Annotated in this window: 110 protein-coding genes, 1 tRNA gene and 1 riboswitch (1 of these 112 cut by a window edge); of the genes, 49 read left to right on the forward strand and 62 right to left on the reverse strand. The window is 59.6% G+C overall.

The annotated features are described in order from the left end of the window. Window positions 1–67: 67 nt before the first annotated feature. On the forward strand, window positions 68–2,095 hold the full coding sequence (locus ACR0I8_RS18565) for an NADPH-dependent 2,4-dienoyl-CoA reductase (RefSeq protein WP_170692132.1): 2,028 nt from the start codon (window positions 68–70) through the stop codon (window positions 2,093–2,095). A gap of 12 nt (window positions 2,096–2,107) precedes the next feature. On the opposite strand, the gene ACR0I8_RS18570 is transcribed toward ACR0I8_RS18565, so the two are convergent. Both ACR0I8_RS18570 and ACR0I8_RS18575 read right to left on the reverse strand, forming a co-directional pair. Further along, window positions 2,108–3,040, reverse strand: a complete 933-nt coding sequence (locus tag ACR0I8_RS18570; protein ID WP_170692135.1) for a glycosyltransferase — start codon at window positions 3,038–3,040, stop codon at window positions 2,108–2,110. Between the two features lie 114 nt (window positions 3,041–3,154). After that, window positions 3,155–3,595, reverse strand: a complete 441-nt coding sequence (locus tag ACR0I8_RS18575) for a DUF4399 domain-containing protein (protein ID WP_170692138.1) — start codon at window positions 3,593–3,595, stop codon at window positions 3,155–3,157. Window positions 3,596–3,822: 227 nt separating this feature from the next. Here ACR0I8_RS18575 and ACR0I8_RS18580 point away from each other — a divergent pair, with 227 nt between their 5' ends. Continuing rightward, a complete protein-coding gene (locus tag ACR0I8_RS18580; protein ID WP_170473069.1) occupies window positions 3,823–4,728 on the forward strand; it encodes a LysR family transcriptional regulator in 906 nt (301 codons plus the stop codon). A 62-nt stretch (window positions 4,729–4,790) separates the two neighbouring features. Here the strand turns inward: ACR0I8_RS18580 and ACR0I8_RS18585 are convergent, their stop codons facing one another. From ACR0I8_RS18585 to ACR0I8_RS18600, 4 genes are read right to left on the reverse strand one after another with little or no spacing between them, the layout of a single operon-like run. Further along, the gene (locus ACR0I8_RS18585) at window positions 4,791–5,693 is read right to left on the reverse strand and encodes an OmpA family protein (protein WP_170692140.1); all 903 of its coding nucleotides are present in this window, start codon (window positions 5,691–5,693) and stop codon (window positions 4,791–4,793) included. Next, the gene (locus ACR0I8_RS18590; RefSeq protein ID WP_480703496.1) at window positions 5,690–6,262 is read right to left on the reverse strand and encodes a peroxidase-related enzyme; all 573 of its coding nucleotides are present in this window, start codon (window positions 6,260–6,262) and stop codon (window positions 5,690–5,692) included. Before ACR0I8_RS18590 ends, ACR0I8_RS18585 begins: the two co-directional genes overlap by 4 nt. Before the next feature lie 16 nt (window positions 6,263–6,278). Further along, window positions 6,279–6,989, reverse strand: coding sequence for a GNAT family N-acetyltransferase (locus tag ACR0I8_RS18595; protein ID WP_170692142.1), 711 nt, complete (start codon window positions 6,987–6,989; stop codon window positions 6,279–6,281). Next, window positions 6,986–7,708, reverse strand: a complete 723-nt coding sequence (locus ACR0I8_RS18600) for a molybdopterin-binding protein (RefSeq protein ID WP_170692145.1) — start codon at window positions 7,706–7,708, stop codon at window positions 6,986–6,988. Before ACR0I8_RS18600 ends, ACR0I8_RS18595 begins: the two co-directional genes overlap by 4 nt. A gap of 51 nt (window positions 7,709–7,759) precedes the next feature. Between ACR0I8_RS18600 and sfsA the strand changes: the two genes are divergently transcribed. Further along, window positions 7,760–8,467 carry a DNA/RNA nuclease SfsA gene (sfsA, locus tag ACR0I8_RS18605; RefSeq protein WP_170692147.1) on the forward strand — a complete coding sequence of 236 codons (708 nt, stop codon included), beginning with the start codon at window positions 7,760–7,762 and terminating at the stop codon, window positions 8,465–8,467. On the opposite strand, the gene ACR0I8_RS18610 is transcribed toward sfsA, so the two are convergent. Together ACR0I8_RS18610 and ACR0I8_RS18615 are read right to left on the reverse strand one after the other, a co-directional pair. After that, window positions 8,464–8,829: a hypothetical protein gene (locus ACR0I8_RS18610; protein ID WP_170379399.1), complete on the reverse strand. Its 366-nt coding sequence runs from the start codon at window positions 8,827–8,829 to the stop codon at window positions 8,464–8,466. The two genes, sfsA and ACR0I8_RS18610, sit on opposite strands and share 4 nt — an antisense overlap. Window positions 8,830–8,928: 99 nt before the next feature. Further along, the gene (locus ACR0I8_RS18615) at window positions 8,929–10,584 is read right to left on the reverse strand and encodes a tetratricopeptide repeat-containing sulfotransferase family protein (protein WP_170692149.1); all 1,656 of its coding nucleotides are present in this window, start codon (window positions 10,582–10,584) and stop codon (window positions 8,929–8,931) included. 191 nt (window positions 10,585–10,775) lie between these two features. Between ACR0I8_RS18615 and map the strand changes: the two genes are divergently transcribed. Further along, a complete protein-coding gene (map, locus tag ACR0I8_RS18620) occupies window positions 10,776–11,588 on the forward strand; it encodes a type I methionyl aminopeptidase (protein ID WP_170379403.1) in 813 nt (270 codons plus the stop codon). Here the strand turns inward: map and ACR0I8_RS18625 are convergent. From ACR0I8_RS18625 to ACR0I8_RS18640, 4 genes are all read right to left on the reverse strand, one after another. After that, a complete protein-coding gene (locus ACR0I8_RS18625; protein ID WP_170692152.1) occupies window positions 11,576–11,755 on the reverse strand; it encodes a hypothetical protein in 180 nt (59 codons plus the stop codon). The genes map and ACR0I8_RS18625 overlap by 13 nt on opposite strands. 42 nt (window positions 11,756–11,797) lie before the next feature. Continuing rightward, the gene (locus tag ACR0I8_RS18630) at window positions 11,798–12,145 is read right to left on the reverse strand and encodes a hypothetical protein (RefSeq protein WP_170692155.1); all 348 of its coding nucleotides are present in this window, start codon (window positions 12,143–12,145) and stop codon (window positions 11,798–11,800) included. Between the two features lie 130 nt (window positions 12,146–12,275). Next, on the reverse strand, window positions 12,276–12,842 hold the full coding sequence (gene rsmD, locus ACR0I8_RS18635) for a 16S rRNA (guanine(966)-N(2))-methyltransferase RsmD (protein WP_170692157.1): 567 nt from the start codon (window positions 12,840–12,842) through the stop codon (window positions 12,276–12,278). Then, window positions 12,839–14,050, reverse strand: coding sequence for an FAD-dependent oxidoreductase (locus tag ACR0I8_RS18640; protein ID WP_170692437.1), 1,212 nt, complete (start codon window positions 14,048–14,050; stop codon window positions 12,839–12,841). The genes rsmD and ACR0I8_RS18640 overlap by 4 nt, the downstream gene beginning before the upstream one ends. 99 nt (window positions 14,051–14,149) lie before the next feature. Here ACR0I8_RS18640 and ACR0I8_RS18645 point away from each other — a divergent pair, with 99 nt between their 5' ends. From ACR0I8_RS18645 to ACR0I8_RS18660, 4 genes are all read left to right on the forward strand, one after another. Then, a complete protein-coding gene (locus ACR0I8_RS18645) occupies window positions 14,150–14,635 on the forward strand; it encodes a peroxiredoxin (RefSeq protein WP_170379412.1) in 486 nt (161 codons plus the stop codon). A gap of 103 nt (window positions 14,636–14,738) precedes the next feature. Next, window positions 14,739–14,984, forward strand: coding sequence for a hypothetical protein (locus ACR0I8_RS18650; RefSeq protein ID WP_170379414.1), 246 nt, complete (start codon window positions 14,739–14,741; stop codon window positions 14,982–14,984). An 11-nt stretch (window positions 14,985–14,995) separates the two neighbouring features. Then, window positions 14,996–15,340: an EF-hand domain-containing protein gene (locus tag ACR0I8_RS18655; protein WP_480526769.1), complete on the forward strand. Its 345-nt coding sequence runs from the start codon at window positions 14,996–14,998 to the stop codon at window positions 15,338–15,340. Between the two features lie 14 nt (window positions 15,341–15,354). Next, the gene (locus ACR0I8_RS18660; RefSeq protein WP_170379420.1) at window positions 15,355–15,666 is read left to right on the forward strand and encodes a hypothetical protein; all 312 of its coding nucleotides are present in this window, start codon (window positions 15,355–15,357) and stop codon (window positions 15,664–15,666) included. Here ACR0I8_RS18660 and ACR0I8_RS18665 read toward each other — a convergent pair. The 4 genes from ACR0I8_RS18665 to ACR0I8_RS18680 are packed head-to-tail and all read right to left on the reverse strand — an operon-like array spanning window position 15,663 to window position 18,405. After that, entirely contained in the window at window positions 15,663–15,956 is a 294-nt protein-coding gene (locus ACR0I8_RS18665; protein ID WP_170379422.1) for a 4a-hydroxytetrahydrobiopterin dehydratase, read from the reverse strand. The genes ACR0I8_RS18660 and ACR0I8_RS18665 overlap by 4 nt on opposite strands. Continuing rightward, window positions 15,953–17,140: a GNAT family N-acetyltransferase gene (locus ACR0I8_RS18670; protein WP_170692162.1), complete on the reverse strand. Its 1,188-nt coding sequence runs from the start codon at window positions 17,138–17,140 to the stop codon at window positions 15,953–15,955. The genes ACR0I8_RS18665 and ACR0I8_RS18670 overlap by 4 nt, the downstream gene beginning before the upstream one ends. 45 nt (window positions 17,141–17,185) lie before the next feature. Continuing rightward, window positions 17,186–17,953, reverse strand: coding sequence for a glycerophosphodiester phosphodiesterase family protein (locus ACR0I8_RS18675; protein ID WP_170692163.1), 768 nt, complete (start codon window positions 17,951–17,953; stop codon window positions 17,186–17,188). Beyond that, window positions 17,950–18,405 (reverse strand): RidA family protein, encoded by a 456-nt coding sequence (locus tag ACR0I8_RS18680; RefSeq protein ID WP_170459597.1) that lies wholly within the window; start codon window positions 18,403–18,405, stop codon window positions 17,950–17,952. The genes ACR0I8_RS18675 and ACR0I8_RS18680 overlap by 4 nt, the downstream gene beginning before the upstream one ends. Before the next feature lie 333 nt (window positions 18,406–18,738). Between ACR0I8_RS18680 and ACR0I8_RS18685 the strand changes: the two genes are divergently transcribed. Together ACR0I8_RS18685 and ACR0I8_RS18690 are read left to right on the forward strand one after the other, a co-directional pair. Next, window positions 18,739–19,509, forward strand: coding sequence for an MlaA family lipoprotein (locus tag ACR0I8_RS18685; protein WP_170379838.1), 771 nt, complete (start codon window positions 18,739–18,741; stop codon window positions 19,507–19,509). Next, complete coding sequence (locus ACR0I8_RS18690; protein ID WP_170379430.1) at window positions 19,499–20,107, forward strand: ABC transporter substrate-binding protein; 609 nt, start codon at window positions 19,499–19,501, stop codon at window positions 20,105–20,107. Before ACR0I8_RS18685 ends, ACR0I8_RS18690 begins: the two co-directional genes overlap by 11 nt. Before the next feature lie 183 nt (window positions 20,108–20,290). Here ACR0I8_RS18690 and fliP read toward each other — a convergent pair whose 3' ends face one another. From fliP to fliF, 4 genes are read right to left on the reverse strand one after another with little or no spacing between them, the layout of a single operon-like run. Next, entirely contained in the window at window positions 20,291–21,022 is a 732-nt protein-coding gene (gene fliP / locus ACR0I8_RS18695; protein ID WP_170692166.1) for a flagellar type III secretion system pore protein FliP, read from the reverse strand. Beyond that, entirely contained in the window at window positions 21,022–21,300 is a 279-nt protein-coding gene (locus ACR0I8_RS18700; RefSeq protein ID WP_170692169.1) for a FliM/FliN family flagellar motor C-terminal domain-containing protein, read from the reverse strand. Before ACR0I8_RS18700 ends, fliP begins: the two co-directional genes overlap by 1 nt. Next, complete coding sequence (locus ACR0I8_RS18705; protein ID WP_170692171.1) at window positions 21,293–21,889, reverse strand: ABC transporter ATP-binding protein; 597 nt, start codon at window positions 21,887–21,889, stop codon at window positions 21,293–21,295. The genes ACR0I8_RS18700 and ACR0I8_RS18705 overlap by 8 nt, the downstream gene beginning before the upstream one ends. Then, window positions 21,889–23,481 (reverse strand): flagellar basal-body MS-ring/collar protein FliF, encoded by a 1,593-nt coding sequence (gene fliF, locus ACR0I8_RS18710; protein ID WP_170692174.1) that lies wholly within the window; start codon window positions 23,479–23,481, stop codon window positions 21,889–21,891. The genes ACR0I8_RS18705 and fliF overlap by 1 nt, the downstream gene beginning before the upstream one ends. 119 nt (window positions 23,482–23,600) lie before the next feature. On the opposite strand from fliF, the gene ACR0I8_RS18715 reads away from it, so the two are divergent. From ACR0I8_RS18715 to ACR0I8_RS18735, 5 genes are read left to right on the forward strand one after another with little or no spacing between them, the layout of a single operon-like run. Further along, entirely contained in the window at window positions 23,601–24,098 is a 498-nt protein-coding gene (locus ACR0I8_RS18715; RefSeq protein ID WP_170492883.1) for a flagellar basal body-associated FliL family protein, read from the forward strand. A 9-nt stretch (window positions 24,099–24,107) separates the two neighbouring features. Then, window positions 24,108–24,611 (forward strand): DUF6468 domain-containing protein, encoded by a 504-nt coding sequence (locus ACR0I8_RS18720; RefSeq protein WP_170692176.1) that lies wholly within the window; start codon window positions 24,108–24,110, stop codon window positions 24,609–24,611. After that, window positions 24,608–25,192 carry a MotE family protein gene (locus tag ACR0I8_RS18725; protein WP_170692179.1) on the forward strand — a complete coding sequence of 195 codons (585 nt, stop codon included), beginning with the start codon at window positions 24,608–24,610 and terminating at the stop codon, window positions 25,190–25,192. Before ACR0I8_RS18720 ends, ACR0I8_RS18725 begins: the two co-directional genes overlap by 4 nt. 45 nt (window positions 25,193–25,237) lie before the next feature. Next, window positions 25,238–26,107, forward strand: coding sequence for a flagellar motor stator protein MotA (motA, locus tag ACR0I8_RS18730; RefSeq protein ID WP_170692181.1), 870 nt, complete (start codon window positions 25,238–25,240; stop codon window positions 26,105–26,107). Next, a complete protein-coding gene (locus ACR0I8_RS18735; RefSeq protein ID WP_170692184.1) occupies window positions 26,104–28,254 on the forward strand; it encodes a hypothetical protein in 2,151 nt (716 codons plus the stop codon). The genes motA and ACR0I8_RS18735 overlap by 4 nt, the downstream gene beginning before the upstream one ends. 563 nt (window positions 28,255–28,817) lie before the next feature. Here ACR0I8_RS18735 and betB read toward each other — a convergent pair. Then, on the reverse strand, window positions 28,818–30,272 hold the full coding sequence (betB, locus tag ACR0I8_RS18740) for a betaine-aldehyde dehydrogenase (RefSeq protein WP_170692186.1): 1,455 nt from the start codon (window positions 30,270–30,272) through the stop codon (window positions 28,818–28,820). A 164-nt stretch (window positions 30,273–30,436) separates the two neighbouring features. Here betB and ACR0I8_RS18745 point away from each other — a divergent pair, with 164 nt between their 5' ends. After that, complete coding sequence (locus tag ACR0I8_RS18745) at window positions 30,437–30,766, forward strand: hypothetical protein (protein WP_170379451.1); 330 nt, start codon at window positions 30,437–30,439, stop codon at window positions 30,764–30,766. A gap of 3 nt (window positions 30,767–30,769) precedes the next feature. On the opposite strand, the gene ACR0I8_RS18750 is transcribed toward ACR0I8_RS18745, so the two are convergent. Both ACR0I8_RS18750 and trhO read right to left on the reverse strand, forming a co-directional pair. Next, window positions 30,770–31,270, reverse strand: a complete 501-nt coding sequence (locus ACR0I8_RS18750; RefSeq protein ID WP_170379453.1) for a potassium channel family protein — start codon at window positions 31,268–31,270, stop codon at window positions 30,770–30,772. Between the two features lie 64 nt (window positions 31,271–31,334). Further along, entirely contained in the window at window positions 31,335–32,240 is a 906-nt protein-coding gene (gene trhO / locus ACR0I8_RS18755; protein WP_170692189.1) for an oxygen-dependent tRNA uridine(34) hydroxylase TrhO, read from the reverse strand. Window positions 32,241–32,334: 94 nt separating this feature from the next. Here trhO and pncA point away from each other — a divergent pair, with 94 nt between their 5' ends. Continuing rightward, window positions 32,335–32,931, forward strand: a complete 597-nt coding sequence (gene pncA / locus ACR0I8_RS18760; RefSeq protein WP_170692191.1) for a bifunctional nicotinamidase/pyrazinamidase — start codon at window positions 32,335–32,337, stop codon at window positions 32,929–32,931. Here the strand turns inward: pncA and ACR0I8_RS18765 are convergent. After that, window positions 32,928–33,425: a hypothetical protein gene (locus ACR0I8_RS18765; protein WP_170692193.1), complete on the reverse strand. Its 498-nt coding sequence runs from the start codon at window positions 33,423–33,425 to the stop codon at window positions 32,928–32,930. The two genes, pncA and ACR0I8_RS18765, sit on opposite strands and share 4 nt — an antisense overlap. Before the next feature lie 165 nt (window positions 33,426–33,590). On the opposite strand from ACR0I8_RS18765, the gene pncB reads away from it, so the two are divergent. Further along, complete coding sequence (gene pncB, locus ACR0I8_RS18770; protein WP_170692197.1) at window positions 33,591–34,883, forward strand: nicotinate phosphoribosyltransferase; 1,293 nt, start codon at window positions 33,591–33,593, stop codon at window positions 34,881–34,883. Here the strand turns inward: pncB and ACR0I8_RS18775 are convergent. From ACR0I8_RS18775 to ACR0I8_RS18790, 4 genes are read right to left on the reverse strand one after another with little or no spacing between them, the layout of a single operon-like run. Then, window positions 34,880–36,331, reverse strand: a complete 1,452-nt coding sequence (locus ACR0I8_RS18775) for an aldehyde dehydrogenase family protein (RefSeq protein WP_170692200.1) — start codon at window positions 36,329–36,331, stop codon at window positions 34,880–34,882. The genes pncB and ACR0I8_RS18775 overlap by 4 nt on opposite strands. Before the next feature lie 37 nt (window positions 36,332–36,368). Continuing rightward, complete coding sequence (locus ACR0I8_RS18780) at window positions 36,369–37,967, reverse strand: dipeptide ABC transporter ATP-binding protein (RefSeq protein WP_170692203.1); 1,599 nt, start codon at window positions 37,965–37,967, stop codon at window positions 36,369–36,371. Continuing rightward, window positions 37,964–38,779 (reverse strand): ABC transporter permease, encoded by an 816-nt coding sequence (locus ACR0I8_RS18785; RefSeq protein WP_170640558.1) that lies wholly within the window; start codon window positions 38,777–38,779, stop codon window positions 37,964–37,966. The genes ACR0I8_RS18780 and ACR0I8_RS18785 overlap by 4 nt, the downstream gene beginning before the upstream one ends. Continuing rightward, window positions 38,776–39,723, reverse strand: a complete 948-nt coding sequence (locus ACR0I8_RS18790; protein ID WP_170692205.1) for an ABC transporter permease — start codon at window positions 39,721–39,723, stop codon at window positions 38,776–38,778. Before ACR0I8_RS18790 ends, ACR0I8_RS18785 begins: the two co-directional genes overlap by 4 nt. A gap of 105 nt (window positions 39,724–39,828) precedes the next feature. Between ACR0I8_RS18790 and ACR0I8_RS18795 the strand changes: the two genes are divergently transcribed. Beyond that, complete coding sequence (locus ACR0I8_RS18795) at window positions 39,829–40,155, forward strand: SH3 domain-containing protein (protein ID WP_170692208.1); 327 nt, start codon at window positions 39,829–39,831, stop codon at window positions 40,153–40,155. A gap of 9 nt (window positions 40,156–40,164) precedes the next feature. On the opposite strand, the gene ACR0I8_RS18800 is transcribed toward ACR0I8_RS18795, so the two are convergent. Further along, window positions 40,165–41,652, reverse strand: a complete 1,488-nt coding sequence (locus ACR0I8_RS18800; protein WP_170692211.1) for an ABC transporter substrate-binding protein — start codon at window positions 41,650–41,652, stop codon at window positions 40,165–40,167. A 171-nt stretch (window positions 41,653–41,823) separates the two neighbouring features. On the opposite strand from ACR0I8_RS18800, the gene panB reads away from it, so the two are divergent. From panB to glpK, 3 genes are all read left to right on the forward strand, one after another. Next, on the forward strand, window positions 41,824–42,660 hold the full coding sequence (gene panB, locus ACR0I8_RS18805; RefSeq protein WP_170692214.1) for a 3-methyl-2-oxobutanoate hydroxymethyltransferase: 837 nt from the start codon (window positions 41,824–41,826) through the stop codon (window positions 42,658–42,660). Further along, a complete protein-coding gene (panC, locus tag ACR0I8_RS18810; protein WP_170692217.1) occupies window positions 42,657–43,508 on the forward strand; it encodes a pantoate--beta-alanine ligase in 852 nt (283 codons plus the stop codon). The genes panB and panC overlap by 4 nt, the downstream gene beginning before the upstream one ends. Before the next feature lie 72 nt (window positions 43,509–43,580). Continuing rightward, on the forward strand, window positions 43,581–45,059 hold the full coding sequence (gene glpK, locus ACR0I8_RS18815; protein WP_170692219.1) for a glycerol kinase GlpK: 1,479 nt from the start codon (window positions 43,581–43,583) through the stop codon (window positions 45,057–45,059). A gap of 67 nt (window positions 45,060–45,126) precedes the next feature. On the opposite strand, the gene smpB is transcribed toward glpK, so the two are convergent. The 10 genes from smpB to ACR0I8_RS18865 all read right to left on the reverse strand — a co-directional run bounded on the left by smpB (window position 45,127) and on the right by ACR0I8_RS18865 (window position 53,329). Beyond that, window positions 45,127–45,603, reverse strand: a complete 477-nt coding sequence (smpB, locus tag ACR0I8_RS18820; RefSeq protein WP_170692222.1) for an SsrA-binding protein SmpB — start codon at window positions 45,601–45,603, stop codon at window positions 45,127–45,129. Window positions 45,604–45,650: 47 nt separating this feature from the next. Continuing rightward, on the reverse strand, window positions 45,651–46,193 hold the full coding sequence (idi, locus tag ACR0I8_RS18825; RefSeq protein ID WP_170692225.1) for an isopentenyl-diphosphate Delta-isomerase: 543 nt from the start codon (window positions 46,191–46,193) through the stop codon (window positions 45,651–45,653). A gap of 204 nt (window positions 46,194–46,397) precedes the next feature. Further along, window positions 46,398–46,811 carry a cytochrome c family protein gene (locus ACR0I8_RS18830; RefSeq protein ID WP_170379484.1) on the reverse strand — a complete coding sequence of 138 codons (414 nt, stop codon included), beginning with the start codon at window positions 46,809–46,811 and terminating at the stop codon, window positions 46,398–46,400. Window positions 46,812–46,920: 109 nt separating this feature from the next. Beyond that, window positions 46,921–47,934, reverse strand: coding sequence for a P1 family peptidase (locus ACR0I8_RS18835; RefSeq protein ID WP_170692228.1), 1,014 nt, complete (start codon window positions 47,932–47,934; stop codon window positions 46,921–46,923). A gap of 81 nt (window positions 47,935–48,015) precedes the next feature. After that, the gene (locus tag ACR0I8_RS18840) at window positions 48,016–48,762 is read right to left on the reverse strand and encodes an SDR family oxidoreductase (RefSeq protein ID WP_170692230.1); all 747 of its coding nucleotides are present in this window, start codon (window positions 48,760–48,762) and stop codon (window positions 48,016–48,018) included. 60 nt (window positions 48,763–48,822) lie between these two features. Further along, window positions 48,823–49,242, reverse strand: coding sequence for an alternative ribosome rescue aminoacyl-tRNA hydrolase ArfB (arfB, locus tag ACR0I8_RS18845; protein ID WP_170692233.1), 420 nt, complete (start codon window positions 49,240–49,242; stop codon window positions 48,823–48,825). A 263-nt stretch (window positions 49,243–49,505) separates the two neighbouring features. After that, window positions 49,506–50,153 carry a queuosine precursor transporter gene (locus ACR0I8_RS18850; protein WP_170692236.1) on the reverse strand — a complete coding sequence of 216 codons (648 nt, stop codon included), beginning with the start codon at window positions 50,151–50,153 and terminating at the stop codon, window positions 49,506–49,508. Window positions 50,154–50,244: 91 nt separating this feature from the next. Next, window positions 50,245–51,129 carry an esterase-like activity of phytase family protein gene (locus tag ACR0I8_RS18855; RefSeq protein ID WP_170692239.1) on the reverse strand — a complete coding sequence of 295 codons (885 nt, stop codon included), beginning with the start codon at window positions 51,127–51,129 and terminating at the stop codon, window positions 50,245–50,247. Beyond that, complete coding sequence (gene mepA, locus ACR0I8_RS18860) at window positions 51,102–51,965, reverse strand: penicillin-insensitive murein endopeptidase (RefSeq protein WP_170692241.1); 864 nt, start codon at window positions 51,963–51,965, stop codon at window positions 51,102–51,104. Before mepA ends, ACR0I8_RS18855 begins: the two co-directional genes overlap by 28 nt. Then, on the reverse strand, window positions 51,962–53,329 hold the full coding sequence (locus ACR0I8_RS18865) for an MFS transporter (protein WP_170692245.1): 1,368 nt from the start codon (window positions 53,327–53,329) through the stop codon (window positions 51,962–51,964). Before ACR0I8_RS18865 ends, mepA begins: the two co-directional genes overlap by 4 nt. A gap of 129 nt (window positions 53,330–53,458) precedes the next feature. Here ACR0I8_RS18865 and ACR0I8_RS18870 point away from each other — a divergent pair, with 129 nt between their 5' ends. From ACR0I8_RS18870 to yaaA, 3 genes are all read left to right on the forward strand, one after another. After that, entirely contained in the window at window positions 53,459–53,746 is a 288-nt protein-coding gene (locus tag ACR0I8_RS18870) for a YggT family protein (RefSeq protein ID WP_170472916.1), read from the forward strand. Between the two features lie 78 nt (window positions 53,747–53,824). Further along, window positions 53,825–55,864 carry a DNA helicase RecQ gene (gene recQ / locus ACR0I8_RS18875; RefSeq protein WP_170692248.1) on the forward strand — a complete coding sequence of 680 codons (2,040 nt, stop codon included), beginning with the start codon at window positions 53,825–53,827 and terminating at the stop codon, window positions 55,862–55,864. Between the two features lie 33 nt (window positions 55,865–55,897). After that, entirely contained in the window at window positions 55,898–56,668 is a 771-nt protein-coding gene (yaaA, locus tag ACR0I8_RS18880) for a peroxide stress protein YaaA (protein WP_170692252.1), read from the forward strand. Between the two features lie 92 nt (window positions 56,669–56,760). Here yaaA and ACR0I8_RS18885 read toward each other — a convergent pair whose 3' ends face one another. Beyond that, complete coding sequence (locus tag ACR0I8_RS18885; protein ID WP_170692255.1) at window positions 56,761–58,950, reverse strand: response regulator; 2,190 nt, start codon at window positions 58,948–58,950, stop codon at window positions 56,761–56,763. Between the two features lie 116 nt (window positions 58,951–59,066). Between ACR0I8_RS18885 and ACR0I8_RS18890 the strand changes: the two genes are divergently transcribed. Then, on the forward strand, window positions 59,067–64,490 hold the full coding sequence (locus ACR0I8_RS18890; RefSeq protein ID WP_170692258.1) for an alpha-2-macroglobulin family protein: 5,424 nt from the start codon (window positions 59,067–59,069) through the stop codon (window positions 64,488–64,490). Continuing rightward, entirely contained in the window at window positions 64,487–66,547 is a 2,061-nt protein-coding gene (pbpC, locus tag ACR0I8_RS18895) for a penicillin-binding protein 1C (protein ID WP_480703506.1), read from the forward strand. Before ACR0I8_RS18890 ends, pbpC begins: the two co-directional genes overlap by 4 nt. 27 nt (window positions 66,548–66,574) lie before the next feature. Here the strand turns inward: pbpC and ACR0I8_RS18900 are convergent, their stop codons facing one another. Genes ACR0I8_RS18900 through ACR0I8_RS18915 form a run of 4 tightly spaced genes read right to left on the reverse strand, consistent with a single transcriptional unit; the run spans window position 66,575 to window position 73,252 of the window. Then, entirely contained in the window at window positions 66,575–68,617 is a 2,043-nt protein-coding gene (locus tag ACR0I8_RS18900) for a hypothetical protein (protein WP_170692260.1), read from the reverse strand. Next, window positions 68,614–71,376: a DUF4159 domain-containing protein gene (locus tag ACR0I8_RS18905; protein WP_170692263.1), complete on the reverse strand. Its 2,763-nt coding sequence runs from the start codon at window positions 71,374–71,376 to the stop codon at window positions 68,614–68,616. Before ACR0I8_RS18905 ends, ACR0I8_RS18900 begins: the two co-directional genes overlap by 4 nt. Continuing rightward, window positions 71,373–72,248: a DUF58 domain-containing protein gene (locus ACR0I8_RS18910; protein ID WP_170692266.1), complete on the reverse strand. Its 876-nt coding sequence runs from the start codon at window positions 72,246–72,248 to the stop codon at window positions 71,373–71,375. The genes ACR0I8_RS18905 and ACR0I8_RS18910 overlap by 4 nt, the downstream gene beginning before the upstream one ends. After that, a complete protein-coding gene (locus tag ACR0I8_RS18915; protein WP_170692269.1) occupies window positions 72,245–73,252 on the reverse strand; it encodes an AAA family ATPase in 1,008 nt (335 codons plus the stop codon). The genes ACR0I8_RS18910 and ACR0I8_RS18915 overlap by 4 nt, the downstream gene beginning before the upstream one ends. Window positions 73,253–73,316: 64 nt before the next feature. Here ACR0I8_RS18915 and ACR0I8_RS18920 point away from each other — a divergent pair, with 64 nt between their 5' ends. Then, complete coding sequence (locus ACR0I8_RS18920) at window positions 73,317–73,895, forward strand: DUF1285 domain-containing protein (RefSeq protein ID WP_170692272.1); 579 nt, start codon at window positions 73,317–73,319, stop codon at window positions 73,893–73,895. Here ACR0I8_RS18920 and ACR0I8_RS18925 read toward each other — a convergent pair. Continuing rightward, window positions 73,892–74,833 (reverse strand): DMT family transporter, encoded by a 942-nt coding sequence (locus tag ACR0I8_RS18925; RefSeq protein WP_170692275.1) that lies wholly within the window; start codon window positions 74,831–74,833, stop codon window positions 73,892–73,894. The genes ACR0I8_RS18920 and ACR0I8_RS18925 overlap by 4 nt on opposite strands. A gap of 175 nt (window positions 74,834–75,008) precedes the next feature. On the opposite strand from ACR0I8_RS18925, the gene ACR0I8_RS18930 reads away from it, so the two are divergent. Continuing rightward, the gene (locus ACR0I8_RS18930; RefSeq protein ID WP_170692278.1) at window positions 75,009–75,788 is read left to right on the forward strand and encodes a TIM barrel protein; all 780 of its coding nucleotides are present in this window, start codon (window positions 75,009–75,011) and stop codon (window positions 75,786–75,788) included. A 49-nt stretch (window positions 75,789–75,837) separates the two neighbouring features. Then, window positions 75,838–76,068 (forward strand): DUF2798 domain-containing protein, encoded by a 231-nt coding sequence (locus tag ACR0I8_RS18935; RefSeq protein WP_170472889.1) that lies wholly within the window; start codon window positions 75,838–75,840, stop codon window positions 76,066–76,068. 43 nt (window positions 76,069–76,111) lie between these two features. Here the strand turns inward: ACR0I8_RS18935 and polA are convergent, their stop codons facing one another. The 4 genes from polA to ACR0I8_RS18955 form a co-directional block, all read right to left on the reverse strand. Beyond that, window positions 76,112–78,910, reverse strand: a complete 2,799-nt coding sequence (gene polA / locus ACR0I8_RS18940; protein ID WP_170692281.1) for a DNA polymerase I — start codon at window positions 78,908–78,910, stop codon at window positions 76,112–76,114. 70 nt (window positions 78,911–78,980) lie between these two features. Further along, complete coding sequence (locus ACR0I8_RS18945) at window positions 78,981–79,451, reverse strand: hypothetical protein (RefSeq protein WP_170379533.1); 471 nt, start codon at window positions 79,449–79,451, stop codon at window positions 78,981–78,983. Between the two features lie 154 nt (window positions 79,452–79,605). Further along, window positions 79,606–80,268, reverse strand: a complete 663-nt coding sequence (locus tag ACR0I8_RS18950; protein ID WP_170692284.1) for a YrbL family protein — start codon at window positions 80,266–80,268, stop codon at window positions 79,606–79,608. Window positions 80,269–80,358: 90 nt separating this feature from the next. Further along, window positions 80,359–80,538 (reverse strand): zinc-finger domain-containing protein, encoded by a 180-nt coding sequence (locus ACR0I8_RS18955; RefSeq protein WP_170379537.1) that lies wholly within the window; start codon window positions 80,536–80,538, stop codon window positions 80,359–80,361. 87 nt (window positions 80,539–80,625) lie between these two features. On the opposite strand from ACR0I8_RS18955, the gene ACR0I8_RS18960 reads away from it, so the two are divergent. After that, window positions 80,626–81,618 carry an ABC transporter ATP-binding protein gene (locus ACR0I8_RS18960; protein WP_170692444.1) on the forward strand — a complete coding sequence of 331 codons (993 nt, stop codon included), beginning with the start codon at window positions 80,626–80,628 and terminating at the stop codon, window positions 81,616–81,618. Here ACR0I8_RS18960 and ACR0I8_RS18965 read toward each other — a convergent pair. Further along, entirely contained in the window at window positions 81,615–82,079 is a 465-nt protein-coding gene (locus ACR0I8_RS18965) for a DUF1203 domain-containing protein (RefSeq protein WP_170379539.1), read from the reverse strand. The two genes, ACR0I8_RS18960 and ACR0I8_RS18965, sit on opposite strands and share 4 nt — an antisense overlap. 111 nt (window positions 82,080–82,190) lie before the next feature. Here ACR0I8_RS18965 and ACR0I8_RS18970 point away from each other — a divergent pair, with 111 nt between their 5' ends. From ACR0I8_RS18970 to ACR0I8_RS18980, 3 genes are all read left to right on the forward strand, one after another. Next, a complete protein-coding gene (locus tag ACR0I8_RS18970) occupies window positions 82,191–85,109 on the forward strand; it encodes an error-prone DNA polymerase (protein WP_170692287.1) in 2,919 nt (972 codons plus the stop codon). 48 nt (window positions 85,110–85,157) lie between these two features. After that, window positions 85,158–85,571, forward strand: coding sequence for a group III truncated hemoglobin (locus ACR0I8_RS18975; RefSeq protein ID WP_170679550.1), 414 nt, complete (start codon window positions 85,158–85,160; stop codon window positions 85,569–85,571). A 142-nt stretch (window positions 85,572–85,713) separates the two neighbouring features. Beyond that, window positions 85,714–86,652: a DMT family transporter gene (locus ACR0I8_RS18980; protein WP_170692289.1), complete on the forward strand. Its 939-nt coding sequence runs from the start codon at window positions 85,714–85,716 to the stop codon at window positions 86,650–86,652. A 54-nt stretch (window positions 86,653–86,706) separates the two neighbouring features. On the opposite strand, the gene ACR0I8_RS18985 is transcribed toward ACR0I8_RS18980, so the two are convergent. Then, window positions 86,707–87,819 carry an S-(hydroxymethyl)glutathione dehydrogenase/class III alcohol dehydrogenase gene (locus tag ACR0I8_RS18985; RefSeq protein ID WP_170528655.1) on the reverse strand — a complete coding sequence of 371 codons (1,113 nt, stop codon included), beginning with the start codon at window positions 87,817–87,819 and terminating at the stop codon, window positions 86,707–86,709. Between the two features lie 130 nt (window positions 87,820–87,949). Here ACR0I8_RS18985 and ACR0I8_RS18990 point away from each other — a divergent pair, with 130 nt between their 5' ends. Both ACR0I8_RS18990 and ACR0I8_RS18995 read left to right on the forward strand, forming a co-directional pair. Continuing rightward, window positions 87,950–88,237, forward strand: coding sequence for an I78 family peptidase inhibitor (locus ACR0I8_RS18990; RefSeq protein WP_170692292.1), 288 nt, complete (start codon window positions 87,950–87,952; stop codon window positions 88,235–88,237). Window positions 88,238–88,298: 61 nt separating this feature from the next. Next, a complete protein-coding gene (locus ACR0I8_RS18995; protein WP_170692295.1) occupies window positions 88,299–89,951 on the forward strand; it encodes a Y-family DNA polymerase in 1,653 nt (550 codons plus the stop codon). Between the two features lie 16 nt (window positions 89,952–89,967). On the opposite strand, the gene ACR0I8_RS19000 is transcribed toward ACR0I8_RS18995, so the two are convergent. Next, entirely contained in the window at window positions 89,968–90,693 is a 726-nt protein-coding gene (locus tag ACR0I8_RS19000; protein WP_170692298.1) for an SDR family NAD(P)-dependent oxidoreductase, read from the reverse strand. Window positions 90,694–90,921: 228 nt separating this feature from the next. Here ACR0I8_RS19000 and ACR0I8_RS19005 point away from each other — a divergent pair, with 228 nt between their 5' ends. From ACR0I8_RS19005 to ACR0I8_RS19025, 5 genes are read left to right on the forward strand one after another with little or no spacing between them, the layout of a single operon-like run. Then, window positions 90,922–92,253: an FAD-dependent oxidoreductase gene (locus ACR0I8_RS19005; RefSeq protein ID WP_170692301.1), complete on the forward strand. Its 1,332-nt coding sequence runs from the start codon at window positions 90,922–90,924 to the stop codon at window positions 92,251–92,253. Then, window positions 92,207–92,752: a hypothetical protein gene (locus ACR0I8_RS19010; protein WP_170692304.1), complete on the forward strand. Its 546-nt coding sequence runs from the start codon at window positions 92,207–92,209 to the stop codon at window positions 92,750–92,752. The genes ACR0I8_RS19005 and ACR0I8_RS19010 overlap by 47 nt, the downstream gene beginning before the upstream one ends. Then, window positions 92,752–93,975: an MFS transporter gene (locus tag ACR0I8_RS19015; protein ID WP_170692307.1), complete on the forward strand. Its 1,224-nt coding sequence runs from the start codon at window positions 92,752–92,754 to the stop codon at window positions 93,973–93,975. Before ACR0I8_RS19010 ends, ACR0I8_RS19015 begins: the two co-directional genes overlap by 1 nt. Continuing rightward, window positions 93,972–94,589 (forward strand): DUF3833 domain-containing protein, encoded by a 618-nt coding sequence (locus ACR0I8_RS19020; protein WP_170661782.1) that lies wholly within the window; start codon window positions 93,972–93,974, stop codon window positions 94,587–94,589. Before ACR0I8_RS19015 ends, ACR0I8_RS19020 begins: the two co-directional genes overlap by 4 nt. After that, window positions 94,586–95,128, forward strand: a complete 543-nt coding sequence (locus tag ACR0I8_RS19025) for a DUF3833 domain-containing protein (RefSeq protein WP_170472846.1) — start codon at window positions 94,586–94,588, stop codon at window positions 95,126–95,128. Before ACR0I8_RS19020 ends, ACR0I8_RS19025 begins: the two co-directional genes overlap by 4 nt. 1,058 nt (window positions 95,129–96,186) lie before the next feature. On the opposite strand, the gene ACR0I8_RS19030 is transcribed toward ACR0I8_RS19025, so the two are convergent. After that, the gene (locus tag ACR0I8_RS19030) at window positions 96,187–97,773 is read right to left on the reverse strand and encodes a glycosyltransferase family protein (RefSeq protein ID WP_170692310.1); all 1,587 of its coding nucleotides are present in this window, start codon (window positions 97,771–97,773) and stop codon (window positions 96,187–96,189) included. A 550-nt stretch (window positions 97,774–98,323) separates the two neighbouring features. Then, window positions 98,324–98,399: transfer RNA gene (locus ACR0I8_RS19035), tRNA-Lys, on the reverse strand. A gap of 212 nt (window positions 98,400–98,611) precedes the next feature. Between ACR0I8_RS19035 and dapF the strand changes: the two genes are divergently transcribed. Beyond that, on the forward strand, window positions 98,612–99,454 hold the full coding sequence (dapF, locus tag ACR0I8_RS19040; RefSeq protein ID WP_170379700.1) for a diaminopimelate epimerase: 843 nt from the start codon (window positions 98,612–98,614) through the stop codon (window positions 99,452–99,454). Then, window positions 99,451–100,707: a tRNA (N(6)-L-threonylcarbamoyladenosine(37)-C(2))-methylthiotransferase MtaB gene (gene mtaB, locus ACR0I8_RS19045; protein WP_170692313.1), complete on the forward strand. Its 1,257-nt coding sequence runs from the start codon at window positions 99,451–99,453 to the stop codon at window positions 100,705–100,707. Before dapF ends, mtaB begins: the two co-directional genes overlap by 4 nt. 140 nt (window positions 100,708–100,847) lie before the next feature. Here mtaB and ACR0I8_RS19050 read toward each other — a convergent pair whose 3' ends face one another. The 3 genes from ACR0I8_RS19050 to petA are packed head-to-tail and all read right to left on the reverse strand — an operon-like array spanning window position 100,848 to window position 103,584. After that, window positions 100,848–101,636: a cytochrome c1 gene (locus ACR0I8_RS19050; RefSeq protein WP_170644066.1), complete on the reverse strand. Its 789-nt coding sequence runs from the start codon at window positions 101,634–101,636 to the stop codon at window positions 100,848–100,850. Between the two features lie 17 nt (window positions 101,637–101,653). Next, the gene (gene petB / locus ACR0I8_RS19055) at window positions 101,654–102,985 is read right to left on the reverse strand and encodes a cytochrome b (RefSeq protein WP_170379706.1); all 1,332 of its coding nucleotides are present in this window, start codon (window positions 102,983–102,985) and stop codon (window positions 101,654–101,656) included. A gap of 14 nt (window positions 102,986–102,999) precedes the next feature. After that, window positions 103,000–103,584 carry a ubiquinol-cytochrome c reductase iron-sulfur subunit gene (gene petA / locus ACR0I8_RS19060; protein ID WP_170692317.1) on the reverse strand — a complete coding sequence of 195 codons (585 nt, stop codon included), beginning with the start codon at window positions 103,582–103,584 and terminating at the stop codon, window positions 103,000–103,002. 462 nt (window positions 103,585–104,046) lie between these two features. On the opposite strand from petA, the gene ACR0I8_RS19065 reads away from it, so the two are divergent. Beyond that, complete coding sequence (locus ACR0I8_RS19065) at window positions 104,047–104,490, forward strand: c-type cytochrome (RefSeq protein WP_170692320.1); 444 nt, start codon at window positions 104,047–104,049, stop codon at window positions 104,488–104,490. Between the two features lie 3 nt (window positions 104,491–104,493). On the opposite strand, the gene ACR0I8_RS19070 is transcribed toward ACR0I8_RS19065, so the two are convergent. Beyond that, window positions 104,494–105,102: a glutathione S-transferase gene (locus tag ACR0I8_RS19070; RefSeq protein ID WP_170692323.1), complete on the reverse strand. Its 609-nt coding sequence runs from the start codon at window positions 105,100–105,102 to the stop codon at window positions 104,494–104,496. Between the two features lie 56 nt (window positions 105,103–105,158). Beyond that, window positions 105,159–105,788, reverse strand: coding sequence for an FMN-binding negative transcriptional regulator (locus ACR0I8_RS19075; protein WP_170692326.1), 630 nt, complete (start codon window positions 105,786–105,788; stop codon window positions 105,159–105,161). Window positions 105,789–105,842: 54 nt separating this feature from the next. Then, a riboswitch (FMN riboswitch) is annotated at window positions 105,843–105,997 on the forward strand. A 75-nt stretch (window positions 105,998–106,072) separates the two neighbouring features. On the opposite strand from ACR0I8_RS19075, the gene ACR0I8_RS19080 reads away from it, so the two are divergent. From ACR0I8_RS19080 to cobO, 5 genes are all read left to right on the forward strand, one after another. Continuing rightward, window positions 106,073–106,510: a 6,7-dimethyl-8-ribityllumazine synthase gene (locus ACR0I8_RS19080; RefSeq protein WP_170692329.1), complete on the forward strand. Its 438-nt coding sequence runs from the start codon at window positions 106,073–106,075 to the stop codon at window positions 106,508–106,510. A 140-nt stretch (window positions 106,511–106,650) separates the two neighbouring features. After that, window positions 106,651–107,751: a chorismate synthase gene (aroC, locus tag ACR0I8_RS19085; protein WP_170692332.1), complete on the forward strand. Its 1,101-nt coding sequence runs from the start codon at window positions 106,651–106,653 to the stop codon at window positions 107,749–107,751. Next, window positions 107,735–108,397 (forward strand): HD domain-containing protein, encoded by a 663-nt coding sequence (locus ACR0I8_RS19090; protein ID WP_170692335.1) that lies wholly within the window; start codon window positions 107,735–107,737, stop codon window positions 108,395–108,397. Before aroC ends, ACR0I8_RS19090 begins: the two co-directional genes overlap by 17 nt. Window positions 108,398–108,451: 54 nt before the next feature. Continuing rightward, window positions 108,452–109,387, forward strand: a complete 936-nt coding sequence (locus ACR0I8_RS19095; protein WP_170692338.1) for a DMT family transporter — start codon at window positions 108,452–108,454, stop codon at window positions 109,385–109,387. Between the two features lie 56 nt (window positions 109,388–109,443). Next, complete coding sequence (cobO, locus tag ACR0I8_RS19100; protein ID WP_170692341.1) at window positions 109,444–110,043, forward strand: cob(I)yrinic acid a,c-diamide adenosyltransferase; 600 nt, start codon at window positions 109,444–109,446, stop codon at window positions 110,041–110,043. On the opposite strand, the gene ACR0I8_RS19105 is transcribed toward cobO, so the two are convergent. From ACR0I8_RS19105 to ACR0I8_RS19115, 3 genes are all read right to left on the reverse strand, one after another. Then, window positions 110,037–110,225, reverse strand: coding sequence for a hypothetical protein (locus tag ACR0I8_RS19105; RefSeq protein ID WP_170692344.1), 189 nt, complete (start codon window positions 110,223–110,225; stop codon window positions 110,037–110,039). The two genes, cobO and ACR0I8_RS19105, sit on opposite strands and share 7 nt — an antisense overlap. Before the next feature lie 251 nt (window positions 110,226–110,476). After that, window positions 110,477–110,842 (reverse strand): SPW repeat domain-containing protein, encoded by a 366-nt coding sequence (locus ACR0I8_RS19110; RefSeq protein WP_170692347.1) that lies wholly within the window; start codon window positions 110,840–110,842, stop codon window positions 110,477–110,479. A 111-nt stretch (window positions 110,843–110,953) separates the two neighbouring features. After that, on the reverse strand, window positions 110,954–110,985 hold the end of the coding sequence (locus ACR0I8_RS19115) for an AraC family transcriptional regulator (protein ID WP_170692447.1). The gene runs 919 nt beyond the window's last position; only the last 32 of its 951 coding nucleotides appear in the window; its start codon lies beyond the right edge, outside the window; the stop codon is at window positions 110,954–110,956.

Below are 110,985 nucleotides of genomic sequence, written 5' to 3' on the forward strand. Positions count from 1 at the left end.
AGGTTTCGCGTGACAATGTTTACGCGAACGTCAATCTATTCCTCAACTTCGTAAGGGAGAGTTCGCCATGACTGCGTACCCAAACATGCTGGCCCCGCTGGACCTGGGCTTTACCACGTTGAAGAACCGCGTGCTGATGGGCTCGATGCATACCGGGTTGGAAGAGACCGGCGACTGGAACCGCGTGGCCGAGTTCTATGCGGATCGTGCCCGCGGGGGCGTGGCGCTGATGGTGACGGGCGGGATCGGCCCGAACCTCGAAGGGTCTGTCCTGCCGGGCGCGGCGATGATGACCACCGACAAGGACGTGGCGAACCACTCGGTCGTGACTGACCGCGTGCATGAGGCGGGCGGCAAGATCGCGATGCAGATTCTGCACGCCGGACGTTATGCCTATGGTCCCAAATGCGTGGCGCCCAGCCCTGTGAAATCCCCGATTTCTCCGTTCCCGCCCAGTGAGCTGGACGAAGACGGGATCGAGAAGCAGATCAGCGACATCGTGAACGCGGCTGTTCTTGCCCAGAAGGCGGGCTATGACGGGGTCGAAATCATGGGCTCTGAGGGGTATTTCCTGAACCAATTCCTCGTGACCCACACCAATAAACGTGAGGATCGCTGGGGCGGCTCCTATGAAAACCGGATGCGCCTGCCGATCGAAGTTGTGCGGCGCACGCGTGAGGCTGTGGGCACGGATTTCATCATCATCTACCGCCTGTCGATGATCGATCTGGTCCCGAATGGCTCGACCCATGAAGAGGTGGTCGAACTTGCACAGCGGATCGAACAAGCCGGTGCCACGATCATCAACACCGGCATCGGCTGGCACGAGGCGCGGATTCCCACCATCGCCACCAGCGTACCGCGTGCGGCCTTTGCCTGGGTGACCAAAAAGCTGATGGGCAAGGTTGGTATCCCGGTGATCACGTCGAACCGGATCAACACGCCCGAGGTCGCAGAAGAGGTTCTGTCGACCGGCTGTGCCGACATGGTCTCGCTGGCGCGTCCGATGCTGGCGGACGCGGATTTCGTCAACAAGGCGATTGCGGGTCAGTCCGCGCAGATCGCGCCGTGTATCGCCTGTAACCAGGCCTGCCTGGACCACACGTTCGGCGGCAAACTGACCTCTTGCCTGGTCAACCCACGTGCCTGTCATGAGACCGAACTGGTCATTGGCAAGGCCGAGACGCGCAAGACCGTTGCCATTGTGGGCGCTGGCCCGGCCGGCCTGTCTACCGCTATGACCGCCGCCCAGCGCGGCCATGACGTCACGCTGTTCGACCGCGCCTCGGAGATCGGCGGACAGTTGAACATGGCGAAACAGGTGCCGGGGAAAGAGGAGTTTTGGGGGCTGGTCGGTTGGTACCGCACCATGATGGACGATCTGGGCGTGAAGGTGGAACTGAACCGCGAGGTAAGCGCCGACGACCTGACCGGCTTTGACGAAGTCGTCATTGCCACCGGCGTTATCCCGCGTGATCCGGAAATCCCCGGTCAGGACCGTGACAACGTCATCAGCTATATCGACGTGCTGCGCGAGAAAGCAGAGGTCGGCAAATCCGTCGCCGTGATCGGCGCTGGCGGTATCGGCTTTGACGTATCCGAGTTCCTGCTGGAGGACGGTCACAGCATCACCACCGACCTGCCAGCCTGGATGAAGGAATGGGGCGTTACCGACCCGGAACAGCACCGCTCGGGTCTGGCACCGGAAGGCCCTCAGCCTGCAGCCCCGGCGCGTCAGGTGACTCTGTTGCAACGCAAGAAACAGGCGCATGGCAAAGGCTTGGGCAAGACCACCGGCTGGATTCACCGCGCGACACTCAAGATGAAAAACGTCAACTTCGTGGGCGGCGTGAATTACGAGCATATCGACGATGACGGCCTGCATATCAGCTTTGGTGAAGAGCGCGCCGACCCGACGGTGATTGCTGCGGACACCATCGTTCTGTGTTCCGGTCAACTGTCCGAGCGCAGCCTTGCGGACGCCCTGATCGAACGCGGGATCACGCCGCATGTGATCGGTGGCGCAGATGTTGCGGCGGAATTGGATGCGAAACGGGCGATCAATCAGGGCACCCGTCTGGCCGCCGCAATGTAGGGGCGCTGAGGTCTACATGGTATAAGTCAGGCCTGTCTCTTTCTCGAATCGGGCCATGTAGGTTTCGTAGTCACGGTAGGCGCGATGGAACAGCAGGCGCGCCATTCGCGTCGCGCGCCAAGGTTTTTTGCCACCGACATAGTGCCAGATTTTTGGAGTTCTGTTTGCATCACTCAGATGCTGGCGGAACGTCTTGGACATTTTGCGGTATTTCGGACTGTGCGCGTCAAACCAGATCTGAGGGCGCGTGTTCCACTGAATAGGCAAGCGAAACCAGCGACCGTGAAACAATTGGTTCATTCTGTCCTGCTCGGGCAAGTAGGGAATGTGCGGAACCAGCTTCTCGAAATCGCTGATCTCGCGCAATTCGCGATCACCGTGAATGGCTGAACAATCCATGACCATGATGCCGGCATTGAAATACCCTTCGCCAGGTATGAACCCCAGCCGAATGCTCTTGCTCACACGACTGAGCGACTTTTTATGCTCGCGTCCCGGTCTGAAAATCTGCTGCAGGGAAGGGCGCAGGAAATCCCCTCCGCCAAGCGTCACCAACCCCATATCCACACAAGCAGCAAAGGGTTGGCCTTCAAGGTCCATGTCCAGCAATTCCCAAACATCCGAAACAACCAGAGTGTCCGCATCCACAAAAACGCAGCGCTTTTCGCAAAGCTGGGGCAGAAACAAAGGCAGCATCGTGATCGCAGGGAACTTCGATTTGTACTCAGAAAAGCCTGGCAGATTTTCCAGATCGAATTTCCGGTAAGAAATCGTCCCTCCCGTGAGGGATTGATTGACCTGCTCAACAATCGCAATGTCTTCGTCTGTGAAATCTTGCCCGAAGATTGTCACATCCAAAGGCTTGCTGGCGTTTTTGACAGCGGAATATGCGGAAAGCAGAGCGGGGAACAGAAAAGACCTGTTCACGCCATAGACCACCTGCATCGCGCCCCCCTCGATCACGTCAATGTGATGAGAAGGAATAGCAGCGAAGAGCAGGCACTTCAAACCCTTAGCGGCCCTCAAAACTCCTGGTTTGCGGCGTTACCCGGCGCCCCCTTATTCGACCGAAATCGTAATCACTTCGGATAAAATGGGCGGGTTGTGCGGCACGTGTCCAGCATCGCCCAGAACCAGTTGTAGCGAGTGCTGACCTGCGGGCAGATCCAGAGTGACCTCGGTCTGGCCACCGCCGAAATGCATATGGTTGTCGTCTGCGGGCAAACCGTAAAGCAACTCATCCGCGCCGTCTTCGCCTTGACCCAGTGGTGGGCGGTTGATCAGCAGGTGGTGGTGGCCGGTATTGTCCGCTTCGGTCCCTGCGGGTGCGACACCCATGCCGCTGAGGCCAAAGACCACCGTGACCGGCGATTGCACCTTGTCGCCATCCGCAAGGTTCGCGAAATAGACCTGCGCACCCGGCGCGGATGGCGTTTGTTCCTGCGCACCGACAGCTGTGGCAAACAGAGCAACTAAAATGGCAGTGAAGATGGCTTTCATGATCTCCTCCCTCGTCACAAAAATGCCATTCTAGATCTAGCACATCTTGAGTATTTTTCAGAAAACGCCCGTTTGCAGGGCGATCACCATCGCGGGAAACAACTGTTTCCACGTTTCTGATACGCAAACGATCCGATTCAAAACCCTGATATTATCCCATGTCCGCCCCGATTCCGCCCAGATTGAGGGGCAAAGTCGTTGCAAGTAGCAAGACCTGGGGAACGAGAATGGATCGACTGACGGAAATGGAAGCCTTTGCCAATGTGGTGGACCAAGGTGGCTTCACCGATGCGGCCAAGAAGATGGGTATCTCCAAATCAGCCGTTTCTAAGCACGTGTCCAGCCTGGAGTCGCGGCTGGGGGCACGACTGCTCAACCGGACCACACGCCGCGTTTCTCCGACCGAGATTGGGTTGGCCTATTACGACCGCGCCCGCCGGGTGTTGAACGACGCGGGTGAGGCGGATTCGCTGGTCACCGCGATGCAATCGGCCCCTTCTGGCCTGCTGCGGATCAGCGTGGCGACGGATTTCGGGGTCAATCACCTGTCGCCTGTGCTGTCGGATTTTCTGGCCACCTATCCCGACATTACCGTGAACATGGTGCTCAATAACCGCTACGTGGAACTGATTTCCGAAGGCTTTGACGTCGCCGTTCGCATCGGAGAGCTGGAAGACAGCACTTTGCGCGCCCGAAAGCTGACCGAGACCGTCAAACGCATGGTCGCGGCCCCCAGCTATATCGAGAAATACGGACGTCCGCAGAAGATCGACGATCTGAACGAACACAAGCTGCTGCACTATTCCAGCCAATCCTCGGGCAATGTCTGGCGCCTAACTGCCCCGTCGGGCGAGAAACGTCAGGTGCGCACGGCCGGTTGGCTCAGCGTGAATGATGGCCAATCGCTGTTAAACGCGGCGGTCTCGGGCCTCGGGATCGCCTATCTGCCCAGCTATCTTTACGCTGATGCGCTGAAATCCGGTGAGGTTGTGGATGCAATGCCATCCCTGCCGGATGAGGTGCAAGGCATCTACGCGGTCTATCCTCCAGGCCGCTTCACTCAGCCCAAGGTACGGGCCTTCATAGACTTCCTCGTTGATGCGTATTCCGAAAAAGGCGCGATGGACTGGTAATTCTCCCGGTGAACTGGATCGGCCCGTGCGTTCTGCGTGCGGGTCTTTTTTTTGAAGACGCGTCAGTTGACCAGCAAGACAGCCTCAACCCTGCGATTCAGGTCGCGCCCTTCCGGCGTCGCGTTCGAGGTCAGCGGCGCAAGATATCCCACGCCCTGTGCTTCGATCCGGTCCGCTGCAACGTCATGCGTGTCGATCAAACGGGCGCGCACGGCCTGCGCCCGTTCGGTGCTGACCTTTGTATTGGCCTGCAACGTGCCGGTATCATCAGTATGCCCGACCAACGCCAACCGAGTCGACGGGTTGTCGGCCAGGAACTGCGCGAGCAACGACAAGGAGGCGAACGGGCCGTCGCCCAGCGCCACCTCGCCGGTGCGGAAATGTAAATCGTCGAGAATCACATGGCCCGACTGCTGCAATGCGGCCAAAAGGCCCTCCGTTCCGCTGGCGGATTGCTCAACGACCACAGGCGTTGGAGCCGGAGCATCAACGGGTGCAACGCGGATCAGTTGCACATAGCCATCCGGCGGGTTACGGCTGACCAGCAGGCTGAGCGCCTCGTCGCCCTTGGTGGCAGACAGAAAACGATAGTCGCGAATGGCGACATACATATCCGGTGTTGGAACCACTTCGGTTCCGAAGCGGAAATCGAACCCGCCGCAGGTCCGAGCCTCACATTCAAACAGGATATCAAAGCCCTGCGCCACGAGCTGATCCCGCAGCGGAGCCAGCAATTGCAGCGTCGTGCTAGAGCCCGCCTGCAAGCGCCATGTCAGCCGCTCGACCCGCCCCTCGACGGTGCGGGACGGGACTATGCCATCCGCAACGGGCCCTGTGGGCAGCTCATAGCTGTCCAGCGGCGAGGTCCTCTCGCTGATCTGACGGGCGCTGGCGGGCAGGGTCAGATCTTGCGCCAGACCCGGCCCGGCCATCAGACAAAAGGCAAAGGCGAGGCGTCGGATCATCGGGCTTGCGCGTGATATTCGGGGTTGGGCGCCATCGCCGTGGCACTGGCCACCCGGTTGGACATGTTGAAGAACCCTGTGACGTTGGCGATGTCCCAGATATCCCGGTCACTGAAGCCCTGATCGCGCAAGTGCTGGCGGTCAGCCTCTTCAATCGCGGCGCTTGCGGTGGTCATCTTGGCCGCGAAATCCAACATCGCACGCTGGCGCGCATCCAAAGGGGCGGTGCGGTAGTTCATCACCAGCATCTCGCCCAGTTGCGGATCACCGGACATCTGCCGCACTGCTGCACCATGAGCAACAAGGCAGTAGAAGCACTTGTTGATCGAGGACACGACCACCGCGATCATCTCACGTTCGAGCTTGGACAGTCCGCTATCTGCCAGCATCAGGTCGTTATACATAGCCGTGAAGGCGTTCAGCTTGTCAGTATCGAACGCGTAGGCTTTCAGCACATTCGGCACCATGCCCAGCTTTTCGAGGCAGACATCAAAGTATTTCTGCGTCTCAGGCGGCAAAGGGTCGGCCATGGGCAGGTTCAGCGCGGTGGGCAGATCAGTCTGGGTCACGGGCTTTCTTAACTCCTTAGACACGTTGACGATAATGGTATTCCCCGACAATCTCCATCCCGAGCGCACGGTAGAGGCCATTCGCCCCAGCATTAGCCTTTGTGCAGATCACGCTGAGCGTTTTCGCCCCGTTGTCCCGCGCCCAGAAGGCTGCTGCCCGCATGGCCCATTGACCTAGGCCCTGACGGCGGTGATCTGGCAGGATCTCAAGCGCATGTACCATGGCCACATCGCCTTGCATGGCCATGAACACAGTTCCCGCGGGGCGATCAGAATGCCGTAACAGGAACGCGGTCTTGGGGGTCGCAGCACGCGCCATCACGGCCAGACGTTCAGGGCCGATACCGCCCTTGGCCCAGATCTCCTCCATGACTGCAAGCGGTGGCCAGATGCCGAACGCGGTCACGCGGGGCAGAGGCTGATCGGTCAGCTGTTCCGGCGGGCAGGCGTAGATGTTGACCGGGTCCAGAACTTCATAGTCACGTGCATCCAGTTGAGCGTCGAGCTTGTGGTCATCGGGCCACAGACAAAAGATGCGTTTCTGGCCCATGACCCGCATGGCAACCTCGGCCGCGAGAATATCGGCCTCGGTCGCGTCACCCAGCGCATTGGCGGCAGACACGCGCGAACCACCCCCCTGCCCTTCGCGCAGGCGGAAGGGGCCAAGGGCCTCATAGCGCGCAGCGGGCCATGTTCCGTCAACGATGTCGGGCCAGTTGATGCTCACAACTCGAGCTCTTTTGCCAATTGGGTCATGGCCGCGTCGATGCGCGCACCCTCGGTGCCCCGGACCACCACGTTGGCTCCGAAGACCCCGTTGATCTGAAACGGATAGCAGCCGATGGACAGGTCCGAGAACGCCTCAGCCAGTGCAGACAACGTGGCAGCAATGTCGCCTTCGCCCCGATCCACCCGCAATGTCTGAGACAACAGCGGGCTACCGCCCGTCAGGCCCGGCAAAACACTGGCAACCATGGCTTGAAAGACCGAGGGCACCCCGGCCATCACATGCACGTTTTCGATGGTAAATCCGGGCGCGGTTGAGACCGGATTGTCGATCAGCGCGGCCCCATCAGGAATGCGGGCCATACGCAGGCGGGCCTCGTTCAACTCCAGCCCCGACTTGTCGTAATGCGCCTGCAACAGCGCCCGCGCATCGTCGCGCACGTCAATCGGGGTGTCAAAAGCACGGGCGATGCAATCGGCGGTGATATCGTCATGTGTCGGCCCGATGCCACCACTGGTGAAGACATTGTCGTAGGACCCCGACAGCGCCTTGACCGCCGCTTCGATCGCCGGGGCGTCATCGCTGACAATACGCACTTCTTTCAGGTCGATGCCATGCTTGGTCAGTTCACCCGCGAGGTAGTGCATATTCGCATCGCGCGTCCGGCCCGAGAGGATCTCATCCCCGATGACAAGCATTGCAGCGGTTGGATTGGCCATGGCGCGCGCCCCCTCTTGATCGGCTGTTGGGGCAGGTATAGGCCGTGGGGCATGAGATTTGAAACCCCCCTTGTCCCCGCCCGCCTGATCCGCCGCTACAAACGCTTTCTGGCCGATTGCACGCTAGAGGATGGGCGCGAGGTGGCAGCCCATTGCGCCAATCCGGGCTCGATGATGGGGCTGGCAGAACCGGGTGAGAAAATCTGGTTGGAACCCAATGACGATCCGAAGAAAAAGCTGAAATACGGCTGGCGGCTGGTCGATCACGAGAATGGCCATTTCACCGGCGTCGATACTTCGGTGCCGAACCGGGCACTGCGCGCGGCACTAGAGGGCGGCGAGATCCCCGAACTGGCCGCATACGAAACCCTCCGGGCCGAGGTGAAATACGGCGAGAACAGCCGCATTGATTTCCTGCTGACCCAACCCGGCCTGCCGGATGCCTATGTCGAGGTCAAAAGCGTCACGCTTTCCCGCCAGCCCGGTCTGGCCGAGTTTCCCGACAGCGTCACCGCTCGCGGCACCAAACATCTGCATGAACTGGCCGCCATGGCCGAACAGGGCCACCGCGCGATCATGCTGTTTCTGGTGCAACGCACCGATTGCGACCGCTTCGCGCTGGCGGCCGATATCGACCCCGCCTATGCGGCGGCCTTTGACGCGGCGCAAGCGCATGGGGTTGAGCGGTTGGTTTACGGGACGCGGATGTCGCCAGAGGGAATCGAGGTCGATGCGGCGAAGGCCTGGGCTATCGGCTAAGGCAGGAGAGTGAACTCTCCCAGATAAGAGCCTCGCCCCGGTGTGTAACCGCGATATGTGCCATCCGCGACCTGCCCCACCACAGCGCAGAGGTCCTGATCTTTGCGGAACGTCTCCCAGCGGCTGCAGATCCTGTCGCCCTCGAACCACCAGACGCCAGTGTCACGGCCAAGCCGAGGAATCTCAACGACAAAGCTTTGGTCGGCGTTCACGCGTGCCGTGCCGGTGACGCCCGCGCGGTTCAGTGCAATCTTGCGATCCAGTACCAAAAGCGCCGCAAGCTGATCCTGCGTCAGCATCGTCACCTCTTCGCGGCAACCGCAAGTCAGAACGACCAGAAGAGCAGCAATCGCTCTGACCATCTCAGCCCCTGTTCCCGCTGATGCATCCTCCGTGGCACCGTGGCGCAAAGCGGCGCGGATGGCCACGCGCAGACGGGATGATCAACGAAACTTGAACCTCTATTTGTGAATTTCAGGCCAAAGATCGGCGTCCAACCCCTTCACAAACGGTGCGAAGTAATCGGCCACAGCCTGCCACCCCCCGACCGAGGCGGTGTTGACCGGTCTCCGCGCCTGCAGATTGCTGGCCGTTTTGATCGCATCCGAGGATTTGTCGGGCGACAGCATCGCCTGTTCAAAAGGCAGGTCGCAGAGCTGGGCCAGCTCCTTGGCACCGTCCTCCAGATTATTCACCAGATGCTCGTAGCTTATGTCATGGACCCGCCCCGGAAGGACGGCATGCCAGTGCTGAATATAGCGGCGATAGCGGTTGGCTTCGGCTGCCATCCAGCTCAGATCATGCGTATAATACAGGCCACCCGCTCCGAAATGCGTCCGCCACATCGACAGCGCCACATCGCGTGGATCGCGCGTGACATTAAGAATCACGGCATTTGGAAAGGCCTGCGCAATCGCCCCCAGAAAAGCGTAGTTTCCCGGCGCTTTGTCGACAAAGGCGCGCGTTCCTTCCGCCGTCTGGGGCAAGTTATCCGCGTAGTAGTCGGCCAGCTCCTGCACGTCACTTCCAGCGCTCGATTGGCTTTCGGCCTTGCGGGCCCAGTGGTGCACGCCTGCCAACTCTCCCAGCCCTTGCACGGCGGAATGTGAGGCCAGAATCCGCTCGATCAGAGTGGTGCCAGAGCGCGGCAAGCCAACCACGAACACCGGCCGCGGGATATCGGTGCGCGGCGCTGAGGCAGGGTCGGGCAGAGGCGTGCTCAGACGCTGGCGGCAGGCTTTCTCGGCCCGGGTTTCCCAGCTTTTGAACCCATGCTGCAACTGATCATGCGCCTTGCGCAGCTGAAGCATCTCGGTCGCGGTATCGCCCTCCTGTTTCGCAAGGCTCGCGGCGGCGAAATGCACGGTGGCTGCGGCTTCCCGATTGGCATTGCCCGCCTCAAGCAGTTTAGAGGTCAGAGCCTGCAATTCCGCCCTATCCTCAGCCGACAGGTTCGGCAGAGTTGCAGCGAACTCCAGCGTTTCGGGATCCTCGGGCGCCAGCGCAAAGGCGGCGCGGCCATGGGTCAGCGCCTCAGACATACGCCCCAAACCGACCAGGCCCTTGGCCAGTCGCAGCTGACCATAGTGGAATTTCGGGTGCTTCTCGGCCACGGCCAATAGGACGTCGATGGCCTGATTCCACTGATGCATCTCATCCAGAATATCGGCTTTAAGGCAATGAGCCTGCAGATTGCCGTTTTGGTGACGCAGTACCTCATCAACGTCCTCTAACGCCTCGCTCAGTTGACGCTCCTGCAACAGGGCCATGGCGCGCACATAGCGTTGCGGTGGGGTCAGAGGGGCCTTGGCAGCGACTTTATTCATCAGGGTCAGAGCCTTGCCAGCATCGCCGCCCTGAACAAGGCTCAGCCCGAAATTCTGGATCAGGTCGGGGTTCTCCGGCTCCATCTTCCAGGCGCGCTCCAGATGGGTCTGTGCCTGTTTGAAATCTCCCTGGTGAATGCATGCAAGACCTGCCATCTGCGGAAACGCGGGCATTTTGGGCCATTTCTTCCCGGCCTTGACCGCACGCTTCAGCGCCCGGTCCGCGCGCCCGGTCTTGAGCATTTCACTAATGGTGGCAATCTCGGTCCTCAGCTGGTCGGCTTTCTGCATCTGACTGCCCTTCTTCTAATTTAACGCCCGAGAACTATCTTAACCGTGCTAGTTTATATCGCTGTACGCGTCCACCTGTGATCGGATCATCATCCATCCGAGATACAGGCCTGCGACGCTGCACCCTCTGGAACTTTCTGCACAAGCAGCGTAAATAGAACACTGCGCGAAACATTTGGAGCCTCGCATCCATGAAAGAACACCGTGGCCGTCTGACCAAAGACGGTATCCGCATCTATGAACAGGGTGACTTTGCCGGCATGCATGCGGCAGGGGCTTTGGCTGCGCGGATACTGGATGACATCGCGCAACATGTCTTCCCCGGCCAAACCACCGGCGCGATCGACGGGATCATCACCCAGATGGTCGAGGACGCGGGCGCGACTTCGGCGACGATTGGCTACAAGGGCTACCAGCACGCCAGCTGTATCAGTGTGAACCACGTGGTGTGCCACGGCATTCCCGGTGAGAAAAAGCTCAAGGACGGGGATATCCTGAACATTGACGTCACTGTCATCGTGGACGGCTGGTTCGGTGACACCTCGCGGATGTATGTCGCAGGCAAACTGCCGCGAAAAGCCGAGCGTCTGATTCAAGTCACCCATGACGCGCTTTTCAAGGGCATCGAGATGGTCAAGCCGGGCAACACGTTCGGCGATATCGGCCATGCGATCCAGTCCTATGTCGAAGCGCACCGTATGAGCGTCGTCCGCGATTTCTGTGGCCACGGGCTTGGTCGAGTGTTCCACGCGCCGCCAAACGTGCTGCACTATGGCCGCCCCGGCACCGGTTCCGTTCTGGAAGAGGGAATGTTCTTCACCATCGAACCGATGGTTAATCTGGGCCGCCCTGAGACCAAGACTCTGGCCGACGACTGGACTGCTGTGACCCGCGACAAGTCGCTCTCGGCACAGTTCGAACATTCGGTCGGTGTAACCGCAAATGGGGTCGAGATCTTTACCCTGTCACCCGGCGGCAAGTTCCATCCGACCTATTCTTCGTGATCGGCAGCCTGATCCCGTAGAACTTTCAGCAGCATCGTCTCAGCCCCCCACGGCGTGATCGCGTCGTGGATGAACACCGGCGCGCATGCAGGTTTGCGCGGCGGGCCGGTTTCTGTGTCAGTGTCCTGAGCCAAACCCCAGAACAAGGGCGGTAGGGCGCGGTACATGCCAGAAGCCTAGCACAAACCGGCTCGCGCCTCAAAACCGGATCACGATGGCGTACAGCTGCCTCTGTCAAAACGCTGCGAAGTGCCTTTGATCATCATGTCATATTCGAGACTTACAAGATCAACGGCAAAGTTGACGACCTGACCATCCTGAATCAGCAAAAACGTCAGGTTGTCCAAACCCGGCAGGATGTCCGCCTCGCCCTGCAGATCTCCGACAGTGATGTGCCCTTTGTTGGACCCGCCCGAACGGGCCAACGTCACGTTGGATTGATCCACAGACGAGGTGCAATTGGCCATAAATTCATTCGCATCTAGTTTTGTTTGCCCTGCAACAACAGGGGAGGAGCCCAGCACGATGGCTGAGGTCAGGGCAGCTCTGAGAAGCATAGAGAGTCCTTTGAGGGTTGTTCCGCGTTTCTACGGCGCCTAGAGGCGAATTTGGCCGCAATTTTGGCGGAGATGCGTCAAATTGCTGGCCACCCTAATTCAATTTTAAAACGAATTAAGACTGTCAGGATCAACCCACATGATCAAGTGGTTTAAGCATCAGCGAGATATACGTGTCGCCGTATTTTCGACTGTCCACCAGCTGGAAACCATCCGGTGCCTGCATTGGGGCGTTTTCTTCCCACACGATAAACGCTCCCTCAGCGATCCATCCAGCCTCGGTCGCCTTAGCCAGCGCTTTTTGGCCCAGAGACTTGCCGTAAGGCGGGTCCAGAAAGATCAGGTCATAGTGCGCGTTCGGGTTTTCACTCAAACGCGTCGCGTCCCTGCGGATCAGATCGGCCCGATCTGTGCTGCGGGTCAGGTCGATATTCTTGCGGATCAGGCCCTGCGCGACACGCCCGTCATCCACAAAGGTGACGTAGTCAGCCCCGCGCGACAGCGCCTCAAGCCCCAGCGCGCCAGTGCCTGCGAACAGGTCCAATACACGCAGACCGTCAAAATCGATCTGATGGCTCAGGACGTTGAACAGGCTTTCACGCACTCGGTCGGTGGTGGGACGCAAATGGGCACCCGTATCCCCTTTGCCGACCGAGGCCAAGGCACGACCCCGGAACTCTCCGGCGATGATCCTCACGCTTTGAGCAGCGGTTTCAGATCCGCAGCCGGATCGGCCACCACGGCAGGATCAGCGGTTTTGCCCGCGTCGATCAGGCGCTTGCCAACCATATAGGCGCGCGGGTCGTTCATCGCGTCGACTGCAATCAGCTGGTCACCCTTGTAGTACCAGAACGACACGGTCTGACCTTCGCCCTGACGGGTGACAACCCGATCATAACCCGTATTCAGACCTGCGATCTGCAGTTTCACGTCATACTGATCCGACCAGAACCACGGCGTTGCTGTATAGTCCTTGGCAGCCCCCAGCATGTTCTGAGCCACGATCTCAGCCTGATCGATTGCATTAGGCACGCTTTCCAAACGAATACGCCCCGCGCCATGCGGGAAGGAGGCGCAATCCCCTGCCGCCCAAATCGACGGATCAGATGTGCGGCCATGCGCGTCGGTTTTGATGCCGTTGTCCAGTTCAAGCCCAGCCAACTCGGCCAGTTGGGTGGACGGCGCGATGCCCACGCCGACGACCACAAAATCAACCTCGATTTCGGTTCCATCTGTCAGAACCGCGCCGACCACCTTGCCGTTTTCACCGATCAGACGATCAAGGCCCACGCCCTCGCGGATGTCCGCTCCATGACCCGAATGCAGCGCGCGGAAATAGTCGCTGGTTTCCTTGGCGGCGACGCGTTGCAGGATACGCTCGGCCATTTCTACCAGCGTCACCTTGACCCCGCGCTTGGCGCATACGGCTGCGGCCTCAAGCCCGATATAGCCGCCCCCGACGATCAGAGCGCGCGCGCCTTCAGTGACCCGAGGCTCCATCTCGTCGATATGAGCCAGATCGCGCACCACATGAACGCCCTGAAGATCACCGCAGATAGAGGCAGGCAGATAGCGCGGATCCGACCCGGTGGTCAGCGCCAGTTCATCGTATGAGATGACTTCATCTCCCAGGGTCACGGTCTTGGCCTTGGGGTCAATTACGCTAACGCGTTGGCCAAGACGCAGGGTGATGTTGTTGTCGGCATAGAAGCTTTCGGGGCGCAGGAACAGACGCTCCAGCTCCATCTCGCCCAGCAAATAGGCCTTGGACAAGGGCGGGCGCTGGTACGGCAGATGCGGCTCGGCCCCGATCAGGGTGATATCCCCTTCAAACCCATCCTTGCGCAGTTTCGCAACAAGCGACGATCCGGCCTGCCCGGCGCCGATCACGACAATATGGCTCATGTTCATCACACCCTGTCGAATTCTCATGGTTACTTTTGTCCGACCACCTATATTGCGGCATAGCCCGACTCTGCAAATCCAAACGACAGGAGCTGAAAAATGATTACAACAGGTGAGATGCTGCCCGACGCCACGCTGACCCAAATGGGTGCGGAAGGCCCAGAAGAGGTTCGGATTTCAGACAAAACCGCGGGCCGCAAAGTGGTGATCTTTGCAGTGCCCGGCGCGTTTACACCGACCTGTCATTCGGCACATGTGCCCAGCTTCATGCGCACCAAGGATCAGTTCGAAGCCAAGGGCGTGGATGAGATCATCTGCATCTCCGTCAACGACCCGTTCGTGATGAAAGCCTGGGGCGAAGCGACCGGCGCGACCGAGGCCGGCCTGACCCTGTTGGGCGATGCCGCGTCCGAGTTCACAAAGGCGATCGGCATGGATTTCGACGCCCCTCCAGCCGGGCTGCTGGCGCGTTCGCAGCGCTATGCGATGCTGGTCGAAGACGGCAAGGTCACTGCGCTGAACCTGGAAGAAAGCCCCGGCGCTTGCGAGATTTCAGCCGGTGAAGGCTTGCTCGAAGTAATCTGACGCTGTTCGGCCCCGGCTAAACCGGGGCCGTCCTAACCCTATTTAACTTGATACAAAGCCCCAGTGTGCGATTATCAAAGGCACATAGCTGGGGAGTATGTTTATGTATCTCAAAGCCATTTCACTCATTCTGGGCGGCGCAGGCCTTCTTGCAGCTTGCGGCCCGGCCCCAACACCACAGCAACAAGCGGCACGGCAACATGAAATCGCCTGCCTGAGCGGCACCTTGGGTGGCGCGCTGATCGGAGGCGCAATCGGCAATCAGTTCGGAGGCGGTTCAGGCAAGTCCATTCTGACGGGTGCAGGTGCCGCTACCGGCAGCATCAGTGGTGCAAGATTCGCATGTTGAGGGGGACAGTGATGAAACGAATAATCTGTATCGCCGCGCTTGTGATGGCCAGTGCCGCAGCTGCGGACGACGTGGCTGAGCTGAATGAAAAAGAGCTGACAGCCATCGACTCGAACAATGATGGCTTTCTGTCCAAGGACGAGTTCAATGCCTTTTCAGACTACGCCTTTCAGGCGATGGACGAAGACAAGAACGGCACACTCGGCCTGTCCGAGGCCAAACCCTTCCTGGACATAAAGCAATTTCAGGACGTTGACCAGAACGGCGACAGCCTTATCTCACGGACGGAATACGACGCGCAGATGAGCAACGATTTCGACTCTGCGGACAAGGATGGAAACGGCCGGTTGGACTAACCCCGGAGGGTGAGATGAACAGATGGATCTGGATCGGCGCGCTGGCCGTGTTGGCTGCTTGTGACGTACCGCAGGCCCCGGTTGTGACCGGCCCAGATGGGCAGGCCCGCATCCAGATCAACACCAGCGGGCTGACCTGCTATGAGAGGCGGTGTCTGGACATCAACCCAGCGGCGCGCAGTGTTCGGTCTATCGGCAACAAAACGACCCGCATTCCTGGCAATATCGACGTCAGTAGTGGCACAGTCACGCCGGATGAGTTCCGCCAGATGGCGATCACGGCATCCTTGGCTGGCGGAATTGGGTCCGGACAGGATCGCGACTAGACCAGACCGTCCATCTTGCGCGCCAGTTTCGCATCCAGCGAAGACAACCCGCCGACGTCATGGGTGGAGAGCACGACCTCGACCGTGCGGTAGACGTTGGACCATTCGGGATGGTGGTTCCATTTTTCGGCCCAGATCGCCACTTGCGTCATCCATCCAAAGGCCGCGACGAAATTATCAAAGATGAAAGTCTTGGTGATCGCATCCCGGCCCTCAACCATCGTCCAGCCATTGTTGAACAGCGGATCAAGAAGGGGGCCACGGGTCTCGGTCGACAAAAGCTCGGTCATTGCTGTTCCTCCGGGTTCGATTTTCTGAACGGACCGTAATCCGTCAGAATCTCAATCTCTTCTCCCACCGCGCGGCCTTCAGCGTCCAGATATTTTTTGACGGCATCGGCGAATCCCGGATCGGCAATCCAATGAAGGCTGTGCGTGCGTGTTGGCAGGTAGCCACGTGCAAGCTTGTGTTCACCTTGCGCTCCGGCTTCGACCCTTTGCATGCCATGCGCGATGGCAAAGTCGATGGCCCTATAATAGCACAGCTCGAAATGCAGGCAGGCATGATGTTCGACACAGCCCCAATAACGACCATAGAGCGTCTCACGCCCGATGAAATTCAGCGCCCCCGCGATGGGATACCCATCGCGTTCTGCCAGCACCAAAGCCATATCAGCGGTCATCGTCTCCTGCGCCATATCAAAGAACTGGCGCGTCAGGTAAGGTGATCCCCACTTGCGCGCGCCGGTGTCCTGATAGAACCGCCAGAAGGCATCCCAATGCTCGGGCCGCAGGTCATCACCGGACAAGGTACGGATCTCACCACCGAATGCGTTGGCCTGAGCACGCTCCTTGCGGATGTTCTTACGCTTGCGCGAGGACAGCGCCGCCAGAAAGCCGTCGAAATCCGCGTAATCGTCATTCAGCCAATGAAACTGTTGTGAGCTGCGCAGCATCAGGCCCATCTGCTCACCCGCCAACGCCTCGTCCTCGGTGCAGAAGGTCGCGTGAAGTGACGAGACCTGATTGTCTGCCGCCAGTTGAACGGCGCCCTGCACCAGCGCGGACATCCCAATCCCTTCATATCCCGGACGCACCAAAAAGCGCCGCCCTGTGGCGGGCGTGAAAGGGGCCGCGATTTGCAGTTTGGGATAGTACCGCCCGCCCGCGTTTTCATATGCATGGGCCCAGCTGTGGTCGAAGATATACTCTCCCTGACTGTGCGATTTGGCATACATCGGCGCCGCCGCGATCAGCATCCCATCCAGATACGCCGTCAGATATTGAGGCTGCCACCCGGTGCCCCGCCCAACCGAGCCGCTGCTTTCCAGGGCCAGCAAAAACCGGTGCGTAGTAAAGGGATCCAGCGGACGCCCGCCATCTGCTGTTTCGGGGCAAGCGCAGGCATCCCACTCGGCCGCAGAGATTTGCGAGAGTGATCCAAGTATTTGAATTTCGATCTGCGCCTGATCCATGTGCCCTCCGCGTCTGGTCTTTATCTGTGACGAGGTGCGACAGGTTCAACCCGGATGCTTGGCCAGATACCCCTCAAAGGTCACATTGTCGGCAACGGCGCGGGCCTCTGCCTCTTGTTCAGGCGACTTTACCGTCCAACACAGGATCGGCACACCGCGCGCTTTCAGCTCGGCCACGCGCGAACGGTCCAGATCATGAACCTCATGGCTGATGAAACTGGCCCCAACCCGGTCGAAATCGGGAATATTGCGCAGGTGATCGCACACCGATTGCGGCAGCAGCTCGACACTCGGCTTATAGGAACAAGTCACGATCCCACGTGGCAGATGCGGGGCCAGGCGGGCAAGCTCGGCCACGCTGTTGGGGTTGAATGACATCAACGCCACTGGACCGTCGTAGCCTTCTAGCGCCCGCACAGCGTCCGCCTCAAGCGGGCCGACATTGGTGCCCATGGCTCCGTCCTGATCCTTGAGCTCAATCAGCAGCGGGACTTTGCCCGCGACCATCTCAAGCACAGCGTCGAGGGTGGGAATGCCATCCTCGGCATGCAGCAGCTGCGTGGCCTGCGCCCGCGCGGCCGAGACCTGCTGGATCGGTCCAGACTGCCCGGTCAGACGCGCCATGTCGTAGTCATGAAACACCATCGCACGGTTGTCCGAGGTCCGCTGCAGGTCAATCTCGATCCCGTAACCGGCATCGATCGCGGCACGAATGGCCGCCCGGCTGTTTTCCGGGCGGTTATTTGTTTTGTCATGCAGCGCCCGGTGCGAGATCGGGGCCTCAAGGAACACAGGCGGCAGAGCAGGTGTCATTGGACTTCGAAAATACCTTCGATTTCGACAGCAACACCCAGCGGCAGTGATGCAGCGCTAACCGCCGAGCGGGAATGACGACCCGCCTCGCCCAGCGCCTCAACCAGGAAATCGGACGCACCGTTGATCACCTGCGGCTGCGCGGTGAAATCAGCAGTCGAGTTCACAAAACCGGTCAGCTTGATCACCCGTACCAGCTTCTCGATATCCCCATCGCAGGCCGCTTTGACCTGAGCCAGCAGGTTGATCGCACAGACCTTTGCCGCCGCTGCACCCGCGTCGACATCCATGTCATCGCCCAGTTTGCCGGTGATCAGGTCGTCCGCTTTGGAAATCTGACCCGAGACATAGACGATATTGCCCACGCGCACGAAAGGCACATAGTTTGCGGCCGGGGCCGGTGCGTCTGGCAGCGATACGCCCAGGCTTTGCAGTTTTTCCGAGATGCTCATGTGATTGTCCTCACCCAAAATCGACTCGGGCGGACGCTAACCGGGATGATGCCGCTGGGAAAGCCGGAAACCGATTTTTCTGACCGTCGCGTTCAGTGGGCATATCCTGTCCTATTTCGAACTGTTGAAGTCGTGTCACTTTACCTTCGTTGATTTACCGGGTTTAACGCTATGTGTTTCATTCAAGCTCTGAAACCTCTATGTGACAACAACTTGTGTCGGTTGGACACGCAGGTATTGATTGATCGCCCAAGCGTCGTGCCGGGCCGTATTGGAGTAGCTAAGACCGTGTTGAGCAAATTTGGCTTCAAACATCTTGTTGTTCTGTCACTTATGGCTGTGTTGTCGGCCTGTGCGACGCAACCCCCGGAACAGGCTGCTCGGGGAGAGATTTTCGACCCCTATGAAAACGCCAACAGGGGCATTCACAAGTTCAACCTTGGCGTCGACCGGTTTCTGTTTCGCCCGGCCTCGAAAGGCTATGTGAAGATCGTCCCTGATCCGATGGTGACCAGCTTCAGTACCTTTGCGGAAAACATCTCTCTGCCCGGTCAAGCGGTGGATTACCTGCTGCAGGGAAACCCCAAGCAAATGGGCAACGCCTTGTTGCGGTTCGTGATTAACATGACCGTCGGTGGCTTTGGCCTGTCGGCACCCGCAGATGAGCTGAACCTGCCCCCTGTCGATACGGATTTCGGCGAAACCTTGCACGTCTGGGGTGTTGGGGAAGGCGCCTATGTCGAGCTGCCTTTCTATGGCCCATCGACCACCCGCGACGCTGTAGGCGTTATAATCAATCTGTTCTCGAACCCTATCAACTTCACGCCGGTACGCCCTGCGGACAACCTGGGGGTTTATGCCGAAGTCGTACGTCGGATGGGGGATCGGGGTCGTTTTTCTGATACAGTGGACTCGATTCTCTACGAAAGTGCCGACAGCTATGCGCAGGCCCGACTGATCTACCTGCAAAACCGCCGCTTCGAATTGGCACGCGACGACGAGGACGCCTTCTTGGATCTCTACAACGATCCATATGCCGACGCCGGAACCGACCCTGTTAGTGACCCCCTTCTCGACCCCTACGAGGACCCTTATGCTGAGTAACGCTTTAAACCGAAGACATTTCCTGAAAACCTCTGTGGCCGGAGCAGCTATTGTTGCCCTGCCCTTGCCCGCTCTGGCCCTGACCGAGGCGGGCGCCAAACAGCTGGTCAACAGTGTTGTCGCGGATATCAACCGCGTGATCGCCTCGGGCAAGTCGGAAAAAGCCATGCTGCGCGATTTCGAAAAGATTTTCGTGCAATACGCTGATGTTCCGATCATGGCGCGCTATGCGCTTGGGGCGGACGCCCGTTCTGCCTCTCCGGCGCAGTTGAGACAATTCACCAAGGCGTTCCAAGGCTATATCTCGCGCAAATACGGACGCCGGTTCCGCGAATTCATTGGCGGCCAGGTGGATGTACGAAACGCGCGCCGAATCAAAGCCGGCTATGAAGTGCGCACCTCGGTCAAGCTGCGGGGATCGTCGCCCTTTGACGTGACCTTCCTGGTTTCTGACAAATCCGGTCGCGATAAGTTCTACAACATGTTCATTGAGGGAGTGAACTTGCTGCTGACCGAACGCACCGAAATCGGGGCGATGCTGGATGCGCGTAAAGGCAACTTGAACCAGCTGATCAAAGACCTCAACAGAACCGGGTAGCACCGCCTTTTTGTGTGCTTAAACGCCTCCGCGCTCTGTACGTCGGAGGCGTCTTCGTTTCTATACCCACATGAAAGTTATTTTACCTTGTGACCTAACACGCGCAGAAGTTGATGCGCCGCTTTCCAAAGCTCTCACTAAAACTAAGCTTGTACCCCGCTCCACGCCCAGCCCGCGGACCCTCTAGGGCATGTAACTTCGGACCAAAGCGCTGGCGATCAAAGCCCATCCATCTGCGATCACGAAAAACGCCAGCTTGAACGGCAGCGAGACGATTGCAGGCGGCACCATCATCATGCCCATCGACATCAAGACGGCGGCCACAACTAGGTCAATGATCAGAAAAGGCAGGAAAATCAGGAACCCGATCTGAAACGCCCGGGCGATTTCCGACAGCATGAAAGACGGCATCAGAATCGAAAGCGGAGCATCCGGGGACAGGACAATCCCCTCCCCTCCAGGGCGCAAAGCGGCCATGGATTGAAACGTCTCCACATCCAGTCGCGCGGCCATGAACTCTCGGAACGGGTTCAGGGCGCGTTCCAGAGCCGTTTCAACCTCAAGCGTTTCATGGATCAAAGGCTCAATACCAATAGTCCAGGCTTCGGTGAAAACCGGCTCCATGATGAAATAGGTCAGGAACAGCGCAAGGCTGACGATCAGCATGTTTGGCGGAGATTGCTGCAACCCGATGCCCTGTCGCAGGATCGCGAGAACCGTGATCAGAAACGGAAAACAGGTGATCATGATCGCCAGCCCGGGCGCAAGGCTGAGAACGGTGGTCAGCAAAATCAACTGGATCGTCCGGGCCGAGATGGACCCACCTTCCCCAAGCGACAGGGTCACGTCTTGAGCCGCAGCCAGCGAGGGCAGCGTAGCCACCACGGCCACAATCAGCCAGAGCCACAGGCGCATCAGCCGATTCCGTTCTGCAAATCCGCGATTTCGGTCAGACGTACGGCCAGTTGACCGGCCTGATCGCCCTCCATCTCTTCCAGAAGACCGCGAGCAACCAGTTGATCCCCGACATAGAGGTCCACGGGGTCTTCGATCCGTTTGTCCAGTGTCAGCACCGCATTTTCACCCATATTCAGCAGGTCCCGGATCAACGGGCGGGCACGGCCGACGGATACTGTGACTTCGATCGGGATAGCATCAAAGGGGTTGGTTTTGGGGGATTGGGTATCAGTCATGGGTCAAAGCCTCTTTCGCCTCAAACATGTAGGAGTCAAATGCCTGCTGCACCGAGGACAGCAGATCCACGCAATCCACCTCGCGTCGCGAGATACCGACCTGCAGCCTTGCTTGTCCTGGTTGCAGCGAGGAATCTTCAATCACACGTGGAGGCCGTGGCATATCCGATGACAACAAGTCTTCGACCTCTGCTGCGCGCTCTTCTGGCACAATTATCTGGATAGGTTGGTCGATCTGGGTTCGTGCCATGTCTTGCAGCTGTTCTGAAAGGCGGTGGGCGAAGCCCCGGTCGATAAAATCCGGCAGCACCAAGTGCACTAGGCTTTGGAACATCGGCTCCAGCGACAGGGTCATACGTTTCAGCGCTTCGTGATAGGTAAAGGACATGTCTTCCAACGCCTTGGCCAGCTCTGCCGAGACCTGGCCCCGGTTCTGCTCCTGCGCTTGAACAGCGTCTTCCCATCCGGCCCCGTAGCCTTGTTCAAAGGCGGCCAGGCGCTGTTCCTCCAGCGCGTCTTCGTCCAGAAGATGCAGCTTGCCGCCTTCGACCTGCGCGGTGAAATCCTCGAGAAGGTGAGCAATCGACATCAGACCCGCTCCTCGCCTTCTTCAAGCCAACTGCGCAGGATCTCGACCGTTTCTTCCTGTTTGTCGCCGATCATCGCCCGCAACCGATCCACAGAGTCTGCGGTGCTGTCCGACCCAAGCGCCGGAACGCCCGCCGGCTGCGCCTGTCCTGGCAGAGACGTAAACTCAGCCGACTCATCTGGCGCGATCTCACCGACCAGAACCTGGGTGTCCTGTGCGTCGCCACCACCTGCAGGCAACAAGGCGGGGGCGGCAACCGGTTTCATCAGGATCGGGCGAATGACGAACAAGGCCAGAACCAGCGAAACCGCTGCAAGCACAGCCATCTGGATCAGAGACATCGCGTCCAGATGAAAATTCTTCCACATGGAGGACGAAACTAGCGTTCCCTGCGGCTCTACCATCGGCAGATCAAGCGATTTCAACGTGATCACATCGCCCCTATCTGCGTCGAAACCAACGGCTGAGGCCACCAATTCCTCAAGCGCGTCAAGCTCGGTTTGAGGCAGGGGCTCAAAGCTTTCCGCCCCGTTTTCATCTACCGACCGGAGGCCATTGACCAACACCGCGACTGTCAGGCGCTTGATGGCTCCGGGTGCGTTGTGAACCTCAAGCTCCGTTTCTGAGACCTCATAGTTCACGCGCTCGCGGGTCTGCGTCGCATTCGAGTTCGATTCGTCCCCGCCCGCGCCGTCTCCATCCGGCAGGTTGGAGGCAACCGTCACATCGCCAGACTGATTGCGAGCACTGTCCGAACGTTCCTCGACATCCGTGCTGATCGCGACCCGCCCTTTGGGATCAAAGCGGCGTTCGCGGATGGATTCGGTTTTGGTGACTGTGTCGACACTGACCTCAACCACGGCGTTGCCGGTGCCCACACGCGCCTCGACAAGGCGCAGCACGCGTTCGCGTAGCTGACGGGATTTGTCATCCGAGGTGTCAGCCGCAACTGCTGTGTCCTGCCCACCAATCACGGCGCCGCTTGAATCCACAACCGTCACGTTTTCCGGCGCAAGTCGGTTGACCGCCGAGGCGACCAGAAAGCGAATCGCCTTGGCCTGATCGCCAGTTATCTGCGCGCCGGATGGAACCAGATAAACCGAGGCCGTGGGCGCAACGCTACGCTGAAACGGGTTGGCCGAGCCATTCGCGATATGCACACGCGCCTGACTGACATGAGGACCACCGACGATGGTGCGCGCCAGCTCACCTTCTTTTGCGCGCCAATAGGCGGCGTCGAACATCTGCGAGGTGGTGCCAAACCCGCTTAGCGAATCGAGCAGCTCGTAGCCACGATTGCCATTGGCAGGCAGGCCTTCGCTGGCAAGGGTCATGCGCAGCTCATCCCGCTGCGAGCCAGGCACGTAGATTGAGCCGCCCCTGATCTCATATGTGACACCGCGCTGATCGAGTGCACGCACGATATCGCCCGCGGCTCCGCTTTCCAGCCCTGCATAAAGAAGGGTCATGGACGGTGCCGTCACAAGACTGGACATCCCGAGAACCCCCAGAAACACCAGCGCAACCGCGCCGACGACTATGATTTGCTTTCGTCTGTCCAAACTTGCCCAGACAGTTCCGATCTGCTGCACGCTCACCTCCGACTCGCCGACATTCTGCCCGGCGCATCCCTTGTTTGAACGATTGCCCTTAACAATCGGTTAGTCCCTGCCGGGTTATGACAGCTTCAGATCGAATGAATGAGGACGTCATGACTGACGCTACAGCAGAAGAGGCAGAAGCCCCTAAGAAATCAGGGAAAATGGGTCTGATCATCGGGGTGATTCTGGCGCTCGTCGGGGCGGGTGGCGGCTATTACGCGACCACATCCGGGCTGTTGCCCTTTGGGGCTAAACCCGAAAAGGCGGAATCGATGGACGCTGAAAAAGACAAACCGGCCAAGGCCCTGCCGGATGTGGGATTCGTCGATCTTCCGCCCGTGATTCTGTCGGTGAATGCGGGTGAGTCGCGGCATCTGAAATTCCACGCGCAGCTCGAAGTTAACTCAGCCTACATCAGTGATGTGGAAAAAATGCAACCGCGAATCATGGATGTGCTGAACGGGTACCTTCGCGCGCTGGAGGTTTCAGATCTCGAGGATTCTCTGGCGCTGGTGCGTATCCGGGGACATCTGCTGCGGCGCATTGAAATCGTCGTCGGAGAGGGTCGTGTGCGCGACGTTCTGGTGATGGAATTTGTTCTGAACTAGGAGGCGAAATTGGAGCTTATTGCAGATATTTTGCTGGTCGCGGGCGCGCTAGGTGCCGGTCTGTATTGCTTTGTCCTGTCCCGCCGCCTGAAACGGTTCACGGATCTGGAACAAGGCGTGGGTGGGGCCGTCGCGGTGCTGTCCACCCAGGCGGAAGAGTTGAAAAAGTCGCTGGACAGCGCTCGGGCTGCCTCGGACCAGTCCGGGGATGAGCTGAAAGAGCTGACGGAGCGCGCGCAATCGGTTGCGCAGCGGCTCGAACTGATGATGGCCTCAATGCATGACGTCATACCAGAAGAAAAGGCCGCGCCTGAACCGCCCGCGCCGGAAGTATCCTTAGAGCCGGATGAAGAGGCTGAGGGCAAGGCCGAGCCTGAGAAAACGTCTGACACTCAGAAATCGGACGTGGTCGACACGCCTTCCGAGGGCAACCAGCCCGACCAACCAAACAAGGCACCTGAAGGTTTGATGTTCTTCCGGCACAAACGGCAGGGTGTGGAGGCCGCGGAATGAAACGCTCTGGCAATCAAAAAGGCAGGGCGCGACCCCGCGGCGGCGTGTTGGCGGTGATTGCTCTGCTGATGATCGGATCCGCCGCGATTCGCCTTGGGCTGGAAGCCGGGCCCGCATTGGCCAAGACAGTTGAGCCAACAAAGTCCGAAGAGCCGCCTATGTCAAAACCCGCTCCGGATTTGCAGGTGCTTTTGAACGAACTTTTGCGCCGTGAAAAACGCCTGAAACAGCGGGAAGAAGCCTTGGAAGAAAAGGAAAAGGCGCTTGAGATTGCCCATGGGGCCATCGAAACGCGCTTGGCCGCGCTACAGCAGGCCGAGGAAGACTTGCGGGAAACACTGGCACTGGCGAACGAGGCGGCGGAAACAGACCTGACCCGGCTGACGGACGTCTACCAAAATATGAAACCCAAAGATGCCGCCGCCCTGTTCGAGACGATGGATCCCAGCTTTGCGGCCGGTTTCCTGTCACGCATGCCCGCCGATGCCGCAGCGGGCGTGCTGGCCGGCCTCAGCCCCGAAACCGCCTATACGATCAGTGTCGTCATGGCAGGTCGAAATGCCAATGCCCCACAGGAATAATCGAATGCTTTTCAAAGCTATTTGGACACTTGTCGGAGATCGCAAATGATTGGAATTGTTGGAATTGTCGTCATCTTTGTAATGGTGTTCGGCGGCTATCTGGCTGCGGGCGGCAAGATGACGATTATTATGAAATCCCTACCGTTTGAGATGATGATGATCGGCGGTGCCGCTGTCGGCGCCTTTCTGATCAGCAACGATATGGGTGGGATCAAACTTACGATCAAAGACATGGGTAAGGTCTTCAAGGGGGCGAAATGGAAGCCCGAAGACTATCGGGACCTTCTGTGCCTTCTATTCTCTTTGATCCGGATCGCACGCGCAAACCCGGTCGAGGTTGAACAGCACATTGAAGACCCCGAGAACTCGAGCTTGTTTTCCACCTACCCGAAAATCCAGTCCGACAAGGAAGCCGTGGACCTGATCTGCGACACGATGCGCTCGGCCGCGATGAACTATGATGACCCCCATCAGGTCGAAGAAGTTCTGGAAAAGCGGATGGATGCCAATTTTCATCACGCCATGCATTCCAGCCATGCGCTGCAAACCGTTGCCGACGGCTTACCCGCCCTCGGGATTGTCGCCGCCGTTCTGGGCGTGATTAAAACGATGGGGTCAATCGACCAGCCGCCCGAAGTTCTGGGCAAGCTGATCGGGGGAGCTCTGGTCGGGACATTTCTAGGGGTGTTTCTAGCCTATGGTCTGGTGGGGCCCTTTGCTGGCAAGCTGAAATCCGTCGTGGAAGAAGACAATCACTTCTACCAGCTGATCAAAGAAGTTTTGGTCGCCAACCTGCACAACCACAATGCCGCCATGTGCATCGAAGTCGGCCGCCAGAACACACCAACCCACAACCGGCCTGGTTTCTCGGAACTTGAGGATGCTCTCAAGGAACTCAAACAGGCGGCGGCATGAAAGGCCTGGCTCTCTTCACGTCGATCCTCATCACAGTAGCAACCTCGGCCACTGCTGAAACGTTGGTTGTCCGATCGGGAGAACATGAAAGCCACACCCGCCTCGTCGTAAAGGTTCCGCCGGGCACCGAGTGGGTACTTGCACGCCGGAAAAACGGGGCGCGGCTGACCGTTTCAATCGACGACGTCCTGTTTCAAACAGAAGGCGTGTTCGGGCGACTGACATCAAATCGCTTGTCAGCCCTGTCTCAATCGGAACCAGGTGCCGCACTTGATTTGGAGTTTGGATGCGACTGCGTGGCCATGGCCTTTCTGTTTCAACAATCAATGATTGTCGTGGATATTTCGCAAGGCACTTTGCCTCCGCCTTTGACTGCCAACATCCCTTTGCCACCGTCTCTGCCGCCGTTGGGAGTAGAAGATTCGCCTGAACCCTTAGCTTTGCCGCTTTTGACGCTGAACCAACAGGGCTTCAAAGATCAACTCTCAGCCAGCCTACTGCAAGGTGCCGACCGAGAGGTCCTTGACCTGGACCTGGCCGCCATCGGCCCCCGCACGTCAACACCTCCGAACGACACGGACATGCTGCCGAATTTTGCAGCGAATATGAGTGTCTCAACGGTTGTGGACGAACTGGAAGGTCTTCTTGGCCCCGATATCCCCCAAATAGAAAAACGTCCTGCCTGTATCAGCAGCGCTCGATTGGGGTTCGACACATGGACCGACGCTCGCCCATTTGACGAACAGATCGCTGACCTGCGTTCTGGCCTGTTTCAGGAATTCGATCGCGTGGACACCGACCAGGCCTTCAAGCTGGCAAAACTCTACGCTTATTTCGGTTTCGGTGCCGAAGCTGTCTCCACGCTTGCTCTGGTTAAAGACCACTCCGAAGAGAAAAGCTGGGTTCAAGCCATAGCCGGGTTTGTGGATCACCGTGAGTCTTCAGAAGAAAGCCCTTTTCGGGGTCTTCAGCGTTGCAGTAGCGATGCAGCTTTCTGGTCACTGCTCAGCGAGCAGACGTTGAGTCCAGATGCCGATCTGGACGCGATAGAGCAGTCTTTCTCCAGCCTTCCCCGACATTTGCGCCGCAGATTGGGCCCAAGACTGTCATCGATTTTGGTTGAAGCTGATAAGCTGGAAGCGGCGCGGCGGGTGATGCGTTCCGTTGATCGCGTGGAAACGGAGGAACAGCCCAACGTTGCCAAGGCTCAGATCGCTCAGGCCGAAGGCGACTCTGAGGTGGCCGATGCCATCTTGGAAGAGGTGATTTCTAAGCCGGAAACCGCAACAGATGCCCCTCTGGCCTTGGCGCGCTTGATCGAGAAACGCTGGGCAGAGCGGGGGGCGGTATCCCCGCAGGACGTTGCCCTTGCCGCAGCCTACGCGTTGGAGTTTCGTGGATCTGAAACCGGACCAATGATGCAGCACGCACATATCATTGCGCTGAGTTTGAACAATGAGTTCGATACGGCCTACGACCTGATCCAAGCTCTTCCCGAGGGTGATGATCGCGCGGATGTTCTAAACCGCCACACACATCTGCTGGAAGAAAGGTCAAACGATGTAACCTTTCTGAAACAGGTGCTGTCCATGTCTGATAGCGACTCGATGGCTTTGACCACGCAAGCCGCTATTGCAGTGTCAGATCGGTTGGGCGCTTTAGGATTTGCGGCTCAAAGTTCTGCCTTTGCAAATCGGACACATGACACGACGGACCGATCCCAACGGGCCCGATTGCGCGCGCGCGCGGCACTGTTGGACCAAAAACCGCACAAAGCGATGCTGGAACTTTCCGATGATGCTTCAGTGGCCGCCGATACCCTGCGCGCTCAGGCCCTGGCGGCAACCGGTGATCTGGATGCGACGGCAGACTTGTACCGAGACCTCGGCGAAACCGAGGTTGCGAACCGGTATTTCTGGTTGGCTGGATTGCCCGAAAATATTGAGCCTGAAGGTCGATTTGCGAACCTGTCCGAGATTTCGGACAAGCTTGCCTTACCGCCTCGTCGTCTTATTGAGATGCCTCTGGCCGACGCCAACAGCCTACTGGCCGACAGTGAAGAGACCCGAGCGCATATTGCCGACCTTTTCGGTTTACTCTCCGACCCAGAACGCGCGCCTGACGAGGGAGCAGATCCCAACCAATGACACCAAAGGTCTAGCGCAGATTCCGATAATTCATTTTCAATCTAATAGCGTATTTCCCCTTAGTGCGACGCTGGATAAATACCTTGATGAAAATTCTGGCGGGACTTCGCGCGGTCCTTCGACCGTTAGCCACAAAGAAACATGACCAACTGTACGCCGCCGACTAAAGAGGTTGGCGACTTTCTGAGAGGTTCCGATAACAAGACTTTCCCCATAACGCCTCGGCTCAAGACATTTTGCTTTCCAAGCCTTTGCATGGTTCACGGCTTGGAAAACGATGTAAAGGTCCATGTCCAAGCGTGTTTATCTCTAATCCGTCGCTCTCGCCGTGACCAACATTACTGGGTTTGAATCCTGAGCCTCAATCCTGTGCGATTTGGGAAATGGGTTTCAGGCGCGCTTAGTCGTTCTGAAATAGAATGAACATCGGTGGTCTGCGAAACCCACGAAAAACGCAATTGCACCCCATGGCGATGCTCGGAAAAACAAGATTCCAGATCGCGATAGAACGGCGCTCTGCCACTCGTGTATTGAGAAGAGCAGAGCGCCAACAAGGCGGTTGATCAGTAAGGCGCCTCGACGTCGTTCATCGAGACGTAGACGGTTTTCATCTCGCTGAAATGGTTGATGGCGAGTTTTGAGTTCTCGCGACCGACACCCGACATCTTGGAGCCGCCAAACGGCGCCTCAACCGGGGCGAGGTTGTAGGTGTTGATGTAGCAAGTCCCGGCCTCGAACCCGGCGACGATGCGATGGGCGCGGGTCAGGTCGTTGGTGAAGACCCCAGCCGCGAGACCGAATTCAGTGTCATTGGCGCGGGCCAAGACTTCTTCTTCGGTGTCGAAATCCAGAACGGACATGACCGGGCCAAAGATCTCTTCGCGGGCGATGGTCATGTCGTCGGTGACGTCGGCGAACACGGTGGGTTGCATATAGAACCCCTCGCCCTCGATCCGTTCTCCTCCATAAACCAGACGCGCGCCTTCGGCTTTGCCCTTTTCCACATAGCCCAGCGCGATGTTCATCTGATTTTCGCTGACCATGGGGCCAAAGTTGACCTCTTCATCCAGCGGATCGCCGATCTTGGCGGTTGCCAGACGTTCGGCCAAGCGGGTCAGAAACGCCTCTTTGATACCTTTTTGAACGAACACGCGTGTGCCGTTCGAACAGACCTGACCCGAAGAATAGAAATTGCCCAGAATTGCGCCTGAGACCGCGTTTTCGATATCGGCGTCGTCGAACACGATCATGGGGGATTTGCCGCCCAGTTCCATGGTCACATGCTTCATGCCATCGGCGGCCGCGGCATAGACCTTGCGGCCGGTCGGCACCGAGCCGGTCAAAGACACTTTGGCAACGCGCGCATCAGTCACCAGCGATGCACCCACATCGCCATAGCCCTGAATCACGTTGTAAATGCCCTTGGGTGCACCTGCCTCGATCAGGATCTCGGCCACTTTTAACGCAGAGAGCGGGGTCGTTTCAGACGGTTTGAACACCATCGTATTTCCGCAGGCCAACGCCGGCGCGCCCTTCCAACAGGCGATCTGGGTTGGGTAGTTCCACGCGCCGATCCCGACGCAAACGCCCAGCGCCTCGCGGATGGTGTAGACGAAGTCTCCACCGCCCAGAGGGATGTGTTCACCGGTCAGGGATGCGGCCAGCCCTCCGAAATACTCCAGCGCATCCGCGCCCGAGGTCGCATCGGCCACCAGCGTCTCTTGCAGGGGTTTACCGGTGTCATGTGTTTCCAGAACCGACAGGTCGTAATTGCGGTTGCGCATGATGTCTGCGGCGCGGCGCAGAACACGGCCACGCTCGGTCCCGGACATGGCTGCCCATTCCGCTTGCGCCGCTTTTGCACTGTTCAAAGCCTGATCAACGATCTCGGGCGTGGCTGAATGCAGCCGGGCAATGACCTCACCCGTTGCAGGATAGATCACATCAATCGGCGCGCCGTTGGTGTCTTCGACATATGCGCCATTGATGAAATGGCTCGCCTTGGGCTGAAATTTCATGCCGGGTTCCTTTTCCGAAGCAATTTCCCAAGCGTGTATCTTTTGTTGATTGGTCAGTCAATAAAACTGAATCACGGCAAACTCCCGCTGATGTGAATCGCCGTGCCCTTGAAAAAAAGAGTTAATGTTCTATTTATGTTCCACATAGTCATAGGAACATTCCGATGTCTTACCACGCCCGAAATCAGGCCCTAAACGGCCCTTCGAACGACTACCACCTGCTGCCGGTCACAGATCGGCAGATGCGCTATGCCCGCGCCATCGCCGAGCAGACCGCACTAGAAATCCCGGTGGAGGCGCAACGTGACCGCAAGTCCATGTCTGCTTGGATCTCGGCTCACAAGCCCGAGGATTCATCGCCCTTTGCCAACTACCCGACCGGCAAACAGGTCGCCTTTGCTGAACGGATATCGCGCAGCAAACGTCGCCCGATCCCGTCCGAGTGCTTTCGCGACAAACAGTTGATGTCGCGTTGGATCGACCAGAATAAATAGAGCCTAATGCGCGTGGTTTCGCGAATAAAGCGACACAGCAGCCGCAACAAACATGCCCAAAAGGATATACCCCGTGACGGCCTCGGACACGGCCAATCCGCGGCACAGGCCTGTGGGGCTCATGTCGCCATACCCGACCGTGGTGAAGGTGACATATGAGAAATACAGGATATCGGCAGGGCCTTCCGCCCCGAGAACGCAATTGTCGTTGTAGCCAAAGGCCCCGTAGACGGCTGCAAACAGGAACGGCACGACCTGAATGAAGGATACACCCATCAGGAACAACAACCTGCGCGGCGATTTCACCTGGGTCATGTAGTACCACGACTGCGACACCAGCCAGATCAGCAACGCGACCGAGGCAATGGTGCCGATCGTGTCCCCAGCGGTGGTCTCACTCAACCGCGACAGGCCGAACCATGCCAGGAAACTGGCCAGCACCAACCCGGCAGCGGCCAGAAAGGTCGATTTCCATTCCGCCAGAGTTGTCGGTTTGCGGGTCATTGAAACTCCATCACAGCAATCCGGCAACAATCATCGGGATTCCCCGCCGACCTGCAAGCGGAATTCAGACGCTGCCCAGATGTTCATCGCCACGCGCGCGGGCCAGGAGGATCTGTTTCTGCCGCTCGCGGAAACGCATCTTGTCGGCCTCCGACGTCTCATCCACGCAGAGATGGCAAGACACGCCATGTTCATATTCCGGGCGCTTCACATCTTCGGGCAGGATCGGGCGGCGGCACCCGTGGCACAAGTTATGCGGCCCCTCGACCAGACCGTGGCCAACCGACACACGATTGTCGAAAACGAAACACTCGCCCTGCCAGGTGCTGTCCTCAGCGGGCATTTCTTCGAGATAGCGTAGGATGCCACCTTTAAGGTGATAGACATCCTCGACCCCCTGCCCCAGCAGAAAATTGGTGGATTTCTCGCAGCGGATACCACCAGTGCAGAACATCGCGACACGCTTATTGTGGAATCGGTCCTTGTTCTGCTCCCACCAGTCGGGAAATTCGCGGAAGCTGGCAGTTTCAGGGTCTATTGCGCCCTCAAACGTGCCAATCGCCACCTCATAGTCGTTGCGCGTGTCGATCACGACCACATCGTCCGAGCGGATCAGATCATTCCATTCCTCGGGTTCGACATAGTTGCCGACGCGGGCGCGCGGATCGACATCCGGCTGGCCCATGGTCACGATCTCTTTCTTCAGACGCACCTTCATCTTGCCAAAAGGCGGATGGTCGGCGGTGGCCTCTTTCCACTCCAGATCGGCACAGCCCGGCAGGGCCTTGATATGCGCCAGAACGGCGTCGATCCCGGAGCGCGGGCCAGCAATCGTGCCGTTGATCCCCTCTTGCGCCAGCAACAGGGTGCCTTTGACCGATTGCGCGCGGCACAGGTCCAACAGCGGCGCGCGCAGGGCGGCGTGATCAGCGAAACGGGTGAAGTGGTAGAGGGCAGCGATCGTATACATGCGCGCGGTCTAAACCTGACAGCGCAGAGTCGCAAGGGATCGGATTGACGCCCCCGGAACCGCGCCGTACCGATAAACCAAAGGAGAGATTGCCATGACCCATGCCCTGCTTGTCATCGACGTCCAGAATGATTTCTGCCCCGGCGGAGCGTTGGCAGTGGCCGGAGGGGACGAGATCGTTGCCCCGATCAACGCCATGATGGACAGGTTTGATGCCGTCATCCTGACGCAGGACTGGCATCCGGCGGGGCATTCCTCATTCGCCAGCTCGCATCCGGGCAAGGCCCCCTTCGAGATGACCAAGATGTCCTATGGCCCGCAGGTTCTGTGGCCCGACCATTGCGTGCAGGGCACCGATGGCGCGGGTTTTCACCCGGATTTGCGCACGGATGGCGACCTGATCATCCGCAAAGGGTTCCGCAGCGCCATCGACAGCTATTCAGCGTTTTTCGAGAATGATCAGGCAACGCCGACCGGGTTGAAAGGGTATCTGGACACTCGCGGCATTTCGAAACTGACCCTCGTGGGGCTCGCGACCGATTTCTGTGTTCACTATTCTGCAGTTGATGCCGCGAAGCTGGGCTTCGACGTCACCGTGGCTCAAAGCGCCTGCCGTGCGATTGACATGGATGGTTCACTGGCTGCGGCGCAACAGGCTATGCAGGCCGCCGGGGTTACTCTGGCCGACTAAGGCGCTGCACCCGTTTCTGCGAGATACTTAAACACCGCGAACAGAATCACCGCAACTCCAAGACCAACACCAATCCGCCCCTTTGCCGTCCTGCGTTTGGGCATGTCAGGCTGTGGCACCGGAGGGCGCTGAACGGGAATAACCCGGACAAGCCCATCAACTGCCTCGGCGCGGCGAATGTGGCCGAGGAATTGCCGTAGATCGAACTCACCACAGTATTCCCCCTGCACACCGCGGGTTTTGATGTTGTCGAATAGAGTGCGCAGTATCCGAGTTCGGTCGGGCAGGTCTTCGGTTGGAAACTTGTCCGGCACGATGCCACTGACATGGGAGTCGAGATCGAACCCCGCGTCCTGAAACATCGTGCGGATCCCTGGGGAAGCCCCGCGCAACGCGTCAGAGGTCTTCACATCTCTGAACCGCGCACAGACCTGAGCCGGAACATCCCCTTCCGCCGGTCTTTCAACCATATCAAAATCGTACAGCAAACTCATTAACAACCATCAGTTTTGTCTTTCCATCCCACCCCATCACTAATTGGTGAAAACACCGGACAATAAGCCCGCATTGTGACGCCAAACGGGCATTGTCACCGAATCAGCGACTCTTGCCATTCACCGTGCTGATTGATCTAACAACGGAAATTGCAGGAGTTCCCCATGGTCGACATCGCGACCCGTGTCTACAATCACAAATGGAAGATCGACCCGATTGTGCGGTCTTTGATCGACACGGATTTCTACAAACTGCTGATGTGCCAGTCAGTGTTTCGCAACAAGCCCCAAACAGATGTCGCGTTTTCCCTGATCAACCGCTCGAATCACGTGCCGCTGGCCCATTTGATTGACGAAGGTGAGCTGCGGGAACAGCTGGATCACATCCGTTCGCTCAGCCTCAGCCGGGGGGAAAGCACGTGGCTGCGGGGCAATATGTTCTATGGCAAAAGGCAGATGTTCCGTTCGGATTTCATGGAGTGGTTCGAGAATATGCGCCTGCCGCCCTACCATCTGGAACGTAAAGGTGACCAATACGAACTGACCTTCGAGGGCAAATGGCATGAGGTCATGCTGTGGGAAATCCCCGCGCTCGCGGTGCTGATGGAGCTACGCTCGCGCGCGGTGCTGAACCACATGCGCCGGTTCGAGCTTCAGGTGCTCTATGCCCGTGCGATGACGCGTGTGTGGGAAAAGATCGAACAGCTGGGTTCTATCGAAGGGCTTGGGATTGCAGATTTTGGCACGCGGAGGCGGCATTCCTTCCTTTGGCAGGATTGGTGCGTTCAGGCCATGATCGAGGGGCTGGGTAAATCGTTCACCGGCACCTCGAACTGCCTGATCGCGATGCGGCGCGAGGTTGAGGCTATCGGCACCAATGCGCATGAACTGCCCATGGTCTATTCCGCCCTCGCCGACACGGATGAAGCGCTGGCGCAGGCCCCCTATGATGTTCTCAGCGACTGGCATGACGAACATGAGGGCAATCTGCGCATCATCCTGCCCGACACCTATGGCACCAAAGGGTTTCTGGACCATGCCCCCGACTGGCTGGCCGGGTGGACGGGCATCCGTATCGACAGCGGCGATCCCGCAGCTGGTGCCGAGGTCGCGATCGACTGGTGGACGTCTCGTGGCGAGGACCCTAAGCAGAAGCGGATCATCTTCTCAGACGGTTTGGACGTCGACAAGATCAAAGAGCTGCACAGTCAGTTCTCAGAGCGCACCAATATCTCCTTTGGCTGGGGCACGCTGCTGACCAACGACTTCCGCGGCCTTGTTCCAGATGACGCGCTGGCGCCGTTCTCGCTGGTTTGCAAGGCGGTGTCTGCCAATGGGCGCCCGACGGTCAAACTGTCGGATAACCCGGAAAAAGCCATGGGACCTGCCGAGGAAATCGAGCGCTACAAGCGGGTGTTCGGCGTTGGCGCGCAGAAACCAATCGAGGTGATCGTCTAGCCGTGTAAGGCAGCCACCGTCTTGAGTTGCGAAAAGCCATAGAGCGCCTCGAACCCTTTTTCGCGACCGTGTCCGGATTTTCCGACCCCTCCGAATGGTAGCTCTACGCCTCCGCCGGCGCCGTAATTGTTAATGAACACCTGCCCCGAACGGAGGCGCTTGGCCAATCGCATCTGCCGCGCCCCGTCGCGCGTCCAGATGCTGGCGACCAATCCATAGTCGGTGCTATTGGCTATGGTTAGAGCCTGTTCTTCGGTCTCAAACGGGATCAAGACCTGCACTGGACCAAAGATCTCTTCCCGGGCCAGAGCGTGATCGGCAGGCACGTCAGAGAAGAGGGTCGGGCATACATAGGCCCCCGCCTTGGGCGCGTCGGGTGCGATTTGCCCCTGTCCTGCAATCGCCAAATCCGCGCCTTTGGACAAGAACCCGGAAACAATTGCCTTCTGGCGGTCCGAGATCAGCGGCCCTACGCGCAGGTCATCCAACGCAGGCCCAACGGTCAGTTGCGCGTAGGCCTCGGCCATCTGCTCCTTGACCTGCTCATACAAACCGCGTTGCACCAGAATGCGCGACGAGGCCGAGCAGGTTTGTCCCGCGTTCTGAATGCCCGCATTGACCAGAAACGGTAGGGCAGCTTCTAAGTCAGCGTCATCGAAAACCAATTGCGGAGACTTCCCGCCCAGCTCAAGCGTCACTGGAACCACATTTTTCCCGGCCGCTTGCTGCACCAAAGCCCCCGTCGCAACCGATCCGGTGAACGAGATATGGTCGACACCCGTATGCCCGGACAGCGCCGCGCCAGCCTCAGCCCCCAGACCTGGGACGACATTCTGCGCCCCGGCGGGCAAACCGGCCTCAACCGCCAGATGGGCGAAGGCGAGGGCGGTCAGGCAGGCCTCTTCGGCGGGCTTCAGAACGCAGGCGTTGCCCATGGCCAGCGCCGCCCCGACCGAGCGTCCAATGATCTGCATCGGGTAATTCCACGGCACGATATGCCCCGTGACACCATGCGGCTCGCGCAGGGTGTAGACGGTATAACCGTCGAGATAGGGGATGGTCTCACCCATCACCTTATCCGCCGCACCCCCGTAGAATTCGCAATACCGCGCTAAAGCGATGGCATCGGCGCGGGCCTGGGTCAGCGGTTTGCCGACATCCATGGCCTCAAGCCGTGCAAGGTCGTCCACCCGGTCCAGAACCAATTGCCCAAGTCTGCTCAGGATGCGCCCCCTCTCAAACGCAGGCATCCGGCCCCAGTCCCCGTTCAACGCAGATCGCGCGGCAACAACAGCCGCATCGATATCTGCCTGCTGACCACGTGCAATCTGGCAGAGTTCCGACCCGTCCGAAGGGTTCACAAGCGGCAAGTATTCCCCTGCTTCCGGTCTTTGCCATTCCCCGCCGATCAGGCATTGGCTGGGGTCGAACCAAATCGGGTTGGTCATTGGGAACTCCTGTGTTTAGGCTCTAATACGGAGCATATCATGCGATTTTACGCCCAATTTCAGCCAGCTGCGGCGCGGCAGAGATCAGCTTCTGGGTATAAGGGTGGCGGGGATTGGCAAAGACATCCTCAGTCTCGCCCTGTTCGACGATTTTCCCGGCCTGCATCACCATCACCCGATCCGTGATCGTACGCACGACGCTCAGATCGTGGCTGATGAACAGGTAGGTCAGATCATAGGCCGCGCAAAGCTCAGCGAGAAGATCGAGGATCTGCGCCCGGACCGACACGTCGAGGGCCGAGACTGCCTCGTCAAACAAGATCAGTTCTGGTCGGATAATCAACGCGCGGGCAATGGCGATACGTTGCCGCTGCCCTCCCGAGAATTCGTGGATGTATTTCCCAGCATCATCCGGGCTGAGGCCGACGGCGCGTAGCATCTCGGCGATCCTGTCCTGACGCTCGGACCCTGTCGGAGGAGTTTCCAGCAAGTGAAACGGTTCCGTGATCAACCGCGCGACGCGGTGGCGCGGGTTGAAGCTGCCATAAGGGTCCTGAAACACGACCTGCATCTTGCGGCGGACGTCGAGATTTGGCTTGTGGCCCGAGTAAACGGGGGCGCCATCCAGACGGATATCGCCGGATTGAACCTCCTCAAGACCAAGAATAGCCCGAGTTAGGGTAGATTTTCCACATCCTGACTCTCCGACCAGACCCAGACGCTCTCCGCGGTTGAGGGTAAAGCTGATCGTGTCCACCGCCCGCATATGGGCGGGCTTTGTGAACAGTCCCGTGCGCGGCAGGCGATAGTCACGAACCACGTCGGTGACCTCAAGCAAGGGCTTTTGCTCCTGAGTTTCGGGCAGAGCAACTTGATGGTTCGAGGCGTCAAATAGCATCCGCGTATAGGGGTGCTGCATGTTTCTAAGCAGATGATCGGTTGCTCCGCTCTCGACCACTTCGCCCCGACGCATGACCACAATGTGATCCGCCATATCGGCCACCACGGCTAGATCATGGGTGATCATCAGAAGCCCCATGTCGTATTCGCGCACCAGCCCCTTCAGCAGGTCCAGTATTTGGGCCTGAGTGGTCACGTCCAGGGCTGTCGTGGGCTCATCCGCGATCAGCAACCTGGGCCTGAGCGCAATCGCCATCGCGATGACCACGCGCTGACGCTGACCGCCCGACAGCTCATGCGGGTAGCGGGACAGAGGGAAACGGTCAGGAGGCAGGCCAACACGACTGAGAACCTCTTGCGCGCGGGCCTCAGCTTGCGCGCGGGACATCGCTTTGTGGATCAGGATGGTCTCCATCACCTGATCGCCGATGGTTTTGACCGGGTTCAGGGCGGTCATCGGCTCCTGAAACACCATTCCGATCGACGCGCCACGAAGGGCGCACATTTCTGTCTCGGGCAGGTTTAGGATCTCTTGCTCGTCCAGATGTATCGACCCGTCGGTGCTCGCTCCGTCTGGCATCAGTTGCATGACGGCCAGCGCAGTCATGGACTTGCCCGAGCCGCTCTCTCCCGTGACCGCCACGATCTGACCGGGCGCAATTGACAGACTGACTTGCTTCAGAATCTCAGCTTCATGAATGGCCAGAGACAGGTTTTCGATCCGCAACAAACTCATGCCCGCGCCACCCGAATGCGGGGGTCCAGCCAGTCGCGCAGACCGTCACCCAGCAAGTTCAGACCCAGCACCGTCACAATGATTGCCAGACCCGGAATTAGAGCCAAATGCGGGGCGAAACTGACCATTGTCTGCGCATCGGCCAGCATCCGGCCCCAGCTTGGCGTGGGTGGCTGTGCGCCGAGACCGACGTAACTCAGCCCCGCCTCGGCCAGGATTCCAAGGCTGAACTGGATGGTGCCCTGAACGATCAGCAGGTTGGCGACATTGGGCAGGATATGTTCCGCCGAAATCCGTGCCGCTCCCTTGCCCGAGACGCGGGCGGCGAGGATGAACTCACGCTCCCACAGGGACAGGGCCGCGCCGCGGGTGATACGGGCGAAGACGGGGATGTTGAAAATGCCGATAGCGATGATCGCATTGATCGCTCCGGCACCAAAAACGGCTGTGATCAGGATGGCAATGACCAGAGAGGGGAAGGCAAAGACCAGATCATTACCGCGCATGATGACTTCATCCAGCCAAGATCCCTTGCGTGCGGCCGCTGTCAGGCCCAAGGGCACGCCCAACGCCATACCGATCCCCACCGCCACCAACGCAACGGCGATGGACGTGCGCGCGCCGACCATGATCATCGAGAACATGTCGCGCCCGAAGTGATCGGTGCCGAACCAATGCTGCGCATTGGGTGGCTGCAGTTTCGCGGGAATGTCCAGAGCAGCATGGTCATAGGGCGTCCAGACAAACGAGATCAGCGCCGCCAGCAAAACCAGAGACGACAGCACTGCGCCAAGGATCAGGTTTCGGCTCATGTCCGGCTCCTCAGCCTTGGGTCAACGGCGGCATAGGCCAGATCGACCAGAAAGTTCACTGTGATGACGGCGAAAACCAGCAGCATCACCACGGATTCCACAACGATCAAATCGCGGGCTGAGATTGCCTGAAACACCAACCGCCCGAGGCCGGGCAAGTAGAAGACCTGCTCGATAATGATCGACCCGGCCAGCAGGAACGAAAATTGCAGCCCGATGATCGTCAGCACCGGAATCAGCGCGTTGCGCACTCCGTGTCTCCACAGCGCCTGACGGCGGGAAAGCCCCTTAGCACGGGCGGTGCGCATGAAATCCTCGCCAAGTATGTCGAGCAGCGACGACCGCATCACCCGCGCCAGAATGGCCGCTTGCGGCAGCGCCAAAGCGATGGCGGGCAGGGTCAGGGAATGCAGCCCGGGCCAGAACCCTTTGTCCCAACCGGCGAACCCTCCGGCGTTGAACCAGCGGAGGTTGATGGCGAAGATCAGCACCAACATCATCGCGAACCAGAAATTCGGCACCGCAATGCCCAGTTGCGTAGCCCCCATGACCGTCAGATCGCCCGGTTTACCGCGACGGGCGGCGGCGTAGATGCCCGCTGGAAAGGCGATCAGGGTGGACAGGGTCAGCGCATATAGCGCCAGCGGCAATGACACCCATAGCCGATCCGCGATCATCTGCGATACCGGCGTGCGATAGGTGTAGGAGGTACCAAAATCGCCGACCAGCATGCCACCAATCCAATTAAAGTACCGATCAAGTTTGGACATATCCAACCCCAACTCGGCACTCAGAGCGGCCAGCGTATCGGGCTGCGCGTTGACGCCCAGCATGAATGAGGCTGGATCGCCCGGTGCGATCTCGATCACGGCGAAGATCACCACCGAGGCAACCGCCAGGCTGATCACCAGCGAAATCAGACGTTTGAGGGCATAGCGAAGCATCAGCGCCACGTTAGGCCGCGCCGCGCTTTGGGTCCAGCACCAGTTCCATTGTCGAGAATCAGTGCGGGCCCTATTCTGAGACCATTGTTTGAAAGGAAATTGATGATGAGAATACCTGTACTTGCGGCTTTGTTTTTAGCCGCAGCGGGCACGGCGCCCGCTCAGCAACTGGATGTGGATTTCGTGATCACCGAAGACGGGCAAGCCGCAGGATGCGCGGCCAGTATCGTCTCGGGTCTGGATCCAAACGGTGATGGCTTTCTGGCTGTGCGCACGGGACCGGGGTCAAACTATTTCCAGGTCGACCAACTGCGCAACGGCGACACAGTCCGCACCTGTGCACAACAAGGGGAGTGGATCGGCGTCTACTATGGCCAGCCCCGACGCAAGGGCTGGGTTCATAGCAATTGGTTGATTGCCGGGGCGGGTTAGCCCCGACAGTTACTCAGCCCAGCTGATCGCGGTGAGATCAATGGCGGCTGTTGGCGCATTCTGCCACAGCCCCTGAACGCCTGCTTTCGCCACGCCGAGCTTGGCCAATTGGAACAAGTATCCGTTGACGTAGTCGCTGGAAATCAGCCGCTGTGCCTCACCCATCAGGCGGGTGCGCTCATCCGGGTCGGTTGTGGTGTTCAGCAGATCCATCAGCGCCTGAAAATCCGAGCTTTCATACTGGAAATAGTAATCGGGCCGGGCATAGATGCCGATATCCATCGGCTCAGTATGGCTGACGATGGTCAGGCCGAAATCCTTGCCCTTGAAGACCGATTCCAACCACTGCGCCCATTCGACATTGATGATCTCGGCCGTGATTCCGACCTCGGCCAATTGAGCGGCGATGATCTCGCCGCCACGGCGCGCATAGGACGGGGGCGGCAGATGCAGTGTGGTTTCGAACCCGTCTGCCAGACCGGCCTCGGCCAGCAGGGATTTGGCTTTTTCCGGATCATAGGCGGATTGCCCGGTCAGATCGACATAGGCCGGGTGATGCGGCGCGAAATGGGTGCCGATGGGGGTGCCATAGCCGAACATGGCACCGTCAATGATCGCCTGACGGTCGATCGCGTGGGCCAACGCCTGCCGAACGAGGATATCGTCAAAGGGCTCCTGCTTGTTGTTCGTAGACAGGATCGTCTCCCCCTCGGTCGAGCCGACAAGCACCTGAAAGCGTGGATCGGCCTCGAACTGAGGCAGGTTTTCCGGCGCGGGGAAATTGTCGAACACATCCACATCCTCGGCCATCATGGCTGCAAAAGCGGCGGTCGGATCCGAGATGAACTTGAACGTAGCCGTCTCTAACGCTGGCTGATCGCCCCAATAATCGGGATTGCGGCTCAGCGTGATGCTGTCGCCCTGCACCCATTCGCCAAAGGTGAACGCCCCAGTTCCGACCGGATTGGTCTTGATGTCGTCGATACTGTCTGAGGCCACGATCACGGCGTCGCCCCAGGCCATGTTGAACAGGAAATTCCCATTTGGCTCGGACAAGGTCACCTTGACGGTCGTCGGGTCCACTGCTTCGACGCTTTCGATGCCAGCGAACAGCGCCTTTTGCGCATTCGCACTGTCCTCGGCCATAGCGCGATCCAGACTGAACTTGACGTCCTCGGCATCCATCGTGGTGCCATCGTGGAAGGTCACCCCATCGCGCAGCTTGAAGGTATAGACGGTGCCGTCATCGGAAATCTCCCAGCTTTCCGCCAGCCCCGGCACGACCGAGCCGTCGCCCATGAAACGGGTCAGACCTTCGAAAATATTGGTGTAAACAACCGAATCAATGGCCTGTGCGGCGGCACTGGTCGGGTCCAGATGCGGTGGCTCCAGCTGCATGGCGATGGTGATGTCGGATTTCGCCAATGCCTGCGTCGCCAGCACACTGGCGCTTAGCGCCAATATGGATCCGAAGGTTCGAAACATCTGCTTTGTCATGAAAATCTCTCCCCGTTGATGTCAACGTAGCCGCGTGTTTTTGGGCCTATCGGAGGCCAGTGTTCCCTTAAACCTAGGGTCATTCAAGGAAATGTTCGCGCAACCGGGGTTTCGCGGGCCCGGTCAGATCTGTTATGCCGCGCTGCAACATGAACCGTGCCGGAGCCGAGCATGAGCGCCACAGCCCGCAAAAAAGCCCCGAACGCCGAGGATATCCGCGCCCGTAAAGGCGGCGATCCTTTGGTCAGTCTGACGGCCTACACCACGCCGATGGCCCGACTGATGGACGCCCATTGCGACTTTGTCCTTGTTGGCGACAGCGTCGGAATGGTGCTGCACGGGCTGGAATCGACCCTTGGCGTGACGATCGAAATGATGATCCTGCACGGTCAGGCCGTCGCTCGCGGCCTGGACCGCGCGATGATGGTGATCGACATGCCCTTCGGCAGTTACGAGGAAAACCCAGCGCAAGCCTTCCGCAATGCCGCCCGCCTGATGGCGGAAACCGGGGCGGGTGCGGTGAAACTGGAAGGTGGGGTCGAGATGGCCGAGACCATCCGCTTTCTGGTCAAGCGCGGCATTCCCGTCATGGCCCATATCGGCCTGACGCCGCAATCCATCAACACGCTGGGCGGCTACAAGGTGCAAGGCCGCGACGAACAGGCCGACGCGGTGCTGGCTGATGCCGCCGCCGTGGCACAAGCAGGTGCGTTTTCCGTTGTGTTAGAGAAGGTTCCGCAAGGATTGGCCGACCGGATCACGGCTGAGGTGGCAATTCCGACCATCGGCATCGGGGCCTCGGCAGGCTGTGATGGGCAGATCCTTGTGGTCGACGACATGGTTGGCTTTTTCACCGCGTTCAAACCGAAATTCGTCAAACGCTACGCCGAACTTGGCCGATTGGCCGAAGCCGCCATTGCTGAATACGCCGCCGAAGTACGCGCCCGCACCTTCCCGGCGGATGAGCATGTGTTTGCGGATCAGGCCCCCAAAGGCGCCAGCACATGACCGCTCCTATTCTGCGCCGATTGGCGGACCTGCGGGCTTTGACCACGCAATGGCACCGTGACGGAGAGGTCATCGGCGTCGTCCCCACAATGGGCGCGCTGCATCAGGGGCATTTGTCACTGGTCGAGGCGGCCAAGGCCGGGTGCGACCGCGTGATTGTCACGATCTTTGTGAACCCCAAACAATTCAACAACCCCGAGGATCTGGCCAACTACCCGCGGACCGAGCGTGAGGACGCCGAAATACTGGCTCCCTATGGCGTTGACGCGATTTATGTGCCGGATCCGGATCAGATCTACCCCGAGGGGTTCTCGACAACGGTTTCGGTCGCGGGCCTGACCGATGTGATGGAGGGGCCCTTCCGCCCCGGTCACTTCGAAGGCGTCGCCACGGTGGTCGCCAAACTGTTCCTGCAAACGCAGGCGGATCGAGCCTATCTCGGGGAAAAAGACTATCAACAGCTGTTGGTCGTGCGGCGCATGGCCCGTGATCTGGATATCCCGATCGAAGTCATCGGTTGCCCCACCGTGCGTGAGCCGTCGGGCTTGGCGATGTCCTCGCGCAATCTACGCCTCTCAGCCGAAGGGCTGCAGATCGCGGCGCAGAAGAACCAGATCATGCGCAGGATGGCAGAGGCGCTGTCAGAGGGCGCGGATTTCGCGCCGCTTGCGCAAACTGCACGGAATAGCCTGATTAAGGCGGGCTTCGCCGAGGTCGAATATATCGACCTGCGCTGTGCCGAAACGCTGCAGGCCCTGCCTCGCGCCGACCGCCCGGCCCGCCTGTTTGTCACCGCCTGGGCGGATGGCGTTCGGCTGATCGACAATATCCCGGTCACTGCAGCCTGATTTCTGCTCTGGCCCCTGCGCGAGTGTTTGCGCTAAAGTCCCGCAAAACACCACCGGGGGAGGAACGCGGGCATGACATATATTCTGGCTATTGATCAGGGCACGACATCATCGCGCGCCATTTTGTTTGACGCTCAGATGCAGCGTGTGGGAACGGCCCAGCAGGAATTTCCCCAGCATTTCCCGCAGGAAGGCTGGGTCGAACATGATGTTGAGGATATCTGGAACAGCGTTCTGAGCGTTTGTCAGGAGGTGATGGAATCCACGGGCACAACGCCTGCGCAGATTGCCGGGATTGGTATCACCAACCAGCGTGAAACCACCGTGGTCTGGGACAAATCCACCGGCAAAGCGATCCACAATGCCATCGTCTGGCAGGACCGCCGCACAGCCGATATCTGCGCCCGCTATAAACAGGCCGGGTGCGAGGATGACGTGACCCTGCAAACCGGGCTGCTTTTGGACCCCTATTTCTCGGGTACAAAAGTGAAATGGCTGTTGGATACCGTTCCCGGCGCGCGCGAAAAGGCCGAAGCCGGAGAGCTTCTGTTCGGCACCATCGACAGTTTTCTGATCTGGCGGCTGACCGAAGGGCGCAAGCACGTCACCGATGCCACCAACGCCGCCCGGACCCTGTTGTTCGACATCCACAAAGGCGCGTGGAGCGCTGAGATCTGCGATCTGCTGGACGTCCCGATGGCGATGCTGCCAGAGGTGCTGGATTGCGCAGCTGATTTCGGCGCGACAACGCTGCTTGGCGGCAATGTCCCTATTCTGGGCGTGGCCGGGGACCAACAGGCCGCCACCATCGGACAAGCCTGCTTCCAGCCGGGCATGATGAAATCGACCTATGGCACCGGCTGCTTTGCCCTGTTGAACACCGGCACGCAGCCGGTTGCCTCGAAGAACCGTCTACTCACCACGATCGGGTATCAGCTGGATGGGCAACGGACCTATGCGCTAGAAGGCTCGATCTTTATTGCCGGGGCCGCCGTGCAGTGGCTGCGCGACGCGCTACAGATCATCGACTCGGCCCCGCAGAGCGGCGATCTGGCCGCGCAGGCCGATCCGAACCAGCATGTGGTGCTGGTGCCCGCCTTCACCGGGCTGGGCGCGCCCTACTGGAAACCGGATTGCCGTGGCGCTATGTTCGGACTGACCCGCAACTCGGGCCGGGCCGAAATCACCCGCGCCACACTGGAAAGCATCGCCTTCCAGACTCGAGACCTGTGGCACGCCATGCAAGGTGACTGGGGCGCCGAGGCCGAAGTGATCTTGCGCGTCGATGGCGGGATGAGCGCTTCTGACTGGGCCATGCAAGGCCTCTCCAACATTCTGGGCGCACCGGTCGATCGCCCCGTGATGCAGGAAACAACCGCCTTGGGGGCGGCTTGGTTGGCGGGCACGAAGGCCGGGATCTATCCCGATCAGGACGGTTTCGCCGAGACATGGCAGCTGGATCAGAGATTCGAGCCTGACATGCCGCAAGAGGACCGCGACGCGGCCTATTCCCGTTGGCAACGCGCCGTTCAGGCGGCCATGGCGTTCTGATAAGCCGATCAGCAATCACCGTGTAGGCCGGGCTTAAGCCCGGCACCGCCCTCAACAGCGTTTCGAGTTAGCTGTGATCTTTCATCAGCCGCTGCTTCTGCCGCGACCAATCCCGCTTGGCCTGCGTTTCGCGCTTGTCATGCAGCTTTTTACCCTTGGCGATCCCGATCTTCAGCTTCGCCCGGCCCTTGTGGTTGAAATACAGCACCAGCGGCACCAGCGTCATTCCCTTGCGCTGGGTTGCATTCCACAGGTTCGACAGCTCTTTGCGCGACACCAGAAGCTTGCGGCGGCGGCGTTCTTCATGCTTGAAAACCTTGGCTTGCTCATAAGGGGCAATGTAGCTGTTGATCAGCCATAGCTCACCGTCATCGACCGAGGCATAGCTTTCGGCGATGTTCGACCCACCCACCCGCAGGGATTTGACCTCAGAGCCCTCCAGCATGATGCCGCACTCGATATCCTCTTCGATTGCGTAATCGAAGCGGGCGCGCCGGTTCTCGGCGATGACTTTATAATTCGGGTCTGTCTTCTGCTTGGCCATGACGCGATGATGTAGGCGGCTTGGGCCGTCCTTGCAAGGCGCAGCGCCTACCTCTTGGCCGAGATGATCAGATCTGGGCCAAAAATCGTGTCGGCATGGTTGGCGAGGTAGATCTTGAGCCACGGCGTGAAACGGGTGGGATGGCGACGTACTTCGGCCAGCAGATCGTGATAGTCGATCCAGCGGATATCCATCACTTCGTCCGGATTAGGCTCGATTTTCAACGGTCCGCGGACATGGGCGAGAAACACGTCAACGACCTCATGTTCCACCATGCTGTTGCCGACATCAGCGTGATATTCCAGCCGGTGGCGGTATTCCGGGTAGAGGCCGGTGATCCCCAATTCCTGACGCAGACGACGCACGGCACAGGCCGAGGCGCTTTCGTTCCAGTCAGGATGCGTGCAGCAGGTATTAGCCCAAAGACCCGGCGTGTGATATTTGCCCATGGCGCGGCGCTGCAGCAGAATTTCGGTGCCCCGCACGACAAAGACGGACACGGCCTTGTGCTTGAGGCCCTTTTCATGCGCCTCCAGCTTGTCGACGGGGGTCAATTGGCCATCAACCCAGGCCGGAATCATCAATCCCATCTGTCATCTCCTGATGCCGATCCGCCGGAACGGCGGGAATTTGGGGTTATGCAATGGCCAGATCGGCGTGGCGGTTCGGTGTCATGGGGCTGAGCGCGGGCACCGCATGGAACGAAGGTGGCAATGATAAGTCAGGTAATCAATCGCACGAAAGGCCGCAGGTGTGCGGCCTTTCGTCATGTCCAACAGGATTTTTGGCCGATTTTACTCGCCGGAGACGCTCACGATGTAGGCATAGACATCCTCGCCGCCATTTTTCAGACGGAACGACATCTTGGACTTGGCCGCGGTTTCGCCCAAGTAGTCCTTCAAGAACGCTTTGGGGTCCTGCGAATAGGCGACGAAGGTCTCTTCGTCCCAGACCAGCCCGTTTTCACCGGCAGCAACGATGCTGTCGCCGTATTTGAACCCTTCATAGGTGCCCGCAGTCCGACCTGCGATGCCGTAGAGGTTCGGCCCGGTCTTGCCGCCCTTGACGATCACTTCACCCTCGGGATCCGCGATCATGTGGCAGGATTTGCACTTGTTAAAGGCTTTCTTGCCAGCTTCGGCGTCGCCTTCTGCATAGGCTGGCAGGGCCAGCAGGCCGATGATTGCTGTAGCTAGGATGCGATTCATTTTTTGGCTCCGATACTTGGTGGCTTGCGCAGATGGTGCTTTGGAACGGCCCAGAGTCAACGCGCAGATTGCCGCGCATACGCGCCTCTGGGCGTTTGTACGGGCGTTTCTAATCTGTTGCGTTCAGCGTCGACCAGCAAGGTAGCAAATCGTCGTAGACGGGTGTCGCAAGATAAATCGCCCGTGCGATGGCCCGCGCGAGGCAGAGAGAGGCCGCATGGCCGATCTGCCCAAGCTCGGCCTCGGAGGTCATGGGCTTTGCTCCGTTGCTGACACCAAACACCAGATCGCCATCGCCCGGCGTATGCGCGGGAAGGATTGCGCGCGCGATCCCATCATGGGCGGCGACCGCAAGTCTCTGACATTGAGGTTTGGAGAGGGCCGCGTCGGTGGCGACGATGGCGATCGTCGTGTTGGCTTTTTGCGGATCGGCACGCATGGCCTGCGACTTGCGGCTGACTTGCGGCTGGCCCAGTCCGCCGCGTGAATCAGGCCCTAAACCGCCGAATTCATCGCCAATCTCGAACGGCGCGGCCCAGAAATGGCGATCACCCGGCGTTGTCACACTTCCCAGCGGGTTCGCCGCCACCAAAGCGCCAACGATCACACCGCTGTCCAAAACAAATGAGGCCGAACCCAGCCCGCCCTTGTGCATCGCCGCCAAGGCCCCGGTCCCGGCCCCAGTTGTGCCTAGGGTGAAATCCTTGCTGGCGGTTTCGAAAGCCTTGCGTCCCAAAACGCGGTAAGGGTTTTCGTCCCACGACTTGTCACCGCCGTTCAACAGATCGAACAGGATTGCGCCGGGAACGATTGGGACCTTGATATCGCCGACAGGAAATCCCCGGTCTTGTGCCCGTAGCGCGTCCGAGACGCCCGAGCAGGCATCCAGACCAAGGGCCGATCCACCGGACAAAGTGATGGCGTCGACATGGGTGACGGATTTGTCGGGGGCCAGCAGGTCGGTTTCGCGCGTGCCGGGGGCCCCTCCCATCACGTGGACCGAGGCGGTGAATGGCGTGTCGGCGGTCAGGACTGTTGTGCCAGACTTCAGCGCAGTGTCCTGCGCATTGCCGACCTTCAGGCCGGGGACATCGGTGATCAGGTTTCGGGGTCCGGGGGTCATTTTCGCCTTTTTTGTTGGGCCGAAAGCGCGCTAGCGCGCGCTGCCTCCGGCGGGGATATTTTTGGCCAGATGAAGAACGGATCAGATGCAACGGCCACCGTCGACCTCGAGCGCTGTGCCGGTGATCATGCTGGCCTCGTCTGAGCAGAGGAACAGGGCGGCGTTGGCCATGTCCTGTGGGGTTGAGAAGCGGCCCAGCGGGATGGTCGAGAGGAACTTTGCGCGAATCTCGGGCGTGTCTTCGCCCATGAAGGATTTCAGCAGCGGCGTTTCCCCTGCAACCGGGCAGATAGCGTTGACGCGCACGCCGGAGGGGGCCAGTTCTACCGCCATTGTTTTCGTCGCGGTGATCATCCAACCCTTGGAGGCGTTGTACCAGTTCAGATTGGGGCGCGGCGACAGCCCGGCGGTTGAGGCGACGTTGAGGATCGCCCCGGTGCCGCGCGCTTTCATCGCCGGGACAAAGGCGCGGGCGGTCAGGTAGACGGATTTCATGTTCACGTTGAAGACGCGGTCAAAATCCTCTTCGCTCACGTCTTCCAGCGGGGTGGGCAGATGGGTGACACCCGCGTTGTTGACCAGAATATCGAGTTGCCCAAAGGTGGCCTCGACCGCGTTGGCCATGGCCTGAACCGACGCGCCGTCGCTGACATCCACCTGCTGCGCTATGGCAGCGGAGCCCAGTTGCGCCGCCAGGTCCTGCGCCGCGTCGCCGTTGATGTCAGCGATCATCACGCGCGCGCCTTCGGCCAGAAACGTTTGTACGATCCCGGCCCCGAATCCAGATGCCCCTCCGGTGACGATTGCCGTTTTCCCCTCCAGCCTCATGACGTTACCCTCCTGCCGCTTTTGCGGGTCAGAGTATCAACGGGTCGGCAAGATACCAGATCAATCTTCTGATACTTTCCCGCGCAGCGCCTTGACGTCGCCACGAGCCTTTTTCGCGGCCAGACGGCGCTTGACCGAGCCGTAGGTGGGCTTGGTGGCAATCCGCCGCTTGGGTTTGACCAGCGCTCGGGCGATCAGTTCTGCCAAACGCGCGCGCGCAATCTCGCGGTTGCGGGCTTGAGAACGGGTTTCTTCACATTGAATGATGATCGCGCCATCCTTGGTCCAACGCCGTCCGGCCAGACGTTTCAGGCGGTTCTTCACCGGATCCGGCAGGGATGGAGAGCGCGCGGCCTCAAACCTAAGCTCGACAGCGGTCGAAACTTTGTTAACGTTCTGCCCACCGGGACCGGAGGAGCGGACGAAGCTTTCCGTCATTTCCCAATCCTGCAGGGCGATATCATCGGTGATGCGCAACATGGGGCGGACCTTACAAGGCGTGGTTGGAAACAGAAAGGGCCGCCCCGGTGGGGCGGCCCTTCGAAAGTTCAGGAGGTCGGGTCGGTTAGATCAATCGACCAGCCGGAGCGAGCGCTCCGCCAAGGGCTGCCCTAGCAGGCTTTCCCCCCGGTTGTTCCGACACCTCTCTCCAATCTCTTTCTTGACACTGGATCACCTCCTTTTCTATCTGTTGCGGTTAGTTTTGAGCCTGACACAAGATGCGCCATTCTCAAAGCTCTTTTTTACGCAGGCTGTGCGGCAGTCAGACGGGCGACGATCACCTTGAACGGGATCAGGGCGATCAAAGCCAATGACAGCTTCACGAGCCAGTCGGCAAAGGCCAGCGTGACCCACAGCGGAGCCATCGGGCCGGACAGCATGAACGGCACAGGCTCCCACGCCCAGTTGATCGCGACATCCGCGTTGGCACCGAAGAAGGGGACCGAGGCCGAGAAGGCGAGAGTGAAAAAGATCGCCGTATCCAGCGCCGAGCCAACCAGCGTCGAGACCAGCGGCGCGCGCCACCAGCGGCCACCGCGCAGCGAGTTGAACACGGTGACGTCTGTCAGCTGCGCGATCAGGAAAGCGGTGCCCGACGCAACAGCGATCCGCAGCGGAACGGCGGCATATTCGAACCCGTCGCCCTGAAGCATGATTTGGCTGCCGATCAGCGAGCAGATGATACCGGTGACAAACCCGGCGAATACGACCTTGCGGGCCGGACCCACGCCATAGACGCGGTTCATGATGTCAGTGACCAAAAAGGCCAGCGGATAGGTGAAAGCACCCCAGGTCAGCAGTCCGTCGAGGATCAGGAACTGAACCAGAATGTTCGAGGCCACAACAATGGCGGCCATGGCAAGGATGCCGGGAATATAAGAGCGTTGCATTTTCAGATGCCCGTTTTGACAAGGTAGCGGCGACTTGGCCAAGGGCTCATCCCAAGGCAAGCCGTGCGTTTAGACCCTTGGTCGCGACGTGTCAATCGGGCAGGAGGTATTCCACTATTTCGGTCCGCTGAAGCGCCAGAAAGTTATCGTCCGAGATCATCGTGGCGCGCAGGCGGTTTTGATCGTCGCGCCAGACCGACAGACCTTCGAGGTTATCATGTGTGCCGGTTTCGGTTTCCAGCAGAACCTCCTCGGCGCGTGGTGTGTCGATTGAAACGTCCCATCGACGCAGGCGGGTCCGAAATCCGATGAATGCGACCGAACGCTCAAGCACATAGAAGCGCCCATCTGGGCCGAAATCAGCGGCAACGGGCAGGAAGCGATCCCGTTGTGGCAGGGTAAAAGGGGTCGACCAGGTGGTCCCGTCCCAGCGAAAAACCGGAATATCGCCGCGCGCCGTGCGGGTTTTCTCCGGCAGGGTATAGAGATGCCCTTGCCCGTCAATCGCCAGCCCTTCGAACGAGCCGTTGTGATCCAGCTTGCTGAAGGCGTGAGGGCGCGGCAGAACCTGCGCGTTGGCCTCCGGAGAGCTATAATTGGCCACGCGATGAACGCCTTCGAAGGACACGAAAAAGGCGCCACCTGGCGCAAGGGCGATTCCTTCGGAGTCCCCCGCCCGGCCACTCAGCTTACGCCCCATGCTGGACAGAAGCGGCCCATGGTTTTGCACTTCGATACCCGATATCGCACCTTCTTTGCGCGTGATCCGGGCCGCGGTGAGGGTTGCCCGGTCGCTCAGAATCGTAGCGTAGGATCCATCGTCGCTCAGGTGTATGGCCGAGAAGCCACCGAACCAATCGGTGGCCTCGACCCATGTATAGCTGCCCAGAAATGCGGCGCTCTTGACCTCAACCGCTGCGACCTGACCGGCCCAAAAAGCGGCTGAAATCAGTTGGACGACAAAACGGCAGCGCATTGCTGGGGAAGATCGGCCATTACATATTCACGACGTTTCTTTGGAGCAGGTGCGTTCGGATCTGGTGGCGGAGGGTTGAGGATATTGTTGACCCACTCTTGCGCCTGTGCGCAGCCATCACCCTTTGGCGGCGGGTCCTGATTGACGCAACCTTTCGACCCACGCGGACATTTCAGGCGCACGTGGAAGTGGTAGTGATGCCCCCACCAAGGCCGGATCTTGCGCAGATAAGCCCGGTTGCCCTTCTCTTCCTTGCACATCTGAACCTTTGCACCGGGGAATACGAAAATCCGCGCGACGCGCTTGTCCTTTGCGGCTGCGCGCAGAACGGCATGGTGCTGTTTGGTCCAGTTGCCGTTCACGAAGGCTCCGTTCGAGCGACGCAGGGAAATGGACGAGATATTCTCACGCGCGTTACGCGACAGCCGCATGTTGTCTCCGGGCAGCATCCAGATATCGATATCCAGCCCCAACTGGTGCGAGCGATGGCCTGAGGTCATCGGCCCGCCCCGCGGCTGGCTGATATCCCCGACATAGAGACCATTCCAGCCCGGCTGCTTGGCCGCAAACCGGCTGAGGTCCTGCACGTAATCTATCGCCTCGGGGTGGCCCCAGTTGCGATTGCGCGACAGGCGCATGGCCTGCCATGTGGGCCCGGTTTCAGGCAGCTGCACCGAACCGGCGGCGCATCCGCGCGAATAACTGCCGAAAGCGGCTGGTTTTTGTTGTGAGCTTTGCTTTTGCGCCCCGAACAATTGCTTGGCCAGTGGCTGCGCCCCCGCCGTGCCTGCCCATGTGATCGTGGCCAATAGTGCCAAAAAACGTAGTAAAATCATCTGCTCTGATCCCCTTCCGGCTTTACCCAGCGCATCAGGAATAGACCCAGAATAAACAACAGAATGATTGGTGACACCCCTAGTCTTGCACTACCGGTCACAGTTGTTGCCACTCCGATCAGCAATGGCGCGGCGAAGGCGGTTGCACGGCCGGACAGGCCATAGAGCCCGAAGCTTTCAACCGGAGCTGCGGGATCGGTATGGCGCACCATCATTGAGCGGCTGGCGGATTGCAGAACCCCGCCCATACCGCCGATGAGGATGCCACAGCCGAAAAAGACTATGTCGGGCAGTCCGGACCCTTCGGGCAGTGCAATGCCGTAGATCTGCGTCCGGTCCATCGAAACGACGGTGATACAGACAAAGATCAGCACCCAGATTGCAACCAGAATGACCGGTTTAGGGCCGTATTTCCGATCCAACTTGCCCCCGATCCACGCAAAAATGGCGGAGGCCAGAACGCTGACAATCCCGAAGACACCGATCTTGATCAGATCCCACTCAAGAACCAGCCGCGCATAGACTCCACCAAAGCTGTAAAGCCCGTTCAACGCGTCGCGGTAAAACATCGACGACCCGAGATAAGTCGCCAGACTGACCCGATGCCGCAGGTTCGAGATTGAGTGCCCCAGCAAGCGTAGCGCCTCGGCGAAACTGCCGGTTTTCTCGGCTTTTGGGTCATCACGTACCCACAGGAAATATGGCACCATGAACAAAACGAACCACGCGGCGGTGAAAGGCCCAACAAAACGCGTGCCCTCGCTGGTGGCGGCATCCAGACCCAAAGCAGGTTCTATCCCGATCAACGTCTTGCCGTTGGGCTGTTCGACAAATAACGCCAGCATGATCGCCAGCGATATCAACCCGCCAAAGTATCCGAAGGCAAAACCTGAGCCTGAGATCTCACCCACCTGATTATCATCGCCCAGATCGGGCAGCTGCGAGTTGATGAAGATCAGCGCATACTCTGCCCCGACAAAGCCCAGCCCAAAGGCCGACAGCATCAGCCACATGTTCGAGCCGTCGGGCATCGTGTGCCAAAGCGCAGCGGACCCCACCGCATACATGACCGAGAACGCAAAAATCCACGGTATGCGGCGACCCGAAACATCTGCCATCGCCCCCAGCAGGGGCGCGCCAAATGCGATGATCAGCCCGGTGATGGTCAGGCAATTGGCCCAGACCGTCTGCGCCCGTGCGGCGGCGGCTTGCGGGTCCAGCCCGGCATCGGTGAAATACCCTGCGGCGACCCCGGCGAAATAGGGGCCGAAAACAAAAGTGACCAGCAGCGTATGATAAGGCTGCGACGCCCAATCAAAAAACCACCAGCCCCAGATGCGCTTGCGATTGGAAATCTCTGCCATGACTGCCCCAGTTATTCTTTTGTCCAATAAGACGGGTGTTTGGCCCATTTCGCAAGCTTTCAGTTGGCGCAGGCTTGCTCTTTGCGGCGTGTGTGCTTAGGTCTTTTTCGGTGAAAGAACGGAGTACCCATGCTGTCGCTGATCCAAATCCTGCTGCTGATCCTGGACATTGTCTGGTTCATCATCCTCGCCCACGTGATCATGAGCTGGCTGATCAATTTCCAGGTGCTGAATCTGCACCAACAGCTGGTCGCGCAAATCTGGTACGGCCTGAACCGCATTCTCGAACCGATCTACGGCCCGATCCGCCGTATCCTGCCGAATATGGGCGGGCTGGATCTGACCCCTCTGGTCGTGCTGATCGGGGTCTATGCGGCACGGATTATCCTGATCAACAATGCGGGCTATTTCGTCTGACCTCTTGTTCACCGAATCTTAGTATGTGATTGTCCTTTCTTAAGAGCAGATAAACCTTAAAACAGGGCAACCCCGCACATGTTCGACGCCGCACCCCTGCTGCGAGATGTCTTTGGATTCGACGACTTCCGTCCCGGTCAGGAAGAGATCGTCGATGCCGTGACCGCAGGTGAAAACGTGCTGGCCATCATGCCAACAGGCGGCGGTAAATCCCTGTGTTATCAATTGCCTGCGCTGCTACGCGACGGTGTGACGGTAGTAATCTCCCCTTTGATCGCTTTGATGCGCGATCAGGTCCGTGGCTTGCAGGAGGCCGGGGTTGAAGCCGGTGCGCTGACCTCGGGCAACACGCCCGAGGAAACCGATGCGGTGTGGGAGGCGTTAGAGGCTGGCCGGCTCAAGCTGCTTTACATGGCGCCCGAGCGTCTGGCGGCCGGGTCGGCGCTGGGCATGTTGCGTCGGATCAATGTCAGCCTGATCGCTGTCGATGAGGCGCATTGCGTCAGCCAATGGGGACACGATTTCCGCCCCGACTATCTGCGGATCGGAGAATTGCGGCGTGCCCTGAACGTGCCTCTGGCCGCGTTCACCGCAACGGCGGATGCTGAAACGCAAGATGAGATCGTCGAGAAACTGTTCGACGGAGGCGCCCCGCGCAAATTCCTGCGCGGGTTCGACCGGCCCAACATCCATCTGGCCTTTGCCGCCAAGGATGGTCCACGCAAACAGATCCTCGACTTCACCGCTGCGCGCAAAACCCAATCCGGCATCGTCTATTGTGGCACACGCAACAAGACCGAGGTGCTGGCCAAGGCTCTGCGCGACGAAGGGCATTCGGCCTGTCACTATCACGGCGGCATGGACCCCGAAGACCGGCGCATCGTCGAAACCCGTTTTGCGCGCGAGGACGGGTTGATCGTCGTCGCTACCGTCGCTTTTGGCATGGGCATCGACAAACCCGATATCCGCTGGGTTGCCCATGCAGACCTGCCCAAATCCATCGAAGCTTATTATCAGGAAATCGGTCGCGCCGGGCGCGATGGCGGCCCGGCTGAAACCCTGACCCTGTTCGGCCCCGATGACATCCGCCTGCGCCGGTCGCAGGTAGATGAAGGCCTCGCCCCACCAGAACGGCGCATGGCGGATCATGCACGCCTGAACGCACTGCTAGGTCTTGCCGAAGCGCTGGTGTGCCGTCGTCAGACTCTGCTGGGCTATTTCGGAGAAACAACCGAACCCTGCGGAAAGTGCGATCTGTGCGACACCCCACCCGAGGTTTTTGATGGCACAACCCCCGTCCGTATGGCGCTGTCGGCGATCCTGCGGACCGAGGAATGGTTTGGCAGTGGCCATCTGATCGACATCCTTCTGGCCAATGAAACCGACAAGATCCGCGCGCGCCGCCATGATACGCTGTCGACCTGGGGTATCGGCAAAGACTGGTCGCGCCCGCAATGGCAGGCGATCTTTCGGCAGATGATGGGCCATGATCTGGTCCGCCCCGACCCCGAACGCCACGGTGCCCTGCGCATGACCGAGGCCGCCAAACCGATCCTGAAGGGTGAGGCGCAGATCAACCTACGCAAGGATACGATCCGCAAAGCCGCGCGCCGCCCGGCAGTCAAGGCGATGGTGGCCGAGGAAGACGCTCCGCTGCTCTCTGCCCTCAAGGCCAAGCGCCGCGCTTTGGCCGAAGCCGCGCGTGTGCCCGCCTATGTCATATTCCCCGACCGCACCCTGATCGAAATGGCCGAGAAACGCCCGCAAACGCTGGACGACATGGCCCGGATCGGAGGGGTCGGGGCCAAAAAACTTGAACGCTACGGTGACACCTTCCTTGAGGTCATCGCCGGGGCCGTAGAAGCTGTCCACCCCGCCCGCCGCAAGCTGGCCGGTCGCGAGCAGGGCGAGATTTACGACCGCCTGCTTGAGGTGCAGTCGCAATTGTCCCGCGGGCCAGAGGGGATCGACAAGCCGCTGAGCTGTACGGCCTCGCAACTGGCGAAGGTGGCGCAGTTGCGACCCGATGACTCACGCGGGGTCGAACAGGTTTTGGGCGATCGTCGTCACGAAAGGTTCGGTGCAGCCTTTCTGGACGTGCTGCGGCAAGAGGGCTAAGTACGCCGTATCAGGCAAGGAACGAGGGCGGATATGCTGGTAGTGATTTCCCCGGCCAAGCGGCTGGACTGGGCAGAACGGGATGTTGAGGCCACGCAGCCGGATTTTCAGGACGATGCGATCCGTCTGTCCAAGACCGCGCGCAACCTGACACTGGGCGACCTCAAGAAACTGATGGACCTCAGCGATGATCTGGCCCGGCTGAACCGAGCCCGCTATCGCGCCTTCGCCGACGCGCCCGGGCTTGAGGCTACCCGCCCCGCCGCACTGGCCTTTGCCGGTGACACCTATCAGGGGCTAGAGGCAGCCTCGCTGGACGCTGATGAGATGGCATGGGCGCAGGACCACCTGCGAATCTTGTCCGGCCTTTACGGCGTACTACGCCCTCTGGACGCGATTCAGCCCTATCGGTTGGAAATGGGCAGTAAGCTGAAGACGCGGCGCGGCAAGAACCTGTATGAGTATTGGCGCGATCAACTCAGCAAAGCACTGAATGCGCAAGGAGCTGAGGTTGGCAGCGAGGTCTTGGTTAACTGTGCCAGTCAGGAGTATTTCGGGGCGGTCGATCTGAAGGCGCTGAACCTGAAAGTTATCACTCCGGTATTCATGGAGGACAAAGCCGGTACGCCCAAAATCGTCAGCTTTTTCGCCAAAAAAGCGCGCGGCGCGATGGCACGGTACATCATTCAGCATCGCCTGACCGATCCGGCCGGTTTGCTAGATTTTGACAGCGGCGGCTATGAATACCGCGCCGATCTGTCCGAGGACGACAAGCCCGTTTTCGTGCGTCCTTACACGGCTTAGAGGGCAGGAAGCGAGGGGCCAGCCCTTCGCGCTCCCCGAGATATTTTTAGCCCGAAGAAGGTGGGATCCCTTTTCAGGGGCTTTGCCGCTGCTTAACCGGGCTTGGGCGTGACAGGTTCAGCGCCCTCGGGGCAATGGTCCAGGATCATTTGCTGGATGAGGTTCTTGTGCAGCGGTTTGGTCAGGTAGTGATCCAGACCGGCCTCCAGAATACCTTGATCATCCCCCGCCATGGCGTGCGCCGTCAGGGCGACGATTGGAACGTGGCGATTTGTTTCAACCTCGCGGCGGCGGATTTCGGCGGTGGCTTGTTTGCCATCCATGAGGGGCATCGAAATGTCCATGAAAATCAAATCGGGTGAAAATTCTTTATGGAGGTCAACAGCCTCTTGCCCGTTGCCTGCGAAACGCAGGTCGATGTTCAGATCCTTGACCATCTTCTTGAGGATAAGCTGGTTGGTCCGGTTATCCTCGGCGGCAAGAACGCGCATGATGCGGTTCCCGTTCGGCTGAGCCTCTTGCGTAGGCTGAGGCGACGTATCTGGCTGGGATGCGGCACCCCCCAAGGCGATCAGTCGGCTGTAAAGCTCGGACCGGGGGATGGGTTTTTGCAGAACACCTTCAATCAAATGCCGTGCAGGGCTGGCGTGAATGACACCCGGATTGGTGGACATGATAGCCACTGGCAACTCGGTCCAGCCGCGGTCGTGCAGGATGGACGCAAGCTCCATCCCGTCCATGTCGGGCAGGTCATGATCGCATAGTAACAAATCAATCGAGGGGTCCAGTTTCGACAGCGCTTCCCCTCCTGAAGCGCAGAGGGTGACCTTTGCCCCAAGACGCCCCAGTTGTTTGGCAAGGATGGCCCGGTTGGCCGCCATATCCTCTACCAGCATCACATGTTTCAGGCACCCTTGCAGGTCAGGCGGAGAGGGTTGTGGCCCCTCGGCGGTGGGCAGAGACACCCGGAAACCAAAACACGACCCTTGTCCAACTTCGCTTTCGACCCAGACATTGCCCCCCATCATGGTGATCAGTCGTTTGGTGATCGCGAGGCCGAGCCCTGTCCCTTCGAATTGACGATTGCGCTCATCTTCGACCTGATTGAATTCACCAAAGATGTGGTTGATCTTGTCGTCCTCAATCCCAATACCGGTGTCTTCAATTGCGATGTGAACGTCGCAATCCTGGCGGTTCGAGTGGGGAACACCGGTCACCCGGATCAACACATGACCTTCGCTGGTGAACTTGACGGCGTTGCCCACTAGGTTGGTCAAAACCTGCCGCACGCGCCCCGGATCACCCACGAACAGCGTCGGCAGGAAGAGGTCGTAGTCCACCAGCAGCGCTAGGCCCTTGTCGCGGACGTTGGGCTGCAGCAACATCGCGACCTCAAGGATGCAGCGTTCGAGATCGAATTGCTCGGGGTGCAGGATCAGCTTGTCCGCTTCGATTTTGGAATAGTCCAGCACGTCGTTGATGATGACCAGCAAAGCCTCACCCGAGTTACGGATCGTGTTGACATAGAGGCGCTGTTCTTCATCCATCGGTGTTTCGGACAGCAGCTCGGTCATGCCGACGATGCCGTTCATGGGCGTGCGGATTTCATGGCTCATATTCGCAAGAAAGGCCGATTTGGCGCGGTTCGCAGCCTCGGCCCGATCGCGTGCGGCCTGCAATTCGGCCTCATGCCGGACGGATGCGGTGATGTTCAGGGCAAGGCTGACCATATCGCCGCCGCTGCCACGCTGGTCGACTAGGCGGATATATTGACCATTCCACAATTGGATCACTTCGGGTGGCGGATTGGCCCGTGCCCAGCGTCTTTGCATCCGGGCCTGCCAGTCCCCAGCCTGTTCCACGCCGGTGTCGACGATGCCTTCGTTGGTCAGCAATTTAAGAATGCGCGTATACGAGATACCCGGCGCGACCTCATCAAGACCTTCGAACACGCTCAGATAGGCGGTATTGGCCCCGATCAGGCGACTGTCACCGTCGAAAAAGGCAAACCCGTCTTGAATGGTCTGGATCGAATGCCACAGGCGACGCTCGGCCACTTCGACCTTGGCATGGGCCTCGGTCAGATCTGATTTGACCTTTTCATTCTCGCCCCGGACGGTTTCAACTTCGGCCTGAGTCTCGCCAATTCGTTTGGTCAACGCCATCGCATGAAGGCCCAGTTTGCGGTTGGCCGAAGACAGCTCAGCCTGTTTCAGCGCCAACATCCGTTCCGCCGCGAGGCGCGCGCGCCGTTCCTGTGCCAGTTTTTGTGCGAGGCTCATGATGCGTAATTCCGGTCTGCTCTGCCGTCAGCATCCGGGCAATCGGTGAAAAAGTGTTTAAGCCGTTGCCTGAGGGGCACCGCACGTGTCAAATTGACCCCAAACAGGAGGTCAAAATGCACCGCTTTGTATTTTTTTCAATAACTTACATCATTTCCACTTTCGCCCTGACCTTGGGCGCTCTGGCCCAGACTGCCGTGCCCGAGTTCCGCTATATCACGACCCGAGATGCGGATTTTTATGGCTCGGATCTGGATGCGCTGTTCGATACGGATCTAAAGTCCTGCATCCGCGCGTGTTCGGCCAATCAAAGCTGCACGGCCTTTACCTATAACACTCGGTCGGATGCCTGTTTTCCTAAAAGCGGTGTGAACCGGCAGGAGCCATATCAAGGCGCGGTGTCGGCACAGAAAGTATTCATCCCAGAACAGACCCTATTATTGGGGAAAACGCGCGCTGAGTCCCTCACATTCCTTCGCCAGAAAGACCTGAACGAAGCGTTTCAACAGGCCCGCGACCTTGGGTTTCGCCACTCTGCCGGAGGGCGTGACCTGCAGACTTTGCTGGAGTCAGCGCTGAACGCAGATACGGATCGGCTTGCGATGTTGTGGACTGGGGAGGCCGTGACCCTCAGCGATGCGTCCGACCTATGGGTTGAATACGCCCGGCTGCTGCTGCGCCTGAACCCGAACGGATATCAGGAGCAGCAGGACTTCCGCACCCGCGCGTTGAACGCCGCCATCAACGGATATCTGCGCGCGGACGCACCGGGGGCCCAAATCGCGGCGCTGATGGTGATGTCAGACGCGCTGGAAGCGGTCGAACGCGGTCGCGATATGGTGTCGGCACTGCGGCTGGCCGAACAGGTCCAACCGCGTGAGGATGTCCTGGCGGCTTTGGATGATGCCATCGGAAAATACGGCTTCCGCATCATCGACAGCACGGTGGAAAGCAACGCCGCTGCGCCGCGTATCTGCGTTGAGTTCTCGGAACCCTTGGTCAAGGCGGGCGTCGACTATGACCCGTTTGTGCAGCGCAGTGACGATGGGCTGGTGGTGCAGGTCGATGGCAAAAGCCTCTGCCTGGACGGCGTTGCGCATGGTCAACGTTATCGCTTTGCCCTGCGCGAAGGGCTTCCGGCGGCCTCGGGTGAGGCCCTGAACCGTACTGTCGAACTGACGCACTACGTGCGTGACCGTGCTCCTTCGGTCCGGTTTCCGGGGCGCAGCTATGTGCTGCCGAAATCGGTGGATGCGGCCCTGCCGGTTGAGACGGTCAATACCGGCTCTCTGTACCTGACCTTGCGACGTGTCAGCGATCGCAACCTGATCCGGGCCGTGCAGCAGGATTTCTTTGGCCGCCCCCTCAGCGAATGGCAGGAACGTGAATTCTCGGACGAGATTGCCGAGGATGTCTGGACCGGTACCGCCGAGATCGCAAACGAATTGAACCAGAGCATGACCGCCCGCCTTCCCATGGCCGAGGCGATTGCCGATCAACCCGCTGGGATCTATGCCCTGACTGCGCGCGTCCCCGGGGCAGATCCTTATGATGATCCAGGCGCAACACAGTGGTTTGTGCTGACCGACCTGGGGATCAGCACAGCCCTTGGTACAGACGGGCTGCATGTCACCGTACGCGGTCTGCACGACGCAACCCCGCGCGAGGGGATCGAGGTCTCGCTGGTTTCAAACGCCAACGCGGTGATTGCCAAGGCGCAGACAGATGACAGTGGCTATGCGCAGTTCGAAGCGGGCCTGACCCGCGGCAAGGGGGCAAGCGCACCTGCTTTGGTGATGGTGGCTGATGGGGATTCCGATTTCAGCTTCCTCTCTCTGACCGACCCCGCCTTTGACCTATCGGATCGCGGGGTCGAAGGGCGCGCGCCTGCGGGTCCTGTGGATGTGTTCCTGACCACCGACCGGGGCGCCTATCGCGCCGGAGAGTTCATTCACATCACAGCTCTATCCCGCGACAACGCGGCTCAGGCCATCGAAGGCCTGCCCCTGACTGCCGTTCTCTATCGCCCCGATGGGGTGGAATATCGCCGCGCGGTCTCGGATGGCGGTGTTGCCGGCGGCCATGTCTTCAGCCTGCCCGTCGCCCCGGATGTGCCGCGCGGAACGTGGAAGATCGAGATCAAGTCCGACCCCAAGGCCGACGCGCTAGCCCGTCAAACCGTGCTGGTCGAGGATTTCCTGCCCGAGCGCATCGACTTTGACCTCAGCCTGCCGGACGCGCCTCTGCGTCCCGGCGATACGCCGCCTTTGCAAATTGAAGCACGCTACTTGTTCGGTGCGCCGGGTTCGGATCTGAGCATTGACGGTCAGGTCATCGCCCGCCCAACAGACGCCGTTCCGGGTTTTGAAACCTATCGCTTCGGCCGCTACGACGCCGAGACCTCAACCAAAAGCACCTATTTCGGTGATGCGCAGACGGATGCTTCTGGGCAGGCCTCGATTGCCATCGAAATCCCGGGGTTAGAGACAAATGGAAAACCTCTTGAGGTCGAAGTTATCACCCGACTGACGGACGGATCGGGCCGCCCTGTCGAACGCCGCCTGACGGCTCCGGTCCAATCCGCACAGGCGATGATCGGTATCCGCCCCCTGTTCGAGGATGTGACCCCCGAAGGCGCCGAGGCCGCATTCCAAATCATCGGCCTGTCTCCGGACCTGACCGCTGAACCTATGCGCCTGCGCTGGACGTTGAACAGGCTGGAAACCCGCTATCAATGGTATCAGCTCTATGGCGATTGGAATTGGGAGCCGACCACGCGACGTACCCGTATTGCCACAGGCGAGCTCGAGACAGGTGCAGAGCCACTGAACCTGTCCCAGCCGGTCGATTGGGGGCAGTATGAACTGGTGGTCGAACGCCTCGACGGCGCCTACGCGGAAACCGCCGTGGAGTTCAGCGCGGGCTGGTATCAGGCGGCGGACGCCTCCACCTCGCCCGACCGGCTGGAGATGTCGCTGGACCGTGACAGCTATCGCCCGGGCGAGACGGCGCAACTGCGGCTCGTGCCGCGCATGGCGGGCGTGGCGCAGATCGAGGTCCTCTCGAACCGTCTGATCCACCGCCAGATGGTCGACGTGCCAGAGGGCGAAACCGTGATCCCGATCGACGTGACCGAGGATTGGGGTGCGGGGGCCTATGTCACCGCCACCGTGATCCGTCCCATGGATGTCGCAGCCGGTCAGAACCCGGCACGGGCGATGGGTGTGGCACACGCAACAGTTGAGCCTGTCGGGCGAAAGCTGGACGTGAGCATTGATGTGCCGCAGGTGACCTCTCCGAGAAAGACGCAAAAGGCCCTTGTTAGGGCCGAAAATGCACAGGAAGGTGAGCCTGTTTGGCTGACCCTTGCCGCCGTGGATGTGGGGATTCTGAATCTGACCGGTTTCGAAAGCCCCGATCCGCAAGGCTACTATTTCGGCCAGCGCCGTCTGGGTGTGGACCTGCGTGATGTCTATGGCCGCCTGATCGACGGCATGATCGGTGCAATGGGCACGATCCGATCTGGTGGAGACAATTCGGGGATGCAGAGGCAATCCCCTCCGCCCACACAAGACCTGATGGCCGTTTTCAGCGGCCCGGTTAAGGTAGACGCAAACGGAGAGGTCGAGGTCGACATCCCTCTGCCCGCCTTCAACGGAACCGTACGGCTGATGGCGGTTGCCTGGTCGGCGGCAGCCGTAGGACAGGCCGAGGCCGAGATAATCGTGCGCGACCCCGTGGTCGTCACAGCCAGCCTGCCCCGTTTTCTAGCCCCCGGCGACCAAAGCCGGATGTTGCTTGAGATCGTCCATGCCGATGGCCCATCAGGTGAGATGGCACTGGGACTGACCACCTCAACCGGGTTGGAGTTGGGAACAGCGCCCGCCAGCTTTGTTCTGGAGGATGGCGGCAAGGCGGTGTTCGAAATCCCGCTTCGCGCGCTTGCCGTCGGAGACCCGGAAATCAGCGTGGCGATCACGACGCCGGATGGCCGTGACTTGTCGCAAACCCTCCGGATGCCGGTACGCGCAAACGACCCTATTGTGGCTCAAACACGGCGGTTTTCTCTGGGTACGGGCGACAATTTCCTGTTCACCCAGGACGTGTTCGATGGCTTCCAGCCCGGCACCGCAAAGGCGATCCTGTCTGCAGGCGCTTTGGCAAAGTTCGACACGCCCGCCCTTCTGGATCAGCTGAATCGCTACCCATATGGCTGCACCGAACAGATCACCAGCAAGGCTCTGCCGCTGTTGTACCTGTCCTCCGTGGCGCAAGCGTCGGGGCTGGGTGACGGGCCGATTGTGGATCAACGTATCAGAGACTCGATCCGCAGCATCCTGACCCGGCAGGCCCCGAACGGAGCGTTTGGCCTCTGGCGTGCAGAGAGCGGAGATTTCTGGTTGGACGCCTATGTCACCGACTTCCTCTCGCGCGCCCGAGCGCAAGGCCACCCGGTGTCGGACCGCGCCTTCGCGCAGGCCATGGATAACCTGCGCAACCGCGTGAACTATGCCCCGGATTTCGACGAAGGCGGTGAGGATATTGCCTATGCTCTGATGGTGCTGGCGCGCGAGGGCGCAGCCTCGATGGGCGATCTGCGCTATTACGCGGATACCAAGGGGGACGCTTTCGACACCCCTCTGGCCGCCGCGCAACTTGGGGCGGCGCTGGCGTCCTACGGAGATCAGACCCGTGCCGACGCCATGTTCGCCCATGCGGCCCAGCTGCTGCAGCGCCGACCCGCGCAGGAGCGCTACCTGTGGCGAGTCGACTACGGCACAGACCTGCGGGATGCCGCCGGGCTGCTAACCCTTGCCGTCGATGCGGGTAGTCAGGCGGTGGATCGCGACGCGCTGATCCAGCGTGTAACCTCAAGCCGCGCGCATTTGTCGACGCAGGAGGCTTCATGGTCCTTGTTGGCCGCGCATGCGCTTGTAACAGACCCATCCGACTCGGGGTTGATGGTGAACGGCGCGCCGGTCTCGGGCCCCTTCGTACAAGTGCGTGAGGCAGGGTTTACGGATGACCTGAACATCTCGGCTACCGCAGCCAACCCAACCGATATCACGCTGACAGTGACGGGCATCCCAACCACTCCGCCCGAGGCCGGAGGCGCCGGATACGCCTTAAACAGAGCCTATTATTCGCTGGAAGGCGACCCACTGGACCCGTCTACCTTCATCGCAGGTGACCGCTTTGTAACCGTCCTGACCGTCACACCGTTCGAGAGCGGCGGCGCGCGGTTGATGATCGATGACCCTCTGGCAGCGGGGATCGAGATCGACAACCCCAACCTGTTGCGATCAGGCGATGTGCGGGCGTTGGATTGGCTGGACCTGTCCGACGCGACGCATACCGAGTTCCGCTCGGACCGCTTCCTGGCGGCGGTCGATCTGTCCGGGGGCGAGACGGTGACGCTGGCCTACGTGGCGCGCGCCGTGACACCCGGTGCGTTCCACCATCCGGCCGCCTCGGTCGAGGATATGTATCGCCCGCAAAACCGTGCGCGTACGGAAACCGGGCGGGTTGAGGTGCGGTGATCCCGCGCCATCCATATCGCCGCAGCGGGTTCGCCCCGGCGCTGCTGGCGCTGGCCTCTGCGCTCTACCTGACCGCCTTCGCGCGGGACCGGTTGGATGCGTGGGTAGACGCGACCGTCCTGCCACCTGTACTGGCCGAAACCTCGGTCGAAATAAGGGACCGGGACGGGGCGCTTCTGCGGGCCTTCCCCGTCGAGGACGGCATCTGGCGCATGCGCCCCGGCCTGGTTGATCCCGCCTTTACCGAGATGCTGATCCGGTATGAGGATAAACGGTTCTGGTCGCATTCCGGCGTCGACCCTCTCGCATTCCTCCGCGCTGCTGGGCAAGCCTTATGGAATGGGCGCACCGTTTCGGGTGGGTCAACCCTGACCATGCAGGTCGCGCGGCTGATCGAAGACGGCTCAACCGGGCGTTGGAGCGGCAAAATTCGCCAAGTTAGGGTCTCTTTGGCGCTGGAACGGCGTCTGAGCAAGAAGCAGATTCTAAACCTTTACCTGACTCACGCCCCCTACGGCGGCAATCTGGAAGGCCTCCGCGCAGGCAGCCGTGCATGGTTTGGAAAAGACCCGGCGCGGCTGACCCCCGCGCAGGCAGCCCTGCTGATTGCCCTTCCCCAATCGCCCGAAGTCCGACGCCCGGACCGTGCCCCCTTGGCCGCCCGAAACGCGCGTGACCGGGTTCTGAAGCGGATGCAGTCTTATGGAGTTTTGACCGAATCTGAGATGCACAGCGCGCTGACGGAAGATATCCCGGATCAGATGCGCGCATTTCCCCGTTTGGCCCCTCACCTCACAGACCGAGCGCGGCGCGAAAACCCGGGATCAGAGGCTTTGGATCTGACACTGGATGCCGGGCTGCAGGAACGGCTGGAGCCTCTTGTGGCGCAGGCAGCGGCGCGAGCGGGACCGCGTATTTCGGGGGCTTTAATCGTGGCTGATCACCGCAGCGGAGAGATTCTGGCCTCGGTCGGTTCTTCGGGCTACCAGGACGCGCGGCAAGGGTTCGTGGATATGACCCAAGCGCTACGCTCTCCGGGGTCGACGCTGAAGCCTCTGGTTTATGGGTTGGCCTTCGATCAGGGGCTTGCCCATCCCGAAACGTTGATCAGCGACAGCCCGGTGATGTTTGGTCGCTACGCGCCACGCAACTTCGATGGCGTCTTTCGAGGCGATGTGCGGGTTCGGGACGCGCTGCAAATGTCGCTCAATATCCCGGTTGTTCGGCTAACGGATGAGCTTGGACCTGCGCGCGTGATGGCTGCCCTGCAGCAAGCCGGTGCAGCCCCACAACTGAACGGAAGCACCCCGGGCCTTGCCGTTTCACTGGGGGGTGTCGGGCTGAGCCTGCACGATTTGGTGCAACTCTACGCCACGCTGGCCGCAGGTGGGCAGGGGCCATGGTTGCGCCATGAGGCCTTGGCGGATCGCACTGAGACGCCTCGGGTTCTGTCAGATGTCGCGGCATGGCAGGTGAGTGATATCCTGTCCGGTCTGTCGCCCCCACCGGGGGCTGCCGCGTTTGGCTTGGCGTACAAAACCGGCACGTCTTACGGGCACCGGGACGCCTGGGCGATCGGCTATGACGGCCAGCATGTCATCGGCGTCTGGCTGGGGCGCGCGGATGGCACTCCAGTCCCCGGTGCCTTCGGCGGAGAGCTGGCGGCCCCCCTGCTGTTTGAAGCCTTCGGTCACCTGAAACCGACTGCCACGCCATTGCGCCCACCGCCTCCATCGACCTTGATCGTGGGGGCCGCAGAACTGCCTCAACCCTTGCAACGCTTTCAGCCGCGAGGGGCAGCATTCGACGATGATCCAAGCGCTCCGGACCTGATCTTTCCGCCCAATAACTCTGTGTTAGAGACGGATGGAGGCCCAGTGACCGTCAAACTACGTGGCGGGGTTGGACCGTTTTCGCTTCTTGCGGATGGCGTTCCGGTTTTGACCGGGCAACGGCATCGCGAGTTCGAAATTCCGAACCCGGGTCGCGGGTATTCCGCTCTCGTGGTGGTGGACGCCCATGGCGCGTCGGATCGGGTGTCGGTTCGGATCGATTAAGGCGTTTCGGGTTTGACCCGACTCGATCTAGCGACGGCCTTCGCGAAGCCAGCCACCCAACAGGAAGCCACCAGCCAGCAGCAGTACCAGCCACGGCGGCAGCAGTCCGGCTTGCGTAACGTCCCGCGTCTCATAAGCCTCACGCGGGGTCAGACCGATCCAGCCACGCCCCGCCGCCGGACGCCCAGCGCGGACGTTTCGGATTGAGGGCAAGCCCTCTTCCAGACGGATCACTCCACCGCGCATGGCCACGATCACGGGTTCCAGCACTTCCCCTGTTGCGATCGTACGCTCGAACTCTTTCGGTGCCGCGGGGCCGAGGCCGATTACCGCCATCAAATCACCTTCCTGCAGACGATAGAGGCCAATCTCGGGTCCGAAATACTGCGCCTCGAACCGTCCGGGCGAAACCTCTTCAAGGATGATCTCAAGCGTTTCACCATTGGGCCGGGTGATCGTGACCGGTCCGACCTCTTCCTCGAGGGTCTGGCGAATAATGCGCATCGACTGGCCGTTAGCCTCGGCCCAAAGCGCTTCTTCCTCAAGCTCGGGCTCTTTCATCATCCAATGGGCCAGACGTCGCAGCAATTCCAACTGAGGCCCACCGCCTTCAAAACCGCGGCTCCACAGCCAGGCGTGGTCTGACGCCAGCAGGGCTACTCGTCCCTCACCGACCCGGTCCAACACCAAAAGCGGCCGGTCCTCAAGGCCGGTCATCAAGACCTGGCCCGAGCGTTCGTTCACATCGATCTGGCGCAGCCACGCGCCCCAATCCTCGGAATCGCCCAGATTGGTGGTCACAGGGTGCCGATGCCCCAGATCGCTGACCATGGGAACATAGCGCTTTTCGATCACCCGTGCCGTCGGTTGCGCCGGAAGACTGCCCGCGAGGGGCGAGCGGAAAATGCTGTCTGCGGTGGCGAAATCGGGGCCAGCGGCAATCAGCACAGCGCCCCCGTTGTCGATATAATCAGCCACGTTATCCAGATAGATCGCAGGCAAGATGCCCCGGCGTTTATAGCGATCAAAGATGATCAGGTCGAAATCGTTGATCTTTTCCAGAAACAGCTCGCGCGTAGGGAAGGCGATCAGAGACAGTTCATCCACCGGGACACCATCCTGTTTCTCGGGCGGGCGCAGAATGGTGAAATGCACCAAATCGACCGAGCTGTCGGATTTCAGCAGGTTGCGCCAGGTGCGTCCGCCGGGATGCGGCTCGCCCGACACCAGCAGGACGCGCAGGCGGTCGCGCACGCCGTTCATCTGGATCAATGCGGTATTGTTGCGATCGGTCAGCTCACCATCGGCCTCCGGGACCGTGAATTGGATGACGTTCCGCCCACCATGCGGCAGAGAAATCGGCAGTTCGACATCCACGCCAATGGGTATACGGAATTCCTCCGGCTCGCCCCCATCAACCGAGATCTCAAGCGGCGCGCTGGTGGCGCCGCCCGGAGCCGCCCCGCTGTCTTCAACGCGCAGGGTCAGTGTTACGGGTTCACCAATGATGGCAAAGGCAGGCGCATTGCGGACAATGAGCCTACGATCCCAGTCGCTTTCACGCCCGGTCTGCAAAAGGTGCAACGGCGCGGGCAGGTCGGGCGCTTGATCAACGTCATGTACGATCCCGTCCGAGACCACGAGTATACCGGCCACCCGCGCACGCGGCTCCTCGGCCAGGGCCGCATTCACCGCGGCCATCACTTGCGTGCCTTCGTCGCCATCGCCGTCGCCCACGTGGATGCGGCGCAGCTCGGTATTGTCACGCGACTCGATCTCGGCCGCCAAGGCCTCAGCCGCTTGGGCGGTTTGGTCGGCCCTGTCCGAGAGCGTCTGGCTGGCGCTTTCATCCTCGATCATTAGAACGATATCTGTCAGCGGCGCGCGGTCTTCGACCTGATAGACCGGACCGGCAAGCGCCGCGATCACTACCAACACGGCCAACCCGCGCAAAGCCCATCCGGACAACCCACGCCAGACCGCCAAGACCACACCTGCAACGGCGATCAAGGCGACCGCAAGTAGTATTGGCCAAGGGATCAGCGGATCAAATATAACGGTTCCGGTCATTGTCCCAACCTGTCCAGCAGAGCAGGCACATGGACCTGATCGGATTTGTAGTTCCCGGTCAGCACATGCATCACCAGATTGACCCCAAAGCGATTGGCCAGCTCGCGCTGACGCTCCCCCGCATAGCCACGCCCGACCGGTAGCAGGGCTTGCCCGTTGCGATCCACCGCCCAGGCCCCGGCCCAGTCATTGCCGCCGATCACCACGGGTGTCACGTTGTCGTTGAGGTTGCGGAAGGGCATCCCTTCGATCTGTTCGGCATCCAGCGGAGCGGCCTCGACCCAGACATCGGTTCCCGCGTAGCGACCGGGGAAATCCTGCAGAAGATAGAAGGTCCGCGTTAGCACATGATCGTTCGGAATCGGCTCTAACGCGGGGATATTTAGCGGCGCGGCCAGTTGCTGCAGCTTGCGCCCATTGGGGCTGGAGGCGCCGAACCCCGCGATATCCGCATCGCGCGTGTCAAACAGGATCATACCGCCCGAGCGCAGATAGGCATTCAGCTTGGCATAGGCCTCATCCGAGGGGCGCGGCTGATCCTGCGTGATGGGCCAGTAGAGCAGCGGGAAAAAGGCCAACTCGTCCCGTTCCAGATCAACGCCAATCGGCGCAGCGGGTTCGACCGAGGTGCGGTAGTTCAACGTCTGGGCCAATCCCTGCAACCCGGCTTGCGCGATGTCGTCCACCTGACCGTCGCCCGTCAGTACATGCGCCAAAACCAGTTCATGTGTCGCGGCGAGGGCAAAGTCGGTCTCATCGGGCGACTGCGCCTGCGCCTCGGGCACCAGCAGCACGGCCCCCATGGCCATCGCCGCCGCCTTCGCCAGCCCCAAACGGCCCGACAAGGCCAAGGACGCGATTACATCCACGGTCAATAGGATCAATGCGAGGCTCAGAAGTATTCCTCCCAAGGGCGTCTCGGTTGAGGCCTCCTGCCCACGGATCGGCACATCTGCGGGCCAGACAACAGGGCTGAGCGTTGTCTCCTCGGACAGAACATTCCGCGCCAGCTTTTGCTTCCCACTTTCATAAAGACCAGGACGTAGGTCGGGTCCAATCTGGCCTGACACCAGCTCAACCCCATCCACGCCCGCCAGCGTACCGGCATCGGACAACGCGCCGAACCCATCCATGATCTGGACCGGCTCCCACGTGGTGCCCTCCAATTGCGCGACCTGACGCGATTTAGCGGCCGAGGCAACGGCCAAACGGTCCAGCATTTCCACGAACAGGCCAGACAGCGGCAGGCTGGACCATTCCGCATCGGCGGTCACGTGGAACAGCACAACCTGTCCCAAACCCAGCGCCTTGCGCGTGACCAGAGGGGTGCCGTCCGAAAGCGACGCAATCACGCGATCGGCCAAGTTAGGGTCTGGTTGCGCCATAACCTGAGTTGACACGGTCACGTCATTCGGTATCTGCAACCCGTAAAAGGGCGAGTCCTCGGGGAACGGTGCCAGTGTCTTGGATTCCCCCCAGCTCATTGCGCCGCCAACGGTGCGACCGCCGCTGCGCAAGCGAACTGGCAGCAGCGTATCCTCTTCATCGCGACCCAGATCGCTCGCCGCCATGCGGGGCCCTGCAAATCGCAGCAACAGGCCGCCCTGTTCGACCCATTCGATCAGGGCAACCTCTTCCGGACCCGAGATCTGGGCGACATCCGAGAGCACAATTACATCGGGATTTGCAGGTAGAACCTCGGGCAGGCCGCCCTCAACAAAATCGGCGGTGGGGATCAGAACCTGCGTGAGGTAATGGAGCGGCGACAACAGCTCCAACCCCTCGCGGTTGAGGGTTCCGGCGATCAGCGCAACCTCGCGCCGCCGCAAACTGTCATCGGTTAGCGTCACCGCCCCGGCCGAGCGCTGGCCCTGCAGCTCAAACCGTGTGATCCGGGCGCGCAGCTCAGACGGTAGAGCGAGGTCGATCTGGGCCTGTGTTTCTCCAGTTGCGAAAGTCATCTCGGCCGATTGCAGTACCCGTGCCGTGCCTGCCGGGTCACGGCCTTGCGCCAGAACGGTCACGCTCTCCTCCGGGCCCGGTTCGGCCCGCAATGCGGTCAATTGAATGACTCCGTCCTGATAAACGGCAGGCAAAAGTGCCAACGCTGCCGCGTTTGAGCGGTAGACGGTGACCTGCCCGCGGGACTGTAGTTCAGACACTAACTCAGGGTGTTTTTCATAGCCCAAGCGGTCGCTGAACCAATGCGTATCAAACCCGCCCTCGACCTGATCCAGCGCGGCGATGACCTGATCAACCTGATCTTCGGTCGGCTGCCACGGGTTCGGAACAAGCCCCGGCAAACGGTTGCGCCACGCCTCGGTCGCCTGAAACACGGGCGATTCCGGCTCGGTCAGGCGCAGGATCGAGACGGGGCGGCCTGCGCGCCCGGCTTCGGTCAATTGCGCGTCGATCTGGTCCAGCGTCGACGACCAGCGCGTGGCCCCGGCCCAGCTTGCATCCAACACCAACATCAGGGGACCTGTGCCCGTCTGATCGCGCGACGGGTTCAACACGGGACCGGCCAAACCGATAATGATCGCTGCCGCCGCCAGCATCCGCAGCAAAAGCAACCACCAAGGCGTTCGGTCCGATACGCTTTCGTCGTCTTTGAGGCCGAGCAAAAGTGTAACCGCCGGGAACATTCGACGGATCGGCGCGGGCGGCACCGCGCGCAGGATCAGCCACAGAATCGGCAGGGTCAGCAGACCCAACAACACCCACGGCGCAGTGAAACCGATGCCCGCCAAAACGGTCATTGAACACCCCCGTCCAGCGCACGATAGAGCCACAATAGAGCCGATTGCGCGCTTTCTCCGGTGTGGTGCAGACCCAATTGCCAGCCAGTCGCGCGGCACAGATGCGTCAACGCATCCTTGCGTGCAGCGAGGCGGTCCAGATACCGATCGCGCAGCTCTCCGGCCTTCAGTGTTTCATGCCGAACGGTGCGGCCGACGCTTTCGAAAATGGTGCGGCCCGCGAAGGGAAACGTCTCTTCCCCCGGATCGAGGACTTGCAACAAAACGCCCCGAACGCCGCGATCTGCTGCTTTGGTCAGGGCCAGTTCAACCTCGTCCATTGGGCCAAGAAAGTCCGAGATGAACACCGCGCGGGCATGAGGGATCATGGCGCGGTGTTCCGGTGGTGCGTAGTCGACCTCTGAATCCTCGGACCACGCCTGCGCCAAACGAATGATCTGCGCATTCCCGCGTCGGGGCGGTAGGGTTGTACCCGTCAGGCCAACACGCTCGCCCCCGCGCACCAGAAGGATCGCAGTCGCGAGACCCAACAGTCTGGCGCGATCCGCCTTGGAGGGCAGCGCGTTATCCGACGCAAAACGCATCGAGGCCCCCTGATCGACCCACAGCATGACCGACTGCGCAATCTGCCACTCGCGTTCGCGCACGAATTGCTGATCCCCGCGTGCCGAGCGGCGGTGGTCGATCATCCGGCGACTGTCTCCGATCTGGGCGGGACGATATTGCCAGAAGTCGTCCCCCATGCCGGAGCGACGTCGGCCATGATCACCCAACAGAACGGTGCCTGCCAGATGCTCGGCGCGCGCCAATAGCGGCGGCAGCCGGGACGCCTCGGCCTCGGATCGTTGACGAAGGGTTAGCGCAGCATTCACGCCGCAGCCTCAGTGCGGATCAGGCCAGCAGCTGTGCTGTCGATCAGGTCGGCAAGGCTGTCGCCCCGCGCGCGTGCCGCAAAGTTCAGTGCCATCCGGTGGCTGAGAACCGGGCGGGCCATATCCAGAACGTCCTCGGCATTCGGTGCCAGACGCCCCTGCAGCATCGCCCGCGCCCGAACAGTCATCATCAGCGCCTGCGCCGCACGCGGACCGGGACCCCAAGCAACGGTTTCAGCGACGCGATCCGAGACGCCCGCTTCCTCGGGGCGGAAGGCGCGGACCAGATCGAGGATCAGTTCCACAACCGAATCCCCCACAGGCATCCGGCGCAGCAGGACTTGGGCGGCCAACAGCTCTTCTTTGCTGAAGATCTGATGCGCCTCTTCCTCGGTCACACCGGTGGTGGCCAGAAGGATATCCCGCTCAGTCTGGCGATCGGGGTATTCCACGTCGATCTGCACAAGGAAACGGTCTAGCTGAGCTTCGGGCAGCGGATAGGTGCCCTCTTGTTCAATCGGGTTCTGCGTTGCCAATACGTGGAACGGCGTGCCCAGCACGCGGTCTTCGCCCGCCACGGTCACTGTGCGCTCCTGCATCGCCTGCAGCAAGGCCGACTGCGTCCGGGGGCTGGCGCGGTTGATCTCATCCGCCATCAGCAGCTCGCAAAAGATCGGCCCCGAAATAAACCGGAAATGACGGCTGCCATCATCGGCGGTGTCCAGAACTTCTGACCCCAGAATATCGGCGGGCATCAGGTCGGGCGTGAACTGAATACGGTTGCCATGCAGGCCCATCACGGTCGACAACGTCTCAACCAGTCGGGTTTTGCCCAGACCCGGCAGTCCGATCAGCAGGGCATGCCCCCCGCACAGCAGCGCCGTCAGGGTCAGGTCCACGACCCTCTCCTGCCCGATAAAGCGGCGGGTGATTGAGGATTTCGCCTCTTGCAGCTTGTTTTCCAACGCTTCGATCTCGGACACGAGGTCGGCAGGTTCGGACATGACTTTCCCTTCCGTGGACTATTATAGATGAAGTCTATCGCGCTGAGAGGAAATGGCAAAAGCAATGAGCGGACAAAAACCTGTGAAACCTTCCCCTGATGGTCTTGCGGCGTCGATCAAAGCGACCAAAACCAAGGGTTTACCCCCCGTTCACCTCTGGAATCCCCCTTTTTGCGGTGATCTGGACATCCGGATCGCCAAAGATGGCACTTGGAGTTATTTAGGCTCGCCCATCACCCGTTTCGAGCTTGTGAAGCTTTTTTCTTCAATTCTTAAGCTGGAGGACGGGAAATACTACCTGGTGACCCCAGTCGAGAAGGTGGGAATCACCGTCGAGGATGCGCCGTTCATCGCGGTCGATGTCGATGCCTCGGGCGAGGGGCAGGCGCAGGCTCTGACTTTCACCACCAAGGTTGGCGATATCGCGGTGGCCGGGCCGGATCATCCGATCCGCGTTGTCATGGACCCGCAGACCCAGGAACCCTCTCCATACATTCTGATCCGCGACGGGCTTGAGGCCCGGATTGACCGCAAGAGCTTTTACCGGCTGGTCGAGATGGGTACCCATCATGAGGACTGGTTCGGAGTTTGGTCCGAACAGCGCTTCTTTCCGTTGATCAAGTCAGAAGACCTGCCGGACTAAGCCGCCTTTGCAAATTTCCGATCCTGCGCCAGCACTACGGCCACCGCAACGACCCCTGCACCCAAAGCGCGGGTCCAGTTCCACTCTTCCCCCAGCACCAGCATGATCAGCATCACGTAGAACGGTGCGATGTTGATGTGGAACGAGGCTAATGCAACGCCCAGTTTCCCGACGGATCCGACAAACAGAACCTGGCTGAGGCCCATAGACACCAGAGCATAGATCCCAAGCATTCCGATCTGTTGAACATCAATCTGCGCCGTTGGCATGACGTCCATACCCACTTGGCGTGCCCCGAAGAACAGCAACAAAGCGACGACCAAGCCGCCGAAGAACGTAATAGTGCTGCGCCCGGTCTGGCTCAGCTCGGGGAAGTCCCTCGCCGTTGCCATGGTCGCCCAGCAGAACAACCCGGTGGACACGATGGCGCAGATCGCGCCCAAACCCAATTGCGCGGGCGCCACTGCACTGGTCGCGATCAGACCGCCAATGATGGACACCAAAACGCCCAGCGCGAAATTCCAGCGCAACCGCCGTGCCCCGGTTGCCAGTTCGATCAGAGTGGCAAACAATGGCGCGCAGGAGGCAATGATGGCGACGGTCACAGGATCTGTCAGTTTTTGCGCCACGATGATCAGGAACATACCGGCCCCGAGTGTCCCGCCAACAAGCATCGCATGACCCCAACGGGCGCGTAAAACCCGGCTTGGCCCGTCGATCAGAAACCACAAAGGCACCATGACCGCCACGGCAAGCGCCAGACGCGCCACGAACAGCGCGACTGGAGGCCAGGTCTGCAGCAACACTTCGGCCGCGGGAAACCCCGCCGCCCAGGTCAGCATGGACGCCACAGCCAGACCGTTTCCAGACAAGGCCGAGCTGCGGCCAGTGGACACAGGAAGAGTGTTCCCGCGCGCAGGATCAGGGCTCATCGCCATGGGATCGGACCTTCAGTTGGAACGGCGCAGAAAAATGATTCGCCGTGCTAGCCCAAACATCTCTGGACTTGGGCCTGCCTTCTTGTCGATTTTCGACAATCTGTCGTTTTCAATCCCTTTCCTCGAAAATCGGTGGAGACTAAGCTTGGGCGGATCACCGACCCAAAGGCCTCTCATGCCCAAATTCGCCGCCAATATCTCTCTGCTCTTTGCCGAACTCCCATATCTGGAGCGGTTCCAGGCCGCGGCCGAGGCGGGCTTCAAGGCCGTTGAAATCCTTTTTCCTTATGAGCTGGCCGCGAAAGAGACCCGCCGTGCTCTTCTGGCCAACGGGCTGGAGCTTGTGCTGATCAACGCGCCTCCGCCGAACTACACCGGGGGTGAGCCGGGCTATGCCGCTGTTCCAGGCGGTGAGGCGCGGTTCCAATCCGATATCCGCCGCGTCTTGCGCTATGCCGATGTGCTCAAACCCGGCCTGATCCACATCATGTCCGGCTATGCATCAGGGCCTGAGGCGCTGGATTGCTTTGTTCGCAACCTGCAATGGGCCGCCGATACAGCCCCCGGCCAGACCTTCACCATCGAGCCGCTGAACTCCGTGTCCCAACCCGGCTATTTCCTCAACGACTACGATTTGGCCGCGGAGGTTTTGGACCGCGTAGATCGCCCCAATCTGGGCCTGCAATATGACAGCTTTCACTCAGAGATGATCCACTCGGATCCTTTGGGGATTTGGGATCGCTTTCACAATCGCGTCATCCACGCCCAGATCGGCGCAGCACCCCACAGGTCCGAACCGGGTAGCGGAGATCTGGATTTTCAGACCCTGTTCAAGGCGATGGAGGTCTCTGGCTATGAAGGATGGGTCAGTGCGGAATATACTCCCTCAACAGCTTTGACGAGCTCATCCCTGGATTGGATGCATAAGGCAGTTCTTGCCAATGCAGATCTCTGACCCGCAGATAGGGCGGTCCGTCGTACCGTAGATACCAAGGAAACACCTTATGATCCCTGCCCGCTATGCCCGCGCCGTGTTCAGCCTGATCATGTCCGGGCTGATGTCCTGCATCGTCACCGGGATCGCCACGGTCAAAGCCATCGGCTTTGGCCCCTCTACCCTTGGCGATTGGATGGCCTCATGGGCCTTTTGCTGGCCCATCGCCTTCACCGTAATCCTGTTGTTTGGCCCCAGTGTGCAACGGTTCGTCAATCGCATGGTCAGGCCGCAGGACTGACCCGCTATGAAGAGGGTCCTCCGGGCCTGATGAGCAGCGCCTCTTAATGCGCTTCGGCCCAGTTCGCCCCCTGACCGGCGTCCACAACCAATTTCACGTCCAGCTTCACGGCAGGGTCTGAGGCACCCTCCATCACGTCCCGCGCAACGCCGATCACCTCATCCACCGCATCTTCGGCGACTTCGAACAGCAATTCGTCGTGGACCTGCAGCAGCATTTTGGCCGGCAACCCATTGATCGCCTCTGGCATCCGCACCATCGCGCGCCGAATCACATCCGCCGCCGTCCCCTGAATCGGAGCATTGATCGCCGCCCGACGCGAGAACCCGGCATGAGGCCCTTTCGCGTTGATCTCAGGCGTATGGATTTTTCGTCCGAACAAGGTCTGCACATAGCCATTCTCTTTAGCGAAGGCGACCGTGTCGTCCATATAGGCTCTAATACCAGGGAAACGCTCAAAATAGCGGTCGATAAACCCTTGCGCCTCGGCCCGCGGGATACGTAGATTGCGCGCCAGGCCAAAGCCCGAGATACCATAGATCACACCAAAGTTAATGGCCTTGGCCTGACGGCGGATATCCGGCGTCATCTCATCCAGTGGCACATCGAACATCTCGGACGCGGTCATCGCATGAATGTCCAACCCGTCGGCAAAGGCCTGTTTCAACTCCGGTATCTCAGCGATATGAGCCAGAATACGCAGCTCGATCTGGCTGTAGTCGAGACTGACCATCACATTGCCTGGCTCGGCGATGAACGCTTCACGAATGCGACGGCCTTCCTCGGTGCGCACCGGGATGTTCTGCAGGTTGGGATCGGTCGAGGCCAAACGGCCCGTGTTCGCTCCGGTGATCGAATAAGACGTATGCACGCGGCCCGTGTCCGGATTGATATGGGTCTGCAGCGCATCCGTGTAGGTCGATTTCAACTTCGACAGCTGTCGCCAGTCCAGCACCCGGCGCGGCAATTCATGCTCGGTCGCGAGGTCCTCTAGAATATCGGCCCCGGTCGAGTACTTCCCGGTTTTCCCCTTCTTGCCACCTTCGAGGCCCATCTTGTCGAACAAAATTTCACCCAACTGCGCGGGGGAGCCGACATTGAAGTTCTCACCGGCCAACTCGTGAATTTCAGCCTCTAAACCGGCCATTTTCTGCGCAAAGGCATTCGACATCCGACTGAGGACATCGCGGTCGACCTTGATGCCGTGCATCTCCATTTCTTTGAGAACCGGCACCAGCGGGCGTTCGAGCGTTTCATAAACCGTTGTCACCTGAACTTGATGCAGCTGCGGCTTAAACAACTGCCACAGGCGCAGCGTGATATCCGCATCCTCGGCCGCATAGGCCGTGGCCTCATCAATTGCGACCTTGTCGAAGGTGATCGCCGACTTGCCCGACCCCAGCAACGGTTTGATCGGGATCGGCGTGTGGCTCAGATAGCGCTCGGACAGAGTATCCATTCCATGCCCATGCTCACCGCCATGCATGGCATAAGACATCAGCATCGTGTCATCGATCGGAGCCACCTCGATTCCGTAGCGCGCAAAGATCTTGGCATCGTACTTCATGTTCTGCCCGATCTTGAGGATCGAGAGGTCTTCGAAAAGCGGTTTTAACAGTGTTAGAGCCTCATCCAGCGGCATCTGCCCCTCGGCCAGCGCATCCGAGCCGAACAGATCATCCGCCGATCCGTCGCGGTGGGTCAGCGGGATATAACAGGCCTCACCGGCTTCGATACAAAGCGAAATGCCGACTAGATCGGCGATCATTTCGTTCAGCCCGGTTGTCTCGGTGTCTACGGCAACCCAGCCGCGTTCATAGGCCTGATCAATCCACTTCTGCAAAGCGCCCACGTCCCGCACGCACTCGTATTTCGACGCGTCAAACGGGATCGCCTCGGCAATAATCTCTTCCGCGACTGGCGCGGGCGCATCGGCGATAACCGGAGCCTCGGCCCCCAGCTTGTCGGCAATCCGTTTGGTGAGGGTGCGGAACTCCATTTCTGCCAGAAAGCCCAGCAGGGTTTCGGGGTCAGGGTCCTGAACCTCAAGGTCGTCGAGGGTGAAATCCAGCGGCGTGTTCTCATCCAACTGCACCAACTTCTTCGACAGTTCGATCTGATCCCGCTTTTCGATCAGGGTCTGGCGGCGTTTGGGCTGTTTGATCTCTTCCGCACGGTCCAGCAGAGTTTCCAGATCGCCATATTCGTTGATCAACAGAGCCGCCGTCTTGACGCCGATTCCCGGAGCCCCCGGCACGTTATCAACGCTATCCCCGGCCAGCGCCTGCACATCAACCACGCGATCTGGCCCGACGCCAAATTTCTCGAACACGCCATCCGTGTCGATGCGTTTGTTCTTCATGGCGTCCAGCATCTCAACGCCGCCGCCGACCAACTGCATCAGGTCCTTGTCCGAGCTGACGATGGTCACGCGCCCACCCGCATCGCGCGCCTGAACGGCCAGCGTGGCGATGATGTCGTCAGCCTCATAGCCTTCCAATTCCTTGCAGGCGATGTTGAACGCGCGGGTGGCCTCGCGAGTCAGCGGCATCTGCGGGCGCAAATCCTCGGGCATCGCCTCGCGGTTGGCTTTGTAGAGATCATAAAGATCGTTGCGGAACGTATGCGAGCCCTTGTCAAAGATCACCGCCACATGGGTCGGCGCATCGGGGCCGGCGTTCCCCTCAACATATTTCTGCAGCATGTTGCAGAAGCCCGATACAGCCCCGATCGGCAAACCATCCGACTTGCGCGTCAGCGGAGGCAGCGCGTGATAGGCCCGAAAAATAAAGGCCGATCCGTCGATCAGATGCAGGTGACATCCTTTTCCGAAATTGCTCATGCGCGTGCTCCCTGTCGGTCAGGGACGGTTCTGCCACAGGGCCACGCGACTGACCAGTGAGGAACGTCAGTTAACCGCCAAAGAGGCCGCCAAACACATCCGAGAAACTGTGAAGCAGCCCCATGATAATCAGCGCGCCGAGGAAGGCAAAGAAGGCCATCGCGAAGAACTGAAACAGGATTGCGCCGACGCCAATGGTCACCCCGGCGATGGCAGGCCGCATCCGTTCATGGCGCAAAATGCCAATAGCAGAAACGACAATGGCCAGACCGCCCAGCATGGCGACACCGATCTGCAGGAAATCGTCCAGATCACGAGTTTGGGCGACAGGTTCGGGCTGCTCTAGCCCAGCAGCAGCACGCAGGGTGGATTTCCCAAACTCGGCCGCCAGCTCCCCCAGTGACACGCCGGTGGACTGCTGCGGCGCAAACGGCCCGGCCCAAAATACGAACAACGCCGCGAACAAGGCCATCGCCGCAAGGCAAAATCCGATCCAACCGAACACAGGGTTGGCAGTCTCAGTTGCAGAAATGTCCGTCATCACACTCACCTATGCTGACTGCACCACCTTAGTACCATCACAATCGCGGCAAGATTTGGGCAGAGGGCGGGTAAGGAGCTCTTCGGGATCGTTTTGTGCCTTGTTGACCATAGAAAAGACCGCACCCGCTGCAGCGCCCTATTTATCGGGGCTGTCATGTAGTGCGGAAGACCCGCTGCGACTTGTCCCAGAGCAGCCCCGTGCGATCAGCGATATACTGCATTTGCTTGCTAAGCGAACGGTTGTTCAAACGACGGCTCAGCGTGCGCAAAGGAACCAGATTGCGCTCTCCGTACCCGTCAATTAGAACGAATAGTCTGGTTTGATTGCGCAGCCCGTAGACAATGTTTTCGGGGTGGATGTCGCGCCCTACGATCTGAAGCTGAAACAACCGATGTACAAAACTGTTGAGTTCGCTCAGAACGTCGTCCGTCAACTGGCCCTGTTTGCACACCGATGACAGCTGCGGAGCAAGTTGCCCATCCTCAGACTGAATCCGCTCTACAATAATGCCCGGGCCGACATCAGTCTGAACAATTCCGAATGCGCGCGCGACAGGTAGTTTCGCTATGTCAGAGCCGCTTTTCAAGGCCGCCTTCAACTCGCATTCCATCTCTTTGAGGGCGTTACGATATTTTGCATCGGGAAACACCTGCTGGATCAGCCGCTTGGTGTACGACCGAATAGGGCGTTTACGCGGCCTAGTGATTTTGATCAGCAGCTCTGGCCGACCTGGGCACGCATATACGTTTCTTTGACCACCACGTGCCAAAAGATCCTGTTCTGACAGCTGTAAAGGCTGCGCTGGAAAGAGCATTTGGGTTCCGTTTTATACCGTAGACAAACGGCTGTACCGGCCATGAAAAGCCAAATCAACCACGGCCGCCGTTGATGTAACAGTTATGCGTCAGTTTTGTGAATGTCCATCCGCCAGCACATATTTGCAATCGCAATAGGGGCATTCGACCCAACCGGTGTCTTCCGGAATCTGCAGCCACACCCGCGGGTGTCCCAACGCGCCTTCGCCGCCATCACAGGCAACACGAGAAGTTTCCACGATCTTCGTTTCCGGCGCTTCGATTGTCACGGCTGGCGATCCTTCACTGGTTGTCGGCCTCGCGGGCATGCATTAGGTGCGTTTATGAGCGATGAGCAAACCGGGGGCAAGAGCCACATGAGCGATGCGGCAATCAGGATCGAAGGGCTGCGCAAGACCTATCGCGGCGGCAAATGCCAGCCCGAAAAACACGCGCTGAAGGGCGTTGACCTGACCGTTCCGCGCGGGTCGGTCTTTGGTTTGCTCGGTCCGAACGGGGCGGGGAAATCGACCCTGATCAACATCCTTGCGGGGTTGGTGGTGAAGTCTTCCGGCCATGTTTCGATCTGGGGATATGATCAGGACAAGAACCCACGCTCGTCCCGCGCTGCCATCGGTGTCATGCCGCAAGAACTGAACCTCGATCCCTTTTTCACCCCACGTGGTGCGTTGGAGGTTCAGGCTGGTCTCTATGGTGTGCCCAAGGCCGAACGCCGCAGTGATGAGATTCTGGAACTGGTGGGCCTGAGCGACAAGGCCGAGGCCTATGCCCGCACGCTGTCCGGCGGGATGCGGCGTCGGCTGTTGCTGGCCAAGGCGCTGGTGCATCACCCCAAGATCCTGGTGTTGGACGAGCCAACGGCAGGCGTGGATATCGAGCTTCGCCAGATGCTCTGGGCCAATGTGCGCAAGCTGAACGAGCAGGGTATGACCATTATCCTGACCACGCATTACCTGGAAGAAGCGCAAGAGATGTGCGACGAGATCGCCATCATCAATCACGGTGAAAAGATCACCCAGGACAGCACGGCCAACCTGCTGGGCCGAATGGACAGCCGAACGATGGTGATCGCCCCTGACAGCCCCGTTACCGATTTGCCCATGACGGATGGTGTCGAGGCCAACCTGCGCGACGATGGCAGCCTTGTGCTGCAGTACCGCAGCGCCCAGACCAGCGCCGAGCAGGTTCTGGAATCGGTGCGCGCCGCCAATATCCGCATCCGCGACGTCCGAACCGAAGAAGCAGACCTCGAGGATGTGTTCCTTGCGCTGACCTCATCGCGCGCGGATGACACCCCGGCCGAGGATCAGGATCAGCCGCGCCGGGGTATGCACCGGGTCAAGCTCTAGGCCCGGTCGATCCGCGCCTGATAGCAATTGTTCCGCGCTGATCGGACGTGGATGTAAGCGATGTCCGCTCTGGCAAAGATATCAGCAATTTTGGCTCCGATCTGGTCCGTCGGCGTGATGGCACCCGTGCCGTAGACGATCCGATCATCCTTACCATAGCCCTTGATCAGGTAGTCGGGGGAAGACTTCAGTATCTCCGGCAATGCATCTCCTTCGTAACGCTCGCATGGTTTGGCGCACAGGAAAATTGGGCCGGTTTCTGCATAAGGATGTGGCTCTAAAAAGGGTCTATGTGCCAAAGTCAGCATGTCCTGCCCCTCTGGGATGTTCTGCAAGCAATGGCGACAGGGATTACCTGCGCCGGTGGAAACAGCCCGCTCTGGCGTGGCACCGTAGGCATCTGGCCCACCCGCCTGCAGGGCGCGGACTTCGTCAGTGGGAAGTGCGGTGATCTTGAACATTTCGGGTCTCCTTTTTTCCCAAACCATGCCCTCCTGATCAGCCGCAAGCGACCCGGTTCCTGCGCAAAGGACTCGAAAAAGAACAAAACGTGAATATAATAGTGACTCGCCATGTATGCCGAGCTGTCGATCACGTCAAACTTCACCTTCCTCACCGGGGCCTCTCACCCCGAGGAGTATATGGAGCGTGCCGTGACCCTGGGCCTGCCCGCCATCGCGATTGCCGACGACAACTCGGTCGCCGGGATCGTCCGTGCCCACACCCAAGCCCGCGAGATCGCCCGCAAGGTGCGCGAACGGCTGGAGTGGGAGGCGCAGAACACGAGCCTAGGCCCGCCCTGCCCCGATCACATCCCCAAGCCGCCGTCCTATCCGATCCACGCGGTCCCCCGCCTGATCCCGGCAGCGCGGCTGATCTTCACCGACGCGCCCACCGTCACCGCTCTGCCCCTGAACCGGCAGGGCTGGGGAAACCTGTGCCGCATCCTGTCGACAGGCCGGTTGCGCGCCGAAAAGGGCGACTGCATCCTGCACCTGTCCGACCTGCTGGAGTTTTCCGACGGCCTCCACCTGCTGCTATGGCCACAAGCAGACCGATCAAAGGGCGGCGCGAGCGCGTGGCGGACACAGGCGCAACAGCTGACGCGCCGCTTTGGTGGGCGGATGCATCTGCTGATGCACCCTCGCTATGATGGCGCGGATAGTACATATTTCTCTTTGTTAGAGACTGAATCAAAGCGACTCGACATCCCCACCCTCGCCAGTGCCGCGCCGATGATCCACCACGGCGCGCGCCGCAAGCTGGCCGACGTGCTGACCGCCATCCGCCTGCGCCGCAAGGTGGATGAGCTGGGTCGCGACGCGCTGGCCAACGGCGAACAGCGGTTGCGCTCCGAGGGAGAGATGTTGCGGATCTTCAAAGGTCACGAGGGGGCCGTCACTCGCGCCTATGACCTCAGCGAGCAGCTCACCTTCTCGCTGGATGAGCTGCGTTATGAATACCCCAGCGAAGGTAGCGAACAGGAAACCCCGACCCAACGCCTGCACCGCCTGGCGCATGAGGGGTTGAAATGGCGCTATCCGGCAGGTGCGTCCGAGAAAGCGAAAAAGATGCTGGCCCATGAGCTGAGGCTGATCGGCAAGCTGAAATACGAACCCTATTTCCTCACCGTCCGCGATATCGTCCATTTCGCCCGCTCGCGCGACATCCTGTGTCAGGGACGTGGCTCGGCCGCCAATTCGGTGGTCTGCTTCTGCCTCGGCATCACCGAGGTCAGCCCCGAGATGGGCACGATGGTTTTTGAGCGCTTCGTTTCCGAGGCCCGCGACGAGCCGCCCGATATCGACGTCGATTTCGAACACGAGCGCCGCGAGGAGGTGATCCAGCATATCTACGACCGCTATGGCCGCGAACGCGCGGGCCTTTGCGCCACGGTTGTTCACTATCGCGGCAAGCGTGCCATTCGTGAGGTCGGCCGCGCCATGGGTCTGACCGAGGACACGATCTCGGCCCTGTCCTCACAGCTCTGGGGCTTTTTCTCGACCAAAGGGCTCGAGGCGCACCGGATGCGCGAAATCGGCCTCGATCCTGAAGATCGACGGCTAAAACAGACTCTAATGCTGGTCTATGAGATCGACGGCTTCCCCCGTCACCTGTCACAGCACGTTGGTGGCTTCATCATCACCGAGGGACGTCTGGACGAGCTTGTTCCCATCGAGAACGCCACGATGGAGGGGCGCACGGTCATCTGCTGGGACAAGGACGATATCGACTCCTTGGGTATCCTGAAAGTCGATGTCCTCAGCCTCGGGATGCTCACCTGTATCCGCAAGGCGTTCGACCTGATCGGACAGCATCATCAGACCGGCTATACCCTCGCCACCCTGCCGCCCGAGGACCCCGAGGTCTATGATATGCTGTGCAAAGCAGACTCTATTGGGGTGTTTCAGGTGGAAAGCCGGGCGCAGATGAACTTCCTCCCCCGGATGCGACCGCGCAATTTCTACGATCTGGTGATCGAGGTCGCTATCATCCGCCCCGGCCCGATTCAGGGCGACATGGTCCACCCCTATATCCGCCGCCGGAACGGAGAGGAGGAGGTCAGCTTCCCCTCGGACGCGTTGGGGGATGTGTTGGGCAAAACACTGGGCGTACCGCTGTTTCAGGAGCAGGCGATGCAGATCGCCATTGTCGGCGCGGGCTTCACCCCGGAACAGGCGGACCGGCTGCGGCGGTCTCTGGCAACCTTCAAGAAACATGGCAATGTCAGCGAGTTCCGTTCCCTGTTCCTGCGCGGGATGAAGCGCAACGGGTACGAACAGGATTTCGCGGAGCGCTGTTTTTCCCAGATCGAAGGGTTCGGGTCTTATGGCTTTCCCGAAAGCCACGCGGCCAGCTTTGCGTTGCTGGTCTATGCCTCGGCCTGGATCAAATGCCACCATCCGGGGATTTTCGCCTGCGCGCTGCTGAACTCGCAGCCGATGGGCTTCTACGCGCCCGCCCAGATCGTGCGCGATGCGCGCGAGCATGGGGTTCAGGTGCGGCCGGTCTGCATCAATGCGAGTTTCTGGGACAATGTGATGGAACCCGACGGCCATGGTGGGCTGGCCCTGCGGCTGGGGTTCCGCCAGATCAAGGGCCTCAGCGAGGAGGACGCCAGCTGGCTGACCGCCGCGCGCGGCAACGGCTACACCCAAGTGGATGACGTCTGGCGTCGCGCAGGCTTGGGGCCGTCGGTGATCGAACGTCTGGCCGAGGCCGATGCCTTTGCCGCCTGCGATCTGACCCGGCGCGAGGCTCTGTGGCAGGCCAAGGCGATTGCGACCGCTAAACCTCTGCCGCTGTTTTCACAGGATCTGGAAGGCGAGACGTTGGATGAACCCGAAGCCTACCTGCCGCAGATGACATTGGGCGAACAGGTGGTCGAGGATTACGTCGCCACCCGCCTCAGCCTGAAGGCGCATCCAGTGGCCCTGATCCGGCATCTGCTGACGCCCGAGCCGCGCGACAAAACCACACCTGTTGCCTGACCTCCGCCCCGGATATGTCCCGGTCTAGAGTCGAAATCCGAGACCGCCATGACCAGACCCACACTGCCCCCGCGCTTTCCTGCGACGCCGGACCAGATCAACGCGCAGGTCCGTGCCTTCTATGCCCGCGTGCGCGAGGATGCTGTTCTGGGGCCGGTGTTCAACAAGCACGTCCATGACTGGCCCGCGCATGAGGACAAGATCGCCGCCTTCTGGCGCAACGCCATCCTTTATGAGCGCAGCTACAACGGCAATCCGCAACGTGTACATAGCGAAAGACCCGACGTGCAGCCCGAGATGTTCGCTCATTGGCTGGACCTGTTCGAGGAGGTCGCCACCCAAACCCTACCTCAGAAAACAGCCACCCCCTGGGTCGCGCTGGCGCGGCGGATCGGTGTGGGGATGAAAGCGGGCGTGCAATCCGCCCGACAGCCCAAGGACGCGCCGCCGATCCTGCGTTGATCTCACGACATGGCGGCTTTGCTGTGTTAGCGGTAAAATAGGGGCTATGCGGTCCGGGAAAATGCGTCTACTCAGGGAAAAGACAGCCCATTTGGCTGCGCCGGCTTAAAGCCACCACACCGACATCGCCTGAGGCCAGATCATGAGCACTCAAAACACCACCCTCCGGGGACTTGGTTTCGCGTTTCTGGGATTCGCGGTCTTTGCCAGCCATGACGCGCTGATCAAAGTGCTGGGCGGGACCTATTCGGTGATGCAGATCATCTTCTTCGCCACGCTGTTTTCCTTTGTGCCTATGGCCGTGACGATCCTGACGGACCGCACGACCGGGAATTTCCTGCCACACCACCCATGGCTGGTCTTGCTCCGGTCGGCACTGATGGTCACATCCATGGTCTGCGCTTTCTATGCCTTTTCGGTCCTGCCTCTTGCCGAGGTCTATTCGCTGCTGTTTGCCTTCCCCTTGTTCGTCACGGTCCTGTCGATTCCGATTCTAGGAGAGGTCGTGCGTTTCCAACGTTGGGCCGCGGTCGGCGTCGGGTTGATCGGTGTTCTGATCGTCCTGCGCCCCGGCGCGACGGATATCACGCTCGGCCACATGGCCGCTCTGACAGCCGCGTTTTGCAGCGCGTTAGGCTCTGTCTTGGTGCGCAAGATCGGGAATGAGGAACGCTCGGCCGTGCTGATCCTCTACCCGATGCTGCTGGCGATCGTGGTCATGAGCTTGATGCAGCCGGCAGTCTATAAACCGCCATCGCTGCTGCATCTGGCGATGATGGCTCTGGTCGGCGTGTTCTCGGTGATCGCACAACATCTGATCATCCTGGCCTATCGTGCCGCGCCAGCGGGCGTCGTGGCCCCCAGCCAGTACAGCCAGATCATCTGGGCAACCTTGTTCGGCATGATCTTCTTTGGCGAACACCCGGACGGCTGGGTCGCGGTCGGCGCAAGCGTCATCATCGCCTCGGGCATCTTCGTCGTCTGGCGCGAAAGCCGGTCGAACACCACCTCGGCCAACACGCCGGTGCTGCGGGTGCGGTCACCAAGGTCAGATACGGGTGCATCACGACCCGGCAAATGAAAAACGGCGCGCTGAACAGCGCGCCGCTTAGGCGAATTCAATTGGTTTAGAGCCTTAGTAGACAACCACCGAGCGGATGCTCTCGCCTTTATGCATCAGGTCGAAACCGTGGTTGATGTCGTCCAGACCCATGGTGTGGGTGATCATCGGGTCGATCTCGATTTTGCCTTCCATGTACCAGTCGACGATCTTCGGCACATCGGTCCGACCCCGCGCGCCGCCAAAGGCGGTGCCGCGCCAGGAACGACCGGTGACCAGCTGGAACGGACGCGTCGAGATCTCAGCCCCCGCAGGTGCAACGCCGATGATGATCGACTCACCCCAGCCCTTATGCGCCGCTTCCAGAGCGGTCCGCATCACGCCGACATTGCCGGTCGCGTCGAACGTATAGTCTGCTCCGCCTTTGGTCAGGTTGACCAGGTAGGGCACCAGATCATCTTCGACCTCGGTCGGGTTAACGAAATCCGTCATGCCGAATTTGGTGGCCATTTCGACCTTCGACGGGTTCAGGTCGACACCGACGATCTGGTCAGCTCCGGCTAGGCGCAGGCCCTGGATCACGTTCAGGCCGATACCACCCAGACCGAACACGATGGCACGGCTGCCGATTTCCACTTTGGCGGTGTTGATCACAGCGCCGATGCCGGTGGTGACGCCGCAGCCGATGTAGCAGATCTTATCGAAGGGTGCGTCCTCACGCACTTTGGCCAGCGCGATCTCAGGCAGGACTGTGTGGTTGGCGAAGGTCGAGCAGCCCATGTAGTGCAGGATCGGATCGCCATCCAAGGTCGAGAAGCGCGAGGTGCCATCAGGCATCAGGCCCTTGCCTTGAGTCTCACGGATTGCCTGACACAGGTTGGTCTTTGGATGCAGGCAGTATTCACACTCCCGACATTCGGGTGTGTAGAGCGGGATCACATGGTCGCCCGGCTTCAGGCTGGTGACGCCCGGGCCGACCTCGACCACGACGCCTGCACCTTCATGGCCCAGAATGGCCGGGAAAAGGCCTTCGGGATCTGCGCCGGACAGGGTGAATTCATCGGTATGGCAGATGCCGGTGGCCTTCACTTCGACCAAAACCTCGCCCGCCTTGGGGCCTTCGAGGTTCACCTCCATCACTTCCAAAGGTTTGCCAGCCTGAACGGCGACGGCTGCACGGGTGCGCATGGTGCTTGTCTCCCAGTCTTGTTTGACCCGACCCTGCGTCAAATGCAGGGTGTTTTCAACTGCACTTTCATGGCAGATTGGCTAAACATTTGATATTGCAGAAACGACATTGTCATACTGGGGAACGCCAATGCACCGATTTATCCCGATCCTGATCCTTCTGGCCGCCTGTGCCGAAACCTCTACCTTGGACGGAGCAGACCTTGAGCCCGAGGCTGCGCCTGTCGATCTGGCCTTCTGCAAAGGCGATCCGTTTGCCGATTCCATCGGCCAGCCGGTTTCGACCATTCAGGCCAGCCTGCCCGAGCGCGCGCGGGTGTTAGGACCCAATGACATTGCGACACAGGACTATCGCATCGACCGGCTGAATGTCTTCGTGAACGAGGCGGGCATCATTCAGCGCCTGACCTGCGGGTAGGGGTGGACTCGGGCGCTGATTCTCGGGCAAGAACAAAATGGGAACATTTTGATGTCTGCCGATGCCAAAACGCCGAATACTCTCACTCTGGTTTCCCCGTCTGGGGGCTGAACGACTGATCCGCGCCGCGCGGGGGCTGCATGTCGGACCTTTGGCCGTGGTGGCCGAGCAGTCGAACATGCAGGTGATCACCTCGCTGAACGCGGAAGCTCAGGCCGCCGGGCTGCAGGTGGGTCAGCCGGTGCGCGATGCCCATGCCATGTGCGCGTCCCTGATCACGCGGCACCGCAATGCCCCGGCCGAGGCCGCGTTCCTGACCGCGTTGCGCCGCTGGGCAGGCAAGTTCAGCCCTTGGGTCGCCGAAGAGGCTCCGGACGGGCTGATCGTTGACCTCTCGGGCTGCGCGCATCTGTTTGGCGGGGAAGAGGCCTTGCTGCGCGTGTTGGAGGTCGACTGCGCCGATATGGGCCTGAGCGTGCAGATGGGCATTGCCGACACGTTGGGCGCGGCCTGGGCGCTGGCGCGCTATGCCGGGCAAGAGGCCATCTCCGACCGCAACGGAGACGCCATCAGCCAAGAGGCCCGCGCCACCCGTGCCCGGGCCAGCAAGCGACGACACTGGACCAAAGGCGGGGCCGCACCGCAGGTGGTGGCCTTGGGCGGCGGGGCGCGGATCGCCGCTCCGGGGCAGTCTTATGGGGCGCTCAGCCCGCTGCCCATCGCGGCGCTGCGGCTTGAGGATCAGGTCGTGGCACAGCTGAACCGTCTGGGTTTGCGCCGGATCGGGGATCTGCTGGGGCAACCGCGCGCCAGTTTGGCCCGCCGGTTCGGGCGCGGGCTGGTGCTGCGGCTGGATCAGGCGATGGGCAGCGCGCCCGAGCCGGTCTCTCCGGCCCGCCCGCCGCATCACTTCGCGGTGCGGATGACTCTGCCCAATCCGATTGGGCTGGTCGAGGATGTGATGGCCGCCATCGACCGGGTTCTGCCGACACTCTGCACCAAGCTGGAAGAAAAGGGCCGCGGCATCCGCACCCTGCGGCTTGAGGCTCATCGTGCCGATCAGGCGGCCGAGGTCATCGAGGTTGGGCTGGCCCGCCCGACCCATGACAAACACCGCATTCGCCCTTTGTTAGAGATGAAAATTGACAAGATCGACGCGGGCTATGGCATTGACATGCTGCGGCTTGAGGCGGTGCAGACGGAACCCATCCACGCCCGCACCATTGCCGGTCATGCCGAGGCCCGCCGTGTGGCCCGCAACCGGCTTGAGGGCAACACCGCCGTCGAAGACCTTATGGCCAAACTGGGCGCACGGGTGGGGCTAGAGGTCATTACAAGGCGTCACCCCGCGGCATCGCATATCCCCGAGAAAACCGCGCAGGTGCTAGCGGCAGCATGGTCCGAACCGGCGCGAGACTGGCCTGCGCCGCCACGCCCGCGCCCCCTGCAGATGTGGCAGCCCGAGCCGGTAATAGCCCCGGAAACCCCGGATGTGCCCTCCGCCTTTCGCTGGCGCGGGCGTGATTGGCAATTGGCACAAGCCACCGGCCCGGAACGGATCGCGCCGGAATGGTGGCTGGATGACCCCAACTGGCGCAGCGGCGTGCGCGATTACTGGGTTGTGGTGACCGAACAGGGGGAGAGGCTCTGGCTGTTTTATGGCCACGGCGGCACCATGTCCGCAGGCTGGTTCTGCCAGGGGCAATTTGGCTAGAAGACCAAATTAGGGTCTATTTTCCGCGATAAATCAGGATGTCGGGCAGATAGTCCAGCAACCGGATCACCCAGGAAAACGGAGCTGGAAAATCGGTGCGGAACCGGCGGCGCGACATCGCTTTGATCACACGCTCCGCAGCGTCTTCAGCCGACATCAGCATGGGCATCTTGAAGTTGTTCTTCTCGGTCAGGCGGGTTTTGATAAAGCCGGGATTGACGATCCGAACCGTCACGCCCGTACCCGCCAGATCAAATCGCATGGTCTCGGCCAGCGAGACCAAGGCCGCCTTACTGGCCGCATAGCCCACCGCCGCAGGCAAACCGCGATAACCGGACAGAGAACCGATTAGAGTGATATCCCCGCGTCCGGCGCTCACGAAGCCCGGCACGGTCTCACCCAACACCCTAAGGGCACCAGTGTAGTTCACGTCGGTCATCGACAAAACCGCCTCGGTATCCCAATCACCGGTCCGCATCGGCTCGTAGGCTCCGGCGTTATAGACAAGACCATCGACCTCTCCGACTTCAGCCACGGCACGGCGCACGGCCTCAAGATCGGTCACGTCAAAAGGCACTGCGCGCGCATTGGGAAGGGTTGCGCAGATCTCGGCCAACCGATCCGCATTGCGCGCCGACAGGACGAGATGCGCACCACGCTCGCTGAGCGCTTGCGCCAAAGCGCGCCCGAGCCCTTCGCTCGCGCCTACAATCCAATACGTCTTTCCTTCGAAACCGGTCATGCCTGCCCTATCGTGGAACCATGAAACAACGCCCTATGCGCGGTTTCGGTTCTGCTTCAGCTATCATGTATATTTTACGACCAAGCCAACCGGTCGGATCATCCCCAGCTGAGGGAATATTGCCACGAAGTCACAATATAGTGCGTTGGGAAATATAATCTAACCTGATTGATCCGCGTCAGAACCTGCTACGTATCCCTAGATAAATGTCGCACTTAAGGGGATCACATGTTCGACGAAACGCGAGGCGAGCGCAAGAAAATCGCAGTAATAGGTGCAGGCATTTCAGGATTATCCGCAGCTTACTACCTTTCAGAACAGCACGATATTACCGTTTATGAGGCCGAACCGCGCCTTGGCGGGCATGCCCGAACCGTGATGGCGGGCAAAAACGGAGATCAACCGGTCGATACCGGCTTTATCGTCTTCAACTATGCGACCTACCCCCACCTGACCAAGCTGTTTGATGAGCTGAACGTCCCCGTCGAGAAAAGCGAGATGAGCTTTGGCGCGACCATCGATAATGGCCGCATTGAATACGGGTTGAACACGCTGCGCACTCTGACAGCTCAGAAACGCAACCTGCTGCGCCCGTCTTACTACAAGATGATCTCGGACATTCTGCGCTTCAGTAAAGAGGCCCCGGATGCGGCGAAGGATGATGACACAACCATCGGAGAACTGGTGGACCAGATGCGTCTGGGTCATTGGTTCCGCCACAACTACCTGATGCCGATGTGCGGCGCGATCTGGTCCACGCCGGTTGAGTTTGTGGATCAATTTCCGGCCCGCTCACTGGTGCAGTTCTTCCGCAACCACGCCCTGCTGGCCAGCGGGCGCGCTAACCAGCATCAGTGGTATACGGTAAAAGGTGGCAGCATTGAATATGTGCGCCGGATAGATGCCGCGCTGCGGTCGCGCGGATGCGACATCCGTCTTGCGGCTCCGGTAGATAACGTACAGCGGAATGAGACCGGCGTAACGGTTACAAGCCAGGGCCACGCCGATCAGTTTGACGAGATCATCCTTGCGACCCACTCGGACCAGTCGCTGGCCATTCTGGGCGACAATGCCACGGCGGATGAGGCCGCGGCCCTTGGCGCGATCCGCTATCAGCCCAATCACGCGATCCTGCATTGTGACGAAAGCCAGATGCCAAAGCGGCGCGCCTGCTGGTCCAGCTGGACCTATCGCTCGCAAGCCGGGGATGTCGGCGTGACCTATTGGATGAACCGCTTGCAGAACATCCCGGACAGCGATCCGCTCTTTGTATCGTTGAACGCGTCTTCGCAAATTGCCGAGGACAAGATTTATGACCAAGTCGAGTTTGCCCACCCGGTTTTCGATAGAGCCGCGCTGAAAGCGCAGGGGCAAATTCGCGACATGCAGGGACAAAATCACACCTGGTACGCCGGAGCTTATAACCGGCACGGGTTTCACGAAGACGGGATCGCCAGCGCGATGCATGTCGTCGAACGCTTGCGTGGCGCCCCGCACATTACCGGAGCTGACAATGGCATTCTTGAAAAAGATCCGGCCATCCATGTGGCCGCCGAATAAACCCACTTTGCGCGCGGCGCTGCTGTCGATCGCCTTACTGTCGAGTGGTGGGGCAGTGGCGTCGCCTCTGTCCAACGAACTGAGTGATCCCAAGCTTTTGGGCAGCTCGACATTTAGGTTCTTGGGCCTGCCTGTCTATGACGCCAAGCTATTCACGCCTGCTGGAGCGGCATTCAATTGGACCGAGGATTTCGGGTTGCAACTGACTTATCGAAAAAACCTCGCACAAAAGGCTCTTGTAGAGTCGACGCTGGATGAGATGGCAAGGCAAGGCAATCCCGCGCCGACAAAGGCCCAGCTAGAGGCCTGCTTTCAAGCAGTCAGCAAAGGTGACAGCTATCTGGCCATATCCGAAGGACCTAACAAAGTTGGGTTTTGGCGCAATGGTGCACAAACCTGCACACTAACCAACACCGGCATCAAGAAATCGTTCATGTCGATTTTTCTTGGCGACAACACTCGGTCCGCCAGTTTTACACGGCAGTTGAAGGGACAGTGATGCTGTATCCCCGGGTCAGCCTTTATGCGCTGATGCTCGCTGCGGCGGGTATCCCGCTCTATATTCACCTGCCGCGCTTTGCGGCGGTGAATTTGGGCATTGGCCTTGGGGTGATCGGAACCGTGCTGCTGGTGATCCGACTGGTCGATCTGGTGCAAGACCCGCTGATCGGCTGGGCCATCGACCGCTGGCCGGGAGCGCAGCTGCTGTTTGCAGCTCTGGCGGCGCTTGGGCTGGCGGTCGGGTTTCCGCTGCTGTTCGGCCTGCCGGATGGGGCCAGCGTCGGCGCGCTGGTCGCCATCCTCGTACTTCTGTTTTCGGCCTACAGCCTGGGCACCATCCTGCTTTACGGTCGCAGCGCAACTTTGGCCAAACAGGCCGACCCGCAAGAGTTGATGCGCCTCGCCGCCTTCCGCGAAGGCGGGCAACTGACCGGCGTCGTTCTGGCCGCCAGCGCTCCGGCCCTCTTCGTTGCTTTCGGCGCGCAGGGACAGGGCTATCCCGCCTTTGGCCTGTTTCTGGGCGCGCTGGCGTTGCTAACCCTGATCGTCACCATACCAATGTGGCGACGCACCCCGATCACGGGCGAGGGCATCTCGTTCACCGCGCTCGGACAATCCGGCGCCCTCCGCCTGCTGGTTCTGGCGCTGATCAACAGCCTGCCGGTAGCCCTGACCGCCACGCTATTTCTGTTCTTCGTCGAGGACAAACTGCAACTTTCCGGAATGGCCGGCCCATTACTGATCCTGTTTTTCCTAAGCGCCGGGGCCAGCGTGCCCCTCTGGGCGCGACTCAGCAATCGGATCGGCCCGAAACAGACCCTGATGATCGCCATGCCGCTGGGCATCGCCTCCTTCATCGGCGCGGCCACCCTCTCAGCCGGAGAGCTGACTGCCTTTGCCCTGATCTGCCTGGCCTCGGGCGCAGCCGCAGGAGCGGATATCGTGATCCTGCCCGCCATGTTTTCCGTGGTGCTGACACGCGCGGGGCTGAATGCCTCCGCCGCGTTTGGCATCTGGTCTTTTGCTGGCAAGCTGGGCCTTGCGCTCGCTGCCTTTTTCACCCTGCCCCTGCTGGAACGCAGCGGCTTTTCACCCGGTCAAGCCAACTCGGCACAGGCTCTGAACACGCTCACATTCGCCTATGCCCTGCTGCCCTGCATCCTAAAGCTGGGCGCATTCGGGATGGTCTTGACCCTGCCTACGGAGGTCCCAGCTAAATGAATACGCTTGTTGTGATTTTGCTCGCCATCCTCGTTATCGTGGCGGTCAAAAGACGGTTCCTGAGCTTTCGCTCACAATCCCCGGCTGACTATTCGGGAACGGGGCCAGAGTTTTCCCTGACCAAACACCTGAACGGAGATATCCTGTCCGAGGGGCTGATCTATGGCCCCAACGGCAAGATGTCGAACAGCTTTGTTGCCCGAATGGTCGGTGAATGGGATGGAAACACGGGCACTCTGGCAGAGTGGTTCACCTATTCCAACGGTAAACAGATGACCCGAAAGTGGTATCTGACATTGGGCACCGGCAACACGTTCACGGCCACGGCAGACGATATCGTCGGTGAGGGAAAAGGCGTGATCTCGGGCTCGACCGTCAAGCTGTCCTACCGGATCATCCTGCCCGAAGACGCCGGAGGGCACACGCTGGACGTCACCGACTGGATGTACCTGACCGAAAACGGAGCGATTATGAACCGCTCAGAGATGCGCAAATTCGGCCTCAAGGTGGCTGAACTGGTAGCAACCATGCGACCCGCTCCCGAGGTGCAGACCGCACATGTACCCGGCGCAAACGGGTATGATGCGGACGCTGAAAACAGGCCGCTGCAATGACCCGGTTGCGTTTTCTGATCTCTCTGATCGCAATCGCCAGCCTGACACTGCTTGCGGCCTGCTCGGCCAAACCGCGGGTACCCAAAAGCTTTCTGTCCGATCGGCAGCTGAACCTCGAGGAGTTCTTCGAAGGCAAGACCGTGGCCTATGGTCAGTTCCAAGACATTCTGGGCAATGTACCGCGTCGTTTCACGGTTGAGATCGACGGCACCTGGGACGGAGAAACCCTGACCCTGGTCGAGGATTTCGTCTACGATGATGGCGCAACCGAACAGCGCATCTGGACCCTGACTAAAACCGGCGACGACACCTGGACCGGCACCGCGCCGGGCGTGTTGGGTGTTGCTGACGGGATTGAGCGTGGAGATACGTTCAACTGGAAATACAAGATCGACCTGCCGATCAAAGAGGGCACCATGCGTGTGAACTTTGACGACTGGATGTGGCTTCTGGAAGATGACCGTCTGCTGAACCGTGCCTATGTTTCGCGTTTTGGCGTTCGTATAGGCGAGGTCATCCTGTTCTTCGAGAAACTGTGACGGCCCGACGGGGCCTCGGCGCGCTGATCCGGCTGCTCAGCCCTGTCGCGGTCATAGAAGATAAACTCATCAACCCAACCGAATATCTTGTTCGCCTCAGGTGCGCGTGGCTCAGAGGGCGGTGGCGCGGCCTTGGCCTCCACCTGAGCACGCTCGACCTCGGCCCACAAGAAAAACAACCCGCGCCGAGTGCCATTGAGATGCTCGGGTATTTTGACCCACACCACCTGTGAAGATTTGCCTGATTTCTGCTCGATTTTTGCCCCCGGGTTTCTGACGCCCTTTGGTCAAAGGATAGCAAATCTAGCTGAATCTGCCAATTTTTTCGAATTCCGCAGGCGGAAATCCACTGGAAAGTCGCCATTCAACACGTTTAAATATAAGTGTAATTTTTACAAGCAACCAAAGGTGGTGTCACTGACCGGCACTTCTACCTCAAGCGCTTTCCGTTTTGGCGGAGATAAAACCGATCCTCAGAAACCTGGCATCAGCTCCTTCAATTGGTCCGTGCCCACTCCACCGTGCTACGTCTTCCATCGGTAGTAAGTCTATTTAGTCACGCCAAGCTGCTGGATCGCATCCAAATGCAGCATACCTTGCCCAGTCAGAACTTCTACCTGCCGTAAATTTGTGACAGTCCCTTCAGGCTTTGGTCGCTTGTTGGCCATGTGTTTCCTCCGTGTTCCCAAATATAGCGGAAGACCATTTCAGAGAGGTAAGACCTCCTACAACCCTAATGGCCATTACAACACTAACAGCAACTACAACTGGCATCCCGGCAAAAAGTCGGTGTTAGCGTTGTTAGTCGGTTGGGGGTATGGAGGCACTCATTACAACTGAATAAGGCAGGCCCCCGGCCGCCGCTTTACAGTCGTGCTTCAGTTCTCCGACCTGCATATTCAGCGTATGCCCGCCAGCGTTCGCCAAACGGACGGATACAGGTGGGAACGGGTCTATGCCGGTTCTGGTTATTGTGAACGATCCAGCAGCCTCCCAGCCCGCCTCGGTGATCACTAAAATAACTCAGACGAGTTGCATTGACGGCGGGGACCGTTGGGTCAACCCTGATTATTGGACGGCTGAGATCCGTGAATGCACTTCGACACAACTTGCGGGCCTAGGTGCAGTGGCTTCGGTTCTGGACCGAACAGATAGCCCGTCACTTCCGGGCCCATCCAGTCCATAGTCGTTGCGAAGAGAAGTGGCGCGTCATTCGGGATATCGTCGCGTTCGCGCCCGCGATCCTCAACGACAGTGCCGGAAAGACTGAACCCAAGCTGCTGCATGTATTGCGATGCGTTGATCATTGATAGCGTCGGCACACCGCAGTCATGACGATAGGAGACCAGTGTTTCGTAGACATAGAAATCCGGCAACCAATATCCCGTGCCACCGGTACGCAGGTAGATGCGCGGCGTGCCCTTGATACCTGCTTCTCGCCAATGCGCCTTAATTGCTTCGGCATCGTTACGCAGCATGTCCATGAACTGCCCGTATGTCGCGGGTGTAATGTACTCATACTCCACGTATGCCCGGTTTAGTGGAGGTAACTTTGTTAACGGCGCGGGGTTTATTCCGACAAAAGCAACGACCGCAACCATGATGGCCTGATATCCGACAACCAACGCGGCCAACACAGGGCGAGGTTTTGCAAGCGCCTGCGATAACACCAGGCTAACGCCCATGAGGTATGGCACGAACAGACGGTAGCCAAACATCATATGCTGACCAGATGCTCGGCTCGCGTAAATCAGAAAAATAACTGCACTGATGGATGCTCCTCTGAGGATTGCTTTTGATAGTGGTGTGCGCTCTGCTGACGGCTTGGACCACGTAAAGAGCACTATGAAACCTACACCGGATAGGACGGCAAAGTTGAGAAGGGCTGAAAGGCTGTCGAGGGCGACACGTCCACCAAAAGCCAATTTGACGTAGAACGAGGTTGGTAAAATATCGCCATAGTAAAGGGCTGAGAATTTCAGCCAACTTGATGCCATAATAACGCACAGCGCGGCGCTGCCCCAAAGAGTCGGGCGGCGGTACTCGACCATGACAATAGCCAGCAAGACCGGTCCGGTAACAAGAACGCTATCGTAGCGGGTCAGGAACATCAGCGCGGCCAAAAATCCGAGCCAAACAAAGTCGCGCCCTTCCGCGGCACCCATTCGAGACACTACGACAAGGCGCGATATAAACAGCGTTGCGAGGCAGGACAGTATCGGCGTCTCCAAACCACCAACAGTCCAAAGCACGACGAATGGAGAAAACAGCGACAAAGCGGTGAAAAACACAAGCGCTGGTCCGCGTAGCCCAGTCTCGCGTATTGCCGCAAGCCAGCCTGCGAGTACTAGCATCGGTGCAACGACCCGATAGCTCGCGACTGGATCGAAACCGAAATATGCTAGTCCCGTTTCCAGCAGTCCGTGCAACGGTGAGGTAAGTGCAGAAACCCGCTCACCAATATTATAAACCAGCCCGTTTCCTGCTGCAGCGTTTTGCGCATATCGCCCGACGATATATGCATCATCAGCCACAAATGGCCAATAGAGGACGCAGAGAGCGGCGAATGTGATTGCGCCAACTGCGACTATTGCGCAATCCACGTTACGAGACGGATATTCATCAATTGTTTCAATCGTAGTCATGTTGGGGAACTAGCTAATCATTCCGGCATTAATTTGATGGCTACGTGTCACGAGGGCGACTTGATTTCAGCGCAACCAATCCCGCCAAGCCAATTTTTTGCGGCCACTTTAAAAGGTCAACCTGCTTGCACCGCCTTACTATGGCTGAACACAATCGCGTCCGACCCACATATTCGCTACTAGCTGCTAAGAATTTTAGACTTTAGCTCTAATTTTTTTAATGACGTGAACTACTGCAGAACCATAGCGTCCTAACCCATAGGGAGCCGTATCAGTGCTCTGTAATGCCCCATTTATTTGGACTACCGATATGTTTGAGAAACGGAGGACCGAGAATGTAGAACAAGAGACACAAGCCAAATGAAATAGTTCAGAAGCCGCGGCAAGCTGATGCGCTTGTGAACGCGGTTTTTGTCTGAAAACCATCGAGAACGCCCAAATCCACGGCAGGCAAATAGTTCACGATGAACAGATTCTATTGATCAGCGCTAAAAAGCGGCAAACCCCTGTCGAAAGAGACAAACTTCGTGTCATCTGCCACTATGAAAAGTGGTGAGCCGTGCAGGATTCGAACCTGCGACCCACTGATTAAAAGTCAGTTGCTCTACCAACTGAGCTAACGGCCCACTCTTTTGTCTGGATCTTTACGATCCGTGGCGCTCTTTAAGGCATTTTCCCGACCGGGTTCAAGACCTTATTTTGCACCTCGTTTCGCCAGAGTAATCAGTGTTTCCGGCGACCCGATAGGCGGCCTAATTAGGCAGGTGGTGCAGGGGGGTCAAGCCCTTTTTTCAGGAATCGACGCCACAGGGTGGATTCATCGCAGGACCAACGTTATATGCCCGCCATGCAACAGAGACTCGATACCGGTTTGCCCTTCATGAAGATGCACGGGCTGGGCAATGACTTCGTTATTGTCGACGCGCGCGCGCAGGCGACGCCGATCAGCGCTGCGTTGGCAAAGGGAATCGGACACCGCCAGTTTGGTGTGGGATTCGACCAACTGGCCGTAATCGAAAACGGAGCGGCCGACGCGCATCTCGTGTTCTACAACGCAGACGGTTCGACCTCAGCCGCTTGCGGGAACGCAACGCGTTGTATCGCCCGTTTCCTGATGGAAGAAAGCGGCAAAACAGACCTGACCCTGACGACAGAACGCGGCACTTTATACGCGCAGGATGCAGGCAACGGCCTGACCTCGGTCAATATGGGACAGCCTCAACTGGACTGGCAGGACATACCGCTGGGCGAAGAGATGGAAACGCTGGAACTCCCGATTGAGGGCACACCCTCGGCGACCGGCATGGGCAACCCCCATTGCACGTTTTTTGTGGACGACGCCGAAGCGATTCCCCTGGCCGAGTTCGGCGCGCGATACGAACACCACCCCCTTTACCCCGAACGCACCAATGTGCAGGTGGCGCAGGTGATCGGACCGGACCACATCCGTATGCGCGTCTGGGAGCGTGGCGTGGGCATCACGCTGGCCTCAGGGTCTTCGTCCTGCGCAACGGCCGTTGCTGCGGCCCGGCGCGGTCTGACGGGACGCAAGGTGCAGATCGAGCTGGACGGCGGCACTATCTGGATCGATTGGCGCGATGATGGCGTCTGGATGACCGGGCCGACCTGCTATGTTTTCTCGGGCACTCTCACCCCTGAATTTCTGAGGTCACTGGGATGAGCGCCCCGAAATTCACCACTCTGGGCTGTCGCCTGAACGCCTATGAGACTGAGGCGATGAAAGAGCTATCTCAGCAAGCGGGTCTGCAAGATGCGGTGATCGTGAACACCTGCGCCGTGACAGCCGAGGCGGTTCGCAAGGCGCGGCAAGAGATTCGCAAGCTGCGCCGCGAAAACCCCAATGCGCGCCTGATCGTGACCGGATGCGCTGCGCAGACGGAACCGCAGACCTTCTCGGCCATGGACGAGGTTGATGCGGTGATCGGCAATACCGAGAAGATGCAGCCTGATACCTGGAAAGGCATGGCGGCTGACTTCATCGGCGAAACCGAAACCGTTCAGGTCGATGACATCATGTCGGTCACTGAAACGGCAGGGCACCTGATTGACGGGTTCGGAACCCGCTCGCGCGCCTATGTGCAGGTCCAGAATGGTTGTGATCATCGCTGTACCTTCTGCATCATCCCCTATGGCCGCGGGAACTCTCGCAGTGTGCCGGCTGGAGTAGTCGTGGATCAGATCAAACGGCTGATCGACAAAGGCTATAACGAGGTTGTCCTGACCGGCGTTGACCTGACCTCATGGGGCGCGGATCTGCCTGCGCAGCCCAAACTGGGCGATCTGGTCATGCGCATTCTGAAGCTCGTGCCGGACCTGCCGCGACTGCGCATCAGCTCGATCGATTCGATCGAGGTGGACGAAAACCTGATGCACGCCATCGCGACCGAGCCTCGCCTGATGCCGCATCTGCACCTGTCCCTGCAGCATGGCGACGACCTGATCCTGAAGCGGATGAAACGCCGCCACCTGCGCGATGACGCCATCCGTTTCACCGAAGAGGCGCGCAGCCTGCGGCCCGACATGACCTTTGGCGCCGACATCATCGCTGGCTTCCCAACGGAAACCGAGGCGCATTTCGAAAACTCCCTCAAACTGGTCACGGACTGCAACCTGACCTGGCTGCATGTCTTCCCCTACTCCAAACGCGAAGGCACGCCAGCGGCACGAATCCCACAGCAGGTCAACGGCAAGATCATCAAGGACCGCGCTGCGCGCCTGCGCACAGCCGGGGAGGCGCAGGTCGCCAAACACCTCTCGGCCCAAATCGGTCAAACCCATCACATCCTGATGGAAAACCCGCATATGGGCCGCACCGAACAATTCACCGAGGTCAGTTTCGACGCGCCCCATCCCGAAGGCCAGATCGTCACCGCGACGATCACAGGGCAAACAGCAACCCAGCTTCAAGCCTGATCCACTCTTCATCTGGCCAAAAATATCTCGGGGTGAATTGGCCGTAGGCCAAGAGGGGCTGGCCCCTCTGCTCCTTCAAAAAGAAAAACCCCCGCAACCTGAAAGGCGCGGGGGTTTTCAATTTCAAAAGCTCAAAAGCTTCACTGCTCGCGCAGCTTGCCCTTGTGCGGCGCCCACAGACGCTTGTTCACCAGATATAGCAGCACCGACAGGACGGTCAGGAAGATCACGCCGACGAAACCAGCGTTCTTGCGGTCGGTCAGCTTAGGCTCCGCAGCCCACATCAGGAAGGCTGCAACGTCTTCGGACATCGCTTCGACGGTGGCCGCGTGGCCATCGGCGAATTCAACCTGATCTTCGGACAGCGGCGGGCCCATCGAAATCCAGCCTCCGGGGAAGGCCTTGTTTTCGTAAAGGATCGTGCCTGCCTCTTCCTTCTCCTCACCAGTGTAGCCGTCCAGCAGAGAGGCGATGTATTCCGCGCCGCCCATGCCTTTGACCAGCTGGTTGATGCCAAGACCGTAGGGGCCGTGGAAACCCGCGCGCGCTTTGGCCATCAGGCTCAGGTCCGGCGCGCCAACACCGTTGTTCGCCGGGAAGTGGTCAGTCGGGATCGCCGGGCGGAAATCGTCCAATTCGGGGTCGAAAACCTCGAAATTGTCCGCCGCATAAGTGATCACCTGCTCTTCACTGTAACCCAGCGCTTCCAGATCGCGCAAAGGAACGTATTGCAGGCCGTGGCAGGCCGCGCAGACTTCGGTATAGACCTGAAGACCGCGTTGCAGCTGGTTCTGATCCCAGGTTCCAAACGGACCCTCAAACGAGAAGTCGAAATCCTCGATATGAGTGTCGTAGTCGCCTGCCGCAAAGGAAGCGGCAGGGGTAAGGGCCAGGGCAAACGCAGCGCCGATTGCAAGTTTCTTGAACATGTTTCCGGTCCCTCTTCTTACTCGGCCGGCGTGGCGTCGGCGTCAGCCTTGCCATAATGCGCGTTGAAGTCTTCTTCGATGGTCTCAGGCGGGGCCAGAGGTTTCTCGATCACGCCAAGCAGCGGCAGGATTACGAGGAAATACGCAAACCAGTACGCAGAGGCGATCAGCGAGAAGGTCGCATAGGGTTCTTCCGCGGGCATCGCACCCAGCCACATCAGAGCAAAGAAGTCGATAATCAGCAGGTAGAACCACCATTTGAACATCGGACGATACCGACCTGAACGCACAGTCGAGGTGTCCAGCCAGGGCGCCAGAGCCATGGCCAGGATCGCACCGAACATCGCCAGAACACCGAAGAATTTCGCATCAATGATGCCGCCGGTGATGAAGCTGGCGAACTGAACAACCCAGACCTCACCGGTGAAGGCGCGCAGGATCGCGTAGAACGGCAGGAAGTACCATTCGGGCACGATATGTGCAGGCGTCACAAGCGGGTTGGCCTCGATATAGTTATCGGGGTGGCCCAGATAGTTCGGCATAAAGCCCACGATGGCCCAGAACACGACAAGGATGACCGCCAGAGCGAACAGATCCTTGATCACGAAATACGGCCAGAAGGGCAGCGTGTCTTTCTCAGCCTCGGCCTTTGAGCCGCGACGCACTTCAACACCCGTGGGGTTGTTGTTGCCGGTGGTGTGGAAGGCCCAGATATGCACGATAACCAGCGCCGCAATAATGAACGGCAGCAGATAGTGCAGCGAGAAGAAGCGGTTCAGCGTGGCGTTATCCACAGCGGGTCCGCCCAGCAGCCATGTCTGCAGCGCATCACCCACAAACGGGATCGCACCAAACAGGCCGGTGATCACGGTCGCACCCCAGAAGGACATCTGACCCCAAGGCAGAACGTAGCCCATGAAGGCTGTGCCCATCATCATCAGGTAGATCAGCATACCGATGATCCACGTGATCTCACGCGGGGCTTTGTATGAGCCGTAGTAGAGACCACGGAACATGTGAATGTAGACCGCGACAAAGAACAGCGATGCGCCGTTCATGTGCAGGTAGCGGATGAAGTAACCGCCATTCACATTGCGCATGATGTGTTCGACGCTGGCAAAGGCCAGATCGACATGCGGCGTGTAGTGCATAACCAGCATGATGCCGGTGACGATTTGCAGCACCAGGCAGAAGGCCAGAACGATGCCCCAGATCCACATCCAGTTCAGGTTCTTGGGCGTGGGGATCATCAGGGTGTCGTACATCAGGCCGACAATGGGAAGGCGGCTGTGCAGCCACTTTTCGCCGTTTGACTTCGGCTCGTAGTGATCGTGGGGAATGCCGGACATAAGTTGGGTCTCCCTTAGCCGAGTTTAATGGTTGAAGCGTCGACCCACTCGACCGGTGGGATCGGCAGGTTCTCAGGCGCGGGGCCTTTGCGGATCCGGCCTGCCAGATCGTAGTGCGAGCCGTGGCAGGGGCAGAACCAGCCGCCAAAGTCGCCTGCATCACCCAGAGGCACGCAGCCCAGGTGGGTACAAACGCCCATCTGAACGATCCACGCGCCCTCTGCCTCGCCTTCGGGCGATGGCATGACGCGGTTTGCGTCGGTCGCGGGTGCATCGGCGTTGATGTTGAAGTTCCGGGCCAGCGGGTCAGGCAGGTTACCTACCGCTTCTTCGTCCTGCTGCTGCGCTTCGACGATTTCAGCGCCGGTGCGGTGACGGATGAAGACCGGTTTACCCAGCCACTTGACCGTCAGCTGTGTACCCGGCTCAACCCCGCTTACATCCGTACGGATCGAGGACAGAGCCTGCACATCCGCCGACGGGTTCATCTGATTGATCATAGGCCATACCGCAGCACCGGTCGCTACGACCCCTGCGCCGCCCGCGACGTAGTACAGGAAATCTCTGCGGGTGCCTTCGTGGTCTTCTACGTGGGACACGAGGTTTTCTCCGATTGTCTAGCGCCCGTGCGAACGGGCCAATAGCTGGAACCCGGCACGGATGCCGGGTCTTAGCGGAATTCTCTACCGAGCAGAATAGTATTCGTCCAGCGGTGTTGAATGCGCAATACGCCGCATCTGCGTAATTTATCATCGCGCGGGGCAGTCTTTTTGATGTTTCTCGCCCTCATGTTTCGACGACGCGTCGAATCAGCCCCATTTGATTCGCGCCCTGTGACCCCGATCTGACCGGGGTCAGCGAACCCGGACCGACAGCATAAGCGGGTCGCATTGGTGCGAAAATCTGAAAAATCCGACATCCGAAACCGGGTTTGTTCAGCAACAAATCATATGCCTGAAATAGACGATTTTTCGCGCCGCGAACGAGGCTGTTTCCTGTTGCACTTATTGCGCGAATACCTGATGCCCGGTTTCGCGCGAACGCCGATCAGGAGACACCCCATGTCAAAGACCCACTTGGCCGCCGTTCTGTTAACGATTTCTATTTCGACCCAAGCCACCGCGGCCGGAGACCCCGCCAAAGGCGAAAAACTCTACAACCGCTGCTCGGCCTGCCACGCGATCATCAAGGATGGCGAGGTTCTGGTCAAAGGCGGCATCACAGGCCCCAACCTATACGGGGTTGTGGGCCGCACCGCCGGATCCGAGAACGACTATCGCTATGGCAGCGAACGCCTGCCCATCGGCATGTTCACCGACGACATGATCCGCGCCGGTGACGCAGGTCTTGTCTGGACCGAGGAAAACATCGCCGCTTACTCCGAAGACCCGATCGGGTTCATCAAAGAGTACCTGCAGGACGATACCGCCCGCCCCAATATGAGTGTGAAGCTCAAGAAAGGCGCGGACGACATCGCCGCCTATCTGGCGACGTTCAGCCAGTAAGGTTTACGTCACCGGGCGCGTGGCGACCATGCTCGGGCGCGCATCAAACTCGGCAAACCAGGTTGCGAGGGCATCATTGCCCTTGCGCCAGCCCCGCGCATCGTGGCGCAGATCCAGATAGCCCAGCGCGCATCCCACAGCCACTTGCCCCATGTCCAGCGGCCCCGACAGATGTGCCATCCAACGCTGGTTCAGGACGGCACAGGCGCGCTCGACCTTGACCCATTGCGAATCGACCCACTCATCCCATTGCTTGTCTTCGGGACGCAGCCGGCTTTCGTAGGTCATCAGAAGCGCGGCATCCAGAACGCCATCTGCCAGTGCCTCAAGCGTCAGAACATCCCAGCGCCGCGCACCCTCGGGATAAAACCGCCCCCCGGCGCGGTCATCCAGAAAGGCGCAGATCACGCGACTGTCGAATAGGGTCGGGCCGTCGGGCCGCTCCAGCGCCGGAACCTTGGTCAAAGGAGCCTTGCCGATTAAGGGCCCTGCCGGAGCCAAAGGTGTACCTGCCACCGTTTCCAACACAACATCCTCCAGCTGCTCTGTTTCATGCAACAAAACCATGACCTTACGGACGTAAGGCGAAGTTAGACTGTGATAGAGTTTCATGCGCGCACTCCTTTGTTTGGGCCGACCTTACAGCAGGTTGAAGAAAACAAAAGCCGTCATTTCCCCGAGGGCTCTACAGCGCGCATCAACGCCTGCAAGGCCTGCACTGCCGAGCCGATTCCAAAATTCCCGACCTGCTCTGCCGCCCGCATCCGAACGTCATCGGGTTTGTTCTGGTTCAGCTTCCACGTGCCCTGAATATCCTCGACCCGCATCCGGCAGGGCAGAATCATCCGCATCATCCGCTCCAGCGCGTCGTCATCCATCTTGCCGCTGTGCCAGGGCGGCTTCGGGCGTAGCCGGTCTTCGAAAAACGCCGACTGCCGGTCCAACAGGTCTCGCATCTCATCCGCCCGGCGCAGTTCCAGAACGCCGATCAGATGAACGGCGACATAGTTCCATGTCGGCACCTGATCGCTCACCCCATACCAATCGGGCGAGACATAGCTGTCCGGACCAGAAACCGCGATTCGCGCTGCCTGCGGCGTCTTCAAAAGCCGGACAATCGGATTCGAGCGGACAAGATGTAGCTCCGCCACCGTGCCATCTTCGGACAAAAGAAATGGCACGTGGCTGATCAAAGGCGCGGCATCCGTCGACACGGCCAAAACGCCAAAGGCGCGTTCGCGGGCAAACGCAATATGTCGGCTGATCTCCTCAGCGCGAAATGCGGGATTCGGGTGCATGAGATTCCTCCTGCCAAATCTCTTGCAGAGGAGGCCCAATCTATGCAAGGTCCGCCTCGTTCTCAGGGCGGGGTGAAATTCCCCACCGGCGGTATGCGGGCGACGACCCGTAAGCCCGCGAGCGGCCCCGCAGTGTTTACCAAAGGGTGTCAGCAGATCTGGTGAGAGGCCAGAGCCGACGGTTAAAGTCCGGATGAAAGAGAACGTGCCAGATGCGTCGGTGATACGGCGTGTCTGCTCGTGATCGCCTTGGGTGAAGTGTCTGTTTTGCTAAGGAGATCATGATGACACACACCCGCTATGCTTTCGTCAAAGCCAACTGGCACTCCGATATCGTTGACCGCGCGCTCGAGGGGTTTGTGGAACTCATCCCAGCCGATCAGGTTGACGTGTTCGACGTCCCCGGCGCGTTTGAAATGCCCCTGATCGCGCGTGATTTGGCCCAAACCGGTCAATACGCAGCCGTCGCCTGCGCTGCCTTCGTGGTTGATGGAGGCATCTACCGTCACGATTTCGTGGCCCAGGCGGTGGTTGATGGCCTGATGCGCGCAAGCCTCGACACCGGCGTTCCGGTGCTGTCGGTCTCGCTCACCCCACACCAATATCAGGAAACCGACCACCACAACGCCATCTACCGCGACCACTTCGTGCAAAAAGGGCGCGAGGCTGCCAACGCCGCCCTCAACATCACGAAAACCCGTCAAACGATCAACGCAACCTGATCCTTCTTCTGTTTGAAAATACCTCGGGGGAGGCGCGCTTGCGCGACGGGGGCAGAGCCCCTTCCCCCATTTCAAACGCAAATCCACTTGAGGCCAAAGGCTCTCCCCGCTAATCACAACCCCGCAAAGGAGCCCGCCCCATGTCGATGAACAGCTTTGGACACCTCTTCCGCGTCACCACCTGGGGCGAAAGCCACGGGCCCGCTTTGGGCGCGACGGTCGACGGCTGCCCTCCCGGCGTGCAGATCGACGAGGCGATGATCCAGCTCTGGCTGGACAAGCGCAAACCGGGGCAGAACAAATTCACCACCCAACGGCGCGAACCTGATCAGGTCAAAATCCTCTCGGGCGTGTTCGAAGGTCAGACCACTGGCACGCCGGTTCAGTTGATGATCGAGAACACCGATCAGCGCTCAAAAGACTACGGTGATATCATGGAGAAGTTCCGCCCGGGACATGCCGATATCACGTACTGGCAGAAATACGGCATCCGCGACTATCGCGGCGGAGGGCGCAGCTCGGCCCGTGAAACCGCCTCGCGCGTCGCGGCTGGAGGGCTGGCGCGCGAAGCGATCAAACAGATCGCACCCAATGTGCAGATCACCGGCTACATGACCCAGATCGGCCCGCACAAATTCGACCGCGCCAATTTCGACTGGTCGCAGATCGAACAGAACCCCTTCTGGACGCCTGACGCCCAAGCCGCCGAGGACTGGGCCGCCTATTTGGATGATCTGCGCAAGTCCGGCAACTCGGTCGGTGCGATCGTTGAAGTCGTCGCGCGCGGCGTCCCCGCCGGGCTGGGCGCACCGATATACGCCAAGTTAGACACTGATCTGGCCGCCGCGATGATGTCGATCAACGCAGTCAAAGGCGTCGAGATCGGCGAAGGCATGGCTGCCGCCGAACTGACCGGTGAGGCCAATGCGGATGAGATTTTCATGGGCCAGAACGGCCCTCAATACAGCTCGAACCATGCGGGCGGCATTCTGGGTGGCATCTCGACCGGACAGGACGTTGTGGTGCGCTTTGCGGTCAAACCGACCTCGTCAATACTGACCACGCGCAAGACGATCACCAAATCCGGCGAGGAAACCGAGATCATTACTAAAGGCCGCCACGACCCTTGCGTCGGTATCCGCGCCGTGCCGGTGGGTGAGGCGATGATGGCTTGCGTGATCCTTGACCATCTGCTGCTGCACCGAGGCCAGATTGGCGAGAACCGTGGACATATCGGCTGATCTGCGCACACGCCTGCGCGGCATCGTCGCGCAGCGTATGCAAACCGATCCGGCTCATGATCTGGCCCATCTGGACCGCGTCTGGCGGAATGCTCAAGCGATTGCGGATGATCAGGCGGACATGGCCGTGCTGCTGGCCGCCAGTTACCTGCATGATCTGATCAACCTGCCAAAGAACGACCCGAACCGCCACTTGGCCTCACGCAAATCCGCGCGGGAATCAGTGCCTATTCTGCAGGAATTGGGCTTTTCTGACGCGCAGATCGAAGCCACCCAACACGCGATTGAGGCGCACAGCTTCTCGGCCAACATTCCACCCCGCACATCCGAAGCCCGCATCCTGCGAGATGCGGACCGGCTCGATGCGCTGGGGGCCATCGGTATCGCGCGCACTTTTGCGGTGGCTGGTGCATTGGGCCGGGATCTCTACGACCCCGAGGATCCATTTGCCGAAGCGCGCGATCTGGACGACCTGAGATTTTCAATCGACCATTGGAAAGTGAAACTGCTTAACCTGCCCGACGACATGTTGACCGAGGCGGGTCATGCTCTGGCACAAGAACGCAGGGCGCAGATGCTAGAATTCCTCAGGGCCTTCGCGGATGAAATCGGCCACCCCGTGCCCGCGCCATGGGAAACCCCCTGATTGGTACAATCCCGTCGTTGATCTTTCCGCGCCAAAAGCGCAGGTTCCCGGCCAATGGCACAATCCTTGACATCGCACCGCCCGGCTCTTGCTGTGGGCCTGAAATTGGCCGCCTTGATGCTGTTCACCTTGATGTCGGCCTTGGTCAAGGCGTTGTCCGAAGATTTTCCACCGGGTGAGCTGGTCTTTTTCCGGTCTCTCCTGGCGATTCCCGTCATCATCGCCTGGCTGATCTGGCGCGGGGAGCTGTCGCAGGGTTTTGTCGTCAAGAAACCCATGGGCCATTTCTGGCGCGGTGTTCTGGGCACCAGCGCAATGGGCTTGACCTTTACCGGCCTCAGCCTGCTGCCTTTGCCCGAGGTCACCGCCATTGGCTACGCGACCCCGATTTTTACCCTCGTCCTGGCCGCATTGCTGTTGGGTGAGCGCATTCGCATGATCCGCATCGGTGCGGTGATGCTGGGGCTGGTGGGGGTTCTGATCATGCTCTTGCCCCGGCTCGGTAGCACGGAGATGGAGGTGGCGGCAACGATTGGCGCCCTTTGCGTTCTGGCCGCGACCATCGCGCGGGCCTTTGTGCAAATCCATATCCGGCAATTGGTCAAGGTCGACCACCCCGCCGCCATCGTGTTCTATTTCTCGATCACGGCAACGCTGCTATCATCGCTCACTGCGTTTTGGGGTTGGACCATGCCGACACTGGATCAGGCTCTGTTGTTGGTCGTTGTGGGCCTGATTGGTGGGGTTGCGCAAATCCTTGTGACCTCGTCCTATCGGTTTGGTCAGGCGTCGATGCTAGCGCCGTATGACTACACAACCATGCTATTCGCCATTGCGATCAGCTATTTCTGGTTCGATGAGCTGCCAACGCTGGCGATCTTGCTGGGGGCTGCGCTGGTGATTGCAGGCAATGTGGTCGTGGTCTGGCGCGAGCATCAGCTGGGGTTGGAGCGCGGCAAGGCGCGGTCTCTGACGGACCACAAACCGTGACTTTACCTTTCGCCAACTTCGCTTAGTTTGAGCGCAACAATTAATGAGGGCTCCACATGAGTGACGCACAAGACCACAAGGAAAAGATGCAAGAGGTGCAGGCCAAGCACCGCAAGAAAGTGTCCGAAGCGGTCGACCCTGACCGTGGCCTGGTGCTGATCAATACCGGCAAGGGCAAGGGCAAATCCTCGGCCGCTTTTGGAGTGGTGATCCGTGCACTTGGCTGGGGGCAGAAGGTGGCCGTTGTTCAGTTCATCAAGGGCAAATGGAAAACCGGCGAGCGGCGTTTTTTCGAAGAACGCGATCTGGTGACGTGGCACACGATGGGCGAAGGCTTCACCTGGGACACTCAGGATCGCGAGCGCGACATCGCGGCCGCCACAGCCGCGTTCGATAAGGCTTGCGACCTGATGGCCAGCGGAGACTACGATCTGGTCGTACTGGATGAGATCAACATCGCGCTGCGCTACGAATACCTGTCAGTTGAGCGTGTGATCGAGGGGTTGAATGGCCGCTCCGACAAGACCAGCGTATTCCTGACGGGACGTGATGCCCCGCAAGAACTGCGGGACTATGCCGATCTGGTTACCGAGATGACCGAAGAAAAGCACCCTTTCAAGGCCGGAATCAAAGCCCAGCGCGGCGTGGACTACTGACCGCGCGCCCTTTTGGGTGTTTCTCTGAGAACATCGTCCGAGGGCTGTTGGTTCAGCTCTCGGCATTTTTCTGCGTCGCAGGTCTTGCGATCCAGATAGGCCGCGACATCCGAGGCTAGTGCGTCGCAATCGCAGGACGCGCAACACGGGTCGGATAGCAGCTCTTCAAATCTGGTACGCATCGGTGCCCTCGGTCGTTCCCGGAACGGTGGCGGGCCATCACGACTGAACTTGCTGAGCCCACAGACCGCCCCGGAACCATGTGCTTGATCGATTCATCTGGCGTTGATTTTTTCTGACTGTTTTTGTCGGTTTTTGCAAGGGAAACGACCGGGCAAGATAGCGAGCCTGCTTTGCCCGGAAAAGCAGATCCTAAAAAAGGGAAAAGCCGCGCAAGATGGCGCGGCTTTGAGCAGTGAGGGATAGACTGGAATCAGGCCGCTGCGGTCTGTTCAGGCGCGCTGAGCGAGATCACAGCGACTACAGCGGCCCCGTTCAGCCAGTAGAACAACGCGTCGATTCCCGAAAAGCCAAGCAGGCTGGGGGCCAATAGGAAGGTCACACCAACGGCCAGATCCACCGCGAGGTGCAGTTTGTAAGGCAACACCCGCCAAATCCCCAGGTGATGGTCGGTGAACACCGTCAGGACGAAAGCGGCAACGCCAGTGACAACGGACAGCCAAAGCGCCAGCGGGTTGGATTGGCCCAACCCCAGAACAAAGGGCAGCACCATCAACGCAATGGCAACGGGATAGTCGAGATAAGCGTGAATATTGCGTGTGACAAAACGGAGGGACATCTGGGTTTCCTTTCCTCAATCAGAGACAGATCAAGAATAGGACCTGCATTGGGACCGCAGCAGCCCAGATCGTTTGCAAAACATTGCAGATCGTTCAGAAGTATTGGTGAATCAGTGCATCTCGCGATAAGCGGCCGGGGATA

This window comes from Ruegeria sp. BG9 (assembly GCF_056538305.1).

Excerpts from the sequence above, each read along its gene's own strand:
- mepA (WP_170692241.1), bottom strand. The coding sequence starts at position 51,965 with ATGATTTTACTACGTTTTTTGGCACTATTGGCCACGATCACATGGGCA.
- panC (WP_170692217.1), top strand. The coding sequence starts at position 42,657 with ATGACCGCTCCTATTCTGCGCCGATTGGCGGACCTGCGGGCTTTGACC.
- aroC (WP_170692332.1), top strand. The coding sequence starts at position 106,651 with ATGTCGATGAACAGCTTTGGACACCTCTTCCGCGTCACCACCTGGGGC.
- ACR0I8_RS18840 (WP_170692230.1), bottom strand. The coding sequence starts at position 48,762 with ATGAGGCTGGAGGGGAAAACGGCAATCGTCACCGGAGGGGCATCTGGA.
- ACR0I8_RS18715 (WP_170492883.1), top strand. The coding sequence starts at position 23,601 with ATGACTGACGCTACAGCAGAAGAGGCAGAAGCCCCTAAGAAATCAGGG.
- betB (WP_170692186.1), bottom strand. The coding sequence starts at position 30,272 with ATGAAATTTCAGCCCAAGGCGAGCCATTTCATCAATGGCGCATATGTC.
- petB (WP_170379706.1), bottom strand. The coding sequence starts at position 102,985 with ATGTCCGGCATTCCCCACGATCACTACGAGCCGAAGTCAAACGGCGAA.
- ACR0I8_RS18865 (WP_170692245.1), bottom strand. The coding sequence starts at position 53,329 with ATGGCAGAGATTTCCAATCGCAAGCGCATCTGGGGCTGGTGGTTTTTT.
- ACR0I8_RS18735 (WP_170692184.1), top strand. The coding sequence starts at position 26,104 with ATGAAAGGCCTGGCTCTCTTCACGTCGATCCTCATCACAGTAGCAACC.
- ACR0I8_RS18950 (WP_170692284.1), bottom strand. The coding sequence starts at position 80,268 with ATGCTCTTTCCAGCGCAGCCTTTACAGCTGTCAGAACAGGATCTTTTG.
- ACR0I8_RS18585 (WP_170692140.1), bottom strand. The coding sequence starts at position 5,693 with ATGATCCGACGCCTCGCCTTTGCCTTTTGTCTGATGGCCGGGCCGGGT.
- ACR0I8_RS18850 (WP_170692236.1), bottom strand. The coding sequence starts at position 50,153 with ATGCAACGCTCTTATATTCCCGGCATCCTTGCCATGGCCGCCATTGTT.
- cobO (WP_170692341.1), top strand. The coding sequence starts at position 109,444 with ATGAGTGACGCACAAGACCACAAGGAAAAGATGCAAGAGGTGCAGGCC.
- ACR0I8_RS18980 (WP_170692289.1), top strand. The coding sequence starts at position 85,714 with ATGAGCACTCAAAACACCACCCTCCGGGGACTTGGTTTCGCGTTTCTG.
- ACR0I8_RS19050 (WP_170644066.1), bottom strand. The coding sequence starts at position 101,636 with ATGTTCAAGAAACTTGCAATCGGCGCTGCGTTTGCCCTGGCCCTTACC.
- ACR0I8_RS18890 (WP_170692258.1), top strand. The coding sequence starts at position 59,067 with ATGCACCGCTTTGTATTTTTTTCAATAACTTACATCATTTCCACTTTC.
- recQ (WP_170692248.1), top strand. The coding sequence starts at position 53,825 with ATGTTCGACGCCGCACCCCTGCTGCGAGATGTCTTTGGATTCGACGAC.
- ACR0I8_RS18615 (WP_170692149.1), bottom strand. The coding sequence starts at position 10,584 with ATGCAGAAAGCCGACCAGCTGAGGACCGAGATTGCCACCATTAGTGAA.
- ACR0I8_RS18630 (WP_170692155.1), bottom strand. The coding sequence starts at position 12,145 with ATGCTTCTCAGAGCTGCCCTGACCTCAGCCATCGTGCTGGGCTCCTCC.
- ACR0I8_RS18915 (WP_170692269.1), bottom strand. The coding sequence starts at position 73,252 with ATGTCCGAACCTGCCGACCTCGTGTCCGAGATCGAAGCGTTGGAAAAC.
- ACR0I8_RS18705 (WP_170692171.1), bottom strand. The coding sequence starts at position 21,889 with ATGTCGATTGCTCACCTTCTCGAGGATTTCACCGCGCAGGTCGAAGGC.
- ACR0I8_RS18675 (WP_170692163.1), bottom strand. The coding sequence starts at position 17,953 with ATGACACCTGCTCTGCCGCCTGTGTTCCTTGAGGCCCCGATCTCGCAC.
- motA (WP_170692181.1), top strand. The coding sequence starts at position 25,238 with ATGATTGGAATTGTTGGAATTGTCGTCATCTTTGTAATGGTGTTCGGC.
- ACR0I8_RS18765 (WP_170692193.1), bottom strand. The coding sequence starts at position 33,425 with ATGAGTTTGCTGTACGATTTTGATATGGTTGAAAGACCGGCGGAAGGG.
- ACR0I8_RS18670 (WP_170692162.1), bottom strand. The coding sequence starts at position 17,140 with ATGGATCAGGCGCAGATCGAAATTCAAATACTTGGATCACTCTCGCAA.
- ACR0I8_RS18625 (WP_170692152.1), bottom strand. The coding sequence starts at position 11,755 with ATGTACCGCGCCCTACCGCCCTTGTTCTGGGGTTTGGCTCAGGACACT.
- ACR0I8_RS18800 (WP_170692211.1), bottom strand. The coding sequence starts at position 41,652 with ATGACAAAGCAGATGTTTCGAACCTTCGGATCCATATTGGCGCTAAGC.
- ACR0I8_RS18645 (WP_170379412.1), top strand. The coding sequence starts at position 14,150 with ATGATTACAACAGGTGAGATGCTGCCCGACGCCACGCTGACCCAAATG.
- yaaA (WP_170692252.1), top strand. The coding sequence starts at position 55,898 with ATGCTGGTAGTGATTTCCCCGGCCAAGCGGCTGGACTGGGCAGAACGG.
- ACR0I8_RS18785 (WP_170640558.1), bottom strand. The coding sequence starts at position 38,779 with ATGAGCCGAAACCTGATCCTTGGCGCAGTGCTGTCGTCTCTGGTTTTG.
- ACR0I8_RS18780 (WP_170692203.1), bottom strand. The coding sequence starts at position 37,967 with ATGAGTTTGTTGCGGATCGAAAACCTGTCTCTGGCCATTCATGAAGCT.
- ACR0I8_RS19010 (WP_170692304.1), top strand. The coding sequence starts at position 92,207 with ATGGCATTCTTGAAAAAGATCCGGCCATCCATGTGGCCGCCGAATAAA.
- ACR0I8_RS18690 (WP_170379430.1), top strand. The coding sequence starts at position 19,499 with ATGCTGAGTAACGCTTTAAACCGAAGACATTTCCTGAAAACCTCTGTG.
- ACR0I8_RS18885 (WP_170692255.1), bottom strand. The coding sequence starts at position 58,950 with ATGAGCCTCGCACAAAAACTGGCACAGGAACGGCGCGCGCGCCTCGCG.
- dapF (WP_170379700.1), top strand. The coding sequence starts at position 98,612 with ATGCCCGCCATGCAACAGAGACTCGATACCGGTTTGCCCTTCATGAAG.
- ACR0I8_RS19070 (WP_170692323.1), bottom strand. The coding sequence starts at position 105,102 with ATGAAACTCTATCACAGTCTAACTTCGCCTTACGTCCGTAAGGTCATG.
- ACR0I8_RS18965 (WP_170379539.1), bottom strand. The coding sequence starts at position 82,079 with ATGTTCAAGATCACCGCACTTCCCACTGACGAAGTCCGCGCCCTGCAG.
- smpB (WP_170692222.1), bottom strand. The coding sequence starts at position 45,603 with ATGGCCAAGCAGAAGACAGACCCGAATTATAAAGTCATCGCCGAGAAC.
- ACR0I8_RS18640 (WP_170692437.1), bottom strand. The coding sequence starts at position 14,050 with ATGAGCCATATTGTCGTGATCGGCGCCGGGCAGGCCGGATCGTCGCTT.
- ACR0I8_RS18745 (WP_170379451.1), top strand. The coding sequence starts at position 30,437 with ATGTCTTACCACGCCCGAAATCAGGCCCTAAACGGCCCTTCGAACGAC.
- ACR0I8_RS18930 (WP_170692278.1), top strand. The coding sequence starts at position 75,009 with ATGCCCAAATTCGCCGCCAATATCTCTCTGCTCTTTGCCGAACTCCCA.
- ACR0I8_RS18725 (WP_170692179.1), top strand. The coding sequence starts at position 24,608 with ATGAAACGCTCTGGCAATCAAAAAGGCAGGGCGCGACCCCGCGGCGGC.
- sfsA (WP_170692147.1), top strand. The coding sequence starts at position 7,760 with ATGAGATTTGAAACCCCCCTTGTCCCCGCCCGCCTGATCCGCCGCTAC.
- arfB (WP_170692233.1), bottom strand. The coding sequence starts at position 49,242 with ATGTTGCGCATCACCGATGATATCGCCCTGCAGGATTGGGAAATGACG.
- ACR0I8_RS18565 (WP_170692132.1), top strand. The coding sequence starts at position 68 with ATGACTGCGTACCCAAACATGCTGGCCCCGCTGGACCTGGGCTTTACC.
- pncA (WP_170692191.1), top strand. The coding sequence starts at position 32,335 with ATGACCCATGCCCTGCTTGTCATCGACGTCCAGAATGATTTCTGCCCC.
- ACR0I8_RS18685 (WP_170379838.1), top strand. The coding sequence starts at position 18,739 with ATGGCTGTGTTGTCGGCCTGTGCGACGCAACCCCCGGAACAGGCTGCT.
- pncB (WP_170692197.1), top strand. The coding sequence starts at position 33,591 with ATGGTCGACATCGCGACCCGTGTCTACAATCACAAATGGAAGATCGAC.
- ACR0I8_RS19005 (WP_170692301.1), top strand. The coding sequence starts at position 90,922 with ATGTTCGACGAAACGCGAGGCGAGCGCAAGAAAATCGCAGTAATAGGT.
- ACR0I8_RS18945 (WP_170379533.1), bottom strand. The coding sequence starts at position 79,451 with ATGACGGACATTTCTGCAACTGAGACTGCCAACCCTGTGTTCGGTTGG.
- ACR0I8_RS19015 (WP_170692307.1), top strand. The coding sequence starts at position 92,752 with ATGCTGTATCCCCGGGTCAGCCTTTATGCGCTGATGCTCGCTGCGGCG.
- ACR0I8_RS18905 (WP_170692263.1), bottom strand. The coding sequence starts at position 71,376 with ATGACCGTTTTGGCGGGCATCGGTTTCACTGCGCCGTGGGTGTTGTTG.
- ACR0I8_RS19080 (WP_170692329.1), top strand. The coding sequence starts at position 106,073 with ATGACACACACCCGCTATGCTTTCGTCAAAGCCAACTGGCACTCCGAT.
- ACR0I8_RS18655 (WP_480526769.1), top strand. The coding sequence starts at position 14,996 with ATGAAACGAATAATCTGTATCGCCGCGCTTGTGATGGCCAGTGCCGCA.
- ACR0I8_RS19025 (WP_170472846.1), top strand. The coding sequence starts at position 94,586 with ATGACCCGGTTGCGTTTTCTGATCTCTCTGATCGCAATCGCCAGCCTG.
- ACR0I8_RS18575 (WP_170692138.1), bottom strand. The coding sequence starts at position 3,595 with ATGAAAGCCATCTTCACTGCCATTTTAGTTGCTCTGTTTGCCACAGCT.
- ACR0I8_RS18610 (WP_170379399.1), bottom strand. The coding sequence starts at position 8,829 with ATGGTCAGAGCGATTGCTGCTCTTCTGGTCGTTCTGACTTGCGGTTGC.
- ACR0I8_RS18700 (WP_170692169.1), bottom strand. The coding sequence starts at position 21,300 with ATGACTGATACCCAATCCCCCAAAACCAACCCCTTTGATGCTATCCCG.
- fliP (WP_170692166.1), bottom strand. The coding sequence starts at position 21,022 with ATGCGCCTGTGGCTCTGGCTGATTGTGGCCGTGGTGGCTACGCTGCCC.
- ACR0I8_RS18600 (WP_170692145.1), bottom strand. The coding sequence starts at position 7,708 with ATGGCCAATCCAACCGCTGCAATGCTTGTCATCGGGGATGAGATCCTC.
- ACR0I8_RS18665 (WP_170379422.1), bottom strand. The coding sequence starts at position 15,956 with ATGACCGAGCTTTTGTCGACCGAGACCCGTGGCCCCCTTCTTGATCCG.
- ACR0I8_RS19000 (WP_170692298.1), bottom strand. The coding sequence starts at position 90,693 with ATGACCGGTTTCGAAGGAAAGACGTATTGGATTGTAGGCGCGAGCGAA.
- ACR0I8_RS19095 (WP_170692338.1), top strand. The coding sequence starts at position 108,452 with ATGGCACAATCCTTGACATCGCACCGCCCGGCTCTTGCTGTGGGCCTG.
- ACR0I8_RS18580 (WP_170473069.1), top strand. The coding sequence starts at position 3,823 with ATGGATCGACTGACGGAAATGGAAGCCTTTGCCAATGTGGTGGACCAA.
- idi (WP_170692225.1), bottom strand. The coding sequence starts at position 46,193 with ATGGGATTGATGATTCCGGCCTGGGTTGATGGCCAATTGACCCCCGTC.
- map (WP_170379403.1), top strand. The coding sequence starts at position 10,776 with ATGAAAGAACACCGTGGCCGTCTGACCAAAGACGGTATCCGCATCTAT.
- ACR0I8_RS18920 (WP_170692272.1), top strand. The coding sequence starts at position 73,317 with ATGAGCGGACAAAAACCTGTGAAACCTTCCCCTGATGGTCTTGCGGCG.
- ACR0I8_RS19105 (WP_170692344.1), bottom strand. The coding sequence starts at position 110,225 with ATGCGTACCAGATTTGAAGAGCTGCTATCCGACCCGTGTTGCGCGTCC.
- ACR0I8_RS18935 (WP_170472889.1), top strand. The coding sequence starts at position 75,838 with ATGATCCCTGCCCGCTATGCCCGCGCCGTGTTCAGCCTGATCATGTCC.
- ACR0I8_RS18660 (WP_170379420.1), top strand. The coding sequence starts at position 15,355 with ATGAACAGATGGATCTGGATCGGCGCGCTGGCCGTGTTGGCTGCTTGT.
- ACR0I8_RS18750 (WP_170379453.1), bottom strand. The coding sequence starts at position 31,270 with ATGACCCGCAAACCGACAACTCTGGCGGAATGGAAATCGACCTTTCTG.
- ACR0I8_RS18570 (WP_170692135.1), bottom strand. The coding sequence starts at position 3,040 with ATGCAGGTGGTCTATGGCGTGAACAGGTCTTTTCTGTTCCCCGCTCTG.
- panB (WP_170692214.1), top strand. The coding sequence starts at position 41,824 with ATGAGCGCCACAGCCCGCAAAAAAGCCCCGAACGCCGAGGATATCCGC.
- ACR0I8_RS19110 (WP_170692347.1), bottom strand. The coding sequence starts at position 110,842 with ATGTCCCTCCGTTTTGTCACACGCAATATTCACGCTTATCTCGACTAT.
- ACR0I8_RS18970 (WP_170692287.1), top strand. The coding sequence starts at position 82,191 with ATGTATGCCGAGCTGTCGATCACGTCAAACTTCACCTTCCTCACCGGG.
- ACR0I8_RS18835 (WP_170692228.1), bottom strand. The coding sequence starts at position 47,934 with ATGACCCCCGGACCCCGAAACCTGATCACCGATGTCCCCGGCCTGAAG.
- ACR0I8_RS18680 (WP_170459597.1), bottom strand. The coding sequence starts at position 18,405 with ATGAGCATCTCGGAAAAACTGCAAAGCCTGGGCGTATCGCTGCCAGAC.
- ACR0I8_RS19075 (WP_170692326.1), bottom strand. The coding sequence starts at position 105,788 with ATGCACCCGAATCCCGCATTTCGCGCTGAGGAGATCAGCCGACATATT.
- ACR0I8_RS18855 (WP_170692239.1), bottom strand. The coding sequence starts at position 51,129 with ATGCGCTGCCGTTTTGTCGTCCAACTGATTTCAGCCGCTTTTTGGGCC.
- ACR0I8_RS18650 (WP_170379414.1), top strand. The coding sequence starts at position 14,739 with ATGTATCTCAAAGCCATTTCACTCATTCTGGGCGGCGCAGGCCTTCTT.
- ACR0I8_RS18960 (WP_170692444.1), top strand. The coding sequence starts at position 80,626 with ATGAGCGATGCGGCAATCAGGATCGAAGGGCTGCGCAAGACCTATCGC.
- ACR0I8_RS19065 (WP_170692320.1), top strand. The coding sequence starts at position 104,047 with ATGTCAAAGACCCACTTGGCCGCCGTTCTGTTAACGATTTCTATTTCG.
- ACR0I8_RS18985 (WP_170528655.1), bottom strand. The coding sequence starts at position 87,819 with ATGCGCACCCGTGCAGCCGTCGCCGTTCAGGCTGGCAAACCTTTGGAA.
- ACR0I8_RS18775 (WP_170692200.1), bottom strand. The coding sequence starts at position 36,331 with ATGACCAACCCGATTTGGTTCGACCCCAGCCAATGCCTGATCGGCGGG.
- ACR0I8_RS18790 (WP_170692205.1), bottom strand. The coding sequence starts at position 39,723 with ATGCTTCGCTATGCCCTCAAACGTCTGATTTCGCTGGTGATCAGCCTG.
- ACR0I8_RS18990 (WP_170692292.1), top strand. The coding sequence starts at position 87,950 with ATGCACCGATTTATCCCGATCCTGATCCTTCTGGCCGCCTGTGCCGAA.
- ACR0I8_RS19030 (WP_170692310.1), bottom strand. The coding sequence starts at position 97,773 with ATGACTACGATTGAAACAATTGATGAATATCCGTCTCGTAACGTGGAT.
- mtaB (WP_170692313.1), top strand. The coding sequence starts at position 99,451 with ATGAGCGCCCCGAAATTCACCACTCTGGGCTGTCGCCTGAACGCCTAT.
- glpK (WP_170692219.1), top strand. The coding sequence starts at position 43,581 with ATGACATATATTCTGGCTATTGATCAGGGCACGACATCATCGCGCGCC.
- ACR0I8_RS18925 (WP_170692275.1), bottom strand. The coding sequence starts at position 74,833 with ATGGCGATGAGCCCTGATCCTGCGCGCGGGAACACTCTTCCTGTGTCC.
- ACR0I8_RS18995 (WP_170692295.1), top strand. The coding sequence starts at position 88,299 with ATGCCAAAACGCCGAATACTCTCACTCTGGTTTCCCCGTCTGGGGGCT.
- trhO (WP_170692189.1), bottom strand. The coding sequence starts at position 32,240 with ATGTATACGATCGCTGCCCTCTACCACTTCACCCGTTTCGCTGATCAC.
- ACR0I8_RS18795 (WP_170692208.1), top strand. The coding sequence starts at position 39,829 with ATGAGAATACCTGTACTTGCGGCTTTGTTTTTAGCCGCAGCGGGCACG.
- ACR0I8_RS18870 (WP_170472916.1), top strand. The coding sequence starts at position 53,459 with ATGCTGTCGCTGATCCAAATCCTGCTGCTGATCCTGGACATTGTCTGG.
- ACR0I8_RS18830 (WP_170379484.1), bottom strand. The coding sequence starts at position 46,811 with ATGAATCGCATCCTAGCTACAGCAATCATCGGCCTGCTGGCCCTGCCA.
- ACR0I8_RS18975 (WP_170679550.1), top strand. The coding sequence starts at position 85,158 with ATGACCAGACCCACACTGCCCCCGCGCTTTCCTGCGACGCCGGACCAG.
- ACR0I8_RS19020 (WP_170661782.1), top strand. The coding sequence starts at position 93,972 with ATGAATACGCTTGTTGTGATTTTGCTCGCCATCCTCGTTATCGTGGCG.
- ACR0I8_RS18900 (WP_170692260.1), bottom strand. The coding sequence starts at position 68,617 with ATGACCGGAACCGTTATATTTGATCCGCTGATCCCTTGGCCAATACTA.
- polA (WP_170692281.1), bottom strand. The coding sequence starts at position 78,910 with ATGAGCAATTTCGGAAAAGGATGTCACCTGCATCTGATCGACGGATCG.